Source organism: Demequina salsinemoris (assembly GCF_000974805.1).
Classification (GTDB): Bacteria; Actinomycetota; Actinomycetes; order Actinomycetales; family Demequinaceae; genus Demequina; species Demequina salsinemoris.
In genome coordinates this window covers 55,352-168,069 of sequence record NZ_BBQZ01000006.1, presented here as the reverse complement: position 1 = coordinate 168,069, position 112,718 = coordinate 55,352, and the positions used below count along the sequence as shown (strand labels likewise).

Annotated in this window: 107 protein-coding genes and 2 tRNA genes (2 of these 109 running past the window's edge); 46 read left to right on the top strand and 63 right to left on the bottom strand. The window is 69.6% G+C overall.

Annotated elements, in window-relative coordinates; genetic code table 11:
* Positions 1-957, bottom strand: partial view of an FAD-dependent monooxygenase gene (locus AOP78_RS12335; RefSeq protein WP_062205148.1) — the 5' portion only. The gene continues 954 nt to the left of window position 1, outside the view; 957 of the gene's 1,911 nt are visible here — the first part of the coding sequence; its start codon is at positions 955-957; the stop codon falls past the left edge of the window.
* A 163-nt stretch (positions 958-1,120) separates the two neighbouring features.
* Here AOP78_RS12335 and AOP78_RS12330 point away from each other — a divergent pair, with 163 nt between their 5' ends.
* The 5 genes from AOP78_RS12330 to AOP78_RS12310 all read left to right on the top strand — a co-directional run bounded on the left by AOP78_RS12330 (position 1,121) and on the right by AOP78_RS12310 (position 4,594).
* Complete coding sequence (locus tag AOP78_RS12330; protein ID WP_062205145.1) at positions 1,121-1,783, top strand: pentapeptide repeat-containing protein; 663 nt, start codon at positions 1,121-1,123, stop codon at positions 1,781-1,783.
* A gap of 82 nt (positions 1,784-1,865) precedes the next feature.
* On the top strand, positions 1,866-2,315 hold the full coding sequence (locus AOP78_RS12325; RefSeq protein WP_062205143.1) for a hypothetical protein: 450 nt from the start codon (positions 1,866-1,868) through the stop codon (positions 2,313-2,315).
* Between the two features lie 69 nt (positions 2,316-2,384).
* Positions 2,385-3,017: a GyrI-like domain-containing protein gene (locus tag AOP78_RS12320; RefSeq protein WP_062205140.1), complete on the top strand. Its 633-nt coding sequence runs from the start codon at positions 2,385-2,387 to the stop codon at positions 3,015-3,017.
* Between the two features lie 82 nt (positions 3,018-3,099).
* Positions 3,100-3,798 carry a hypothetical protein gene (locus tag AOP78_RS12315; RefSeq protein WP_062205137.1) on the top strand — a complete coding sequence of 233 codons (699 nt, stop codon included), beginning with the start codon at positions 3,100-3,102 and terminating at the stop codon, positions 3,796-3,798.
* 22 nt (positions 3,799-3,820) lie between these two features.
* The gene (locus tag AOP78_RS12310; protein ID WP_062205135.1) at positions 3,821-4,594 is read left to right on the top strand and encodes a hypothetical protein; all 774 of its coding nucleotides are present in this window, start codon (positions 3,821-3,823) and stop codon (positions 4,592-4,594) included.
* On the opposite strand, the gene AOP78_RS12305 is transcribed toward AOP78_RS12310, so the two are convergent.
* Positions 4,580-5,692: a hypothetical protein gene (locus AOP78_RS12305; protein ID WP_062205133.1), complete on the bottom strand. Its 1,113-nt coding sequence runs from the start codon at positions 5,690-5,692 to the stop codon at positions 4,580-4,582. The two genes, AOP78_RS12310 and AOP78_RS12305, sit on opposite strands and share 15 nt — an antisense overlap.
* A 73-nt stretch (positions 5,693-5,765) precedes the next feature.
* Between AOP78_RS12305 and AOP78_RS12300 the strand changes: the two genes are divergently transcribed.
* The gene (locus tag AOP78_RS12300; protein WP_062205130.1) at positions 5,766-6,257 is read left to right on the top strand and encodes a hypothetical protein; all 492 of its coding nucleotides are present in this window, start codon (positions 5,766-5,768) and stop codon (positions 6,255-6,257) included.
* Between the two features lie 9 nt (positions 6,258-6,266).
* Complete coding sequence (locus AOP78_RS12295; protein ID WP_062205127.1) at positions 6,267-6,617, top strand: GntR family transcriptional regulator; 351 nt, start codon at positions 6,267-6,269, stop codon at positions 6,615-6,617.
* Between the two features lie 36 nt (positions 6,618-6,653).
* On the opposite strand, the gene AOP78_RS12290 is transcribed toward AOP78_RS12295, so the two are convergent.
* From AOP78_RS12290 to AOP78_RS15420, 20 genes are all read right to left on the bottom strand, one after another.
* Complete coding sequence (locus AOP78_RS12290; RefSeq protein ID WP_062205242.1) at positions 6,654-7,280, bottom strand: isochorismatase family protein; 627 nt, start codon at positions 7,278-7,280, stop codon at positions 6,654-6,656.
* A 2-nt stretch (positions 7,281-7,282) separates the two neighbouring features.
* Positions 7,283-7,792, bottom strand: a complete 510-nt coding sequence (locus AOP78_RS12285; RefSeq protein ID WP_152659536.1) for a hypothetical protein — start codon at positions 7,790-7,792, stop codon at positions 7,283-7,285.
* A gap of 88 nt (positions 7,793-7,880) precedes the next feature.
* A complete protein-coding gene (locus AOP78_RS12280) occupies positions 7,881-9,974 on the bottom strand; it encodes a beta-galactosidase (protein ID WP_062205121.1) in 2,094 nt (697 codons plus the stop codon).
* Positions 9,971-11,017, bottom strand: a complete 1,047-nt coding sequence (locus AOP78_RS12275) for a LacI family DNA-binding transcriptional regulator (RefSeq protein ID WP_062205118.1) — start codon at positions 11,015-11,017, stop codon at positions 9,971-9,973. Before AOP78_RS12275 ends, AOP78_RS12280 begins: the two co-directional genes overlap by 4 nt.
* Entirely contained in the window at positions 11,014-13,317 is a 2,304-nt protein-coding gene (locus tag AOP78_RS12270) for a beta-glucosidase (RefSeq protein WP_062205116.1), read from the bottom strand. The genes AOP78_RS12275 and AOP78_RS12270 overlap by 4 nt, the downstream gene beginning before the upstream one ends.
* The gene (locus AOP78_RS12265; RefSeq protein ID WP_062205113.1) at positions 13,317-14,135 is read right to left on the bottom strand and encodes a carbohydrate ABC transporter permease; all 819 of its coding nucleotides are present in this window, start codon (positions 14,133-14,135) and stop codon (positions 13,317-13,319) included. Before AOP78_RS12265 ends, AOP78_RS12270 begins: the two co-directional genes overlap by 1 nt.
* Entirely contained in the window at positions 14,132-15,082 is a 951-nt protein-coding gene (locus AOP78_RS12260; protein WP_062205110.1) for a carbohydrate ABC transporter permease, read from the bottom strand. Before AOP78_RS12260 ends, AOP78_RS12265 begins: the two co-directional genes overlap by 4 nt.
* A 52-nt stretch (positions 15,083-15,134) precedes the next feature.
* Positions 15,135-16,520, bottom strand: coding sequence for an ABC transporter substrate-binding protein (locus AOP78_RS12255; protein WP_160297637.1), 1,386 nt, complete (start codon positions 16,518-16,520; stop codon positions 15,135-15,137).
* A gap of 243 nt (positions 16,521-16,763) precedes the next feature.
* Complete coding sequence (locus tag AOP78_RS12245) at positions 16,764-17,810, bottom strand: LacI family DNA-binding transcriptional regulator (protein ID WP_062205102.1); 1,047 nt, start codon at positions 17,808-17,810, stop codon at positions 16,764-16,766.
* 72 nt (positions 17,811-17,882) lie between these two features.
* The gene (locus AOP78_RS12240) at positions 17,883-18,830 is read right to left on the bottom strand and encodes a helix-turn-helix domain-containing protein (protein ID WP_062205099.1); all 948 of its coding nucleotides are present in this window, start codon (positions 18,828-18,830) and stop codon (positions 17,883-17,885) included.
* A gap of 106 nt (positions 18,831-18,936) precedes the next feature.
* Positions 18,937-20,424 carry an aldehyde dehydrogenase family protein gene (locus AOP78_RS12235; protein ID WP_083980118.1) on the bottom strand — a complete coding sequence of 496 codons (1,488 nt, stop codon included), beginning with the start codon at positions 20,422-20,424 and terminating at the stop codon, positions 18,937-18,939.
* Between the two features lie 9 nt (positions 20,425-20,433).
* Complete coding sequence (locus tag AOP78_RS12230) at positions 20,434-20,637, bottom strand: hypothetical protein (protein ID WP_062205095.1); 204 nt, start codon at positions 20,635-20,637, stop codon at positions 20,434-20,436.
* Positions 20,589-21,524 (bottom strand): branched-chain amino acid ABC transporter permease, encoded by a 936-nt coding sequence (locus AOP78_RS12225; RefSeq protein ID WP_062205093.1) that lies wholly within the window; start codon positions 21,522-21,524, stop codon positions 20,589-20,591. Before AOP78_RS12225 ends, AOP78_RS12230 begins: the two co-directional genes overlap by 49 nt.
* Entirely contained in the window at positions 21,524-22,396 is an 873-nt protein-coding gene (locus AOP78_RS12220) for a branched-chain amino acid ABC transporter permease (RefSeq protein WP_062205090.1), read from the bottom strand. The genes AOP78_RS12225 and AOP78_RS12220 overlap by 1 nt, the downstream gene beginning before the upstream one ends.
* The gene (locus AOP78_RS12215; RefSeq protein WP_083980106.1) at positions 22,384-23,172 is read right to left on the bottom strand and encodes an ABC transporter ATP-binding protein; all 789 of its coding nucleotides are present in this window, start codon (positions 23,170-23,172) and stop codon (positions 22,384-22,386) included. Before AOP78_RS12215 ends, AOP78_RS12220 begins: the two co-directional genes overlap by 13 nt.
* The gene (locus tag AOP78_RS12210) at positions 23,172-23,915 is read right to left on the bottom strand and encodes an ABC transporter ATP-binding protein (protein WP_062205088.1); all 744 of its coding nucleotides are present in this window, start codon (positions 23,913-23,915) and stop codon (positions 23,172-23,174) included. Before AOP78_RS12210 ends, AOP78_RS12215 begins: the two co-directional genes overlap by 1 nt.
* Positions 23,912-25,288: an ABC transporter substrate-binding protein gene (locus tag AOP78_RS12205; RefSeq protein ID WP_062205085.1), complete on the bottom strand. Its 1,377-nt coding sequence runs from the start codon at positions 25,286-25,288 to the stop codon at positions 23,912-23,914. Before AOP78_RS12205 ends, AOP78_RS12210 begins: the two co-directional genes overlap by 4 nt.
* Before the next feature lie 162 nt (positions 25,289-25,450).
* Positions 25,451-26,500 (bottom strand): hypothetical protein, encoded by a 1,050-nt coding sequence (locus AOP78_RS12200; RefSeq protein ID WP_062205082.1) that lies wholly within the window; start codon positions 26,498-26,500, stop codon positions 25,451-25,453.
* Positions 26,501-26,752: 252 nt separating this feature from the next.
* A complete protein-coding gene (locus AOP78_RS12195) occupies positions 26,753-28,465 on the bottom strand; it encodes a SulP family inorganic anion transporter (protein ID WP_062205078.1) in 1,713 nt (570 codons plus the stop codon).
* Positions 28,466-28,547: 82 nt separating this feature from the next.
* Positions 28,548-29,183 (bottom strand): DUF2510 domain-containing protein, encoded by a 636-nt coding sequence (locus AOP78_RS15420; protein WP_062205075.1) that lies wholly within the window; start codon positions 29,181-29,183, stop codon positions 28,548-28,550.
* A gap of 141 nt (positions 29,184-29,324) precedes the next feature.
* On the opposite strand from AOP78_RS15420, the gene AOP78_RS12185 reads away from it, so the two are divergent.
* The 3 genes from AOP78_RS12185 (at position 29,325) to AOP78_RS12175 (ending at position 32,422) form a co-directional block, all read left to right on the top strand.
* Positions 29,325-30,302, top strand: a complete 978-nt coding sequence (locus AOP78_RS12185) for a zinc-binding dehydrogenase (protein ID WP_062205235.1) — start codon at positions 29,325-29,327, stop codon at positions 30,300-30,302.
* Positions 30,303-30,428: 126 nt separating this feature from the next.
* Complete coding sequence (locus AOP78_RS12180) at positions 30,429-31,364, top strand: DMT family transporter (protein WP_062205071.1); 936 nt, start codon at positions 30,429-30,431, stop codon at positions 31,362-31,364.
* Positions 31,365-31,438: 74 nt separating this feature from the next.
* Positions 31,439-32,422 (top strand): cytochrome c biogenesis CcdA family protein, encoded by a 984-nt coding sequence (locus tag AOP78_RS12175; RefSeq protein ID WP_062205068.1) that lies wholly within the window; start codon positions 31,439-31,441, stop codon positions 32,420-32,422.
* Positions 32,423-32,465: 43 nt separating this feature from the next.
* Here AOP78_RS12175 and AOP78_RS12170 read toward each other — a convergent pair whose 3' ends face one another.
* The 8 genes from AOP78_RS12170 to rpsF form a co-directional block, all read right to left on the bottom strand.
* Positions 32,466-33,113: a redoxin domain-containing protein gene (locus tag AOP78_RS12170; protein WP_062205065.1), complete on the bottom strand. Its 648-nt coding sequence runs from the start codon at positions 33,111-33,113 to the stop codon at positions 32,466-32,468.
* Positions 33,114-33,148: 35 nt separating this feature from the next.
* A complete protein-coding gene (locus AOP78_RS12165; protein ID WP_062205061.1) occupies positions 33,149-33,988 on the bottom strand; it encodes an aldo/keto reductase in 840 nt (279 codons plus the stop codon).
* 91 nt (positions 33,989-34,079) lie between these two features.
* Complete coding sequence (locus tag AOP78_RS12160; protein ID WP_062205059.1) at positions 34,080-35,585, bottom strand: NAD-dependent epimerase/dehydratase family protein; 1,506 nt, start codon at positions 35,583-35,585, stop codon at positions 34,080-34,082.
* A 74-nt stretch (positions 35,586-35,659) separates the two neighbouring features.
* Positions 35,660-37,024 (bottom strand): replicative DNA helicase, encoded by a 1,365-nt coding sequence (gene dnaB, locus AOP78_RS12155; RefSeq protein WP_062205056.1) that lies wholly within the window; start codon positions 37,022-37,024, stop codon positions 35,660-35,662.
* Between the two features lie 774 nt (positions 37,025-37,798).
* Positions 37,799-38,245: a 50S ribosomal protein L9 gene (gene rplI / locus AOP78_RS12150; RefSeq protein WP_062205052.1), complete on the bottom strand. Its 447-nt coding sequence runs from the start codon at positions 38,243-38,245 to the stop codon at positions 37,799-37,801.
* A gap of 12 nt (positions 38,246-38,257) precedes the next feature.
* Entirely contained in the window at positions 38,258-38,494 is a 237-nt protein-coding gene (gene rpsR / locus AOP78_RS12145; RefSeq protein ID WP_062205049.1) for a 30S ribosomal protein S18, read from the bottom strand.
* A gap of 19 nt (positions 38,495-38,513) precedes the next feature.
* Positions 38,514-38,999 carry a single-stranded DNA-binding protein gene (locus AOP78_RS12140; protein ID WP_062205047.1) on the bottom strand — a complete coding sequence of 162 codons (486 nt, stop codon included), beginning with the start codon at positions 38,997-38,999 and terminating at the stop codon, positions 38,514-38,516.
* 58 nt (positions 39,000-39,057) lie between these two features.
* On the bottom strand, positions 39,058-39,348 hold the full coding sequence (rpsF, locus tag AOP78_RS12135; RefSeq protein ID WP_062205044.1) for a 30S ribosomal protein S6: 291 nt from the start codon (positions 39,346-39,348) through the stop codon (positions 39,058-39,060).
* Between the two features lie 272 nt (positions 39,349-39,620).
* On the opposite strand from rpsF, the gene AOP78_RS12130 reads away from it, so the two are divergent.
* Positions 39,621-40,664: a lipid II:glycine glycyltransferase FemX gene (locus tag AOP78_RS12130; RefSeq protein WP_062205040.1), complete on the top strand. Its 1,044-nt coding sequence runs from the start codon at positions 39,621-39,623 to the stop codon at positions 40,662-40,664.
* 118 nt (positions 40,665-40,782) lie between these two features.
* Here the strand turns inward: AOP78_RS12130 and AOP78_RS12125 are convergent, their stop codons facing one another.
* Positions 40,783-43,137: a transglycosylase domain-containing protein gene (locus tag AOP78_RS12125; RefSeq protein ID WP_062205037.1), complete on the bottom strand. Its 2,355-nt coding sequence runs from the start codon at positions 43,135-43,137 to the stop codon at positions 40,783-40,785.
* 220 nt (positions 43,138-43,357) lie between these two features.
* Here AOP78_RS12125 and AOP78_RS12120 point away from each other — a divergent pair, with 220 nt between their 5' ends.
* Both AOP78_RS12120 and AOP78_RS12115 read left to right on the top strand, forming a co-directional pair.
* Positions 43,358-43,954: a PadR family transcriptional regulator gene (locus AOP78_RS12120; protein WP_062205035.1), complete on the top strand. Its 597-nt coding sequence runs from the start codon at positions 43,358-43,360 to the stop codon at positions 43,952-43,954.
* Between the two features lie 12 nt (positions 43,955-43,966).
* The gene (locus tag AOP78_RS12115; RefSeq protein WP_062205032.1) at positions 43,967-45,061 is read left to right on the top strand and encodes an inositol-3-phosphate synthase; all 1,095 of its coding nucleotides are present in this window, start codon (positions 43,967-43,969) and stop codon (positions 45,059-45,061) included.
* A gap of 126 nt (positions 45,062-45,187) precedes the next feature.
* On the opposite strand, the gene AOP78_RS12110 is transcribed toward AOP78_RS12115, so the two are convergent.
* The 7 genes from AOP78_RS12110 to AOP78_RS12080 form a co-directional block, all read right to left on the bottom strand.
* Complete coding sequence (locus AOP78_RS12110; protein ID WP_062205233.1) at positions 45,188-45,880, bottom strand: SDR family oxidoreductase; 693 nt, start codon at positions 45,878-45,880, stop codon at positions 45,188-45,190.
* Positions 45,881-46,006: 126 nt separating this feature from the next.
* Positions 46,007-47,275, bottom strand: coding sequence for an alpha/beta hydrolase family protein (locus AOP78_RS12105; protein ID WP_160297636.1), 1,269 nt, complete (start codon positions 47,273-47,275; stop codon positions 46,007-46,009).
* Positions 47,268-47,624 (bottom strand): hypothetical protein, encoded by a 357-nt coding sequence (locus tag AOP78_RS15270; RefSeq protein WP_062205029.1) that lies wholly within the window; start codon positions 47,622-47,624, stop codon positions 47,268-47,270. The genes AOP78_RS12105 and AOP78_RS15270 overlap by 8 nt, the downstream gene beginning before the upstream one ends.
* Positions 47,625-47,814: 190 nt before the next feature.
* The gene (locus AOP78_RS12095; protein ID WP_062205027.1) at positions 47,815-48,351 is read right to left on the bottom strand and encodes a DUF805 domain-containing protein; all 537 of its coding nucleotides are present in this window, start codon (positions 48,349-48,351) and stop codon (positions 47,815-47,817) included.
* Between the two features lie 161 nt (positions 48,352-48,512).
* Entirely contained in the window at positions 48,513-49,274 is a 762-nt protein-coding gene (locus AOP78_RS12090; protein WP_062205025.1) for a LysE family translocator, read from the bottom strand.
* Positions 49,271-49,969 (bottom strand): TetR/AcrR family transcriptional regulator, encoded by a 699-nt coding sequence (locus AOP78_RS12085; protein ID WP_083980101.1) that lies wholly within the window; start codon positions 49,967-49,969, stop codon positions 49,271-49,273. Before AOP78_RS12085 ends, AOP78_RS12090 begins: the two co-directional genes overlap by 4 nt.
* Positions 49,970-49,988: 19 nt before the next feature.
* On the bottom strand, positions 49,989-51,368 hold the full coding sequence (locus AOP78_RS12080) for an acyltransferase family protein (protein WP_160297635.1): 1,380 nt from the start codon (positions 51,366-51,368) through the stop codon (positions 49,989-49,991).
* A 93-nt stretch (positions 51,369-51,461) separates the two neighbouring features.
* On the opposite strand from AOP78_RS12080, the gene AOP78_RS12075 reads away from it, so the two are divergent.
* Positions 51,462-52,772, top strand: a complete 1,311-nt coding sequence (locus AOP78_RS12075) for an MFS transporter (RefSeq protein ID WP_062205021.1) — start codon at positions 51,462-51,464, stop codon at positions 52,770-52,772.
* Between the two features lie 118 nt (positions 52,773-52,890).
* Here AOP78_RS12075 and AOP78_RS12070 read toward each other — a convergent pair whose 3' ends face one another.
* Positions 52,891-53,424, bottom strand: coding sequence for an Lrp/AsnC family transcriptional regulator (locus tag AOP78_RS12070; RefSeq protein ID WP_062205014.1), 534 nt, complete (start codon positions 53,422-53,424; stop codon positions 52,891-52,893).
* A gap of 164 nt (positions 53,425-53,588) precedes the next feature.
* On the opposite strand from AOP78_RS12070, the gene ald reads away from it, so the two are divergent.
* Positions 53,589-54,683, top strand: coding sequence for an alanine dehydrogenase (gene ald / locus AOP78_RS12065; protein WP_062205011.1), 1,095 nt, complete (start codon positions 53,589-53,591; stop codon positions 54,681-54,683).
* Between the two features lie 132 nt (positions 54,684-54,815).
* Here the strand turns inward: ald and AOP78_RS12060 are convergent, their stop codons facing one another.
* Together AOP78_RS12060 and AOP78_RS12055 are read right to left on the bottom strand one after the other, a co-directional pair.
* Positions 54,816-55,727, bottom strand: coding sequence for a PDDEXK family nuclease (locus AOP78_RS12060; protein ID WP_152659532.1), 912 nt, complete (start codon positions 55,725-55,727; stop codon positions 54,816-54,818).
* A 200-nt stretch (positions 55,728-55,927) separates the two neighbouring features.
* Positions 55,928-57,391, bottom strand: a complete 1,464-nt coding sequence (locus tag AOP78_RS12055) for a CCA tRNA nucleotidyltransferase (protein ID WP_062205008.1) — start codon at positions 57,389-57,391, stop codon at positions 55,928-55,930.
* A 215-nt stretch (positions 57,392-57,606) separates the two neighbouring features.
* On the opposite strand from AOP78_RS12055, the gene AOP78_RS12050 reads away from it, so the two are divergent.
* The 7 genes from AOP78_RS12050 (at position 57,607) to AOP78_RS12020 (ending at position 67,099) form a co-directional block, all read left to right on the top strand.
* Positions 57,607-58,146 carry an NUDIX hydrolase gene (locus AOP78_RS12050; RefSeq protein ID WP_083980097.1) on the top strand — a complete coding sequence of 180 codons (540 nt, stop codon included), beginning with the start codon at positions 57,607-57,609 and terminating at the stop codon, positions 58,144-58,146.
* On the top strand, positions 58,143-60,074 hold the full coding sequence (locus AOP78_RS12045) for a DUF6049 family protein (protein WP_062205002.1): 1,932 nt from the start codon (positions 58,143-58,145) through the stop codon (positions 60,072-60,074). Before AOP78_RS12050 ends, AOP78_RS12045 begins: the two co-directional genes overlap by 4 nt.
* 1 nt (position 60,075) lies before the next feature.
* Positions 60,076-61,770 (top strand): murein biosynthesis integral membrane protein MurJ, encoded by a 1,695-nt coding sequence (murJ, locus tag AOP78_RS12040; protein ID WP_160297634.1) that lies wholly within the window; start codon positions 60,076-60,078, stop codon positions 61,768-61,770.
* Positions 61,771-61,832: 62 nt separating this feature from the next.
* Positions 61,833-63,206, top strand: coding sequence for a protein kinase family protein (locus AOP78_RS12035; RefSeq protein WP_062204996.1), 1,374 nt, complete (start codon positions 61,833-61,835; stop codon positions 63,204-63,206).
* Between the two features lie 151 nt (positions 63,207-63,357).
* Positions 63,358-64,689 (top strand): thioredoxin-disulfide reductase, encoded by a 1,332-nt coding sequence (trxB, locus tag AOP78_RS12030; RefSeq protein WP_062204994.1) that lies wholly within the window; start codon positions 63,358-63,360, stop codon positions 64,687-64,689.
* A 115-nt stretch (positions 64,690-64,804) separates the two neighbouring features.
* Positions 64,805-66,106 carry an aminotransferase-like domain-containing protein gene (locus AOP78_RS12025; RefSeq protein WP_062204991.1) on the top strand — a complete coding sequence of 434 codons (1,302 nt, stop codon included), beginning with the start codon at positions 64,805-64,807 and terminating at the stop codon, positions 66,104-66,106.
* Between the two features lie 51 nt (positions 66,107-66,157).
* Entirely contained in the window at positions 66,158-67,099 is a 942-nt protein-coding gene (locus AOP78_RS12020) for a D-alanine--D-alanine ligase family protein (RefSeq protein WP_062204988.1), read from the top strand.
* 102 nt (positions 67,100-67,201) lie between these two features.
* Here AOP78_RS12020 and AOP78_RS12015 read toward each other — a convergent pair whose 3' ends face one another.
* The 8 genes from AOP78_RS12015 to rpmH form a co-directional block, all read right to left on the bottom strand.
* On the bottom strand, positions 67,202-68,236 hold the full coding sequence (locus AOP78_RS12015) for a ParB/RepB/Spo0J family partition protein (protein WP_062204986.1): 1,035 nt from the start codon (positions 68,234-68,236) through the stop codon (positions 67,202-67,204).
* The gene (locus AOP78_RS12010) at positions 68,233-69,252 is read right to left on the bottom strand and encodes a ParA family protein (protein WP_066730254.1); all 1,020 of its coding nucleotides are present in this window, start codon (positions 69,250-69,252) and stop codon (positions 68,233-68,235) included. Before AOP78_RS12010 ends, AOP78_RS12015 begins: the two co-directional genes overlap by 4 nt.
* 474 nt (positions 69,253-69,726) lie before the next feature.
* Positions 69,727-70,410 (bottom strand): 16S rRNA (guanine(527)-N(7))-methyltransferase RsmG, encoded by a 684-nt coding sequence (rsmG, locus tag AOP78_RS12005; protein WP_062204983.1) that lies wholly within the window; start codon positions 70,408-70,410, stop codon positions 69,727-69,729.
* A gap of 83 nt (positions 70,411-70,493) precedes the next feature.
* Entirely contained in the window at positions 70,494-70,982 is a 489-nt protein-coding gene (locus tag AOP78_RS12000; RefSeq protein ID WP_062205226.1) for a Jag family protein, read from the bottom strand.
* Positions 70,983-71,031: 49 nt separating this feature from the next.
* The gene (yidC, locus tag AOP78_RS11995; protein WP_369401091.1) at positions 71,032-71,997 is read right to left on the bottom strand and encodes a membrane protein insertase YidC; all 966 of its coding nucleotides are present in this window, start codon (positions 71,995-71,997) and stop codon (positions 71,032-71,034) included.
* A gap of 19 nt (positions 71,998-72,016) precedes the next feature.
* A complete protein-coding gene (gene yidD / locus AOP78_RS11990; RefSeq protein WP_062204976.1) occupies positions 72,017-72,349 on the bottom strand; it encodes a membrane protein insertion efficiency factor YidD in 333 nt (110 codons plus the stop codon).
* Positions 72,346-72,690 carry a ribonuclease P protein component gene (rnpA, locus tag AOP78_RS14800; RefSeq protein ID WP_083980094.1) on the bottom strand — a complete coding sequence of 115 codons (345 nt, stop codon included), beginning with the start codon at positions 72,688-72,690 and terminating at the stop codon, positions 72,346-72,348. Before rnpA ends, yidD begins: the two co-directional genes overlap by 4 nt.
* Complete coding sequence (gene rpmH, locus AOP78_RS11985; protein WP_062204973.1) at positions 72,691-72,828, bottom strand: 50S ribosomal protein L34; 138 nt, start codon at positions 72,826-72,828, stop codon at positions 72,691-72,693.
* Between the two features lie 247 nt (positions 72,829-73,075).
* Here rpmH and dnaA point away from each other — a divergent pair, with 247 nt between their 5' ends.
* From dnaA to AOP78_RS11950, 8 genes are all read left to right on the top strand, one after another.
* Positions 73,076-74,476: a chromosomal replication initiator protein DnaA gene (gene dnaA, locus AOP78_RS11980; protein WP_062205223.1), complete on the top strand. Its 1,401-nt coding sequence runs from the start codon at positions 73,076-73,078 to the stop codon at positions 74,474-74,476.
* 515 nt (positions 74,477-74,991) lie between these two features.
* Positions 74,992-76,119 (top strand): DNA polymerase III subunit beta, encoded by a 1,128-nt coding sequence (dnaN, locus tag AOP78_RS11975; RefSeq protein WP_062204970.1) that lies wholly within the window; start codon positions 74,992-74,994, stop codon positions 76,117-76,119.
* A gap of 10 nt (positions 76,120-76,129) precedes the next feature.
* The gene (gene recF / locus AOP78_RS11970; protein ID WP_062204968.1) at positions 76,130-77,326 is read left to right on the top strand and encodes a DNA replication/repair protein RecF; all 1,197 of its coding nucleotides are present in this window, start codon (positions 76,130-76,132) and stop codon (positions 77,324-77,326) included.
* Positions 77,327-77,396: 70 nt separating this feature from the next.
* Positions 77,397-77,909, top strand: a complete 513-nt coding sequence (locus AOP78_RS11965; RefSeq protein ID WP_062204965.1) for a DciA family protein — start codon at positions 77,397-77,399, stop codon at positions 77,907-77,909.
* A gap of 187 nt (positions 77,910-78,096) precedes the next feature.
* On the top strand, positions 78,097-80,103 hold the full coding sequence (gyrB, locus tag AOP78_RS11960; RefSeq protein WP_062204961.1) for a DNA topoisomerase (ATP-hydrolyzing) subunit B: 2,007 nt from the start codon (positions 78,097-78,099) through the stop codon (positions 80,101-80,103).
* Between the two features lie 46 nt (positions 80,104-80,149).
* The gene (gyrA, locus tag AOP78_RS11955; RefSeq protein ID WP_083980117.1) at positions 80,150-82,777 is read left to right on the top strand and encodes a DNA gyrase subunit A; all 2,628 of its coding nucleotides are present in this window, start codon (positions 80,150-80,152) and stop codon (positions 82,775-82,777) included.
* Positions 82,778-82,955: 178 nt separating this feature from the next.
* Entirely contained in the window at positions 82,956-83,117 is a 162-nt protein-coding gene (locus tag AOP78_RS15265) for a hypothetical protein (RefSeq protein WP_160297633.1), read from the top strand.
* 257 nt (positions 83,118-83,374) lie between these two features.
* Entirely contained in the window at positions 83,375-85,609 is a 2,235-nt protein-coding gene (locus AOP78_RS11950; RefSeq protein WP_062204957.1) for a beta-glucosidase, read from the top strand.
* 144 nt (positions 85,610-85,753) lie between these two features.
* Here AOP78_RS11950 and AOP78_RS11945 read toward each other — a convergent pair whose 3' ends face one another.
* Complete coding sequence (locus AOP78_RS11945; protein WP_062205220.1) at positions 85,754-88,249, bottom strand: FAD-dependent oxidoreductase; 2,496 nt, start codon at positions 88,247-88,249, stop codon at positions 85,754-85,756.
* A 253-nt stretch (positions 88,250-88,502) separates the two neighbouring features.
* On the opposite strand from AOP78_RS11945, the gene AOP78_RS11940 reads away from it, so the two are divergent.
* The 7 genes from AOP78_RS11940 to AOP78_RS11910 all read left to right on the top strand — a co-directional run bounded on the left by AOP78_RS11940 (position 88,503) and on the right by AOP78_RS11910 (position 94,629).
* Positions 88,503-88,937 (top strand): Fur family transcriptional regulator, encoded by a 435-nt coding sequence (locus tag AOP78_RS11940; RefSeq protein WP_062205217.1) that lies wholly within the window; start codon positions 88,503-88,505, stop codon positions 88,935-88,937.
* Positions 88,938-89,000: 63 nt separating this feature from the next.
* Positions 89,001-90,470, top strand: coding sequence for a catalase (locus AOP78_RS11935; protein WP_062204953.1), 1,470 nt, complete (start codon positions 89,001-89,003; stop codon positions 90,468-90,470).
* Positions 90,471-90,838: 368 nt separating this feature from the next.
* A complete protein-coding gene (locus AOP78_RS11930) occupies positions 90,839-92,380 on the top strand; it encodes a SulP family inorganic anion transporter (protein ID WP_152659529.1) in 1,542 nt (513 codons plus the stop codon).
* An 84-nt stretch (positions 92,381-92,464) separates the two neighbouring features.
* Positions 92,465-93,253, top strand: coding sequence for a DUF3566 domain-containing protein (locus tag AOP78_RS14795; RefSeq protein ID WP_083980092.1), 789 nt, complete (start codon positions 92,465-92,467; stop codon positions 93,251-93,253).
* 100 nt (positions 93,254-93,353) lie between these two features.
* Positions 93,354-93,427 (top strand) — tRNA-Ile (locus AOP78_RS11920).
* A gap of 119 nt (positions 93,428-93,546) precedes the next feature.
* Positions 93,547-93,622: transfer RNA gene (locus AOP78_RS11915), tRNA-Ala, on the top strand.
* A 173-nt stretch (positions 93,623-93,795) separates the two neighbouring features.
* Positions 93,796-94,629 carry a DUF732 domain-containing protein gene (locus AOP78_RS11910; protein ID WP_152659528.1) on the top strand — a complete coding sequence of 278 codons (834 nt, stop codon included), beginning with the start codon at positions 93,796-93,798 and terminating at the stop codon, positions 94,627-94,629.
* 40 nt (positions 94,630-94,669) lie between these two features.
* Here AOP78_RS11910 and AOP78_RS11905 read toward each other — a convergent pair whose 3' ends face one another.
* Together AOP78_RS11905 and AOP78_RS11900 are read right to left on the bottom strand one after the other, a co-directional pair.
* Entirely contained in the window at positions 94,670-95,416 is a 747-nt protein-coding gene (locus AOP78_RS11905) for a hypothetical protein (RefSeq protein WP_062204949.1), read from the bottom strand.
* A 36-nt stretch (positions 95,417-95,452) separates the two neighbouring features.
* Positions 95,453-96,667 (bottom strand): benzoate/H(+) symporter BenE family transporter, encoded by a 1,215-nt coding sequence (locus tag AOP78_RS11900; RefSeq protein ID WP_062204945.1) that lies wholly within the window; start codon positions 96,665-96,667, stop codon positions 95,453-95,455.
* 55 nt (positions 96,668-96,722) lie between these two features.
* Here AOP78_RS11900 and AOP78_RS11895 point away from each other — a divergent pair, with 55 nt between their 5' ends.
* Positions 96,723-97,253 (top strand): helix-turn-helix domain-containing protein, encoded by a 531-nt coding sequence (locus AOP78_RS11895; RefSeq protein ID WP_062204942.1) that lies wholly within the window; start codon positions 96,723-96,725, stop codon positions 97,251-97,253.
* 122 nt (positions 97,254-97,375) lie between these two features.
* Here the strand turns inward: AOP78_RS11895 and AOP78_RS11890 are convergent, their stop codons facing one another.
* From AOP78_RS11890 to AOP78_RS11875, 4 genes are all read right to left on the bottom strand, one after another.
* On the bottom strand, positions 97,376-98,182 hold the full coding sequence (locus AOP78_RS11890; protein ID WP_062204939.1) for an ABC transporter permease: 807 nt from the start codon (positions 98,180-98,182) through the stop codon (positions 97,376-97,378).
* A complete protein-coding gene (locus tag AOP78_RS11885; protein ID WP_062204936.1) occupies positions 98,182-99,048 on the bottom strand; it encodes an ABC transporter permease in 867 nt (288 codons plus the stop codon). The genes AOP78_RS11890 and AOP78_RS11885 overlap by 1 nt, the downstream gene beginning before the upstream one ends.
* A gap of 74 nt (positions 99,049-99,122) precedes the next feature.
* Entirely contained in the window at positions 99,123-100,286 is a 1,164-nt protein-coding gene (locus tag AOP78_RS11880; protein WP_236685376.1) for an extracellular solute-binding protein, read from the bottom strand.
* 136 nt (positions 100,287-100,422) lie between these two features.
* Positions 100,423-101,430 carry an ABC transporter ATP-binding protein gene (locus AOP78_RS11875; protein WP_062204933.1) on the bottom strand — a complete coding sequence of 336 codons (1,008 nt, stop codon included), beginning with the start codon at positions 101,428-101,430 and terminating at the stop codon, positions 100,423-100,425.
* 130 nt (positions 101,431-101,560) lie between these two features.
* On the opposite strand from AOP78_RS11875, the gene AOP78_RS11870 reads away from it, so the two are divergent.
* Both AOP78_RS11870 and AOP78_RS11865 read left to right on the top strand, forming a co-directional pair.
* Positions 101,561-102,313 (top strand): FadR/GntR family transcriptional regulator, encoded by a 753-nt coding sequence (locus AOP78_RS11870; RefSeq protein WP_062204930.1) that lies wholly within the window; start codon positions 101,561-101,563, stop codon positions 102,311-102,313.
* On the top strand, positions 102,310-103,026 hold the full coding sequence (locus tag AOP78_RS11865) for a cache domain-containing protein (RefSeq protein ID WP_062204927.1): 717 nt from the start codon (positions 102,310-102,312) through the stop codon (positions 103,024-103,026). The genes AOP78_RS11870 and AOP78_RS11865 overlap by 4 nt, the downstream gene beginning before the upstream one ends.
* Before the next feature lie 37 nt (positions 103,027-103,063).
* Here AOP78_RS11865 and AOP78_RS11860 read toward each other — a convergent pair whose 3' ends face one another.
* Positions 103,064-103,813, bottom strand: coding sequence for a hypothetical protein (locus tag AOP78_RS11860; RefSeq protein WP_062204923.1), 750 nt, complete (start codon positions 103,811-103,813; stop codon positions 103,064-103,066).
* Positions 103,814-104,183: 370 nt separating this feature from the next.
* Between AOP78_RS11860 and AOP78_RS11855 the strand changes: the two genes are divergently transcribed.
* Positions 104,184-104,762 carry a manganese efflux pump MntP gene (locus tag AOP78_RS11855; protein ID WP_062204920.1) on the top strand — a complete coding sequence of 193 codons (579 nt, stop codon included), beginning with the start codon at positions 104,184-104,186 and terminating at the stop codon, positions 104,760-104,762.
* Between the two features lie 102 nt (positions 104,763-104,864).
* Here the strand turns inward: AOP78_RS11855 and AOP78_RS11850 are convergent, their stop codons facing one another.
* Positions 104,865-106,049 carry a hypothetical protein gene (locus AOP78_RS11850; RefSeq protein ID WP_062204917.1) on the bottom strand — a complete coding sequence of 395 codons (1,185 nt, stop codon included), beginning with the start codon at positions 106,047-106,049 and terminating at the stop codon, positions 104,865-104,867.
* A gap of 90 nt (positions 106,050-106,139) precedes the next feature.
* Between AOP78_RS11850 and AOP78_RS11845 the strand changes: the two genes are divergently transcribed.
* Both AOP78_RS11845 and AOP78_RS11840 read left to right on the top strand, forming a co-directional pair.
* Positions 106,140-106,679 (top strand): peptidylprolyl isomerase, encoded by a 540-nt coding sequence (locus AOP78_RS11845; protein ID WP_062205206.1) that lies wholly within the window; start codon positions 106,140-106,142, stop codon positions 106,677-106,679.
* A gap of 9 nt (positions 106,680-106,688) precedes the next feature.
* Positions 106,689-107,471, top strand: a complete 783-nt coding sequence (locus tag AOP78_RS11840; protein ID WP_083980090.1) for a rhomboid family intramembrane serine protease — start codon at positions 106,689-106,691, stop codon at positions 107,469-107,471.
* 262 nt (positions 107,472-107,733) lie between these two features.
* On the opposite strand, the gene AOP78_RS11835 is transcribed toward AOP78_RS11840, so the two are convergent.
* Entirely contained in the window at positions 107,734-107,979 is a 246-nt protein-coding gene (locus AOP78_RS11835) for a cell division protein CrgA (protein WP_062204915.1), read from the bottom strand.
* 206 nt (positions 107,980-108,185) lie between these two features.
* Here AOP78_RS11835 and AOP78_RS11830 point away from each other — a divergent pair, with 206 nt between their 5' ends.
* The 3 genes from AOP78_RS11830 to AOP78_RS11825 are packed head-to-tail and all read left to right on the top strand — an operon-like array spanning position 108,186 to position 109,727.
* Positions 108,186-108,938 (top strand): class E sortase, encoded by a 753-nt coding sequence (locus tag AOP78_RS11830; protein ID WP_062204912.1) that lies wholly within the window; start codon positions 108,186-108,188, stop codon positions 108,936-108,938.
* Positions 108,935-109,099, top strand: coding sequence for a hypothetical protein (locus tag AOP78_RS15260; RefSeq protein WP_160297632.1), 165 nt, complete (start codon positions 108,935-108,937; stop codon positions 109,097-109,099). The genes AOP78_RS11830 and AOP78_RS15260 overlap by 4 nt, the downstream gene beginning before the upstream one ends.
* 1 nt (position 109,100) lies before the next feature.
* Complete coding sequence (locus AOP78_RS11825; RefSeq protein WP_062204910.1) at positions 109,101-109,727, top strand: aminodeoxychorismate/anthranilate synthase component II; 627 nt, start codon at positions 109,101-109,103, stop codon at positions 109,725-109,727.
* 14 nt (positions 109,728-109,741) lie between these two features.
* On the opposite strand, the gene AOP78_RS11820 is transcribed toward AOP78_RS11825, so the two are convergent.
* The 4 genes in view from AOP78_RS11820 to crtI are tightly spaced (at most 3 nt apart) and all read right to left on the bottom strand, a layout consistent with a single transcriptional unit that may run on beyond the window.
* Positions 109,742-110,617 (bottom strand): prenyltransferase, encoded by an 876-nt coding sequence (locus AOP78_RS11820; RefSeq protein ID WP_152659540.1) that lies wholly within the window; start codon positions 110,615-110,617, stop codon positions 109,742-109,744.
* A gap of 3 nt (positions 110,618-110,620) precedes the next feature.
* A complete protein-coding gene (locus tag AOP78_RS11815; protein ID WP_062204907.1) occupies positions 110,621-111,007 on the bottom strand; it encodes a lycopene cyclase domain-containing protein in 387 nt (128 codons plus the stop codon).
* The gene (locus tag AOP78_RS11810) at positions 111,004-111,351 is read right to left on the bottom strand and encodes a lycopene cyclase domain-containing protein (RefSeq protein ID WP_083980084.1); all 348 of its coding nucleotides are present in this window, start codon (positions 111,349-111,351) and stop codon (positions 111,004-111,006) included. The genes AOP78_RS11815 and AOP78_RS11810 overlap by 4 nt, the downstream gene beginning before the upstream one ends.
* Positions 111,351-112,718, bottom strand: the 3' portion of a protein-coding gene (gene crtI, locus AOP78_RS11805) for a phytoene desaturase family protein (RefSeq protein ID WP_062204903.1). The gene runs 279 nt beyond the window's last position; the window shows 1,368 of its 1,647 coding nt (coding positions 280-1,647); its start codon lies off the right edge, out of view; the stop codon is at positions 111,351-111,353. The genes AOP78_RS11810 and crtI overlap by 1 nt, the downstream gene beginning before the upstream one ends.

Sequence of the window (112,718 nt, the reverse complement as noted above, 5' to 3'; positions counted from 1 at the left end):
CTGTCCCACCTCGTACACGGACGACCACGCCACCGAGCGCACGTCGATCGAGTACGGGTGCAGGATCGCGTTCGCGACGTCGGTGAGCTGTTCCGCAGTGGTCGCGCGGATCGACGAGTCCCCCGCCTGGACCTCGCCCAGGTCCACGTAGAGGCGGACCATGCTGCCGCCCTCGCGCGGGATCATCAGCAGGCTCCCCTTGCCCGCGGACTGGATCACGTTCTTGGTGCGCCAGTCGGGGAAGTCGGTGGTCGCGAGGACATCCATCACGCCCCACGCGTGGTTGGCGGCGTCACCCGTGAGCTCGCGCCCGATCGCCTTGCGCACCGCGCTGCGCGCGCCGTCGCAACCGATGACGTACCTCGCCCGGACGATGCGCTCCTCGCCTTCGCGCTCGCCGGCCACGTGACGCAGGGTCACCGACACGGGGTGGTCGCCCTCCCCCACGGTGAGGTCCACGAGCTCGATCGCGTAGTCGACGGTCAGCCGGCTCGGCTGCTTGGCGGCGTGGTCCAGCAGGTACTCCTGCATGCGGGCCTGGTTGACGATCACGTGCGGGAACTCGCTGAGCCCCGCCGGGGTGTCCTGCACCCAGCCGGTGCGCTCGATCCTGTCCCGATCAGAGGCTGACGGCCCCCAGAAGCGCACCTCGTTCACCCAGTACGCCTCGCGGACCAGGGCGTCGGCCAGACCGAAGGCCTGGAACATCTCGACCGTGCGGCACGCGACGCCGTCCGCGTGGCCCAGCTCGAGCGGCGTCTCACGACGCTCGATCACGCGGGCGCTGATGCCAGGGAAGGCGGCGAGCTGCGCCGCGAGCACGGCGCCGGCCGGGCCGGTGCCGACGACGAGCACGTCGAGCTCGTCGGGGATCTCCGTGCCACGGGTGAGCGCCTGGGGCGCCGCGGGCTTCAGGTCGGGGTCGCCGGGGCGATAGCCGTCGCGATAGAACTGCATGCTGATCTCCTTTGATCAGTGATGCGTGCCGGGGTGGGATCACGATAAGTCAGTACCCCAACGGTTTCAAGGATGCGTCAACGATCCCGCCATCGCCCCTGGCAGACCTAGGTCGACATGAGCGTGGACACCCGCACCGATTCCCGACCGGTAGAACTGACCCATGGCGAAGGCGACCGATCCCACCGAGCCCGTGATCGGCGAGCTGCGGCTCGACGACCTCATCGAAGGGCTCCCCGGCGACCTCGGTCCCCACGAACGCTGCGACGGCCTGAGATTCACGGACACGGACCTGCGCGACCGGGACCTCACGGGCGCCACATTCAGCGAATGCGAGCTCATCGGCTGCGACCTCCACGAGGCCAAGCTGAACCTCGCCCGCCTGGTCGAGACGCGCATCGTCCGGGCGAACGCGCCCGTCGTGAAGGCCCCGAGGTCGACATGGCACGAGGTCCGCATCGAGGCGTCGCGCCTGGGCGCCGTCGAGCTGTACGAGGCCGAGCTCGACACCGTCGCCGTGACCGGCTCGAAGCTCTCGTTCGCGAACCTGCGCGGGGCGACCCTCAAGGACGTCCTGTTCGACGACGTCGTCATCGACGAGCTCGACCTCAGCCAGGCGACCGCCGAACGCGTCGCCTTCCGCGACTGCCGCGTCGACACGCTGCTCCTGCACGGCGCACGCCTCACCCACCTGGACCTGCGCGGCACCGAGCTGCACGTGATCGGCGGCCTCGAGTCGGCGCGCGGCGCGATCGTCTCGCCCGAGCAGCTCCTGGACCTTGCACCCGTGATGGCGGCGCACCTGGGGATCACTGTCACCCAGTGACGACTCGATGCTAGGTTCGAGTGGCGGCCGACCACAGGGGGTGGAGGCCGGCACCAGGGGGTACGCAGTGCGGAGATGGACGATGCGGTTCACGGCGACCGTCGGGGCGATCGCCGTCGCGGGGCTGACGCTGACCGGATGCAGCGCAGGCGGCGCCGTGTCCTGCGATCAGGGACTCGGCGCCCCCTCGGGCGTGACGGACGCCTTCTTCACGGCTCTCGAGACCGGCGACGCCTCCGCCCTCGAGACGACGCTCGCCGAGGGCCCCTACGGGACCTCGACGGACCTCGTCACGCTCGCCGAGCAGCTCGGGCCCACCACGGACTACGGCATCAGCATGGCCGACAGCGAGGTCGCCGGCACCTACCTCGTCACGATCTCGGACACGGCAGGCACCACTCCCGAGACCTTCGAGATCTACGAGCTCGAGGAAGGCGCGGACAACCCGCTGACGTACTCGGCGTGCTACGACGCGGCGTGGGGCGATGCGACCGTCGACCCGAGCGCGACGCCGAGCGTCGCCGCGGACTGACCGCCGCCCCTCTCGCGAACCAGGCCGACGCCGCCTACCGTGGAGGGCGTCCACGCGACGGGAGCAACCATGCCAGACAAGGTCGACCCGAAGAAGAGCCTTGACTCCTACGCCGCCCGCAAGGGCGAGCTCCGCATCGTCCACGTCCCGCCCCTGCGATATCTCGCCTTCGACGGCCACGGCGACCCCAACACCTCGCCCGCGTTCGAGCGCGCGATCGGCGCGCTCTACCCGGTCGCGTACGCGCTCAAGTTCGCCTCCAAGGCGCGTGGCCACGACTACGTCGTCCCGCCGCTCGAGGGCCTGTGGTGGTCCGACGACATGGGCGCGTTCGCGGTCTCGCCCGACAAGTCCCGGTGGAGCTGGACGCTCCTGCTCCTCATCCCCGACCCGGTGCTCCCGAAACCCCTGGACGATGCAGTGGTCGCCGCGGCCATGGAGGCCGCGGCCAGGAAGTCACCCGGGGCGGGGATCGAGGGCGTGCGCGCGGTCACGCTCGACGAGGGCGAGTGCGTGCAGACGCTGCATCTCGGGTCATTCGCGGACGAGGCGCCTGTGATCGCGCGGATGCACGACGAGTTCATGCCCGCGCAAGGTCTGAAGCCGTCGGCCCACCACCACGAGATCTACCTCAGCGACTTCCGCCGCACCGCCCCCGAGAGGCTGCGCACCATCCTCCGGCAACCGGTGGAGCCGACCTGACCCTGAATGTCAGCTCCGTGCAGTACCTTCTACCCAAGGCCACGCCGCATCCGGGGGGACGCTTGGCGGCCAAGGGGGAAGCATGAGCATCGAAGACGCCGACGTCTCCGCGCACGGGCAGCCGAAGTGGCCGATCGCCGTGGCCGGAGGCGTCGTGTCCGCGTTCACCATCGCAGTCGTCGCGGCGTTTCCGCTGGTACAGGCTTCGAGCGATCCCGATCCGCAGGACCTCAGCGCCGATCAGATCGCCTCGCTCGGCTACGAGGAGACGGCAACGGAGCTGCTCGCCGGGGTCTGGGACTCGAGCTACGGCCCTACTGTCGTCGCGCTCGGCGGCGACGTCGCGCCTGCGCCCGGCAGCTCCGACGGGGACGTGACGCTCGTCGCCGACCACTCGGGCATCGACGTCGACTCGCGGTTCGAGCGCACCTCGGCGGCGCCGGACCGTGCGGCGGCGATCGCGGAGGCGATCCCGATGACCGCGACGGGCCGCGCGGCCGTGGCCTCGCTGATCGCCGACCAGCGCGCCATCGAGCATGAGGCGACCGCTGCATCGTCCGGCGCAGACATCGTCGCCCTGACCGTCGCGCCGACCGCTGTCACCGGCCACCTCACCGACACCGTCGGCCACCACTGGGTCGAGGTCACGCTGAACGTCACCGAGGAGTACCGCGACGGCGTCGTCTCCGAGGGAGTCGAGACTGCGATCGTCGTCTTCGACCACGACTCGCACGAGGTCATCGACGCCGTGCTGCTGACCCAGGAGGACGCGGCTCCCTAGGCTGACCCCGAGGAGGGTCACGATGAGGTTCGTGGGCAGGATTCACCTGGGGTGGCTGCTGCTCGCCGTCGTGGCCGACCTCGCGGCGTTCCTCCTGTGGAACCTCACGTTCACGTCGTGCACCGAGGCGATCGAGGGCGCGGGCTCGTGCGACACCTCCCCGGCGCCGCGGATCGCGGCCGGCCTCGTACTGCTGCTCTCGGTCGGCTTCGTGCTCAAGGCTGTGACCGCGACCCCGCGGACACCCGGCTTCAGCAGCCCCCTCACCACCTCCGCGGGTGGGAGCGCGCTCGCCGAGCGGCTGCTGTACCGCCGCGACCGGTGGGGACTCGACTACGGGGCGGACCTGCCACCCTGCTCCCCCGCCGTTCCGCTCGCGCAAGACGCCGACGTCCAGCGGGAGAGGTTCGGACCGCTCCTGGCCCGGCTCTGGGGCGACATCGTGGCCACCGACTACGCCGACCTCCCCGGCCCAGGGCCGGACGACGACGCGGAGGCGTGGAAGGCCCTGGTCATGGGCGTCGACGAGCGGGACCTCGCAGAGCTGCTCGAGTGGCACGCGCGGATCGACCGACAGGAGCGAGCCCTCCCCCGCGACCTCCGGCATGCCGGCTGGATCGCGCGCGAGACGATGCTCACCGCGGAGCCCCCGCTCCACCGCATCGCCCACCTGCCCGTTCGAGGCGAGCACCTCGAGATCGTCGGCGCGACGATCGTGACGTCCCTCGAGCTGTATGGGAACGCCGAGCGCTTCGTCGCGGTCCTCAAGGCGCGCCTGGCCTCAGACCTCGCCTGACTCGCGCGACCACCCCGCATCGTCGGGGTTCACCCAGGTCTCCTCGGTGTCCGCGTAGGCGCGCACCGCGGTGAACCAGTACGTCGCGTCCGGGTCCCAGCCGGCCAGCACGGACGATGCGCCATCGCCCACAGGAATCGCGCGGCCCGCGGTCTCCAGATAGCCGGCGACGGTGAGATGGACGGCGTCGTAGTGCTCGGCGACTCGCGACCAGTCGGGAATGGCCCAGGGGCCTGCCTCGCCCGTCGTCCGGTACCAGTCGTGACGACGCGAGGCCGTGACGTCGAGCGGGAAGCGGCGGCACAGGTCCGCCCACGCATCGGGGCCGTCGATCTCGTAGACGTTCGCGGTGCTCGGAACTCCCGCGCGACGGACCAGCGCGCGCTGCGGGCCGTGAGAGTCCTCGATGAGCCACAGGCCCGCGGGTCCGTCGGCTCCGAGCGAGCGGGTGGTGCGCGTCAGGGCGTTGGGCGGCTTGGACCACCAGGGGCCCGAGTGGTTCGTGGTGGGGTCCGTCGGGAGGCTGTGCCTCGCGCCGATCTCCTCTTCGGCGATCGCCTCGCTCCAGCTCGCGAGGACCTCACCGGGATCGACCGCCGGCTGCGGCCCGGCCGGGAAGTCCGGATAGTCGAACTCGACCACCCACTGGCTCGTGAGGTCCACCGGCGCGCTCCACCAGGCGCACGCGTCGTTCGCCTCGATCGCGGCGGCCACCTCGGTCAGCGGGCCGCGCATCTCGTCCGTCGCGGCGAGCGCGTCCTCGCCGTCAGCCTCCTGCCAGTACCGAGCCGCGTCAATCGAGGCGGTGAGCGCGGACATGAGCGAGTGCTCATCCACGTGCCCACGGGGCGCCTCGGCCCACGCCCGGACGACGTCGGCCGCGGTGCACGTCGGCATGGCGGCGGGCTCCGAACCCTCGACGGCGAACGTCGCGAGGGCGTAGGTCGCCGACGAGCCGCGGCGCGGATCAAGCTGGTGCGACGCGAAGAAGACCGCCTCGGCGAGCTCGCGGCCCGCCTCGCCCTGCGCGTGATGCGCCCACTCGAGCATCGTCGCGAGACACAGCCGCCGGCCGCGCGGTCCCTCCATGAGGTCCATGCCCACCTCCACAGTGCCAGGCTAGGCCATTCCCTCAGCCGCTAGCATTCCCTCGGGACCAGGGGGAATACGCATGAACGCACGCAGGATCGCGGCAGTGGTCGTCGGCGCCATGGCCCTCGTGGGCGCCTCAGCTCTCGCCCTCCATGCCGGGGTCGCTGCCAGGACCGATGCGACCCGCGAGAGCATCATCGCGTCTCTCGAGCCCGGACAGACCTGGACGCTCGAGAGCGAGAACACCCGCACCACGGGCCCGCTCGGCCTCTGCCTGGTCGGGGTTCTCGACGTGCGACCATGCTCGAGCACGCACCTGCACTTCGCGGTGCCGCTCGACCAGAGTCTCGATGCCTCCTCGCTCGCTGCGCTGCTTCCCGGCCTCACGTGGACCGGCAACGGGGAGGAGTGCGGGGACGTGCCGACGAATTTCGGCGGAACCCTCCGACTCTGCGAGCTGGAGACCGAGGTCGACGGCTTCACCGTCGAGGCCTGGATCGCCGCTGACATCGAGCTCGGCGGCATCGTCGACGGCCACGACGTCGTGGTCGCGATGAGTCCCGTCGACTAGGTTCGGGTCATGGACCTCACCGTCGACGCCGGGTCGAAGACGCCGCCGTATGCGCAGGTGCGCGACCAGGTCGCCACGTTGATCCTCGCGGGCGAGCTCGCCGACCAGGCGAGGCTGCCCGCGATCCGGGCCCTCGCATCGTCCCTGTCCCTCGCGGCGAACACCGTGGCGAAGGCGTACGCCGAGCTCGAGGAGGCTGGGCTCGTCGTGACGGCGGGGCGCAATGGCACGCGCGTCATCGGGCAGACGGTCGACGCGGAGCTCGCATCGGCGGCCGACGCGCTCATCGCCCTGGGGAAGGCCAAGGGGCTCGAGACCGAGGCGCTGATCGCGCTCCTGCGCACGCGGCTGCGGGAATAGGCGTCGACGGCAGGACAGGGCTTGGCCCTGTGCCCCCTACGCTCCCGCGGCCGACGCGACCAGGTTGCTCTTCGGGAGCGGCTCGCCGGACCCGACCGCCGCCATCCACGTCACCGTGTCCGCCACCGCCGCCCAATTCGAGTGAAGCAGCGCCATGAGGGTCTCGTGGACCTGCCTGCCTGGGATCGCTCCCGCGGCATTGCCCAGGTCGATCGCGCCGGTCGCGTCGGAGAGGACCTCGACCTTGAGACCCCGCGTGACCGCGTCGACCGAGGTGCCGAGCACGCAGTTGTTGGTCATGTAGCCCGTGAGCGTCAGCGTGTCGACCCCCTTCGCGCGCAGCCAGTCCTCGAGTGGGGCCCCGTCGACCACCGTCTCCGCGAGGACCGACGCGTGGTGCTTGACGACGCGCGTCCACTCCGGCTTCGCGCGGTCCGCGAGCGCTGGGTGCAGCTCGTAGCCCGGAGTGCCGGGGGCGAAGACCGGGGCGGCCGCGCCCGAGTCGTGCTGGACGACGACGATCGGGACGCCCGCGGTCTCCGCGGTCTCGACCGCCTCGAGGATGCGCGCGAGAGACTCCTCGCGCGGCGGGTGCTGGATCGGCAGACGACCCGTGAAGTACTCATTCTGGACGTCGATGAGCACGAGCGCTCGACGGGGCATGATCACGGTTCCTTCCGAGTGGAGACGGGGCCGGGCGAGAAGATGCGCGGGATGTCGTCGATCGATGCGAGCAGCGCATGCGTGAGCCGGATCGCGCGATAGCGGCCCGTCTGCGCGACCACGGCTCCGTCGAGCAGCACGTCGTGGCTCAGGTGTCCCGTGCGCGCGTGCTCGATCACGAAGCGGGGATCGGGGGTCTCGGTGATCTCGCGTGGCAGGGGCTGCCGCGCGGAAGCCTCGGCCGCGAGCCATCGCTGCGCGTAGTCCCACGTCGCGAAGCGCCACTCGACGTTGCGCCGGTCGCTGCGGTCCTCACGCACGGAGATGTCGACGCTCCCGTCGGACAGGAGCCGCACCTCGGTGAGATCGTCCAGGTGCAGGGTGTCCCGCTCGGCCGAGAGTCTCGGGTAGTGCGCGCCGTACATGCGCGTGGCGAGCACGAGGTTCCACAGGCGGGGGTCGAGCGCGATGCGCGGCGGCATCGCTACCGGATTCTCGTGCGCGTTCATCATGCCTCCCGCGTGCTCGCCCCGGTCCACGCTACCTTCGCGCGTCGGGCGTGGGCTCCCTCGCGGCGGCGGTGGCGCGCCGCGCCACCGCCTACCGTCCGAGCGACTCGACGAGCACCGCGGCCGACCAGGGGGCGAGCTCGAGCACCTCGCCCGCGGCCACGGACGCGCCCTCGCGCGTCATCGCGCGCGGCACCATCGCCCGTGCGGGATCGGGAGACCAGTTGGACACGAACCACACACGACCGGTCTCCGAGGTGCCGGACACGACGGTCACGGTCGGGTCCGCCTCCCAGGCGGCGGCGAGGCCCGACGGGACCGCCCATCTGAGGAGCGCGCGCGCCAGAGTCTGGTCCGGCACCGTGCCGACGTACGTGACCCTGCCCTCGCCGTGCCGCGCGGTCGTCGCCGCGGGCCGGCCCGCGTAGATCCCCGACGCGTAGACCGCGAGCGCGTCCGCGCCGTCGAGCTCGAGCAGGTCCGCCCACGCGGTCCCTTCGCCTCCCGCGACGTCGAAGCCGTCCGCGCCCTCGATCGCGACGGACGCGTCGAGCGACGAGTACTCCTCGTAGGTGATCCCCGCGGCGGCGGCCAGCGGCCCTGGGGCCACCTCGGGCCGCGCACCCGCCTGCGCATCGCCGTAGCCCGTGCGGATACCCACGATGAGGTGCCCGCCGGCCGCGGCATACGCGGTCAGCAGGTCCAGCTCGGCGTCGCTTGCAACATAGAGCGTCGGGACCACGAGCACGGGGTGACGCGACACGAGCTCTGCAGGCTCCAGATCGCGCAGCTGAGCCATGTGGACCACACGGGACTGCAGCCCCGCCTCGAAGGCGCCCCGATAGTAGGAGTCGAAGATCCGCAGGTACGACAGCGGGTCCGGACCGCCGTCGTCATCCGCGAGCGGTGGATAGAACTCATACGCGCGCTTGGTGTCGGTGGAGTACACGAACGCGACATCCGCGTCGGGCCTATAGCTCGCGAGGTCCGGCTCGATCGCACGGATCCGTGCGCCAAGCGCGGCGATCTCCCGGTAGATGCGCCCCGGCCTGCCGCTGTGCGGAAGGATCCCTCCCCAGTACGTCTCGATGCCCGTGTGGAGCGTCTGCCACTGCCAGTACTCGATCATGCGGGCGCCGCGCGACACGAGTGCGAAGGCGCACAGCTCGATCTGACCCGCGTAGGGGGGATGGTTCTGCCAGTGCGACTGGCCGATCGACTGCGCGTTGGTCTCCGTTACGAGGAACGGCCCCTGCGCCGAGGAGTACATCCGATCGCCCTGCTCGTACAGGCCCCACACGCCAGAGGACCACCACACCTCGGGGCGCGGTACCTCGACTCCGATCTGAAGCGCATCCTGCATCTTGTAGTACGCGTTGCCCGACGGGATGTCGAGCGACCGCGACAGGCCGACGTCCTCGACGGCGGGCCGCTCGTAGGAGATGCACGTCGTCACCCACTGGTGCGGCGCGGCGTACTCCCGCACGATCTCCGCCTGCCACTCGATGAACTCGTTGACCACATGCGCCTGATAGCGGCGCCACTCCAGGTCGTACTGGGGGAACGAGTTGCCGTCGGGCAGCCACAGGTCCTCCCAGTCGGTGAGCAGGTGGGACCAGTACACGAGCCCCCACGCCTCGTTGAGACGCTCGACGGTGCCGTAGCGCGCGTGGAGGTGGTCCCTGAAACCCTCGAACACCTCGCGGTTGTGCAGCAGGTGCAGACCGGGCTCGTTGTCGACCTGGAAGCCGATCACAGCGGGATGGTCGGCGTAGCGGCTGATCACCGCCCGGATGACCCACTCGGCGTAGCGACGGAAGTCCGCGTTGACGTAGTTGATCTCCTGGCGGTAGCCCCAAGCGACCGGGCGTCCCGTCGCGTCCTCCGCCGCGATCTCGGGGTGGAGACGCTGAAGCCACTGCGGGATCGCGTAGGTAGGGGTCCCGAGCACGACGTCGATGCCGCGGGAATGGGCTCCGTCCAGCACCGGTTCGAGCCAGTCGAGCGAGAACCTGCCCGGTTCGGGCTCCCACGTGGACCACACGGACTCGCCCACGCGGATCGCGGAGAACCCCGCCTCCGCCATGAGATCCAGATCGCGATCGAGGTCCCCGGTCACCCGGTACTCGTCGTAGAAGGCCGCGCCGAACAGGATGCGGCGGTTCAGGTCGTCGGGTGTGCTCATGAGTTCTCCTTGGAGGTCGTCCCGACCGACGGCGCGCTCGACCGGCCCGGGGGCGGGGCGGTCGAGCCGCGCACGATCAGTGCGGGCGCAGTCGCGGGCGCGGGCGTCGCCACGCGGTTCTCGATGCGATCCAGCAGGCTCTGGATCGCCGCGCGGCCCTGCTCCTCGTAGTGGGCGTCGACAGTGGTGAGCGGGGGCGAGGCGAAGGCGGCCTCGGGCGCGCAGTCGAAGCCGACCACGGAGATGTCCTCCGGCACCCGGACGCCCCGCGCCTGGAGGCCGTGCATCAGCCCGATCGCCCCGGCGTCGTTCGCGCAGAAGATGGCGGTGATGCCGTCGGCGGGGTCGAGCTCGCGCGCCACCCGGTCACCGATCTCCGCAGACCAGTCGCCCTCCCAGACGCGCACGCACTCGGCGGCGCCGCCCTCGACGGCGGCGAGGAAGCCCTGGCGTCGCTGTCGCGCCGGAAGCCAGTGATCGGGGCCGCCGAGCATGGCGACCCTCCGGTGCCCGAGCTCGGCCAGGTGATGTGCTGCGAGAGCCGCACCGGTCGCGTTGAACGAGCTGCCTTCGCCACCCGCCTCGGCGGGATCCACGAGTATCGGCACCGAGGGCATTCGCTTCTCCACGGTGACGCGCACGCTGTCTGTCAGCGTGACCGCCATGACGCCCGCGGCCTGCTCCTCCTCGAAGGCGTCGAAGGCGGCGGTGACCGCCGCATCGTCCTCTCCGTCGACTCCGACGATCGTGAGCGTGTAACCGTCCTCGCGCGCCCGCCGCGTCGCCCCGCGAAGCAGGCCCGCAGGACCGAACGCGAACATCTCGTGGATGACGACGCCGATCCTGCGCGAGCGACGGGTGCGCAGCACCTGGGCCGCGCGGTTCGGACGATAGTCGAGCTTCTCGAGAGCCGCCTCGACCTTGGCGCGCGTCTTCGGGCGGATCCCCTCGTAACCGCTCAGGTGGCGCGACACGGTCTGCGCCGACACCCCCGCGAGAGCAGCGACGTCGTGGACCGTCGCGGGCTTGCTGACGGCGGTCACGAGAGTCTCCTCTCGGCAGCCTCGACGGTCGGCACCTCGTCTGGCGCCAGCGCCCTGCCTGGTCCGTCGAGGTCCACCTCGACGACCGCTCCGGGATCGTCCGCGGAGGACGCGACGGTGAGCGTGAGTCGGCCAGGCTCCACGACGCGCCGCAGGTCGCTTCCGACGATCGCGAGCGCGCCGGCGGGCACCGTGAAGGCGATGACGGCGGCCGCGCCCGGCTCGAGCTCCGTTCGCATGAAGCCCACGAGGCGACGGACGGGCTGCACCACGCTCGGCACCTCGTGGGACACATAGAGCTGGACCACGTCGGCGCCTCCGACGGCACCTGTGTTGCGCACCTCGACCTCGATCGTCAGCGACCCCTCGGGGTCGAGGACGACGGACCTCGGCGACAGCAGCTCGCGCACGAAGGTCGTGTAGGAGCCACCGTGCCCGAAGGGATACCGCGGCGAGGGGTCGAGATTGCTGATGCCGTGGGAGTGACGCGCGAGCGGCGGAGCGAGATAGGTGCTCGGCTGCGGAGCCGACGGGCGCGGCACCTGGACTGGGAGCCGGCCCGAGGGGTTCACGTCTCCCGCAAGCACCGCCGCGAGGGCACGCCCCCCCTCCTGCCCCGGCTGGAAGGCCTGGATGACGGCGCTCGCCTGGTCGATCGAGTCGCCGAGCGCGTACGGCCTACCCGAGCTCACCACCACGATCGTGGGCGTACCCGAGGCGACGACCGCATCGATCAGCTCCTGCTGCGAGCCGGGAAGCCGGAGGTCCGCGACGTCGCAGCCCTCGCCTGACGTCCCGAGCCCGAACATCCCTGAACGGTCGCCCACCATCACGATCGCGACGTCCGCGCGGCGCGCCAGGGCGACCGCGGCGTCCAGATCACCTGCGCCGTCGTCGTGTATCGATGCGCCGGTGGCGCTCACGACCTCCGCGTCGGGGAACGCCGTGGCGATCGCGTCGAGGTAGGACACGCCATCGATCCCGAGACCGAGGTCGGGGTGGTGGACGAGCACGTGGTTGGGGAACGAGTAGCAGCCGAACAGGAAGCCCACCTCGGTCGCCACCGGCCCGAGCACCGCGATCGTGGAGCGATCACGACCGAGCGGGAGCAGACCGTCGTTGTCGAGCAGGACGATCGACTCCTCGGCGACCCGACGGGCCACGGCGCGGTTCGCGGCAGAGTCCAGGTCGATCACGTCGACGTCCACGTCGGGCGTCCACCCCTCGTCGAGCAGCCCGAGCTCGGCCTTCTGCGTCAGGACGCGCAGCACCGATCTGTCGATGGTCGCCTCGTCGAGCCTGCCGGCTGCGACCGCGTCCGCGAGGCCCGCGAACGTGCTCGTGTGAGGGAGCTCGACGTCGCACCCCGCGGCGATCGCCCTCTCGCCCGCTGCGGGGGCATCGGCCACCACCCGGTGCATGGTCGCCACGAAGGGGATCGCCCAGTAATCGGACACGACCGTGCCCTCGAACCCCCACTGGTCGCGAAGGAGGTCCGTGAGCAGCGCCGAGTCCACCGTCGCGGGCACGCCGTCGCGGTCGATGTAGGCGGTCATGATCGATCGCGCGACCGTCAGCGCTCGCTGGAAGGGCGGCAGGCAGACCTCGCGGAACTCGCGCGGGCCCATTGACACCGGCGCGTGGTTGCGTGCCGCCTGAGACGCGGAGTAGCCCGCGAAGTGCTTGAGCGTGGCCACCACTCCCGCGGACTCGAGGCCCGCGACGTAGGCGGTTCCGACGGTGCCGACCAGGTGCGGGTCCTCCCCCATCGTCTCCTCCACGCGGCCCCACCGGTAGTCCCGGACCACGTCGAGCACGGGCGCCAGCCCCTGGTGGACCCCGAGCGAACGCAGGTCGGAACCGATCCGGACGCCCATGCGCTCGATGAGCGCGGGATCGAACGTCGCACCCCAGGCGAGCGGCGTGGGATACACCGTGCAGCCCCACGCCGTCACCCCCGTGAGGCACTCCTCGTGCGCGACCGCGGGGATGCCGAACCTGCTCGCGGCGACCACCGCCCGCTGCCGCTGCGCGAGCACGCGGGCGCCCGCAGCCGCCTCCACCGGCGCGGTCCCGTAGTTGCGGGTGATCTGCCCGAGCCCCTTGGCGATCGCCTCGGCGAAGGGCTCCGCCTGCAGGTGGGCCTCCTGCATCGGCGCGACATCTCCCTCAGCCGCCTCCGCGCCCGGCCACGAGCTTCCCAGCTGGGCGATCTTCTCCGCGAGGGTGAGCTCGCCGAGCAGCGCCTGCGCCCGCTCGCGCGGACTGAGGGCGCGGTCGGTCCAGGTGGCCGCTGACATCACTTGCCCCCCACGCCCATCAGACCGCGCTCGAGAGAACGGCGCGCGAAGATGTAGATGAGCAGGATGGGCACGATCGTCAGCATCACCGCGGACATCAGGCCGGGGACGTTGAGCGCGAACTGCTGCTTGAAGATGCCCAGGCCGAGCGTGGCCACGCGGACGTCCTCGGACCGCGTCAGGGTGAGCGGCAGCAGGTAGTTGTTCCAGGTCTGCAGAGCGCTGAACACGACGATCGTCGCGATGCCACCCTTCGACAGCGGGAGCACGAGCGTGAGGAAGGTCCGCACCGAACCGGCGCCGTCGAGGGCCATGGCCTCGTAGAGCTCGTTGTTGATCTCCCGCATGGTGCTCGTGAGGATGAGCGTCGTGAGGGGGATGACGAACGCGACGGACGGGAAGATCACGCCGAGCAGGGAGTCGTAGAGACCGACCTTGACGATGATGAAGTACAGCGGGATCACGACCACCTGGGCGGGGATCGCCAGGCCGAAAAGCATCGCCTTGAAGACGGTGGGGATCCACCGGCTGCGGCCGCGCACGATCACGTAGGCGAGGGGCGGAACCATCAGCAGCACCAGGATCACGGTGCCGACCGTCAGGATCCCCGAGTTGAGCAGGTACTTCCCGAATCCCGAGTCCATCGTGTAGCGGAAGTTCTCGAGCGTGAACGCGTTCGGCATCCCGATGGGGCCGGAGTTGCCATAGTCCTCCCGGCTCGAGAAGCCGGCCCTGACCATGACGTAGACCGGGATCATGATGATCGCCAGCCACAGGCCCGCGAAGATCGCGGCGGGCCAGTTCGCACGTTGCCTCATCCGATTCCCTCCTGGGATCCCTCGAGCTTGTCGTAGCCGGTGGCCTTCACCATGAGGATCGAGACGAGCATCGCGAGGACGATCAGCACGACGGCGACGACGCTGCCGTAGCCGAAGTCGAGCGAGGCGATGCCCTTGTCGTACATGAAGTACGGGAGGTTCGAGGTCGCCCCGCTGGGCCCGCCGCGGGTGAGCAGCAGGATGATGTCGAACGAGGTGAACGTGCCGACGACCATGATGATCGTCGAGGTGACGATGGTGTTCTTCAGCTGAGGGATCGTGATGCTGAAGAACGTCCGGACCCGGCCGGCGCCGTCGAGCGCGGCGGCCTGGTAGAGGATCTCGGGGATCTGTCGCGCTCCGCCCTGGTAGATGAGCGTGTGCAGCGGCGAGGAGCCCCATAGGTAGATGAAGGCGATGACGCCGATCGCGGTGGTCGGGTTGCCTAGAAGGTTGCTGAAGATGTTGTCCGCGGGCAGGTTGAACACCTCGCGCATCGTCGCGGGGATACCGAAGTTCGGGTCGACGAGCGACGCGAAGAGCACCGTGATCGCCGCCGAGGACATCAGCAGCGGGATGAAGTACAAGGTGACGACGATCGCTCGCCCGCGCTGCGGACCCGCGGCCCACACCCCGATGAGGAGCGAGATGGGCACCTGCGTCACGACGGCCAGCACGATCAGGATGACCGTCACACCGATCGCCCGGTGCAGCGCGGCGTCGTCGAACAGACGCGCCCAGTTCTCGAGGCCGACCCACTCCGGCGGGACGACGGGGATGCCCTGGTAGTCCGTGAAGGACAGGTAGAGCGCCACGCCGAGCGGCGCGATCGCGAAGAGGGCGAAGAAGAGCAGTGCGGGTACGGACCAGATCAAGCCGGGGCGGCCTGCGTGCTGCAGGCCGCCCCGCTTCTTGGTGTCCGGTCCCGCGGAGTCGGGACGAGGCATGAGCGTGTCTTTCAGTGAGAGAGGTGAGTCTCGGGGCGGTGGTGAGGGCGTGTCACTCGGAGGTGACGACGGCGTTCCAGGCGTCGATGAAGCCCTGGTCGTCGATCGCCCCGTTGAAGAAGTCGGCCGTGGCGTCCTGCGACGCGGTCTGAGCCGATGCCGGGACCACCTGGTCCCACGAGAGCTGGAAGGTCGGCGCGCTCTCGACCAGGTCGACGACGAAGGTCGCGTGGGCCTTGGAGCCCTCGTCCAGGTCGGACGCGGCGATCAGGTCGGCGGCGTTCGTGGTCGGCGGCACGTTGCCGAACGAGAGCTGGCCGTTGAGGAACTCGTCCCCGTACAGCTCGGCCAGGAAGCCTGCGACAGCCTCCGGGTACCGGGTGTCGGCGGCGACGTTGTAGAAGTTGCTCAGGTTGCCGGCGATCTCACCGTCGAGGCCATCGCCCTCGGTGAAGTCAGGGAACGCGACCCACCCGAGGTTGTCCACCGACTCGGCGTCACCCTTGACCGTGCCGTAGTGCCACGAGCCCATGAGCTCGTAGGCGGCGAGGCCGTTGCGCAGCAGCGCCGCCGTGCCGTCTCCGCCATAGGACTGAGAGGCGAAGTTGGAGCCGAACGCACCCATGTCCACCAGGTCCTTGAGCTCGGCGAGGGCAGCCTTCGAGCCGTCGGACTCCCACACCGAGGTGTCGCCCGCGAGGCCCTGAGCCACCGCGTCGTTGCCGAGGTAGCGCGCGTACAGGAACTGGAACCAGATCATGTCGGGCCACTTGTCGGCGCCCGCGAGAGCGACGGGGATGTAGCCGGCGTCCTGGAGGACCGGGATCTGGGACTTGAAGTCCTCCCACGACGTGGGCGGCTCGAGGCCCGCATCGGCGAGCACGTCGGTGTTGTAGTAGAGGAACTCGGGGGCCACACCGCGCATCGGGATGCCATAGGCGCTGCCGTCGATGACCTCCTCGTTGAAGACCGAGGGCAGGAACGCGTCCTGGAGCATCGGGTCGTCCTCGATGAACGAGTCGAGCGGCAGCAGCGCGTCCGCGTCGACGAGCGGCTGGATGCCCGCGGAGCCCCAGCTCATGAAGATGTCGGGCGCGCTGTCGGTGCCGATCTGGGTGCGGACCTGCGTGTTGTACTCGACGCCGGCGCTCGCGCCTTCGTCGATGACGACCTTGATGTCGGAGGTCTCGTTGAAGCGCTCGGCCGCCGCGCGCTCGACCTCGGCCACCGAGTCCGAGAAGACCAGCACGTGGATCTCGCCCTCCGGCCGGCCCTCGTTGGGAGTCCAGCCAGCGATGCTGGCCTCGCTCGTGTCTCCGGACGCTTGCGCGCTGCCGCTCGCGTCGGATGAATCGCTGCTTCCCGAGCAGCCGGCCAGCGCGCCGACGACGGCAAGCGCCGATCCGGCTGCCGCCAGCCTGATGGTCCGTGAGTTCATCTTTGAACGCCTCCTCGCCGCGTCGTTGCGGCGTGCTCTCTGGTTCCACGACGAGGAGGGGTTCGCCTCGTCGCTGTTTGGCATCGATAACATTTGCTATCGATAACATCGGACTCTAGGTGTAAAACAGTCTGAGTGCAACCCCTCGTTGCGCGTGTTTGCCAAACTGAGACAATCGCGCCGCCGAAGCGGTGTGTAGCCTATTTACCAGGTACTTTTCCAGGAATATGGGGGCTTTTGCGCCTACCGGACCGGAGCCGTCGACTCGCGTGCGACGAGACGAGGGGGCGCGGGGGTGGTCACCGCGGAGGCCTCGAGCTCGCCGATGTCGCTCAGCAGGCGCTCGACGAGGCCCGCGCCCTCGGCCTCGAAGTCGAGCGCGATCGTGGTCAGTGTCGGCAGGTGATAGCGCGCCTCGGGGATGTCGTCGACGCCGATCACGCTGAGGTCGGTGGGAGCCGAGACGCCCCTGGAGTTCATCGCCGCGAGCGCACCGATCGCGATCGCGTCGTTGCCGCACGCGAGGGCAGTGGCGCTCGTCGCCGCACCCAGGAGGGCGGACGCCGCAGCATGGCCCGCGTCCGCGGACCAGTCCGCCATAGCGCTCCACACGACGCGCGCTCCACGCGACTGCGCCCGCACCTCGAAGCCGCGCGCACGCTCGGTCGCCGCCGCCCATGACTCCGGGCCGCCGATATACGCGATGTCGCGATGCCCGAGCCCGACCAGGTGATCCGCCGCGAGCGCCCCGATCGCCTCGTCGTGGCTCATGTCGAAGCCCTCAGGGATCGTCGTCGCCCCCCACACCACGGAGACTGGACCGGCCTGCTCGGCGAGCGTGGCGCGGACCGCGGCGGTGTCGGCCGTGGCGACGATTCCAGCGATCTGATGCTCGGCCGCGAGGCTGAAGGCCAAGGCGATCGACGCGGGGTCCTCGCCATCCATCGGGACGATGTCGAGCACGTAGCCATGCGCCCGCGCCGCCATCGCCGCGCCCTCGAGCGTGCGGCCCGGCCCGGTCGAGCTCATCGCATGCACAAGCGCGCCGATCCGGTTGACACGCCGGGTGCGCAACGACCGCGCGGCCTCGTTGGGCTTGTAGTCCAGCTCCTTGAGCGCCTCCAGGACGCGCTCCCTCGTGGCCGGACGCACGCCCTGGAATCCGCGCAGGACCCTGCTCACGGTCTGAGGGGAGACGTCCGCACGCTCGGCGACGTCGTAGATGGTCGCGGAGCGCGACGCGACTGTCCCCGATACGGGCTTCCCCTCGGGACTGTGTTCGACGCGCACCGGCACCTCCTGTCGTCATGCTACTGGGGTGCCGTTGCACGATGGAGGTCGGGGCCGCCCCCGCCATGCCGGCTACGACGCGACCGGGAGCTCCCGCATCGTCCCTGCGGCGCGCCACTCGCGCGGCGTGACCCCGTGCTGGCGGCGGAACGCTCGCGTGAACGTCGTCGCGTCGTCGAAGCCCGCGCCGACCGCGATCTCGGCGATCGGCATGTCGGTGAACTCCGGATCGATCAGGCGCGCGGCGGCGAGCGCGAGGCGCCGGTTGCGCAGGTAGTCGCTCGGCGTCATGCCGACATCCTCGAACACGTGATACACGGTGCGCCGCGACATGAAGAACTCCGCGGCGATGTCGTCGACCCGCACGTGCGGCAGGTTGACGGAGACGAAGTCCTGGATCGCTCGCAGCAGCCCACCGCGGGTGCGGGGCAGCACGCGCGCGCCCTCTGCCGAGGCGCGGATCATCGTCGCGGCGAGGTCCTTGGCGACCTCCGCGGCCTCCTTCGCCTGCGCGCTCTGCGGCGGCGCGCCGTGCCGGTGCAGGTCCAGCGCATACGTGAAGAAGACCCGCGTGGCGTCGTTCGCGGGCAGGCTGAGCTGGCCGAGCCTGCCCTTGACGACCTCCGGGGGGACGTCGAGGGCCGACTGCGAGACCTGCACGATGAGCTGCCGCTGCCCTGGCTCCGAATAGTCGAGATAGTAGGGCGAGTGCGTCGCGTACATCGACGCGTTGCCGGGACGGACGGACACCATGCGTCGCCCCTGACGGACCGTGCCGCGAGAGGCGACCTGGAGCGACAGGTGCAGGTCGTCGACCTCGGACCGCGCGGCGAGCCGTTCGGACCGGTTGACGGTGTGGCCGTCGGTCGCGACGCACGAGATCGAGATGCTGTCGTCCAGCTCGAGATGGTCCATCCGAGCCGTGAAGCCGGGCTCGAACGAGCCGAAGCTGATCGGGATGAAGCAGCGGCTGACGACGTCCTGCCACTCGTCCGCGCTGCCTGCCGCGTGAACAACCATCACCGCCTCCTTGCGCTGATTCTCAGAACGTAAAACCGCCCCCATGGATTGTCAACAATCTGGCCGACGATGTTGGCGATCCGTGATCTACGCGGATGACGAAGGATCAGAACGGGTAGGTCGCGATCTCCCCCTGGATGGTCACCCACTGCGTCTCGGTGAAGGCCTCGATGTTCGCCTCGTGGCCGCCGAACCTCACGCCCGTGCCCGAGTCGCCCACGCCGCCTAACGGCGCCTGCGCCTCGTCGTCCACGGTCTGGTCGTTGATGTGGACGATGCCGCTGCGCATCCGGTCCGAGAGCTCGTACGCCGCGTACGGGTCGCCGGTCAGCACGCCGAGCGACAGCCCGAAGGGCGACGAGTTCACGAGCTTCACCAGCTCGTCGGTCGTCGAGAACTTGGACACCGACGCGACCGGGCCGAAGATCTCCTCCTCGAACGCGGCCTGACCCGGCACCACGTCCGCCAGGACGGACGGCTGGTAGAAGAGGCCCTCATAGGTGCCCCCCACGGTGAGGCGCGCGCCCGACTCGATGCTGCGCCCGACGATCGAGTGGACCTTGTCGCGCTGCCTCCCGTCGATGATCGGGCCCAGCGGGGCACCGGTCGAGGGCGCTCCCGCGTGGAGCCGCCCGGCCTTCTCGGTGAGCAGCTCGACGTAGCGGTCGTAGAGGCTCTCGTGGACCAGGTGCCTGCCCGTCGTCATGCAGATCTGGCCCTGGTGCAGGAAGGATCCCCAGGCCCCCGCCGAGGCGGCGGCCTCGACGTCCGCGTCCGCGAGCACCACGAGCGCGTTGTTGCCGCCGAGCTCGAGGTGGACGCGCTTGAGGAGCTGCCCGGCCCTCGCGGCGATCGCGCGTCCGGCGGGCGTCGAGCCGGTGAAGGAGATCATGGGCACGCGCGGCTCGTCCACGAGCGCCGATCCGACCTCCATCCCTCCGGGGACCACGCCCAGCACGCCGGGCGGCAGCCCCGCCTCCTCGAGGATGGCGGCGAGGAACAGCGCGCCCGCGATCGTCGTGCGCGGGTCCGGCTTGAGCACGATCGCGTTGCCGAGCGCGAGCGCCGGTGCGATCGACCGCGCGGCCAGGATCGCGGGGAAGTTGAACGGCGCGATCACGCCGACCACGCCGACGGGCAGGCGCCTCGCGATGCTCGTGCGCGGTCGACCGGTGCGCAGGAGCTGGCCGTACGGCATCATCGCCGTGGCGGACGCGAGGTGGAACTCGGACGCCACGAGCCCCGCCTCGAACGCGGCCTTGCCGGGCGCAGAACCGGCCTCCTCGGCGAGCCACTGCGCGAGCACGTCGGAGTGCTGCTCGATGAGGGCGGCCGCGCGCCGCAGCACGGCGGCCTTCTCCTCGGGGGACGTGCTTGCCCACGTGCGCTGCGCGCTCACCGCGAGATCCACCGCGGTCTGCACGTCGTCCGGGTCGGCGAGGGCGTACGAGCCCACCCGCGCTCCCGTCGAAGGCGACACCGCGTCGGCCGTGGCCTTCAGCATCGTCCATCCACCCAGGTAGGTGCGCCCCTCCCAGGTCCCCTTGTCGAAGAAGGCCGTCTTCTGTCCGGTCTGTGCGGCCGGTTGCGTCATCGTCATCATTCAGTCCGTTACCGTCATGACCGCGTCCGGGTGACGCGATACGTGCTTGTGCTCCCCCAGGTCCGCGACGGCGACGACGCGATGCCCGATGGGAAAGACGCTGAGGTTGAATCGGGACGCGAGCGCTCCCCAGATCCCCTGCGGGAGGAACAGCGTCACGACGATCGCCAGCACACCGAGCACCGCGAGGTACCACAGGCCCATCTGGCTGAAGTATACCACAGGCCCATCTGGCTGAAGTAGAGGTCCATCACGTAGTAGACGACCGCGCCCACGATCGGCCCCTCGATGGTGCCGATGCCGCCGATCAGCACCATGAAGACCATGAACGCCGAGAAGCTCACCGAGAAGATCTGGTTGGGCGACTGAACCCCGAGCTGCTGCAGGGAGATCACCGACCCGGCGAGCCCCGCGCCGATCCCCGCGATCACGAAGACGATGCGCTTGGCGCGGCCCACATGGATGCCGAGGGCGCGCGCGGCCACCTCGTTGTCGCGGATGCTCTGAAGCGCGACACCCATGCGGCTGCGCAGCAGGAACAGCGTCGCGATGAGGGTCGCCGCGAGGATCCCGAGCGCGAGCCAGTACGTGAAGAGGTTCCGCATCACGGGATCCTCGGTGTAGTCCGCGATCGACCGGCCGCGGCCCGCGCCGAGGGAGTCGAACCGCACGACGACCTGCCGCACGGCCTCCGCGATCACCCACGTGCCGATCGCGAAGTACCCGCCGCGCAGTCGGAACGCCACGAACGACAGCCCGAACGCGATCACCCCGATCGCGACGGACGCGACGAGCGCGCCCGCATAGGGGTTCACACCGAGGTCGTTGAAGACGAAGATGCCGTACGCCCCCAGCCCGATGTAGGCCTGCTGGCCGACCGAGACCATGCCCGCGTAGCCCGCGAGGAGGTTCCACACGGTCGCGAGGGTGATGAGGTAGAACAGCTTGATCCACTGGCTCGTGACCGCGGGGACGAACACGTAGGGCGCGAGCGCGAGCAGCAGGATGACGACCGCGCCGACGATCTGGGTCGCGATCATGCGCCTGCGCAGCCGATCGACGCGCACGTGGCCGGGGACGAGCTCTGCCATCAGACGGCCACCTTGCTCTGGACGATACCCGTGGGCCTGAACATGAGGACGGCGAGGAACACGAGGTTGCCGACGAGCAGCGGCAGCTCGGGGCTGACCACCCCCGCAAGGGTCTGCGAGACACCCAGGACGATGCCGCCCGCGAGCGTTCCCCACAGCGACCCGAGCCCGCCGATGATGACGGCCTCGAACGCGAACAGCACCGCGAGCTGGCCGTCGTAGGGCGTCACGCCGCCCTGGCGCATCCCGAAGAAGACCCCGGCGAGCGCGGCGATCCCGAAGGCCATCGCCATCGCGAGCGCGTACACGCGCCGGTGGTCGACGCCCATGAGCCGCAGCGTCTCCCAGTCGTCGGCGGCGGCCCGCATGTAGCGGCCGTTGCGCGTCTTGGACAGGTAGAGCTGGGTCGCGGCGATGAGCGCCACGGCGACGGCCATCGTGATGAGCGGCAGAACGCCCACGTTCACGCCCTCGACCAGGCTGATGCTGCTCACCGCGAGGCCGCCCGTGGGGATCGCCTGCTTGTTGGTGGTGAACAGCTCGATCAGCACGTTGGGGATGATGATCGCGATCCCGAACGTGACCAGCAGCGGCGCGAGCTCGCCGATCCTGAGCGCGCGCTGCAGCATCGCGCGCTGCACCCAGTAGCCGGCGAGGCCGAGCAGCGGCACGGCCACGAGGAGGCTCACCCACACGCTCACCCCGAAGCGGGACAGCGCGATCGCCGCGATGTACGCGCCGACGGTCATGATCTCGCCGTGGGCGAGGTTGACCACGCGCAGGATCCCGAACGCGATCGACAGGCCCAGCGCGGCCATCGCGAAGACGCCGCCCAGCAGGATGCCCTGCACCAGGGCGTTCACGACCACCATGCGGCACCCCCGTTCCCGGCCCCCGCATCGTCCCCGGCCGTTCCGGGGCCGCCCGCCCCGCCCCCGGCGGGAGCGGCGACGTGCCCGAAGTAGGCGTCGGTGATCGCCTCGCGGCTGAGCGAGGCCGGGGTGCCCTCGAGCACGGGCTCTCCCTCGAGCATGCAGACGATGCGGTCGGCGACCGCGAGCGTACGATCCAGATCCTGCTCCACGAGCACGACGCCGAGGCCCCCGTCGCGCACGGCGGCGAGGGAGGCGTACAGCTCATCGATCACGATGGGCGCGAGGCCGAGCGAGACCTCGTCGAGCAGCAGCACCTCGGGGTTCGACATGAGGGCTCGGCCGATCGCGACCGCCTGCTGCTGGCCACCGGACAGCTGCGAAGCGTTGCGGTCCAGGAGCGGCGCGAGCATCGGCAGCGCCTCGGTCACGCTGCCCACGTTCCACCGCCCCGTGCGCCGGGATCCGGCGCCGACCAGGAGGTTCTCGCGCACCGTGAGGCTCGCGAACAGGCGGCGACCCTCGGGCACGAGCGCGATCCCTCGCCGAGCGCGCTCGAAGTCGCGCAGCCCGGTGACGTCCTCACCCCTGAACGCGACCGTCCCCGCGAAGGGACGATGCGCCCCGGCCAGCACGCGCAGGAGCGTGGACTTCCCGGCGCCGTTGGCGCCGACGAGGGCGAGCAGCTCGCCCTCGGCCAGGCTGAGGGACACCCCGGTGACCGCGCGCACGTCGCCGTAGCGCGCATCGATCCCGTCCGCCGCGAGCAGCGCCATCACAGGCCTCCGCCCAGGTACACGCGCTGCACCTCGGCGCTGCGCATGACCTCGTCGGGAGGCCCGTCGGCGACGATCACCCCCGTGGCGAGGCACACGAGCCTCTCGACCACCGCGGTGAGCGCCTTCACGACGTGCTCGATCCAGATGATCGTGATGCCCTCGCCATGAAGCTGCCGGATCGTCGCGATGAGGCTGTCGCACTCGGCCTCGGTGAGGCCGCCCGCGATCTCGTCGAGCAGCAGCAGGCGCGGCTCGGTCGCGAGCGCCCGCGCCAGCTCGAGCCGCTTGCGGCCCAGGAGGGGAAGGCTGCCCGCCGGGGCGTTGGCGACGTCGAGCATGTCGGCCATCTCGAGCGCCTCGAGCGCGCGCATGTCGGCGGCGTGGCCGTGCAGCCCCGCGCCGTACGACGCTCCCGCGAGCGCGTTCTCGAACACCGTGAGGTGCGTGAACGGCCGCGGGATCTGGAACGTGCGTCCCATTCCGGCGCGGGCCCGGTCCGCGGGGCTGACGCTCGTGACGTCGCGCCCCGCGAACCTGACCACCCCCCGGGTCGCGCGCTCGGTGCCGTTGATGACGCTCAGCAGCGTCGACTTCCCGGCCCCATTGGGTCCCACGATGCCGAGGGCCTGCCCGGCGGGGACCGCGAGGTCCACGCCGGTGAGGACGTCGAGCGCGCCGTACGACTTGGCGAGCCCGTCGACCTCGAGCAGGGCCTCGGCGGTCGCCGTGGGAGGAGTCACGACCAGGCCAGGATGTCGAGCGGACGGTCGACGGGAAGGTCGGGGACGTCGCCCGCGTCGACGACGACCCACTCCCATTCGCCAGCATCGTCCTTCTGCCACTGGCCCATCGCCGTCGGGATGGTGGCGATGCCGGGGAACGGGCCGCTCGTGAAGTCGATCTGCCCGCCGAGCGTCATCATGTTGATGTCGTCGAACGAGGCGCTGACCGCCGCCTTGTCGTGCGGATCGCCCGAGGCCTCGAGGCCGACCTTCGCGACCTCGAACAGCGAGAGGTTGAGCGGCGTCGCCTGGTTCCACACCAGGCCCTCGCCCTCGGGGCTCGCCTCGAAGCCGTCGATCCACTGCTGCGGCGTGAGGTCGTCGAAGCTCGACTGGTAGGGGAACGTCGGCCCCCACCACGTCGCGAACGCGAGGCCCTGACCCAGGTCGTCCGGGATGGACGGCACCGTGGTCGGGAAGAACAGCGCCTTGCCGATCGTCGCGACCTTGGGGTGGAAGCCCTGCTGCGCGGCCTGCGTCCAGAACGTCACGAAGTCGGGCGGGATCGGGATGCCCGCGATGATCTCGACGTCGTTGTCCTTGAACGTCTGGATGATCGACGTGAAGTCCTGCGTGCCGTCCTCATAGGCGCCCGGGTCGACGATCGTGTAGCCCGCGGCCTCGGCGTACGGCGTGTAGCCGGTGTCGGGATCGCGGAAGGCGCCGCCGTCTGAGTCGTTGGGCCACAGCACGCCGACCTTCTTGTTGGTGTCGATCTGGTCCCACGCGAGCGGGTCGACGTCGCCGAAGCCCTCGATGCCGAAGAAGAAGTGGTGCGTCCACTTCATCGGGTTGTCGGGGCCGAAGCCGGCGCCGAAGATGACCGCCTGCCACGGGGCGTTGGCGGTGAGGCACGGCACCGCGTTCGCCTCGCACTGCGCGATGACCGGGTTCACGGTCTCGGGGGTGGAGGTGGCCATGAGCAGGTCAACCTGCTCGTCGGTGATGAGCTCCTGGGCAAGCTCGCCGGCCTTCGCGGCGTCGGACGCCGAGTCGCGGTCGATGATCTCGACCGGGTACGTGACGCCGTCGATCGTGATGCCGTCGGCGAACTGCTCGCGGACGTAGCTGAGCATGTACGGGTCGCCGTCCGTGAAGCCGGCGAGGGTTCCCGTCGCCGGGGCGATGTAGCCGATCTTGATGGTGTCGCCCATCTCGTCTCCCGCAGCCAACTCGGAGGACGACGACGAGGGCTCCGCCGAGTCCGAGGAGCCGCCCGTGCCTGCGGGCGTGCACGCGGCGATCGTGAGGACCGCCGCCGCTGGGAGCGCGGCGAAGAGGAGATGGCGCGCGCGGCCTGGCCGCTTTCCGGCCGATGCAAGGTAGGTCATGGGGACTTGTCCAATCCTTGGGTGCCCACGCCGTTGTGGGCACGCTCAGGCTAAGGACGCGTCAACGTCTCGCGGGTCGTTTCCCGCGGACGATGCACGGAACGCCGATTCGCGGGGCAGCCACGTGCACCACGGCGTCGAGCATGCCCCGCCGCTCGAACCTCACGCCTCCGGCTCGTCGGGAGTCGCGGCGTCGTACGCGATGCGGATCTCGGCGTCAGTGAGAGGCCGCAGGCCCGCGAGGACGGCGGCGACCTCGTCGGCGTTCGCAGGCCGAGATCCACCGGCCGCCTCCACGTGCTCCGCCCCGTACCCGCTGATCTCGTCCTCGTCGGCGGCGTAGACGAACACGTAGCCGCCGTCCCATGGCCGCGCGTACCCTGACCCGTCGACCCGCCGCCAGCCCGCATCGTCACGCTCGCATCTGTCCGAGTAGTCGGCGGCCGTCAGCGCGGGATCGCCCGCCTGCTGCTCGGGGACGTCAGCGTTCGGCTCTGCGATGTACCAGCAGGGATATCTGTCCGTCTCGTCGGCCGGCAGGTTCGAGTCCCGTCTGATCTCCACGACCCCGCCGCCGTCGGCGACGACGATCGAGATCGGGACGCCGTTGTCGTGAACCTCGACGAATGTCACGCCTGGTGCGTCGGTGGACAGCTGGTCCTCCACGCCATCGGCGTAGCGCTCGTAGGCCTCCTCCGGGCTCGGCGTCCTCATCAGCTCCTCATACGGTGACGGCTCCGGCTGAAGGGCGACTGCGGCGGCGATCACGACTCCCACGCCCGCGAGACCGCCCAGCACCCGCGTCGTCCAGCCGCCCAGGAAGGCGCCCCAAACCAGCGTCGCGACGGCGCCGATGACGGGGAAGGCCACGTCGATCCCGATGGCGGGAACCCACACCATCGGCAGCTCGTGGAAGTGCGCGAGGGCGGCGACGAGCATCACCGCGTCGGCCACGACCGCTGCCACCGCACCTGCCACCCGCCGCGCACCCGTGAGTCGACGCGCGATCATCGTCAGCGCCACCGGCGCGACCACGAGCGCGCCAGCGATCATCACGAACCCGACGGGCCAGCCGAAGCCCGCGACGAGCACCCCACCGAAGGCCGTGTAGGCCGCCGCGCACAGCACCGGGAAGCCCAGGCACAGCGCGATCAGGATCCGTCCGCGGCGCGGTCGCCATGGGCCGGACGTGCCCTCAACCCCCTTGCTCACTGGCGCTCACCCCCGCTCATGCCAGCAACAACGCAACCCTAGGCCGGAACGTTGGGGTGGCGCCCGCAGGTGCGGCCCTCGGCGGACACTTTCTGACACAGCCCGAGCTCGGCGCACGGCGTGTTGCCCACGACACGCCGTGCGCCCGTTCCGAGATGTGTCAGAAAGTGTCCGCCGGAACGAGAGCGGAGCCGAGGCTCACCACCGCCCCCGGTGACGACGCACAGGTGAGGACCGCACGACCGTGACGGTTCAGACACCCCCGCCCAGGTCGCCTCGCCACGTGCCGGTGACCTCGTCGACCGCAGCGCCGACAGTGGGCGCGAACCGCTCGGGCGGGAAGCGCTCCTGACCCCCGTACCGCAGCAGGGTGTCCTTGACGGGTCCCTTCGCCTCGGCGAAGACGAGCCTGATCCCGCGCGCCGCGAGGTAGTCGTCGAGCTCCGCGAGCTCGTCGAAGGCCGTGGTGTCGATGCTCGTGATCGGCTCCGCGGCGAGGATCACGGTGTGCACCTCCGGCCCGGCTCCCTCGACCGTCGCGCGCGCCCAGTCGTCGAAGATCGAGCCGTTCGCGAAGAACAGCGGGGCGTCGAAGCGCAGGATCACGACGCCGGGGATGGTCTCGCCGTGCTTCGTGTGCCGCGACAGGTCGTGGTACCCGCGACGCCCGGGGATGCGGCCGAGCTGCGCGCGGTACGGACGCCACGAGCGGTTCACGAAGGTCATGAGCGACAAGACGATCGCGACGACGATCCCCTCGAGCACCCCGAACACGAGCACGCCGAGCATCGCGACCAGGGACAGCGCGGCGTCGACCTTGTTCATCCGCCACAGCGCCGAGACGGCCGGCGCGTCGATCAATGTCAGCGCGGCCCCGATGACGACGGCCGCGAGCGCGGCCTGGGGCAGATACCTGGTCAGATCCGGGACGACGAGCATGAACAGGAGCACGAGCGCGGCGGAGACGACGCCGGTGAGCTGGGTCTTGGAGCCGGCCGCCTGAGCGACGGGCGTGCGCGAGGACGATGCGGAGACGGGGAAGCCGCCGAGCAGGCCGGTCGCGACGTTGGCCGCCCCGATGCCGCCCAGCTCGGCGCTGCCGCTCACGGTCTCGCCGCGCCTGGCGGCGAGCGTGCGGGACAGCACGGCGCTATCGGTGAAGGCGACCAGCGCGATGCCGGCGGCCGGGGCGACGAGCTCGCCGATGTCGGCCCAGGTGAGCCCGCCGAGCGCGGGGGCGGGCAGCCCCTGAGGAAGGCCTCCCACCACCGGCAGGTCACCGTCGAGTCCTGCCAACCACACGACGAGCATCGCGGCGACCACGGCGACGAGCACCCCGGGGATCCGCGACCGGTAGCGGCGCAGGAGCAGGATGACGGCGAGCGAGCCGAGGCCGATGCCCGCCGCGATCGGGATCGCCTCGCCGTCCCGCACCCCGCGCCAGGCCACGAGCGCCCCCGCCCACGGGCCCTCCGCGTCGACCGAGAACCCCAGCAGCTTGGGGATCTGCGACACGATCACAATGAGCGCGATCGCGTTCAGATATCCGACGCGCACCGGCTTGGACAGCAGGTCCGTGACGAAGCCGAGCCGGAACGCGGCGGCGGCGAGCATGAACGCCCCGACCAGGACCGCGAGCGCGCCCGCGAGCGCGACGGCCCGGTCCTGGTCCCCGAGCGCGAGCGGCAGGATCGACGCGGCGATGATCGGAGCGAGCGCGGAGTCGGGCGCGAGCACGAGGATGCGGCTGGGTCCGAAGACCGCGTAGGCGACCAAGGGGACGATCGACGCGTACAGACCGGTCACCGGGGGCAGCCCTGCGACGGTCGCGTAGCCCATGCCAGCAGGGATCATGAGCGCGGTGACGACGAGGCCCGCGCGTACGTCGGGCCACAGCCACGCGCGCTCGTACTCGCGGACGATGCGCACGCCCGGCACCCAGCGCTCGATCCCAGTCGCCGCCATCGGAGACCTCCTGCTCCCATCCTTCCGCGTGTCGGGACGATGCGGGAGGGGACCTCGCGCGGGCGGTCGCGGTGCACGGGGACTAGTCGCCGAAGAGCCAGTCGATCGCCGGGAACACGAAGGTGTCGAGCATCCAGAAGAGGAGGGGCGCCAGCACGTAGTACGCGAGCGCGGTCAGGGCCACGACGCCGACCGCCATGATGAAGAACAGCACCCACGAGGCCCTGCGCGCGGACTCCTCGTCGATTCCTTCGGGTCTGTCGCCGGCCTCCACGCCGGGAGGCGGCGGGGGGAAGGTCGGCTCGGATCCGGCGTCCTCCGCAACCCCGAGTGCGGGAGCCGGCGCGGGCACCATGCTGTCCCGGTGCTCGGTCCACGCGCCGCCGTCCCACCAGCGGAGGTGGTCGCCGTCGAGCAGCTCCGGGTCGGGGCGCCACCCCGGCTCCTTCGCCATCTCCTCAGCGAACCGATCTGCGGGGCCCCGAGCGCGGGTGAGGCGACGCGCCTCAGCCAGGAGGCGCTCGCGCGCGTCATCGGCGATATCGAAGTCGGCCTCGGCGATCAGGGCGCCCGCCGAGTCGGCGACGCCCACGTGCCAGCGTCCGTCCTGCTCCCAGATCCCCGCCGTGTCCGGACTCCCGCTCGGGTCGTCGAAGCAGTAGTGCCAGACGAGCTCGCGCCCGAACGCCTCGAGCAGCTCCTCGTGCGTCAGGCTCATGCGGTCTCCTCCTCGGCGTGCAGGGAAGGGGACGCCTGCAACCTATCAGCGCGACACGGGCAGGGAGCGGGCCGTTCAGCCGTGAGAGAGATCGCCTTGTGGCACGGAATGCCATCGGGGGTATGACTGTTGGACATGACCATGCGTACTGTCATGCACTCTGAGTTCGGCGACCCCGCCGCCGTCCTGTCCGTCACCGAGACCGAGATTCCCGAGCCCGGCCCGGGCGAGGTCCGTGTCCGCCTCCTCCTGTCCCCCATCCACAACCACGACCTGTGGACCATCCGCGGCACCTACGGCTTCAAGCCCGAGCTGCCCGCGAAGGCCGGCACCGAGGCCGTGGGCGTGGTCGACGCGCTCGGCGAGGGCGTCGAGCACCTCGCGGTGGGTCAGCGCGTCGCCACCGGCGGCACGTTCGGCGTGTGGGCCGAGTACTTCGTGGCGAACGCCGCGGCGCTCCTCCCCGTCCCGGAGGGCGTGCCGGACGAGGTCGCGGCCCAGCTCGTCGCGATGCCGTTCTCCGCGATCAGCCTCCTCGACCACCTCGGCCTGTCCGAGGGCGACTGGATGATCCAGAACACCGCCAACGGCGCGGTCGGCCGCCTCGTCGCCCAGCTCGCGCCCGCACGCGGCATCAACGTGATCGGCCTCGTGCGCCGCGCCGAGGGCGTCGCCGAGCTGGCCGCGGCCGGCATCGAGCGCGTGGTCGCGACCGACGCCGATGACTGGAAGGACCAGGTCCGTGCGATCGCGGGCGACGCCCCCATCAAGGTCGGCATCGACTCCGTCGGCGGCGATGCGTCGGGCGACGTCCTGTCGATGCTCGCCGAGGGTGGCACGCTCGTCTCGTTCGGCGCGATGGCGTCCCCCACCATGAACATCGCGTCGGGCGACGTGATCTTCAAGCAGGCCACCGTGAAGGGCTTCTGGGGCTCGAAGGTCAGCGCCGCGATGCCCGCCGACGACCGCCGCCGCCTCATGGGCGAGCTCTTCGCGCGCATCGGCGACGGCACGCTGAAGCTGCCCGTCGAGGCCGTCATGTCGTTCGACCAGATCCGCGAGGCCGCGCAGGCGAACTTCAAGCCCGGCCGCGAGGGCAAGGTCCTTCTCAAGCCGTAGGCGATCCACACTTGGACGAGGCGCCCGCCCCTGCTCAGGGGCGGGCGCCTCGTCGCTTGTGGAGTGGCGTCGCGCCGTGCCAGCACCGCTCCGGTGGACCATGGGCGCGAGGCTAGGCTCGCTCAGGTGACGACATCCGCGCCCGCCGCCCCCGCATCGTCCGGGCGCGGGCGCTCCGTCGCGATCGTGTCCCTCCTCGGCGCGACCCTGTTCTGGGCCGGCAACTACATCGTCGGCGCCGAGGTCGTGCACGACGTCGATCCGCTGTCGCTCGTGCTGCTGCGCTGGTCGATCGCTGTCGTCCCCTTGCTCGTGCTCGCTCAGGTCACCGAGCGGCCCGACTGGCGCGCCGCCGCCCGCGCCTGGCCCTGGCTGATCGCGCTGTGCGCGACGGGCCTCGCGGGCTACAACCTGCTGCTGTACAGCTCGCTGCAGTTCATCGGGGCCTTCGACGCGGGCCTCATCAACGCGTTCAACCCCGCGCTGATCGTGCTCGCCGCCGCGCTCGTGCTGCGCCAGCCTCTCACCCGACGCTCCGTCGGGGGCGTGGCGATCGCGCTCGTCGGCGTCCTCGTCGTGCTCACCAACGGCGAGCCGTGGCTCGTGCTCACGAACGGCTTCGGAACCGGGCAGCTGCTCATGATCGGCGCCATCACCGCGTGGACGGCGTACACGATCCTCGGCCGGCTCGCGCCGCAGATGCCGCCGATCACGTCGACGTCGCTCCAGGCCGTGATCGGCGTCGCGGTGCTCGCGCCCATCGCGCTCCTGAGCGGCGGCCCCGCGCTCCCGAGCACCGGGACCGGCTGGTGGGCGCTGCTCTTCATCGCGATCTTCCCTTCGGTGCTGTCGTACCCGCTGTGGAACCGGGCGCTCACGGCGCTGCCCGCAGGCAGCGCCGGCGTCTTCCTCAACCTCATCACGGTGTTCACCACGGCGTTCACGATCGCCGCGGGCCACCCGTGGACCTACGCCGAGCTGCTCGGCGGGGTCGCCGTGATCGGCGGCGTGACGCTCGCGAACCTCAGGCCGCGCGGACGGTCCACTTCCTCGCGGCACTGAACCGATCCGCCGGGCCTCGGGCTCCGAACCCGTCCCGAACAAGACAAGGACGTTCGGAAGGTGAGGCAACCCCCGTGATCGACCCCACGGCCACCGCCTATGCGCTGCTGCTCGGCGCGGTCGCGGCCTTCAACCCGTGCGGCTTCGCGCTGCTGCCCGCCTACCTCACGGTGATCGTGACCGGCACGGCCGATGAGCGCGTCGGCCGGGCGGTCGCGCTGCGGCGCGCGATCGGGTTCGGTGCGGCGATGACGCTCGCCTTCACCGGGATCTTCACCGCGTTCGGCCTGCTGTTCGGTGCCGTCAACGCAGGACTCCAGGGATCGATCCTCCCCTACGTGTCGTACGTGACCGTCGTGCTCGGCGCTGGTCTCATGGTGCTCGGCGTGGTGCTCGCGTGGCGCGGCGAGCTGCGCGGGCCGGGGCTCGCGATGCGCGGCTCGGCGCCCGGACGCACCTTCTCCTCGCAGCTCGCCTATGGCGCGGCCTTCGCGATCGCGTCCCTCAGCTGCACGATCGGGCTGTTCCTCGGTGTCGTGACGCAATCCCTCGCCGCTCCGGGCCCGGTCGCGGCGATCACACCGTTCCTCGCGTACGGCGTCGGCATGGGAGCGAGCGTCCTCACGCTGTCGATGATCGCCGCGCTCGCCGGCGCCTCTGCGGCCGCGGCGCTCCGCTCGCGCACGCCGCTGCTGATGCGCGCCGGCGGAGTGCTCATGGTCGCGGCGGGAGCGTACGTCCTCGTGTTCGGGCTCGCGGAGGTCCTGCCGCACTACGGGATCCGAGCCCTGGACCCGGTGCTCCTCACGACGGCCTCCTGGCAGTCGACCGTGTCCGCCTGGATCGCCTCCTGGGGGACGACGACGCTCGTCGCCCTGGCCGCACTCGTCGCCGTCGCCGTGGCATCGGTGCTCGTGGCCGCTCGGCGCCAGGAGCGCGCCGCCAGCGTCCGCGGCGGCACCGCTTCCACTGACGCCGCTCCGTCCGTTCCCGGGCCGGCCGCCGATCCCGCCACCCTGTCCCTGATCCGCGACGCGGTGGGGCGCAAGGACGCGTAGGACTGCGGGCCGCTCGGGCGGCGGTTGCCAGGGCTGCGGACCGCTAGGACTGCGCGAGCTCCTCGGCCGCGGCGACGATGCCATCCGCGTCTGTCGCGCCCGCGAGCACCTCGATGCTGCCGTCGTCATCGATCATGATGAGCGCCGGCTGCGATGCGACACCGAAGTTCGCCCACAGGGTGCCGTCTACGTCGAACAGATGCGGGAAGCCGCCCAGATCGTAGGTCGCGACGAACGCCTCGGCGTCGACGAGCGCCGACTTGCCCGGGAGGCCGTACAGCGCGACACCCTCGGGCAGCCTTGAGGCGGCCTCGGCGACCGCAGGCGCCTCCGCCTGGCACGTGGGGCACCACGAGGCCCACACCCAGATCAGAGCGTCCTGACCCGCGAGGCTCGCGCCGTCGAACTCCTCGCCGTCGGCGAGCGTCGTCGCCGTGAACCGGAGCTGATCGGGGACGTAAACCTCGCCGCCGGAGGCCATGGCCTCCCCCGTCTCCCCTGCATCGTCCACCATCGCATCGTCCGTCTCCATCGAGGCGTGACCCTCGGACGAGGACGATGCGTCCATCGCCGTCGCGTCGGACGAGCCGGCATCGTTGGCGGCCGGGGCGCAGGCCGCGAGCGTGAGCAGGGTGGCACCGAGGACGGGGACGGGAAGGGCGCGCAGGGTCTTCGCAGGCAGAGTCTTCATGCCCGACGTTCGGAGCCCTCGCGGCGCCGGATGGGTCAGGGGCGCGGCGGGCCGAACGTGTCGGGATCGGGGCCGAAGCGCTCGCCCCTGTCGAGCGCGCCGATTGCGGCGAGGTCGTCGGAGTCGAGAGCGAAGTCGAACACCTGGATGTTGGAGACGATGCGTGCGGGCGTCACCGACTTGGGGATGACGACGTTGCCGAGCTGGACGTGCCAGCGGATCACGACCTGCGCGGGAGTCCTCCCGTGCTTCGCCGCGATCGCCTCGATCACGGGATCCCCGAGCACGTGGCTCTGCCCCAGCGGGCTCCACGCCTCGGTCAGGGCCCCGTGACCCGCGTCGACCGCGCGCATCGTCTCCTGCTGGAGGTACGGGTGCACCTCGATCTGGTTGATGACGGGCGCCTCGCCCGTCTCATCGACGAGCCGGTCCAGGGTCGCGGGCGTGAAGTTCGAGACGCCGATCGAGCGGGCGAGGCCGGCGTCGCGCAGCTCGATCATGGCCTTCCAGGTGTCCACGTAGCGGTCGACCATGGGCACCGGCCAATGGATGAGCAGAAGGTCGACGTAGTCGACCCCGAGGCGGTCGAGGCTCGCGCGCGCCGCGTCCTTCGTCGACTCGAAGCCCTGGTCGCGGTTCCACACCTTCGTGGTGAGGAACACGTCCTCGCGCGGCACGCCGGACTCGCGCAGGCCCGCGCCCACGCCCTCCTCGTTCTTGTAGATCGCCGCGGTGTCGATGTGACGGTAGCCGGCGTTCAGCGCCTCGCGGACCGCCATCGTCGCCTGCTCCTGGCTCGCCTTCCACACGCCGAGGCCCACCTGCGGGATCTCGCGGCCGTCGCGGAGGGCGAGGGTGGGGCTGATGGCGGACATGCGGTCTCCCTTCGGCCGGCGCGGCGCCGACGCTTCACGTCCAGTCAACCATGGGTGGGGAACCCGCTCGCCCGGATACGCGGGCTCGGCGTCAGGCCACTCGAGGGCCCTCGGCGGCCAGGGATCCCTCGGTCCTTCGGCGCTGCTCCCCCGCGCGCGTCGCTGGCTCCTGAGGCTCCTCCACCTGCGCCAGGAAGGGATTGCGGGTGGCTTGCCACGCGTAGCTCGCACTGTCCCGGACGCACTCGGGGCACCAGTGACCCCAGGCCAGGATCAGCTGGGGACTGGCGTCGAACTCGTGGCCGAAGGCGCACCTCCACCGCAGGCGCGCGCTCGGCGTCCCGACGCGCACGAGGGGAGTCACGAGCTCGCCACCCCGGAACTGCGCGGCGCCCGCCAGGTCGTCGCGCGTCCAGGTGGACGGCGGCCTGGACTCGTCGTAGCCGTGGTCCAGGAGCGTCGGCTCGCGCGAGGGGTTCGGCGGGGCGAACGTGTCCCAGCCACCGATACGCAGCCACGCGTCCAGCGACCCGAAGTGCGCGTCCACCTCGGCCATGCGCCGGTGGTGGACCGCGTGCATCGTGCCGCGCGGAGCGTGCGCGAGTCGGTGCATGACCGCGCGCTTGACCACCCATGGCGGCACCTTGCCCGCGTGGCGGACCTGTGTCGGTGCGTCGGCGATGGCGTCGTGGAGGACCTCCTGGAAGACGTCCTGGCGGAACGGCACGAGCTCCTCGAGGCAGTCGCTGTCCGTGAACCAATGACCATGGAAGTTCCTGGTCGCGAACCAGTTCCTCTCGTACCAGGCTCGCACATCCTTGACGCCCATCGCCGCCGCGAGCGCGGTCTGGAACTCCCAGTTCGTGAGCCGCCAGCCCTCGCCGCCGCCGACGTTGAACACCTGACCCCAGACCTGGTCGGGCACGTCGGGCTCGGTCAGTCCCCTGAGCAGCCGTGCGGCGTCGTCATCCGAGACCCACTCCATCACCTCGCCGAGCGGCACGTGGGTGATGATCGGGTCGCGCACCGCGAGCAGGCCCTCGTGGAAGATGCCCGTCTGGCGCAACCACACCCACCGGGGAAGCCCCGACTCGACCAGCAGACGCTCCGCCTCGACCTTCGTCTGGCCGTAGTGATCGAAGCGGGACACGCGGACCGGGTCGCCGACGCGCCCCCAGTGGTGCGGAACCTGGCGGTCCCCGGTCTCGGCGACCGAGCCGACGGCGACGACGGCGATCGCGGAAGGGTCAGGCAACGCCGCAACGGCGGCGATGATGTTCCTCATGCCGCCGACGTTGATGCGGTGCGCGCGGGCCGGGTAGCGGTCGGCCTCGGGAGACACGAGCCCGCCCACGTGGAGGACGACGTCCACGCCGTCGATCGCGCGGGCCACATCCGCGAGGCGGGTGAGGTCTCCCTTGTAGATCTCCAGATGGGGCAGGTCGGCGAACTCCTCGAGCACGGCGTGCTCCTCGGCGCCGGTGAGCGCGAGCACGCGCACGTACAGGTCGTCGACGTCGCGGAACGCCCGTAGCGTCGCGCGACCCCAGTTGCCCGTCGCGCCCGTGAGCAGGACGCGACGCCTGGCCGTCGTCATGGCTCGCCTCCCGTCTCAGGTGGACGAGGCGTCCTCTCCTTCCACGGTAGACCCGCTCGGGGTCCACCGCGCGGCTACATCTGCGGCGCCATGTCGGCGAAGTGCGCGTAGTCCTTCTTGAAGGCGACGGCGATCGTGTCGGTGGGTCCCGCGCGGTGCTTCGCGACGATGAAGTCGGCCTCTCCCGGCCGGTTGTCGCGGTCGTACGCGTCCTCGCGGTGCAGCAGGATCACGATGTCGGCGTCCTGCTCGATCGCGCCGGACTCACGCATGTCGGACAGCATCGGCTTCTTGTCGCCGCGCTGCTCGGAGCCACGGTTCAGCTGCGAGATCGCGATGACCGGCACCTCGATCTCCTTCGCGAGGAGCTTGAGCGCACGGGAGAACTCCGAGACCTCCTGCTGACGCGACTCGACCTTGCGGCCCGAGCTCATGAGCTGCAGATAGTCCAGCACCACAAGCCCGAGGTTGTGCTGCTGCTTGAGCCGGCGGCACTTCGCGCGGATCTCCATGAGCGTCATGTTGGGCGAGTCGTCGATGAACAGCGGCGCGGAGGAGACGCGCGCCGAGGCACGGGCCAGCCGGTCCCAGTCGCTAGGTCCGAGCGGGCCCTTGTTGAGTTGGGTGAGCTTGACCTTGCCCTCGGTCGCGAGCATGCGCTTCGTGATCTCCTCCTTGCTCATCTCGAGCGAGAAGATGACGGAGGCGATGTTGTGGTGGATCGACGCGGAGCGCGCGATGTCGAGGCCGAGGGTCGACTTTCCGATCGCTGGTCGGGCAGCGATGACGACCATCTGGCCCGCCTGCAGGCCGCCGGTGAGCTCGTCAAGGTCGCGGAACCCGGTGGGCACGCCCCGCATGGAGCCGTCGTGAGTCGTGGCGTCCTCGATCTGACCGAGCGTCGACTCGAGGATGTCACCGATCGGAAGGTAGTCGTCCGAGTTCCTGCGCTCGGTGACGGCGAAGATCTCGGCCTGCGCGCCGTCGACCACCATGTCGACCTCGCCGCCATCGCCGTCGTAGCCCATGTTCGCGATACGCGTGCCGGCCTCGACGAGGCGACGGAGGATCGACTGCTCACGCACGAGGCGCGCGTAGTATCCGGCGGATGCCGCGGAGGGCACCATCGCGATGAGGGTGTGGAGGTACTCGGCCCCGCCGATCCGCGAGAGCTGCTGCGTGCGCTGCAGCTCGGCGCTCACGGTCAGCGCGTCGACCGGGTCGCCGCCGTTGTAGAGCTTGGTGGCGACGTCGAAGATCAGCTCATGCGCGGGCTTGTAGAAGTCATCCGAGCGCACGGTCTCGATCACGTCCGCCATCGCGTCCTTGGACAGGAGCATGGCTCCGAGCACCGACTGCTCGGCCTCGAGGTTCTGCGGAGGCAGGCGCTCGAATGAGGTCGGCCTCTCGTACGACGACTCCAGCTCGTCGATCGACACCTGGCACCTGCCTCTCACACCTTGACCGCGCGGTGACGTCCCCCCCGACGCCTCGACACCCCCACCCTCTCGCGGGGGTCTGACATGCGACCGTAGGCGGCGCCGGGCGCGATATCAAACTCGGAAGATCCGCGTCGACCCTTGGACGTGGACAACTTGTCAACAGTCTGGGGATTGTCTGGGGACGAGGTGGGGGCGCTCGTGTTGAAGACTCCGTGGACAACTGTGGATAGCGCTGTGAGTTACGTCAACACTGGACCGATTTCTCGGTCTTTACCAGCGAGGTCACCGAATCCACCGCTGTGGAGAAACCCGGGGACGAAAGACTCGGCGTGTCGCGCATCGGCGTGTCGCGACAGGTGTTCATCAGTGTTGAGAACGCTCTCAAACCTGTCCGATACGCACCATTATCACTCTTGACTTGGACGCACCGCCTCCGATAGTGGAGGAGGACCTCCGCCCCCGCATCGTCCAGGCACGACACCGCCCAACACCGCCCCCACGCTGCGACAGTACGAACCAATCCGAGCCACGACACCCCGGCGACACGCCGCGTCGTCCCGCGACTCGCTCGCGAGTCGGGTCTGGGATTGGTTCAGACTGTCGGCCGACGGCGGGCGAGGCCTGCGGGTGCGGGTGCGGGTGCGGGTGCGGGTGCGGGTGCGGGGGCACGATGCGCGGCCCGGGGCGCGGTCACCGACAGCCCCCGGAACGCACGAAGGCCCGGCCCCCGAAGGGACCGGGCCTAGGTGGATGGACCCGAGGGTCCGAGCGTTACTTCGCGGCGACGACCTTCACGGCGACGGTCGCGGAGACCTCGTCGTGAAGCGACACCGTGGCGGTGTACTCGCCGAGCGCCTTGATCGGCTGCGCGAGGTGGATGCGACGCTTGTCGACCTTCGCGCGGTCGCCGATGGCGGTCGCGATGTCGGCGGGCGTCACGGCGCCGAAGAGGCGACCGGACTCGCCAGCCTTCGCCTCGACGACGACCTCGACGGACTGCAGGGCGTCGCGGGCAGCCTGGGCGCCCTCGATGCTCTGGATCTCCTTGGCGCGGCGCGCCTTGCGGAGGCCCTCGATCTGCTTCTCAGCACCGGCCGACCACGGGGTGGCCAGCTTGCGGGGCATGAGGAAGTTGCGAGCGTAGCCGTCCTTGACGTCGACGACGTCGCCGGCGATGCCGAGACCGTGCACCTCGTGGGTGAGGATGACCTTAGCCATGTCTACCCCCGATCAGCGGCCGGAGCCGGCGTAGGGAAGGAGCGCCATCTCGCGCGCGACCTTGACGGCACGGGCGATCTCACGCTGCTCCTGGACGGAGACACCGGTCACGCGACGCGAGCGGATCTTGCCGCGGTCGGAGATGAACTTGCGCAGCAGCGCGGTGTCCTTGTAGTCGATCTTCTGAACCTTGGCCGCCTTGAGGGGGTTGACCTTCTTGCGCGGCTTGCGGATGTCGTTCTTAGCCATTTCCTGAATTCCTGGGTGTTTAGAAGGGGGGCTCGTCCGACGCCGGGGCGGTTGCCCACGGGTCGTTGTCGGAACCTCCGGCCGGTGCAGCGGAGTAGCCGCCACCGCCACCCGAGAAGCCTCCGCCGCCGTTGCCGCCGCCACGCTGGTTGCGCGTGACCTTGGCCGACGCGTAACGGAGCGAGGGGCCGACCTCGTCGACCTGGATCTCGTTGACGGTGCGCTTCTCGCCGTTGGCCTCCCACGAGCGCGACACCAGGCGGCCCGTCACGATGACGCGCATGCCCTTGGTGAGCGACTCGGCCACGTTCTCCGCGGCCTCGCGCCACAGGGAGCAGCGCATGAACAGGGTCTCCCCGTCCTTCCACTCGTTCGACTGACGGTCGAACTGACGCGGGGTGGACGCCACCGTGAAGTTCACCACCGCGGCGCCGGACTGGATGAATCGCAGCTCGGGGTCGCCGGTGAGGTTTCCTACGACGGTGATCTGGGTGTCGCCTGCCATGTGTAGCTCCCTAGGGGTCGCTTGCTGTGGGTGAGGATTCTGACGAGGCCCGGGAGCCTTACTTGGCGTCCGGGCGGAGCAGCTTCAGGCGCAGGACGGTCTCGTTGAGGCCGAGCTGACGCTCGAGCTCCTTGGCCGTCGCGGACTCCGCGGTGAAGTCGATCACCGCGTAGATGCCGTCGCTCTTCTTCTTGATGGGGTACGCAAGGCGGCGGCGGCCCCAGACGTCGACCTTGTCGACGGTTCCGTTGTCGCCGGTGACCACGCCGAGGTACTTCTCGAGCGACGGGGTGACCGTACGCTCATCCACCTCAGGGTCGAGAATGACCATCATCTCGTAATGACGCATCGAAATACCCACCTCCTCTGGACTATGCGGCCACGGACGTTCCGTGGCAGGAGGGTCTGATGCTTCGCGGCCTGCACTGTCGGATGACAGGGCTCAGCCACGGCTATCCAGGGTACGGCATCCGGCCCGTGCTCGCCAGGCCGCCTGGGGAAGGGACGATGCGATGGCCGCCGAACGTCCGCATCGTCCCGTTTCGCACGGTTCCCCAGCGCCGTTCCCCAGCGCCGGGCGTCCAACGGGTTCACGGCCGTTCGCGCCGTTACGCTGGGTCCGTGACTACCTCAGCTGACGCCCTCAGCGTCGCCCAGGTCCCCGACGAACGCTTCCTCGAGCTGGCGCGCACCGCCGCTCATCCCGTGCCGATCGAGCAGTCCCCAGCCTGGGACACGTACGACGCTGCGGTCCCCGGCCGCGCGCCGTGGCGCCGCCTCGCTGTCTCGGCGGGCGACGAGCCGGTGGCGCTGATCGCCTTCAGCGCCTTCGAGGGGCGCGGGTTCCGCTATCTGTGGGCCAAGCACGGCCCGATCTGGCTGTCCGAGCAGACCCCGGAGCGCGAGCTCGCGGTGCGCAGGGCGCTCGTCGCCTACGTGAAGCGCGAGGCGTCGTGGTGCGTGTTCCTTCGCATGCACGCCAAGCACCCCGCGCCGGACCTGAGCGACCTGCTCCAGACCGTGACCTACGACCACACCGTGATCGTCGACCTCCTGCGCGAGGAGGACGTGATCATGCAGTCCTTCTCCAAGCGGGGTCGCTACAAGACGCGCCGCACCCTCAAGGACGAGGCGATGACCGTCGCCGAGGAGACCGGGCTCACGGACGAGGAGTTCGGCGAGCTGTACGAGATCTACCGCGAGACGGCGTCGCGCGACGGCTTCGGCATCTTCGGACCCGACGTCTACCTGACGATGCTGCGGTCGCTCGGCGAGCACGTGCGCCTGTGGGTCGCGCGCCGCCACGACACCGGACCGGAGGGCGACCTCACGCCCGGCCGCGCGGTGTCGTGGGTCATCTCGACCGTCTACGACGACGCAGGCGTGGACGTGTACGCCGCGGGCAACGCGGAGGCGCGCAAGACCGAGGCGGCCCTGAGGATCAAGTGGCACATCCTCACCACGCTGAAGTCGGAGGGCGTGACCCAGTACGACCTCATGGGCGTCGGCTCGGACCGCGCCCCGCAGCTCATGGGCGTGCGCGAGTTCAAGCAGCAGCTCGGCGACGTCGTCGAGGTCGACGGCGCATGGGACGTTCCCGTGAAGCCGCTGCGCTATGCGGCGCTCACGCAGGCGCTGCGGCTCAAGCACGCGCTCGGACGCTAGGGACCACCGCGCCCGCGCCACCGTGCGCGCCGAGGACTCGTGCGCGCGCTGAGCGCGCCCAGCAGGACGACGAAGGCCCGACCCCACTCGCCGTGGGGCCGGGCCTCTGGTCTCGCCGCTAGGGAAGCTCGACGCTCTCCGCCGATGGAGCGGTCGACGCCTCCGGCTCGGTCGTCGTCTCCGCTGGCGTCGACGTCGTCTTCTCCGGCGTGGTCGTCGTCTCCGCTGGCGTCGACGTCGTCTTCTCCGGCGTGGTCGTCGTCTCCGCAGGCGTCGACGTCGTCTTCTCCGGCGTGGTCGTCGTCTCCGACGGCTCGGGCGATGCCTCGGTCGAGGTCGTCGTCTCCGACGGCTCGGGCGACGCCTCCGTCGTCTTCGCGGTGTGCGACGCCTCACCGACGTTGGCTCGACCGGGGAACTCCTCGACGTCGTAGTCCTCGAGGATCGTGCCCATCATCTCCGTCCAGACGTCGGTGGGGACCGTCGAGCCGGTGATCTGGGAGTACCCGCCGAACGGCGTGATCGACTCGGCCTCGCCGTTCTCACCGATCTGGTACAGCGCGACGACGCCGACGACCTGCGGGGTGAACGCCGCGAACAGGGCCGACTTGTTGTCGTTCGACGTGCCGGTCTTGCCCGCGATGTCGCGGCCAAGCGAGTTGGCGGTCTTTCCGGAGCCGTACAGGACCACCTGCTGCATCGCGTACGTCGTATCGGCGATCACGTCCTCGTCGAACACCCGCCGCGACGTGGTGTCGTGCTCGTACGTGGTGGCGCCATCGGCGTCCTTGATGGTCTGAACCATGTAGGTGTCGTTATGGACGCCGCCGTTCGCGATGGTCGCGTACGCCTCCGCGATGTCGATCGGATGCACCGCGGCCGGGCCGAGCACGACCGACGGGGTCGCGTGGAGGTCGGTCGTGTCCTCGGGGATGCCCGCGTCGATCGCGGTCTGCACCACCGCGTCGGCGCCGACGTCCAGGCCGAGCTGGACGAAGGCCGTGTTGATCGACTTCTGCGTCGCCTCGACGAGGTCGACCCAGCCGTAGCTGATGTGGCCGAAGTTGTTGACCGGCCCGTAGTCGCCGAACGTCATGCCGCTGTTCGCGAGGTACTTGGTGTCCAGCCCGATCCCCTGCTCAAGGCCGGCGATGAGAGCGAATGGCTTGAAGGTCGAGCCGGCCTGCACCTGATCCTGGGTCACGCCGTTGCGCTGTCTCTCCAGATAGTCGGAGCCGCCGTACATCGACGTGATCGCTCCGGTCTCCGACTCGACCGTCACTGTCGCCGCCATGAGGCCGTCGTCGTGGTCGTCGGGCATGTCCTTGACCGCCTGGACGGCCGCCTTCTGGTCCTTCTTGTTGATCGTCGTGACGATGTCGAGGCCGAGGGTCTCGATGTCCTCCTCGGAGTAGTCGGTGCTCGCGACGACCTCGTCGATCGCTGCGCGGATGAGATAGCCCTTGGTGCCGCCGAAGGTGTTCGAGCGGGTGTACTCGATCGTCTCGGGGAAGACCTGGGCGTCGCGCTCCTCCTGCGTGATGAAGCCCGCGTCGACCATGCCGTCGAGCACGTAGTTCCACCGGTACTCGGCCTGGTCGGCGTCCACTCGCGGATCCCAGGCGGAGGGCGCGGGGATGACGCCCGCGATGAGCGCGGCCTCCGACAGCGTCAGCTCGGACGCGTCCTTGTCGAAGTACTCCTCGGCCGCCTTCTCGATGCCGTACGCGCCGCGGCCGAGGTAGATCGTGTTCATGTAGTTGAGGAGGATCTCGTCCTTCTCCTGCTCGGTGTTGATCTTGAGCGCGAGCAGCGCCTCATTGATCTTGCCGGGGATGTCGGTGACGGTCTCGCCCGAGTAGTAGCGCTCGACATACTGCTGGCTGATGGTCGATCCACCCTGCCTGTCGCCCTTGATGACCGTCTTGTAGAGGGCTCGGGCGGTGCCCATGATGTCGACGCCGGGGTTGGTCCAGAAGGACCGGTCCTCTGCCGCGACGATCGCGTTGCCGACGTAGTCCGGCAGCTCGTCGTACTGGTCCTGGGTGAGGATCTCGCGTTCAGCCTCGCCGAGCGTGCCCATGATGGTCGTGCCGTCGTCGTAGTAGACGGTGGACTGCTCGTACAGCGCGAACTGCGCGGGCTCGGGAGTCTCGAGCTTCGAGTACATGACGTACAGCGCCACGAACACCGCGGTGACCGCGAGCAGGCCCGCGACGAGGATGCCGATGAGGATCCGCTTGGTCCAGACCTTCCACTTGGCCTTCTGGGGCTTCCAGGGCTCGGAGTTCTTGCCCTTCTTCCCGTTCCCCTTGCCCTTGCCTGCGGACTCGCTCGTGCCCTTCGCGGCAGTGGTCGCGGCTCCCGCACGCTGGCTGCCCGTGGTTGGTCGTGCGCCTCCCGTGGACCCGCCCTGGCCGCTCGCGGAAGGGCGGAGGGACTGACGCTGGGGGGTCTCTCGTTCGTCGCTCACGAAGTCAGTCTACGAACGGGACACTTCAGACGTTCCATGACTCACCAACCGGAACCCGTGGAACCGCGGGTGCCGCATCGTCCCTACGCGCCGCCCCTGCGCGTCGTCTTTGCATCCGATGTATCGATGCGATACAACTAGGTGCTACATATCGCATCGATACATCGCGACGACCTCCCCGGACCGTGCGTGATCAGGACCGGCGGCAAGGAGGCGAAGCATGGCGAAGACCGATGTGCTGACCCTCGGCATCCTCGGGATGCTCGCCGAGCAGCCGCTCCACGGCTACCAGATCCGCAAGCGCCTCGGCACGGAGCTCGGCCCGTTCCGCGCCCTGAGCTACGGCTCGCTGTATCCCGCACTCAAGCGGATGGTCGAGGCGGGGCTCATCGAGTCCGTCGGCGAGGAGAGCGTCGGAACGGCAGGCGTGCCGTCGTCCCGCCGATCCCGGATCGCCTACGGCCTGACCGACGACGGCCAGGCGCGGCTCGAGCAGGAGCTCGCCACCGCGGGGGCCCACTCGTACGACGACGACTCCTTCGACGTGCGGTTCTCGCTGTTCGGCCAGACCGACTCCGAGACCCGCCTGCGCATCCTCGAGGGCCGCCGCCTGCGGCTGTCCGAGCGGATCGACGAGCTCCAGGAGATGAGGCGGCGGCAGCGAGAGCGCGCCGACGCCTACACCGCCGAGCTCCACCGGCACGGCCTCGAGCGCGTCGAGCGCGAGGTCGAATGGCTCGATCGACTGATCGAGAACGAACGTTCCGCACACAGCGGAGACAACAACGGATCCGCCGCGTCCGCGGCGGACGATTGAAGGGAAGAACCCATGGCGAAGCTTCGCGTTGCCATCGTCGGCGTCGGCAACTGCGCCACGTCGCTGATCCAGGGAGTCGAGTTCTACAAGAACACGCCTGCCGACGAGAAGGTCCCCGGCCTCATGCACGTCCAGCTGGGCGACTACCACGTCTCGGACATCGAGTTCGTGGCGGCGTTCGACGTCGACTCGCTCAAGGTCGGCAAGGAGCTCGTCGAGGCCACCAACGCCTCCGAGAACAACACCATCAAGATCTGCGAGGTCCCGAAGACCGACGTCCAGGTGTCGCGCGGCGTCACCCTCGACGGCCTCGGCAAGTACTACCGCGAGACCATCGTCGAGTCCGACGACGCCCCGGTCGACGTGGTGCAGGTCCTCAAGGACACCCAGGCCGACGTCCTCGTCTGCTACCTTCCCGTGGGTTCCGAGCAGGCCGCCAAGTACTACGCGCAGTGCGCGATCGACGCGGGCGTCGCCATGGTCAACGCCCTCCCCGTCTTCATCGCCTCCGACCCCGAGTGGGCAAAGAAGTTCGAGGACGCCGGCGTCCCGATCGTCGGCGACGACATCAAGTCGCAGGTCGGCGCGACCATCACGCACCGCGTGATCGCGAAGCTGTTCGAGGACCGCGGCGTGCGCCTCGACCGCACCTACCAGCTCAACGTCGGCGGCAACATGGACTTCAAGAACATGCTGGAGCGCGACCGCCTCGAGTCCAAGAAGGTCTCCAAGACCCAGGCTGTGACCTCCAACCTGACCGACAGCCCGATCGCCGGCAAGAAGGAGGACCGCAACGTCCACATCGGCCCGTCGGACTACGTCGCGTGGCTCGACGACCGCAAGTGGGCCTACGTGCGCCTCGAGGGCTCGGCCTTCGGCGAGGTTCCCCTGAGCCTCGAGTACAAGCTCGAGGTCTGGGACTCCCCCAACTCGGCCGGCATCATCATCGACGCGGTCCGCTGCGCGAAGATCGCGAAGGACCGCGGCATCGGCGGCCCGATCCTCTCGGCCGCGACCTACTTCATGAAGTCGCCGCCCGTCCAGACCGAGGACACGCTCGGTCGCCAGCACCTCGAGGCGTTCATCGCCGGCGAGCGCGAGCGGTAAGCAGTTTCCCGGGCCCATCCCCGGGTAGCGCGATGGCCGGGATCCCCGTTCGGGGGTCCCGGCCTTCGTCGTCCTCGGGGGCGTCGCATGGACGATGCGGGAGCGGCCCGGTCGGGCGGGCGTCCGTCACACGGACGATGCGACCGCCTCGGCGATCTCGACGTCGCCCGAGACCAGCTCCCACTGGTAACCCGCGGTCGCCGGCTCCTGAAGGCATGCGAGGATCGTCCCCGCCACGTCGGCACGCGGGATCGATCCGTAGCCGACCTCCTCGGCCAAGGTGACCCGTCCGGTGGGCTCGTCGTCCGTGAGTCGTCCCGGACGCAGGATGGTCCACTGCAGGCCGCTCGCTCGTAGGGCCACGTCGGCGTCGCGCTTCGCATGGACGTAGGCGACCCAGGACTCTCCGCGACTCTCGTCCGGCGGGAGGTCCACACCGATCGCGGAGACCTGCACGAAGCGGTGGATGTGCAGCGAGCGCGCCGCCTCGATCGCGTTGGTCGAGCCCTCGAGGTCCACGGTGCGCTTGCGCTCGACGTTGCCGTCCGCGCCTCCCCCGGCGGCGAACACGACCGCGTCGCTTCCGCGTAGCGCCTCGACCCACTCGTCCGCGCTCGCCTCCTCGATGTCGAGCATGCGGGGGCTCACGCCCATCGCGTCGAGCTCGCGCGCCTGCTCCTCGCGGCGCACGAGCGGGACGGCCTCGATCCCCGCGCCCTTCAGCAAGGGGATCAGCCGGCGCGAGACCTTGCCCGCGCCCCCGACGATCGCGACCCGCGTCGGGGCCTCGGACTCTCTGTTCCCGTGTGAACCGCTCATGCTCATGGGACACCTCCACGATGCACGCTATTCCCGCGATCCCGGTTGCGCCGGTCGCGGCGATCGTGCCGTGCCCACCAATCCCCGCCGCTGGCCGCACGGCCGGGCCACCCCGTCCGTGTCGCGCTACAGCAGGCCCTTCTCGACGATCTGGTACTGCGTGTGCACGACCTCGGTCGTCGCATCGTCCACCAGGAAGCGAGCGAACGGTGCGCTGAGCGACCCGTCCGCGTCATGGGTGGCCGCGGTGGCGGCGTAGCCATCGGCCGAGTGCGGCCTCAGGCCCTCCGCGACGGTGTCGGTCACGGTCACCCTGAGCGGCCCGTCCCCCTCGGGGGCGAGGTCGAGCGCGGGCACCGTGTCGCCCTCGTGCACGAACGACAGCACCGGCACGCCCGCCGGGTCGTCGGCGGTGTCGATCGGCGATCCCGCGACCACGACGCCCTCCACCGAGACCTTGCCCAGGCCCGTGCGGGCGAGGTCCGCGGCGAGCATGCCACCCAGGGAGAAGCCGACGAGCAGCACGGGCGCCCCTGCGGGGATCCCGGCCTGCCGCACGGCCTCCTCCACGCCCTTGCGGAACGCCGACGAGGAATCAGGGAGCAGCGCGGCCACCATGATCGCGTCCAGGTCGTTCGGCGCCGGCTTGTCTCCGTCGAACACCACCCAGTCCTTCGTCGAGGGAAGCGTGACCACCCAGGTCTCCTCGCCGGCCGCGGTCGTGACCTTGGCGATGTCCACCACGGCACGGTCCTGCCCGCCGAGGTCGTCAACCAGGCCGCAGTCCGCGATGAGATCCGAGACGGAGGCGGGCCGGGAAGCGTCGAGAGTCTCCTTCGCGTCGCCGGCCCCGTCCGGGAGCCCGCCGACAAGCGGCCCGATGGTCGGTTCGGAGAGCGTCGCGTCGTAGGCGGCCCGCCAGAGGGCGTACGCCCCGAGGACCGGCGACAACGCTGACAGCGCCGCACCCACAAGCGGCAGCGTGCCGCTCCGGTGCACGTCGAGCACGCGCGGCGAGGGCAGGCCCTCGAGCTCGGCCGCGATCGCTCGCAGGCGCGCATTGCGCTCCGTGATGGCGGGACCCGCCCACCACGACGCGTCATGACCGGCTGCGGGGCCCAGCGAGGCGAGATGGTCGCCGCCCTGCGCGTCCCATGGGCCCCGCGTGGCCTCGACCGCGACCGCGGCGCGCACGAGCAGATCGGCTGCCTCGCGTCGGAGCTCCACGAGGTCGGTCACGGCCACACGCAAGCGCGACTGCGCTTCCTGCGTGGCCCCGGCGATCCACCCGAGGCCCGTGTCGTCCCGGAGCGCGAAGGCCCTCTGCTCGAGCGTGTCGGCCTCGGAGCGCATGGTCGCGGCGCACGCCCGCAAGCCGGCGGCGGCCTCACTCATCGCGGACGTTCCCCGCCGTCGACGTGGCCGCGCTCGACGACCCCGCACCGTCGCTCGCCGAGCGCGCCGCCAGCGTGGCCAAGGAGGGACGGGCGAGCCGTCGGTCCACGTCAAGGATCTCGGCGACGCTTCCCTCAGCGGCGTCGGCGAGGCTCGACGCCTCGGCGCAGATCGCGGTGACCGCGCGTCGTTGCTCGGCATCGACGCGCGCGACGGCCGCGATCAGGCCGGCGTGACCGGTCGCGTGCGCGGCCGCCTCGGGATGCCCCGACAGCGTCTCCGCCGCCAGGGCACGCAGCGCTTGCACCGCGCGCTGGACCTGTGCCTCGTCGATCGTCAGATCCGCCATGTCTCCCCTTCCGACGCTGGAACGGTAGGCCGGGGGCGCGTCGCTGCGGGCGGCGCGGGAGATGCGCTGGGGACAACCGCGTCGTCGGGGCCGCCTGTGGTCAGGGCTGTCGCGCGTCACCGCACGACGGCGCTGGGTCGTCCGTCAGGGCCGGATCGCGCCGTCCGTCAGGGCTGGATGCCGTCGTCCGTCAGGGCTGGAAGCCGCCAGCGGGCGGCGGGGTGGTGCCCCCGGGCATGGGCGGGGGCGCCATGGGGATGTGACCCCACTCGGCGCCCTTGGGGTTGGGCCCGTACACGTTGGTGCCGGCCTCGGAGTCGAGCAGCGTGAACACGAAGACGACGATCGAGCCCACGTAGTTGACGACGGGGATGTAGGCGAGCAGGACCCACCATCCCGAACGGCCCGTGTCGTGCAGGCGACGGATCGTGACCGCGAGCGTCGGGAGGAAGAAGACGAGCCACATCGCGATCAGCACGGCGCCCGCGATCACGATCGGGCCCCAGCTGATCTCCTCGAAGGCGCTCTCGGGGATCGTGCCGTCGGCCTCTGCGGAGGCGATCACGGGCGCGAGCGAGACCATGGCGAGGATGGTGACGACGATCGACACCGGGATGGAGACCAGCTGGATGAAGAGGTAGAACCACCAGTACTCGGCACGCCGCGCGCGTCCCGAGAAGTCCGTGTACTTGCGGAAGCAGGTGCTGATCGCCTCGCCGAAGCTCATGTTGCCGTTCCCCCAGGTGTGATGCCGATTCGGCGTGGAACCGAGTGTGTGCGGTGATGGTCCGGCCCCACCCTAGCGGGGGTTGGCACCGGGCGACAGGGCTGCAGTCATCACTTTCCTCCAGGGACGATGCTTGGGCGGGGTGTCGTCCCGCGTCGGCGTCAGGCCACGCGTCGAGAGAGCAGCAGGACGACGCCGAGCGTCGCCATGAGACCGCCTCCCGTGGCCCTCACTCGCGCGAGCCTGCGGGGCGATCCCGCGAACCACGAGCGCGCGCCGGCCGCGAGCAGCGCGTACGCCCCGTCGCTCACGATCGCGATCACCGAGAACACGAACCCGAGGATGAGGATCTGCGCCCAGGCGGGCCCCGCGGCGGGGTCGACGAACTGCGGCAGCACCGCCGCGACGAAGACGAGCGTCTTGGGGTTGGTCACGCCGACCACGAAGGACTCGGCCAGCACCTTGCCCACGCTCGCCTGGTCAGCCTGGTCAGCCTGGTCAGCCTGGTCAGCCTGGTCAGCCTGGTCCGCCTGTGCGACGGCGGCGCCCGGCCCGACTCCCACGCCGTCCGCGGCGGTGCGTCCCGGCACCGGCGACGCCCCCGCATCGTCCATGTCGAAGCCGGCGATGCCGTCGCGGCGATGGCGGATCGCCTGGACACCGAGGTAGATCAGGTAGAGCCCGCCGATCACCTTGAGAACGACGAACGCGGTCTCCGAGGCCGCGATCAGCGCGCCGACGCCCGTCGCGACGAGGACCGCGTGGACGATGAAGCCGCCCGCGTTGCCGACGACCGACAGCAGCGCGCGGGCGCGGCCGTGCTGCAGTGCGCGGCCGACGATGAACAGCACGCTCGGCCCAGGGATCGCGATCACGACGAAGGCGAGCGCCGAGAAGGCGAGCAACGTCTGCGGTGCGATCATGTCGACGACCCCTCCCCCGAGCGCAGGCGCGCCTGCCGCGCCTCCTTGATCGAGTCAAGGGCATCGACCGCCTCAAGTGCAAGGGGGGCGAGCGGCTTGAGCCGCGCCGCGCGGATCAGCCGCGACAGGGTCGGCGCGAGCCGGCCGACGATCTTGCGCGAGACCTTGCCGTCGGGCGACAGATCCTGCACCCAGCCGAGCGTGAGGATCATCTGGACGAGCCACAGCAGCTCGGGCAGCGCTGCCCGCAGCCTGGCGTCGGTCTTGAGGTCCGAGCCCTCGATCACGTCCTCGTACAGCGCGATGAACGTCTCGCGCGCGGGCTTGGACTCGGCGCTGAACGGGCTGAGCGGGCTCGTCGGGACGACGGCCATGCTCACGAGGGACTCGGCGATGGCGCGGTAGCGGTTCGAGACCTCCAGGTAGGTGTCGAGAGTGGTCCCCAGGCGCTTCTTGAACGACTTCTCGCCTGCGATGCGGTCGCGCGTGAGGTCCGCGTGCTCGCGCGCGATCCGCAGGTAGAAGCCCTGGACCAGGTCCTCCTTGCCGGAGAAGTAGTAGTAGGTGCTGCCCAGCGAGACGTCCGCACGCTCGGCGATCGCGCGCATCGTCGTGCCGTCATAGCCGTTCTCGAGGATCAGTGCGGTCGCGGCCTCGACGATGCGGTCGCGGGTGGTGGAGTCGAGGGTGGGCAAGGGGACCTCCTGAACGCGTTCAACTGTGCTCAGGGTAAGCCCGCACGACGCGGAACCACACCGCGAGCTCCGCCGCTGCCAAAGATCCAGCGACGAACGCGAACGCGATCTGCTCGGTGATCGGGATCCCGACCAGGTGGCCGACGTACCAGCCACCTGCGCCTTGGAACCCCGTGACCGCGAAGCCGAGCAGGCCGACGATGCCGAGCACGACCGACAGCCCGGCGACCGCTGCGCGGCCTCGGGACGGCCCCGCGGGCGGAACACGTCGAGGAGGACGCTCAGCGAACCGGACGGCGATCACGAGCGCGAGTACCAGCGCGAGGAAAGGCACGAGCATCGCGAGCTTGACCCACCAGAACGCGGCGGTCGACGGATCCCCGCTCAGATCAACGCCGAGCGCCCAGAGGAGGAGATGCACCCCGATCAGCGCGGTGAAGTGCCACAGGAACGCCGTCATCGCGACCGAGCCGGCGACGATCACGGTCGCCCACACGCGGCGCCGCGCGAGCCAGCGCGTCGCGGGGCCGCGCAGAAGCAGCAGCGCCCCCGCCTGCGCGACCGCGAACGCGAGCAGCGCGACCGTCGGCGGCGCGAGGTTGGACAGGTGCTCGCCCGCGTACGAAACCATCGTCGTCGAGTACGGGCCCAGCCACACGAGCAGCGCGAGGACGACGGCTCCGCCGCCCAGCATCGTCCCTCCCAGGCGGCGCGCGCCCACCCGGTCCGCGACGCCATCGGCGTAGAAGAACCCGAGCTGGTGCACTGTGAGCCACACGAGCGCGAAGTTCAGCCACTTCACGCCGTCGATCCCGACCGCGAGGCGCAGCACGTCCACGAGCACCACAGCGCCCGCGAGCGTCGCGAGCACGCGCCACCCCCACCGCTCATGCGCGGTGAGCAGCGCGGGAGCGAGCCCCACGGCGATCAGGTAGATCCCGAGGAACCACAGCAGCTGGCCCGCGACCTGCAGCACAGGGCCCGTCGCCGCATCGTCGCCCGTGGTGGCCTCGACCACCACCGCCACGATCTGCCACACGCCGACGAACAGGAACGTCGGCCCCATGAGCCGGACGATCCGCGAGCGGATGAAGTCGGCGTAACCGCCTCCCCGGCGACGCACGGTCCGCCAGGCCGTCGCATGAGCGAACCCGCCCACGACGAAGAAGATCGGCATCACCTGGAAGATCAGCGTGAGCGGTCGCGCCCACGCCTGGGTGTCGAGCACGTTGGCGACGGTGATCGTGCCGGCGGCGTGGTCGATCGCGACCGCCGCCATGAAGAAGTGGCCCAGGATGACGCCCCCGAGCGAGCCGACGCGCAGCAGATCCGCGTAGCGGTCGCGCGTGTCCGGCGTCGCGGCGACCATCGCCCCCAGACTCACCTGTCTCCTGCTCACCCCTGACCCCTTCGCCCCATGCCGCGATGCTAGCGGGAGACCCTGACACCCCGTGTCCATCCGGTGTCACTCCCAGCCTCTACCCTGATCGGCATGTCCCTGCGCGCCGATCTGCGAGTGCTGTGGAGGTCGCCCGGCTTCCGCCGCCTCACCTGGACGCGACTCCTGTCCCAGGGCGGCGACGGCATGTTCCAGGTCGGGATCGCGACCGCCTTCTTCTTCGACCCGACCACGGCGACCTCGCCCGAGCAGATCGCCGTCGGGTTCGCCGTGCTGCTCGCGCCCTTCACGTTCGTCGGGCCGTTCGTGGGGCCCCTGATCGACCGTTGGCACCGCCAGCGCATCCTGCTCGTGGGCAACCTCGTCCGCCTCGTGCTCGCCGTAGGGATCATCACGCTCGTGCTCGCCGACGCTCCACTGTGGTCGCTGTACGCGACCGCGCTGCTGACGCTGTCGGTCAACCGCTTCCTGCTCGCCGCGATGACCGCGGGGCTGCCCCAGGTCGTGCCCGCGCATCAGCTGCTCGCCGCGAACGCCGTGCTCCCGACCCTCGGCACGATCGCCGCGTCGGTCGGCGGCGCGATCGGCGGCATCGCGACCTTCGTCGTCCCGTCGGTGAGCGACAGCTCGCTCGCGATCACCGCACTGATCTGCGCGGGTCTCGCGTTCGGAGCGTCGTCCGTCGCGGCGACGCGAATCGCTCGCAAGGAGCTCGGCCCTGTCCACGGCCTCGAGGCGCTCGACGTCGGCGCGCAGCTCCGCGCGCTCACGGCCGAGCTGCTCGAGGGCGAGCGCTATCTGCGCGCGCGCCGCACGCCCTGGCATGCGCTCGGGGTGATGTCCGCGCAGCGCCTCCTCTACGGGCTCGTGTTCGTGGCGTCGATCCTCGCCTCGCGCAACATCCTCGCCGACCCGGACGATGCGGAGGCCGCGCTGGGCGCGTTCTCGATCGTCCTGGGGTTCGCGGCGGTCGGCTTCGGGCTCGCCGCCGTGCTCACGCCGATGCTCGGGGACCGCATCTCGCGCGAAAGGTGGATCCTCATCTGCCTCGGCATCGGCTCGGCCGGGCAGGTGCTGCTCGCCACGACGCCCCAGGCCTGGACGCTGCTGGCCGCGGCGGTCATCGTGAGCTTCGCCGTGCAGGGCGGCAAGATCGCGGTCGACACCATCGTCCAACGCGACACCGAGGACCACGTCCGCGGGCGCGCGTTCACCCTGTACGACATGGCCTACAACGTCGCCTTCATGTCCGCCGCGGTGCTCGGAGGGCTGATCCTGCCCGAGAGCGGCTGGTCGCGACCGATCATGATCGGGATCGCGGTGGCCTACGTGCTCGTCGCGATCGTGTTCGCGCGCACCCCCCACGAGGTGCGGCCCGTCCCGGCGAGGCCGGTCGCCGGCTGAGCGTTGGAACGACGCTCAGCCCCGAGGTGCGCGGTCCCGAGGCACGACGCGACCGCATCGTCCCTGGCCCTTCCTCCAGGCGACCGATGCATCGCCCGCAGCCCGGGCATCGTCCCTGTTACTCGAACGGCTTGCGCATCGCCTGGATGATGTTCTGCATCCCGTGGTGCTCGGCGCCGCCCAGGTGCTCGAACACGATGTTGGTCTCGGTCGACGCGACCACGGGGTCCATCGAGATGTAGCTCGCGACGAAGTCACGCAGCTGGCCCGTCGACGTGCACACCACGTGGATGAGGAAGTCGACCTGGCCTCCCACGAAGAAGACCGACCGGACGTTGGGGAGGCGCACCACCTTGCGGGCGTACGTCCTCACCTGCGGCCGCGCCTGCGCCTGGAGCTTGACCGACACGAGCCCCTGGACGGGCAGGCCGAGCGCCTCGTAGTCGAGCTCGACGTGCGACGAGCGGATCACGCCGGAGTCCTTGAGCGCCTTGACGCGCGCGTGGGTGGTCGACGGGGACACGTGAACCTTGGCCGCGAGCGCCGTGTTGGACAGGCGCGCATCCCGCGACAGCTCCGAAAGGATCTGCTCGTCCAGCTCGTCGAGCCGAAGATTCGACGGCGTGGAGCCCTCCGCGTACCGATCGGTCATAGATTCTCCTGAAGTTTCCGCAGTTTCGGCAACTGTATTCGAACTTTCTTGCATCGGCCGGAGGAAATTCGAGAATTGAGGTGGGTCTACGAAGTGACCGCGACTGGAGTCCCCGCCCCCGGCGATTCCTGCCGCACCACACGAACAAGCGAAGGAGAGGGATCATGCAGATCGGCGTTCCCGCAGAGATCAAGAACAACGAGAAGCGCGTCGCCATCACGCCCGCGGGCGTGACGGAGCTCGTCAAGCACGGCCACAGCGTGACGATCGAGGCCGGCGCCGGCGTCGGCAGCGCGTTCACCGACGAGGAGTACGTCCTCGCGGGCGCCGCGCTCGGCACCGTCGAGGAGGCGTGGGGTCAGCCCATGGTCCTCAAGGTCAAGGAGCCGATCGCGTCGGAGTACAAGTACCTCCGCGCCGACATGCTGCTGTTCACCTACCTCCACCTCGCCGCCGACGAGGCGCTGACGAAGGCGCTCGTCGAGGCCGGCACCACCGCGATCGCCTACGAGACCGTCGAGCTCGAGGGCGGCGCGCTTCCCCTGCTCGCCCCGATGTCCGAGGTCGCGGGCCGCATGGCCACGATGGTCGGCGCGTTCAACCTCCAGTCCTCGGCCGGCGGCCGCGGCGTGCTGCTCGGCGGCGTGCCTGGCGTCCGTCCCGCCAAGGTCACGGTGCTCGGCGCCGGCATGTCCGGCCAGAACGCGATCGCGCAGGCCGTGGGCATGGGCGCGGACGTCACCGTGCTCGACCTCTCAGTCCCGCGCCTGCGCCAGCTCGACGCGCTCTACGCGGGCCGCGTCAAGACCGTCGTGTCCAACGCCTACGAGGTCGAGCAGGCCTGCCTCGAGGCCGACCTCGTCATCGGCGCCGTGCTCGTCGCGGGCGACAAGGCCCCGAAGCTCGTCTCCCACGAGCTCGTCTCGCGCATGAAGGCGGGTTCGGTGCTCGTCGACATCGCGATCGACCAGGGCGGATGCTTCGAGGACTCGCACGCCACCACTCACGCCGAGCCGACCTTCGCGGTCGAGGGCTCCACGTTCTACTGCGTGGCCAACATGCCCGGCGCGGTCGGCAACACCTCGACCCTCGCGCTCACCAACGCGACCCTGCCCTACGCCGTCCGCCTCGCGAACGACGGCTGGGAGGTCGCCACGGCCAAGGACCCGGCGCTCGCCCGCGGCCTCGCGACCGTCGACGGCAAGATCGTCCACGGCCCCGTGGCCGAGATCTTCCCGTCGCTGCCCGCGGCGGTCTGATCCCACGTCTCCGAAGCGGGCCCCTGCAATGCGGGGGCCCGCTTTCGCGTCTCATTCGCTTCTCCCCTCCGTCCCACCCGGCCGGTCTCTCCCCCACCCCGCCCGTGTCTCCTCTAGGCCGCTGATGCCTGCTCATTGACTCGTCGCGCTACCTGCAGGGCGCTCATGCCTGCGCGACCGAATCGTCGCCTCCGCGAGCGCGCGGCAGCCCTCGGCATCGTCGAGCACCCTGGCGTACCCGAAGCGGAGAGTCAGGATTCCGACCGACGCCAGGATCGAGTCGCGCTCTCGATCCGCCGCTACCTGTGCGATGCCTGAGTGGTAGCCCTCCCCGTCGAACTCGAGCGCGGTCGCGGATGCTTCGTGGAAGGCGTCGAGCTTGAAACGTCGATCACCCACCCTCACCCAGTGCTGTCGCAGGCATTGGCTCAGCACCGGTCCCCGTAGGACCCGATCCGCCTTCATCTCGAGGTAGCTCTCCGCTCCTTCGCTGGCAGCCCGCAGCAGGCGCATGAGGTAGCGCCTCTGCGCAACATTCGAGGTGGCCTGCGCTGCCTCGACGATCTGGTCCGGCTTCGCTCCACGCCGACAGGCGGCGAAGACCCGCTCCGCTCGATCGTGATTCGCCGCCCAGGAGTACGCCTGCACCACCGCGATCGGCGGCACGACCACGCGTCGCCCGAATGCCCTCCACGTCGCCGCGACATCCTGGGTCGCATGCACGCGAACCCAACTCGGTCCGCGCTTGTGACGCCCGGTCGGCACGACCACGTCGACTCTCGCCGGCGCATCGCCAAGGTCAGCGAACGCCAATGCCGCGTCGCCCGCAATCGCTCCGTGCGCCCAGTCGGCCGCTGCGAGGCTGCGCGCGTGCCACGAGTCAGCGTGCAGAGCCGAGGCGTAGCGGTTGGGCAAGAGCCTCACGATCTCCCCGCGCCTGATCGCGGCATCGAGGCCCGCGCGGGACGCGTGCGCGCGCAATTGAGAGAAGGTGAACGGTCCAACGTGGGTGAGCAGATAGTGCGCGAGTGCCGCCGTTGTCATGCTCACAGGGTCAACGCCCCTGAGGCGACCCGATGCTCGCGCGACGCTTCTTGGGGAGAGGGCCCGCGGTCGAAGAGACTGGGGACGTCAGGCCTCAGCGGCCTACAGGTGGCGCTTCCGCCCGCACCCCAGGCATCAGCGACCTACAGGAGACAGGGCCTGGTGCACCCGTGCCTGCGTTCAGCCCTGTTCAGCCCTGTTCAACCCCGCTCCGACCACCACGCGCGCAGCTCGGCCTCCGCGCGCTCCGCGCCGAGCGGACCATGCTCCATGCGCAGCTCGAGCAGGTGCTTGTACGCCTGACCCACCTCGCGTCCGGGCTTGATACCGAGGATCTCCATGATCTGGGTGCCGTCGAGGTCGGGGCGGATCGCGTCGATCTCCTCCTGCTCGCGCAGCTCGGCGATCCGGTGCTCGAGGTCGTCGTACGCGAACGACAGGCGGTCGGCCTTGCGGCGATTGCCGGTCGTGACATCGGCGCGCGTGAGCCGGTGGAGGCGCTCGAGCTGATCGCCCGCGTCCGTCACGTAACGACGCACCGCCGAGTCCGACCACCGCGCGTCGGCGTAGCCGTGGAACCTCAGGTGCAGGGACACGAGGAGGTTCACCGCCTTGGTGGTCTCCTTGTCGAAGCGCAGGGCCTTGAGTCGCTTGGTCGCCATCTTCGCGCCCACGATCTCGTGGTGGTGGAACGTGACGACGCCGCCGGCCTCGAGCCGCTTCGTCGGCGGCTTGCCGATGTCGTGCATGAGCGCCGCGAGCCGCAGGGTCAGGTCCGGACCGGGAACCGGCCCGTCCGCGTCCGTCTCGAGATCGATCGCCTGATCGATCACGGTGAGCGTGTGCTCGTAGACGTCCTTGTGGTGGTGGCTCGCGTCGACGGCGAGCCGCAGCGCGGGAAGCTCGGGCAGGATCACGTCGGCGATGCCGGAGTCGACGAGCGCGGTGAGACCCGCGCGCACGTCGCCGCCGAGCAGCAGCTTGGTAAGCTCGTCGCGCACGCGCTCGGCGCTCACGATGTCGATCCGCGAGGACATCTCGTGCATCGCGGCGAATGTCGCGGGCTCGATCTCGAAGCCGAGCTGCGACGCGAAGCGCGCGGCGCGCATCATCCGCAGCGGATCGTCGCCGAAGGACACGGTCGGCTCGATCGGGGTGCGCAGCAGCCCGCCCGCGAGGTCCTCGAGCCCGCCGAACGGGTCGATGAACTCGAGCGAGGGCAGCGCCACGGCCATCGAGTTGACGGTGAAGTCGCGGCGAGCGAGGTCACCCGCGAGGCTGTCGCCGAAGGAGACCGTCGGCTTGCGGGTCTCGCCGTCGTACTCGTCGGCCCGGTACGTCGTGATCTCCGCCACCACGTCCCCGCGACGCCCGCCGATCGTGCCGAAGTCGCGTCCCATGTCCCATGTCGCGGGGGTCCACCTCTTGAGCAGGCGCTCCGTCTCCTCGGGTCGGGCGCTCGTCGCGAAGTCGAGGTCCGCGGAGGAGCGCCCCAGGAACGCGTCGCGCACCGGACCGCCGACGAGCGCGAGCTCGTGACCGGCGTCGGCGAACAGCGCGCCGAGCTCGGCGACCTCGGGAGGCAGCGCCGTCCACAGCCCGGTCGCCCGGCTCCTCAGCACGTCGAGGGGCACGCGGTCGGGTACGGAGGGGCGACGGGTCATGGGGTCAAGCATCCCAGATGGGTGACCGCTTCCCCGTGCGGGGAGGGTGGACGATGCGGGCCTCACCCCGTGCGGGAGGATGGGGCGAGGCCGCACGCACCCTCGCGCGGCGGGTGGGCGATGCGCGTCACCCCCGTGAAGGATAGAGGGACGATGCGGGTCGCCCCCCGTGCGGGAGATACGTTCCCGCAACAGTCCCCGGATAGGATTTCGGCATGCCTGTCCCGTCCAGCCCGCGACCCCGCCCGGCACCGATGCCGCCCGCGGCCTCGTCGGTGCGGCGGCGACGCGACGTCTCGGGGAAGGCCGCTCACCTGCCCGTGAGCAACGAGGTGTCGGCGGGCGGAGTCGCCATCAAGGTCGAGGACGGCATCGCGTATGCCGCATGCATCGGGCGGCGCAACCGCGCCGGTCGTCTCGAATGGTGCCTCCCGAAGGGGCACATCGAGCAGGGCGAGACGCCCGAGATCGCCGCGGTGCGCGAGGTCGCCGAGGAGACCGGGATCACCTCCGAGATCATCCAGCCGATCGGCGTGATCGACTACTGGTTCACCGGCGACGACCGCCGTGTGCACAAGACGGTGCACCACTACCTCCTCGAGGCGCGCGGCGGGTTCATCACGACGGAGAACGATCCGGATCACGAGGCCGAGGTCGCCGAGTGGATCCCCCTGTCGAACCTGGTCCAGCGCCTGGCCTTCCCGAACGAGCGGAAGATGGCCCAGATCGCCGTGACCCTGCTGGCCCCCACGTGATCCGTCGGATCCGTCCTCTGCTCGCGGTGCTGCTGGCCGCTGCGATCGCAGGCGCGCCCCTGACCGCAGCGGCGTCCGTCCCGATGGACGCCACCGAGGTCGAGACGCCTGCGGTCACCGGCACGATCTCCGAGGCGAGCCCCTCCGTCCTCGAGGCCGATTCGACCTTCACGGTCACCGCGACGCTCGACCCCGCGTACGCGGAGGCGTTCTCTGGTCACCAGGTGCACCTGCGGTTCACCGACAGGCCGCTCAAGACGCACGAGCAGATCGAGAAGTTCCTCGAGTCGCCTGAGAGCTATGCCCGTCACACGGTCGCCGAGTCGATGCTCACCGGCCCCTCGCCGACCGACACCAGCGACTCGTCCACCGAGACCACGGTGACGCTGACCGCGGAGGCCAGCGATCTCGAGCTGCCGAAGAAGCGGTCGGGGGTCTACGGGGTCACGGTCACCGTCATCGGGGCCGACGGAGCGGTGACCGTGGACTCCATGGTCGTGACCTGGGCTCCCGTGGATCTGCCGACGCTCCAGGTCGCGACCGTCGCGACGGTGACCGCGAGCGAGTCCAGGGCCGAGGCCATCTTCGAGGCGGCGAATGTTCCCGGCGTGACGATGCTCGTGGACCCGACACTCACAGACTCGCGCGCCTCGGAGGTCGACGAGTTCTACCGCATCCCCGCCGCGAATGTCGATCTGACGTCGCTCGCGCGGGCGGGCGACAGCTCGCTCGTCGAGTACGCGGTCGGCGACGCCTCCGATACAGGGCCTTCCGCGGTGCGCTTGGCGCCACTCATCACGCCCGTCGCCGTGGCGGATCGCGCCACCGTGCGCGCTGCCGTGGAGGCCGGTGCGGAGGCGGTGATCCTCGAGCGCCGCTTCGGCGTCGACAGCGTGACGGGTGGCGGCGACGCCGCCGTGGTCGACGTCAAGGTGGCCGGTGAGACCATTCCCGTGATCCGGCCCGACGAGGATCTCAGCGCCGTGCTCGGCTCCTACCCCACGAACGTGGTCAAGGGGGCTTCGCGCCTCGTCGCAGAGTCCGCCCTGAAGGCGCTGTACGGGGACGACGACCTCGTGGTCGTGTCGCCGGGCCAATCGTGGTCGGTATCGGGAGAGGGCACCTCCACCACCCTTGAGGCTCTCCTGAGCTCGCCTTGGGTCGAGGCCGTTCCACTGTCGACGGCGCTTGAGGACGAGGACCGGCCCAGGGGCAAGCTCGCGTCGGCGACGGTGGGGGCCGAGGACGATCTCGACGCCGCGACGATCGACGAGCTCGCCGAGGCGCTCGCTGGCGTCCAGGTGATCGCCTCGACCGCCACGGACCCCGACGCTGCGCTCGAGTACTACGCGCTCAGGCTCGCCCAGGCGGTGTCGCTGCCGTCCCGCGCAGGCTCGGGAACGCGGGCTGCGCTCGTCTCGGGTGCGCTCACGACGGCACAGCAGGCCATCGACGGGGTCTCGATCGCGAGCTCGGCGGACATCAACTTCATCGCCGCCGAGGGATCGCTGCCCGTCACGTTGCGCAACACCACGTCGCAGGAGTTGACGGTCGTCGTGGCAGCGAAGTCAGACGCGCCGGAGCTGCAGATCATCGGCCGGCCGGAGGTCACCATCGCCGCGGGGTCGGAGGCCGTGGTGCAGATACCCGTGCGCGCGGTCTCCTCGGCGAACGTCGAGGTCGAGGTCACCATCCGGACGGATGCCGGCGATGTGATCGCAGACCCCCAGACCCTGACGGTCAGAGTTCGGGCGGACTGGGGCAACGCCGCGACGCTCGTCTTCTCGCTGCTTCTCGTCCTCCTCCTCATCGCGGGCGTGATCAGGACCATCCGGCGCGGACGTCGGGACACGCGCGTGAAGCCGTCCGAGCTCGACGCTCCTGTGGATGAGTCCGCGCCTGACACTGAGTCGCGCGACAATACGTGACGTGAGCGCACCAGAGCCAGAGCAGGAGTCGTCCGAGCCGGCACCCGGCGAGCGGATGAGCGGAAGCAGGCTCGGTCGTTCGACGGCGATCATGGCGTCCGGCACCTTCGTGTCGCGAGGCACAGGCTGGCTCCGCAACTGGTTGCTGCTGGCCGCAGTAGGCGCCACGACCGGCGCCGCTGACGCCTACGACGTCGCCAACAGGATCCCGAACACGCTCTACGCGCTGCTGGCCGCCGGGGTGCTGAACTCCGCGCTCGTACCGCAGATCATCAAGGCCTTCCAACAGCCCGACGGGAAGCGCATCGTCGATCGCATCCTCACGGTCGGCACGGTGGTCTCGATCGCCGCGGGCCTCGTGTTCACTCTCGCCGCGCCGCTCATGGTGCGCCTGCTGTCGTCAGGATGGTCGACGGATCAGCTTGCGGTCGCCACCGGGCTCGCGTACTGGATCATCCCGCAGGTCACCTTCTACGGGATCTACACGCTGCTCGGACAGGTGCTGAACGCGCGTGAGCAGTTCGGCCCGTTCATGTGGGCGCCCGTGCTCAACAACATCGTCTCGATCGCCGGATTGGTCGCGTACCTGTCCGTGTACGGGCGGATCGCGGTCGACGCAGGGCCGGTCGACGCGTCCGAGTGGACCCCTGAGCGCCTCGCACTGCTCGGTGGCACGGCCACCTTGGGCATCGCCGCTCAAGCTCTGATCCTGCTCATTCCGCTGATCCGCGGCGGGTACGGTCTGCGCTGGCGCTGGTCCGGGGAGCCGGGCGAGATGGGCTCCCTCAAGCAGGTCGTGACCTGGGCACTCGCTGCGGTCGCCGTGGAGCAGGCAGGCGGATGGCTCGCCCTGCGTGTGGCGTCGGCAGCGAACGCCGGTCACACCGAGGCGATAGCGGGTAACGCCGCCTACTTCCAGGCCATGACGATCTACATCGTTCCCCATTCCCTCGTGACGGTCTCGCTTCTCACTGCCCTCTTCACGTCCATGTCCCGTTTCCACTCCACCGGCAACACCAGGGGCCTCGTGGGCGAGATCTCGCGCGGCGCCCGCGTGATCGCGGTGTTCGGGGTGTGGGCGTCGGCGACGATGATCGTGGCGGCGGGCCCGATAGCCCGCGTCATGATGGCACCGAGCTCGCCGGACGATGTGGCAGTCACCATCCCCGTCCTGCAGGCGCTCTCGCTGGGGCTCGTTCCCCTCGGGCTCATGGTGCTCGTGAAGCGCGTGCTCTTCGTGCTCGAGGACGCGCGGTCGATCTTCTACATCCAGATCCCCATGACCGTCGTGTGGGTCGCGATCGCCTACGGCGTACAGGCGGTCGCTCCCGCGCGGTGGTGGACCGTGGGCGTCGCGCTGGGACTGGTCGCGTCCAACGTGGTCGCGGTGGTGCTGCGAACGCTCACCCTCAGGCGACGCTTCGGCTGGCTCGACGGCTCCCACATCGTCCCGGTGTACGCCAAGTCGCTTCTCGCCGTGATTCCAGCCGTAGGCGCCGGCGGCCTCATCGTGTGGTGGACGCCGGCCGCCGCGGGTCTGACGGGCGTGGATGGCGTTGTCACCGCCGGGTTGATCGGTGGGGCGATCGCGATCACGATGTTCCTGGTCTACGGGATCATCCTGAGACTTCTGGGTGTTGAGGAGTTGGGGCAGATGCTGTCCCCGGTGACGCGACGGCTCCGCCGCGTACGATAATCGGACATATGGGCACGTGTAGCCCGGAAGTACTCTTGGGGGTCGACGAGGTGCAGTCTGGTGTGACGTTCGCGCACCGTTTCACGCTTGCGTCCGAGGAGGCCTTCGACCTCGAGGGCGCGACGCGGTGGCGGGCTCGGGACGAACGGCTGCGACGGGACGTCGATGCGTACGTGATCGCGCCCGAGCACGGCCCGAAGGTCACGTCCGCTGTCGCCCGGATCTCGACCGTGCGCGATCCGCGGCTCGCTCGCGTGATCGCCAGCGGCTCCGACACCAGCCACGATGCGCCGCTCCACTTCGTGGTCGTGGACCGTCCGGGCGGCACGGCGCTGGGCCCCGTGCTTCGCCGCAGGAACCTGACCCCGCGCCTGGCGGGCGCGATCGTCGGCTCGATCGCCAGGGCGCTGGTTCCGCTGTCCGCGCGCGGCATCCATCATGGCGCCGTGCGCAGCGGCGCGGTCACCGTGTCGAAGTCGGGCGTCCCGGTGCTGTCCGGACTCGGCATCGATGGCGAGATCCGTGGCCTGGACGGCGATCCCGGCCAGCCCACAGAGGCGCGCGACGCCACGGACCTCGTGCACCTGTACCTGGAGTGCCTGACGGGTCTCACAGCGGGCGAAGCGTCGCTCGCGGATCTTCCCGACGAGGTCTCCGAGGACCCCCGCGCGCTGTGCGCCGCGACCCTCGGCGGCGGTGTGCCCGTCATGCTGGCCGACATCGTCGAGGCGTTCCCTCCCGACCACGGGGCTCTCCGCGGCTTCTCCGGCGCGGTGGCGGGCCTCCCGCTGCGAGCGGAGGTCGCGCAGGCGGAGATGCACGAGACCTTCGGCAGGCCGGCTGCCGACATCGTCTCTTCCGAGACCCTCGCGAAGGCGAGCCGTACCGCGCTCGTCTCGGCGGCCGCATCGTCCGTGGCGCCGGACCTGCGTCCCGACGTGACCTCGGACCGCCTGGAGGCGATCACGGCCGCGCTTCCCCCGGAGGAACCCCCGGAGGGGCCCGACGCGCCCGAGGAGGAGCCCGAGGTCGAGGAGGAGCCGCCCTCGGCTCCTCCGGTGGAGGGAGTGCCCGAGGAGGAGCGCGACCTCTTCGACGATCTCGCGGCCTTCGATGCGATGTCCGACGAGCAGAACGCGGTCCCGTCGCGCTCCGTGTGGGAGGCGATGATCGAGCCGCTGCATCGGCAGTGGCCCCAGTCGCGGGTCCTCGCGGGCATGTACGAGTCGGCCCACTCGCGCGCGGCGCGCCCGGGACCTATCCGCACGCGGCTGCTGCTGCTCGCTCTCGGCCTCATCGCGGTCGGCTTCGCGTGGCACTTCGGCATGCAGATGCTCGAACAGCCGCTCACGACCGACATGGACCGCCACAACCCGCCCGAGAACGAGTACCCCGCCTACACCTTCGACCCGACGCCCTCGGCCGACGGCGGGTGACGGCAGGCGGTCGACTGAACCGGGTGAAGCACGCGCGTCGTCGCGGACGCTCCTGGTGGCGCTCGGTGCGTACCTCACGGGGAACACTGCGCGACTACGATCTGTTGTGGAATCTGGAACAGCTGCTTCCCCGAACTGACCGAGGACTCCCATGAGCGACATCCGCAATCTGATCATCGTCGGCTCCGGCCCCGCCGGGTACACCGCCGCCATCTACGCCGCGCGCGCGGGCTTCGAGCCCCTGGTCGTCGCCGGCTCCATCACCGCGGGCGGCGCGCTGATGAACACCACCGAGGTCGAGAACTTCCCCGGCTTCGTCGAGGGCGTCCAGGGTCCTGAGCTCATGGAGACGCTCCAGGCGCAGGCCGAGCGCTTCGGCGCGGAGGTCATCTTCGACGACGCGACCGAGCTGAGCCTCGAGGGCCCCGTCAAGACGGTCACGACCGGCATGGGCAAGACGTATGAGGCCAAGGCGATCATCCTCGCCACGGGCTCCGCGTACCGCGAGCTCGGCCTGGACGACGAGAAGCGCCTGTCGGGCAAGGGCGTCTCGTGGTGCGCGACGTGCGACGGCTTCTTCTTCCGCGACCAGGACGTCGTCGTGGTCGGCGGCGGCGACTCCGCCGTCGAGGAGGCGACCTTCCTGACCCGTTTCGCCCGCAAGGTCTACCTGGTCCACCGCCGCGACGAGCTGCGCGCCTCCAAGATCATGGCGGACCGCGCCAAGAACGACCCCAAGATCGAGTTCGTGTGGGACTCCCAGGTGGTCGGCCTCGACGGCGACGCGAAGGTCTCCGGCGTGCGCGTGCAGAACGTCAAGACGGGCGTGGAGACGACGCTCGACGCGACGGGCATCTTCGTCGCGATCGGCCACGTGCCGCGCTCGGAGCTGGTCAAGGGCGTCGTCGACACCGACGACGCTGGATACGTCCTGGTAGAGGGCCGTACGACCGCGACCAACGTGGACGGCGTGTTCGCGTGCGGCGACCTCGTGGACAGCCGTTACCGCCAGGCCATCACTGCCGCGGGATCCGGTTGCGCCGCGGCGCTCGACGCTCAGCACTGGCTCGACGCCCACATGGACGATGCTGCGGTCGGGACCGCGGAGGCGGTCGCCGACGCTCCCGCCCAGCCCGTGCACGACGCGCCCGTCGCCGCGACGGTCGACTCGTTCCAGGCGGAGGTGCTCGAGTCCGACATCCCCGTCGTGGTCGACTTCTGGGCCACGTGGTGCGGTCCGTGCCGTGCGGTTGCGCCGATCCTCGACGAGCTCGCCGCGGACTACGCCGGCAGGATCAAGGTCGTCAAGGTCGACACCGACGCCAACGGCGCGCTCGCCGCGTCGTACGGCATCACCTCCATCCCGACCATGATGTTCTTCTCGGGCGGCTCGGCCGTGAGGTCCGTCATCGGAGCCAAGCCGAAGCCCGCCCTCATCGAGCTCTTCGACGAGGTCCTCGAGGGAGCGTCCACGAACGCCTGACAGGCACCAACCGCTTCACGCGAGGCCCGGCTCTCCCCACGGGGGGCCGGGCCTTCGTCTTCGTCCCCGCGTCGCGAGTGCGCCGAGCCCTGGCGGACGTGCGAGACTGGCGCGCATGAGCATCTCTGACAACGGCGGCACGCGGCTCGACCCCTGGTACGGGTCGTACGCCGCACGCGCCCACGAGATGCGGGCGTCAGAGATCCGCGCGCTCTTCGCCGTGGCCAGCCGCCCCGAGGTGGTCTCCCTCGCCGGCGGCATGCCCTACATCGGCGGTCTCCCGCTCGAGGAGCTCGGCGACATGATGAAGCGCCTGATCGTCGAGCAGGGCGAGGTCGCGCTCCAGTACGGGTCGGGACAAGGCGACGAGGGCCTGCGAGAGCGGATCCTCGACGTCATGGCGTTGGAGGGCATCTCGGCCCACGCGGACGATGTGGTGGTCACGACGGGCTCTCAGCAGGCCTTGGACCTCGTCACCAACATCTTCATCGATCCGGGTGACGTGATCGTCGCCGAGGCGCCTTCCTACGTCGGCGCCCTCGGGGTGTTCCGCGCGCGCGAGGCGACCGTGGTGCACGTGCCCATGGACGCGGACGGCCTGATCCCCGAGCAGCTGGACGAGACCCTCACGCGACTCAAGGCCGAAGGTCGTCGAGTCAAGTTCCTCTACACCGTGCCGAACTATCACAACCCGGCGGGCGTGACCCTGTCTCTCGAACGGCGACCCCAGATCCTTGAGATCTGCCAGCGCCACGGCGTGCTCATCCTCGAGGACAATCCCTACGGGCTGCTCGGCTTCGACCGCGATCCCTATCCGGCGTTGCGTTCGATGGACCCCGAAGGCGTCATCTACCTGGGGTCTTTCTCCAAGACCTTCGCGCCGGGCTTCCGCGTGGGCTGGGCTGTGGCGCCTCACGCCGTGCGCGAGAAGCTCGTGCTCGCGTCCGAGGCCGCCATCCTGTCCCCCTCGAACGCGAGCCAGCTCGCGATCCGCAGCTACCTGGACCACCACGACTGGCAGGGCCAGATCAAGAGCTTCCGCGAGCAGTACCGTGAGCGCCGAGACGCAACGATCTCGGCGCTTCAGGAGCACATCCCCGAGGCCTCCTGGAACGTGCCCGACGGCGGCTTCTACGTGTGGGTCAAGCTCCCCGAGGGACTCGACGCGAAGTCCATGCTGCCGCGCGCCATCACGGCGCGCGTCGCCTACGTGGCCGGCTCCGCCTTCTTCATCGACGGCTCCGGCACCGACCACATCCGTCTCTCCTACTGCTATCCGACCCCGGACAGGATCCGCGAGGGCATCCGCAGGCTCGCGACGGTCGTCGACGCGGAGCTCGAGACGGTGCGCATCTTCGGCACGGCCGGATCGGGGATCTCCGAGACGGTCGAGTTCCCCGCCCCCGACCTCAACTGACCCGTTCCCACCCGATTCGACGTCTCAGCCCGCTAGAGAGGACACCACCCCATGCACGCGATGATCCTGGCCGGCGGACTGAGCCACGAGCGGGATGTCTCCATCCGCTCAGGGCGGCGCGTGCAGGAGGAGCTGCGTGACGCCGGCGTCGAGGTCACGCTGCACGACGTCGACAACGACCTCATCCCGGCGCTCACCGACGGTTCCGTCGACGTGGTGTGGCCCCTCCTCCACGGCGCCTCGGGCGAGGACGGCTCCCTCCAGGCGCTGCTCGAGGTGCTCGGCGTCCCGTACGTCGGGACGACCTCGCAGTCGGCTCGCGTCGCGTGGAACAAGTCCGTCGCCAAGGCCGTGCTCACCCGGCACGGCATCGGGACCCCGGACGCGGTGACGATGCCGCAGTCGCTCTTCCGCGAGGTCGGAGCCGAGCAGATGCTCGACGCGATCGCGTCCCGGCTCGGCTTCCCGCTGGTAGTGAAGCCCGTACGCGGAGGCTCAGCACTCGGCCTCTCCATCGTGAATACCAGGGATGATCTTGCTCGAGCGATGGTCCACTGCTTCGCTTACGGAGACATGGCGCTCATCGAGCAATTCGTCGAGGGCATCGAGCTCGCGATGAGCGTCATCGGCACGGGCGAGGAGGCGCGCGCCCTCCCTGCGGTCGAGGTGTCGCCTGCCGATGGCAGCTACGACTACGACGCGCGCTACAACCCCGGACGCATCGAGTACTTCGCGCCCGCGCGGCTCACGGATGAGCAGGCGGCCGTCGCCCAGGAGACAGCGGTGAAGGTCCACCGCACCATGGACCTCAGGGACCTGTCGCGCGTGGACCTCATCCTCGACCGTGAGGGCAACGCTCAGGTGCTCGACATCAACATCTCTCCCGGCATGACCGAGACCTCGCTCATGCCGCAGGCCATCGGCGCTGCCGGTGTCCCCCTCCAGGACCTCTACTACGCGATCATCGCGTCTGCGGCTGCCCGCGGCGTCTGACCCCTAACGCACGAGAGGCGGCGCTCCCCTGATCTCGGGGTGCGTCGCCTCTCGTGCGATCGGGTGCTTCTGCCCGGCTGGGCCCTGCTGCTGAGTCAGACCCTACTTCTGAGCCGCGTCCGGGCTCGTACCCATCACGCCCGGGTCCGCGGGGTCGAGGATCGCGATAATGCGGTTGAGATCGTCCACCGTGGCGAAGTCGATCGTCACCTTCCCGCGTGTGCGGCCCAGCTGGACCTTCACGCGGGTGTCGAGCCTGTCTCCCAGGCGTGAGGCGAGATTGTCGAGCGCCTCGGTGCGTCCGCCCGCACGCACGCCTCCGCGCTTGGTCGGTGTCGGAGCATCGACGCCGAGCGTGACGATCTCCTCCGTCGCTCGCACGGAGAGGCCCTCGGCGACGATGCGCTGCGCGAGGTGCTCCATCGCTGCGGGGTCATCGAGACCGAGCAGCGCACGCGCGTGTCCCGCGCTGAGCACGCCCGCGGCGACGCGGCGCTGGACGAGCGGGGGCAGACGCAGGAGCCGAAGCGTGTTGGAGATCTGCGGCCGCGACCTGCTGATCTTGGTCGCGAGCTGGTCGTGCGTGATGCCGAAGTCGTCGAGGAGCTGCTGATACGCCGCGGCCTCCTCGAGAGGGTTGAGCTGGCTGCGGTGGAGGTTCTCCACGAGCGCGTCGCGGAGCAGGTCGACGTCGTCCGTGGATCTGATGATCGCCGGAACGGCCTCGAGCCCGGCCTCCTTGGAGGCGCGCAGTCGCCGCTCGCCCATGATGAGCTCATAGCCCTCACCCGCGGGGTTGGGCCGCACGACGATCGGCTGGAGGACACCGAGCTCCTTGATGGAGCCGACCAGCTCGGCCATGGCGTCCTCGTCGAAGACGGCGCGGGGCTGGCGCGGGTTCGGAACCACGCTGCTCGGGTCGATGTGAGCGAAGCGGGCGCCCGGAACGGGAAGGAGCCCGTCGTCCGCGAGCCCCGCGTCGATCTCGGCGATCGCCTTGTCGGCCTGAACCACGGGGATGTCTCCTGTGCCGGCGAAGAAGACGTCCGACGGACGCTCCGCGGGCGGAGTGCTCGTCTCCTCGGTGGGGATCAGGGCCCCGAGCCCTCGTCCGAGACCACGCTTGGGCTTGCTCACTGCTGTCCTCCGGTCTCGGCCACAGCCGTTCCAGTCGCGCCGCGCGCGGCGATCTCGCGGGCGATGGCGAGATAGGCCACCGCTCCCGACGAGGTGGGGTCGTACGTCATCACGGTCTGCCCGAAGCTCGGAGCCTCGGACACGCGCACCGAGCGCGGCACGGTCTGCTCGAGAGTCTGGTCGGGGAAGTGACCCCGCACCTCCGCTGCGACCTCGCGCGCGAGATTGGTGCGCGCATCGAACATCGTCAAGACGATCGTCGAGACGTGGATGGCCGGGTTGAGGTGCTTCTTCACCATCTCCACGGTCTTCATCAGCTGGGTCAGTCCCTCGAGGGCGTAGTACTCGCACTGAATCGGGATGAGCACCTCACCGGCGACCACCATCGAGTTGAGCGTCAGCAGGCCGAGGCTCGGCGGGCAGTCGACGATGACGTAATCGAGATCCTTGCCTGGTCCGGCGAGCAGCTCGTTGACCGCATCGTGAAGACGGAACTCCCTGCGAACCATGGAGACCAGCTCGATGTCAGCGCCCGCGAGGTCGATCGTCGCGGGGACGCACCACAGCGTCGGGATGTCGGGGCACTGCTGGACGACACGCGCGAGCGGTGTCTCCTCGAGCAGCACCTCATAGATGGACGGAGTGCCCGAGCGGTGCTCCACTCCGAGGGCCGTCGACGCGTTGCCCTGGGGGTCGGCGTCGATCACCAGCACGTTGGCGCCTCGAGACGCGAGTGCCGCAGCGAGGTTCACCGAGGTCGTGGTCTTGCCCACCCCGCCCTTCTGGTTCGACACCGTGATCACTCGCGTGCGCGGCGGGCGCGGAAACTCGGAGTCCTCGAGTCGGCGGCGGAGCTGCTCCGTCTCCCACAGCTCCCGGCCGACGGGACTGTCGTCGCCAGGCGCGAAGCCTTCGTCGGAGTCCGCGGAGTCCGTCGTTTCACGTGAAACATCAGGAGCCTGTCGTGCGAACCAGGTGGGCAGCGAGACCGCATCGTCTTCGTGAGCGCCAGTCATCGTCCCGCTCCTTCTTTCGAGGCCCCGCTGTACGAGCCTCTGTCGCGAGCGTCCGTCACGTGATCTCCCCTGCCTGCGCGCCGCCTCGTCGGGGCTTCCATTCCGACCCGCGGTACGGTCCGGCGTCGCTCTCTGCGTTCATGTCCGGGGCGAATGCTCGACGCGTCGTTTCACGTGAAACAACCGAGAGGCGATACCCCGGAGCCGCCAGACTACCCGCGTGGAAGCACGCCTTCATCCCTGCGGATGCGCCGTTCCTGTGGACAACTTCGCGCGCCGAGACCAATCCCCGCACGAAGTCCTGTGGACAGATGATGTGGAGAACTTCTCGGGTCCTCCGCCGATGTGAAAGATCTGTCGATCTCGTCGACGTCGCGGTGAGACGCGCAACCCCGCGCGTACATGCCTCACACCGCAGCATGTCATGTCCGGGCGAGCGTCTCGGTGCGCGGTGGGATCCGCAGCGGAGGTCCATCAACGCGAGGCCTGGCGCGTCAGCCTGACGACGCGGGTCGGCTCGAGACTGTCGAGCGTCGGGGCCTCGAGGACTTCGCCGGCAAGTCGGTTCTTCCGCAGCACGTACTTCGCGCGGTCGAGCTCGTCCTGCGCGGAGCGTCCCTTGAGCAGGACCATCTCGCCCGTGGCGCTGAGCAGCGGCATGCACCACTTCACGAGCTTGTCGATGCTCGCTACAGCCCTCGCCGTGATGATGTCGGCCTCGACGCTCTCGGCGACCTCCTCCGCCCTGCCCCTCACCATAGTGACGTTGTCGATCCCGGCTGCACGGGACGCCTCGAGCAGCCATTGCACGCGCCGCTCCATGGGCTCCACCAGCACCACGCGGCGCTCGGGCTGCATCGCCGCGACGACCATGCCGGGAAGCCCGGCCCCCGAACCCACGTCAACGAGGACACCGTCGCCGAGGAAAGGTACCACCGCGGCGGAGTTGAGGATGTGACGCTCCCACACACGCTCGAGCTCACGCGGGCCGATCAGTCCACGAAGGACGCCTTGATCGGCCAGCAGCTCCGCGAAGGCGCGAACCCTCGGGTACTGCTCCCCGAAGTACGCCTCGATCGCCTCCGTGCCTTCGAGGGGATCATCCTGAAGACCTCGGGGAGCCTCGTCGGCCGTCAACGGCTCGGTCACATCACTCATCTGTCTCCCTTGGTTTCACGTGAAACACTAGCGCGCCGCCCCGGTCCCCTGCGGGGCGAGGCGGCGCGCGATAGTGCCGAAGATCAGGAGGCGGGAAGCACCACCACGTAGCGGTTGGGGTCCTCGCCCTCCGACTCCGAGCCCAGCCCAGCCTCGAGCACGACGTCGTGGACGACCTTGCGCTCGAAGGCGTTCATCGCGGGCAGGGCCACGCGAGCGCCGGACTCGCGCACCTTCGCGACGGCCTCGCGAGCCTGCTCCGCGAGACGCTCGCGACGGCCCGCACGGAAGTCCGCGATGTCGAGCATGAGTCGGCTGATCTCACCGGTGTCGGCCTGCACCGCCAGTCGAGCGAGATCCTGAAGCGCATCGAGCACCTCACCGTCCGGGCCTACCAGTCGCTTGAGATCCTGGCTCGGTCCCTCGGCGATGACCGCGACCTTGGCGCGGCCGGCCTCGACGGAGATATCGATGTCGCCGTCCATGTCGAGGATGTCTAGGAGCTCCTCAAGGAAGTCGGCGGCGGCGTCGCCCTCTGCTTCGAGGTGAGCCGTGTCCTTCGCGTCAGTCATCATTCCTGCCGTTTCTCGTGGGGACGCGTGACGCGTCCCGATGGTCTTGTCAGCGCTTCTTGCGGTTCTTGCGCTTGGGCTGCTGGCGCTGACCGCTCTGGCGCTCGGCGGACTCGTCCACTGCATCCGTGACGTCGACGCCCTCTCCCTCGAGGGTGATGCCCTTGCGCTTCGCCTTCTCGGCCTGGCGCTCGAGCATGATGCGATGCGCCTCGGAGCCCGGGGTCGGGTTCCTGCGGATCACGTAGAACTGCTGGCCCATGGTCCACAGGTTCGTCGTGGTCCAGTAGATGAGGACACCGACCGGGAAGTTCGGACCGGACAGCACGAAGATGAAGGGAAGGACGTACAGCAGGATCTTCTGCTGCTGCGCCATCGGTCCCTCGAGGGCCGAGGCGGGCATGTTCTTCTGGGTCAGCTGGCGCTGCGTGAGGAACGTCGTCGCGACCATCATGACGATCAGGACACCCGAGAGGATCTTCGCCTCCACGCTGGAACCGTCGCTCAGGAACGTCTCGTTGAGCTGCGCGCCGAACAGCGTCGCATTCTGCGCGGAGTCGATGAGGTTCTGGGTGAGCAGACCGATCTCGCCGCGGTCCCCCTCAAGCCAGTAGTTGAGCACGCGGAACAGCGCGAAGAAGATCGGCATCTGGATCAGGATCGGCAGGCACGACGCGAAGGGATTCGTCTTGTGCTTGGCGTAGAGCTCCATCGTCTCGCGGCTCATGGCCTCGCGGGACGCCTGGTCCTTCTTCCCCTTGTACTTGTCCTGCACCGCTCGCAGCTCCGGCGCGATCACCTGCATGGCACGGGAGGCGTTGATCTGCTTGACGAAGAGCGGGATCAGCGCGACGCGGATCGTCACCACGAGACCCACGATCGAGAAGGCCCAGGTGAAACCCGAGTCCGGGTGCATCTGGAACACGTCGGACAGGATCCAATGCCAGATCACCATGACATTGGCGACCAACCACTCAAGTGGGTAGAGGATCGTGGAGAGGAAATCCATTTCCATGAAGGTGTGCCTATTCGTATCAGTCGACTGGCGTCGAGGGTACAGCCTCTACGGGTGCACCCGATGAGGAACGGTCTCGCTTGCGGAACAACGGCTCGCCTATCTGGGGCACGTCATCGACTCCGCCATAGCTCCAGGGGTTGCACCGCAGCACTCTCCAGGTGGCGAGCGCGGTGCCCTTGATCGCGCCGTGGCGGCGCAAGGCCTCGAGTCCGTAGTGGGAGCACGAGGGGTAGTACTTGCAGCGCGGTCCGAGCAGGGGCGAGACGACGAGCTGGTAGATCCTCACCAGGCCCATGAGAAGCAGACGCGGGATGGCGACGATGCCGGCGCCCACCCGTGCGAGGGTCATAGCGAGGCCTTCCGCAGCGCGGAGGCCGTCCCATCTCGAAGATCGCGACGAAGAGTCTCGAAGGATGCGTCGGCGGATGCCGGAAGAGCCCTCACAACCAGGCGTGTACCAGGAGGAACGGTGGGAAGCAGGTCCGCGGTGATCGCGCGGAGGCGTCTCTTGACCCGGTTGCGCACCACTGCGACGCCCACCGCCTTAGAAACGGCGAAACCGGCCATGCTCGAGGCATCGCCGGTTCGCTCCACGTAGACCACCATGGTCTTGCGGCCGCTCCTCGAGCCGCGGCGCATGGCGGACCGGAAGTCCGCCGATGCCCGGAGCCGGGAGTCGGCCTTCAGCACTTAGGCCGAGAGCTTGCCACGGCCCTTGCGGCGACGCGACGCGAGGATCGATCGGCCCGCACGGGTGCGCATACGCAGGCGGAAGCCGTGCGTCTTGGCGCGCTTACGGTTGTTCGGCTGGAAGGTCCGCTTGCTCACGGTAATGCTCCAAAAGACTATGGGGGACGAGGTCACATCAGCGCACCAACGTTACGCGCTCGCGCGGGCACGGTCAAATCACGCGAGTCGCACGGCGCGCGACACCCGAAACGACTAGGCTCCATCATCGCGTACGGATCACGTGGGAGCGACACGCCGCTTCTCAAGTAACGACCACATGACGTAGTCTCAACGCCCTGTGCACAACTCTGTGGATGACAAGCGATAAGGGGCCCAGGTGAGCGAGCTGGCAGGTGCCACGGACATCGAGGACGTGTGGCGCCAAGCGCTGGACAACCTGGTCCACCATCACGGCATCGGGACCCAGCAGCGGTCCTTCCTCCGCCTGGTCAAGCCCCTCGCCGTGGTCGAGGACAACGTGTTCCTGGCCGTCGCCGAGGACTTCACCAAGACCTTCATCGAATCGACGATGCGCGGGGACGTGACCTCGTCGCTGTCGCAGGTGCTCGGTCGAGAGGTCCGCATCGCGGTCACCGTGGATGCGTCGGTCACGCCCTCGGATATCGATGTCCCCGAGCCGGCCGCTGACGTCGTGCCGGAACCCCGACCGGTGACCCGGCCGGCTCCGTCCGCGACGGTCGTCGAGTCGGTACCCGACCCTCACCTCAACCCTCGCTACACGTTCGACACGTTCGTCATCGGATCGTCGAACAGGTTCGCGCACGCGGCCGCGCTCGCCGTCGCGGAGTCGCCTGGCAAGACGTACAACCCGCTCTTCATCTACGGCGGCTCAGGACTGGGCAAGACTCACCTGCTCCACGCGATCGGCCATTACACGAGGCAGATCAAGGCACAGACCCGCGTCAGGTACGTGAACTCGGAGGAGTTCACCAACGACTTCATCAACTCGATCCGCGACGACCGGTCCCTGACGTTCAAGCGCACCTACCGTGAGGTAGACGTGCTGCTCATCGATGACATCCAGTTCCTGCAGGGCAAGGAGCAGACGCTCGAGGAGTTCTTCCACACGTTCAACGCCCTGCACAACGCAGGCAAGCACGTCGTGATCACCTCGGATGTGAGCCCGCGACACCTTGACGGGATCGAGGAGCGCATGAGGACCCGCTTCGAGTGGGGGCTCATGACGGACGTGCAGCCGCCGGACCTCGAGACCCGCATCGCGATCCTTCGCAAGAAGGCCCAGGCGGACGACGTCGCCGCGCCGGGTGACGTGCTCGAGTACATCGCCTCCAACATCACGAGCAACATCCGCGAGCTCGAGGGCGCGCTCATCCGTGTCACCGCCTTCGCTGCGCTCAACAAGCAGAACGTGGATCTGTCGCTCGCGCAGGTGGTCCTCAAGGACCTCATCAGCGACAACGACTCGGAGATCACCGCGTCCTCGATCATCGGCACGACGGCCGACTACTTCGGCATCACGATGGACGAGCTCACCGGGACCTCGCGTTCGCGAGTGTTCGTGACAGCGCGTCAGATCGCGATGTACCTGTGCCGCGAGCTCACCGACCTGTCGCTGCCGAAGATCGGCGAGCACTTCGGGGGCAAGGACCACACCACGGTCATGTACTCGGTCAAGAAGGTCGAGGATCAGATCGCGCAACGGCGCCAGATGTACAACCAGGTCAACGAGATCCACGCGCGCGTCAAGCAGCAGACGCGCGACTGACCTCAGCCACGACCCGCGCCTCGGCGCAGACATTCCAGGCCCACCGAGCTCTCGAGCGTGGCCGTGCGTACATCGGTCACCTGTGTCGCATCGTCCTCCCCATCATCGTCGGCATCGTCGATGACATGACAAGGAATGGTGCTTCAGATATCACACATCGGTGCGCCATGCACACCTGGGGAAAATCCTGTGAGTTGCTGTGAATGGCAGGAAGAGCTACCTGGGGACGATCTGTGAACGACACGAATTCCTCTGTGAGTCTGTGATTCATCTCCACCGCGACATCGGGATCATCCGCAACCGCGTCCACGAATCCTCCACATCTGAGATCTTGTGATTACCAGCGTGAATCACAGATTTCCCCAGATTCCACGACGCCTATGACCACTACTTCACCTTTCTTGTCATTCCTCCCCACCCGGCCTTCATGACGCTCCGCGCCGTGCCGCCCCCGCTCCCCCCGCATCGTTGAACTTCTGGCGTAGTCTGTGCCGCAGACCGAAGGAGAAGACCGCATGAAGTTTTCCGTCGATCGCGACGTTCTGACCGACGCCGTCGCGTGGACGTCGCGCGCTGTCCCCGCACGGCCACCCGTGCCCGTGCTCGCAGGTGTGCACCTCGAGGCGGACGACGCGGGCGTGGTCCGCCTGTCGAGCTTCGACTACGAGGTCTCCGCACGCGGAGAGTTCCCCGCGGAGGTCGAGGCCGCGGGCGAGGTGCTCGTCTCCGGTCGTCTGCTGCGCGACATCGCGAACGCGCTGCCGCACAAGCCGGTGCAGTTCGAGCTCGACGGCACCAAGGTCTCCGTCACGTGCGGCGCCTCGCGCTTCACGCTCGCGACGATGCCGGTCGACCAGTACCCCGACCTCCCCCAGCTTCCCGAGCAGTCGGGCTCGATCGACGGGGCGGAGTTCCAGCAGGCGGTATCGCAGGTGAGCGTCGCGGCCTCGCGCGATGAGACGCTGCCGATCCTCACTGGCATCCGGATCGAGATCGAGGGCAGCGACGTGTCGCTCCTCGCCACGGACCGTTACCGCCTCGCGCTGCGCGAGCTGTCGTGGAAGCCGTCCTCCTCGGATGCCTCCGCGGTGGCGCTCGTCCGCGCGAAGACGCTCACCGATACCGCCAAGGCGCTCGGCGCTGGCGACGTCACGGTCTCGCTCAGCTCGGGGCAGGGCGTGGACCTCGTCGGATTCTCCGCCGGCGGCCTCGTGACCACCTCGCTCCTGATGGATGGGGACTACCCCCAGGTCCGTCGTCTCTTCCCGGACGAGAGCCCGATCACCGCGGTCGTCCGCACGCAGGACCTCATCGATGCGACCAAGCGCGTGTCGCTCGTGGCCGAGCGCAACTCGTCGGTCCGCCTCGCCTTCTCCGAGGGCGAGGTGACGCTCGACGCGGGACAGAGCGAGGACGCTCAGGCCTCCGAGGCACTCGAGGCCACGGTCGACGGCGGCGCCATCACCGTCGCGTTCAACCCTCAGTACCTCCTCGACGGACTCGGCGCTCTCGGAACCGACTACGTGCGCTTCGGCTTCACGCAGGACACCAAGCCGGTCGAGTTCGTCGGGCTCACCGAGCCCGGTGGCGACCTCATCTCGGACTTCCGCTACCTGCTGGTGCCGATCCGCATCGCGTCCTGACGCGTTCCGGATGCGCGTCACCCATCTCCAGCTCGCGGACTTCCGTTCCTACGGAAGCCTCGATCTCGAGCTAGGCCCAGGAGTGACGACCCTGGTCGGACGCAACGGCCAGGGCAAGACCAACCTCGTCGAGGCCATCCGATACCTGTCGACGCTGTCCTCCCATCGGGTCGCCTCGGACGCACCGTTGCTTCGCTTCGGTGCTGAGCGTGCGGTCATCGGAGCTCGGCTCGAGAAGAACGGTCGCGCTCTCTCGCTCGAGGTCACCCTGAACCAGGGGCGACAGAACACCGCTCGGCTCAACCGAGGTCAGGCGCGCCCGGGCGATCTCGTGGGGATCCTCCGCACCGTGGTCTTCGCGCCCGAGGACCTCGCGCTCGTCAAGGGCGACCCTGCTGGGCGCCGTCAGCTGATGGACGAGCTCGTGGTCGCGCTGCAGCCGGCCCTTGCCGGAGATCTGTCGGACTACGAGCGGGTGCTCAAGCAGCGCGGGTCCATGCTCAAGACCGCGCGCAACGCCCGAGGCGCCGACCTCACGATGCTCGACATCTGGGACGAGAAGCTCGCGCACCTGGGTGGTCGCATCGTCGCCGCCAGGCGACGCGCCGTCACAGCGCTCGCTCCCCACGTCCGGGAGGCGTACGCGGATGTCGCACCCGAGGGCGGGGTGTGCGAGCTCGCGTATTCCACAGCCCTGGATAAGCCTGTGAACAGGGACGATACCTCCCACGCCTCACTTTCGGCCGACGCCGGCGCCGAGGAGATCGAGGCTCGCCTGCTCGATCGGCTGCGCGCCTTGCGCGCTCAGGAGATCGACCGTGGCGTGAATCTCGCAGGCCCGCATCGAGATGATCTGGACATCGTGCTCGGGGACATGCCTGCCAAGGGCTACGCGAGCCATGGCGAGAGCTGGTCGTGCGCGCTCGCACTGCGGCTCGGCGCGTACGCGCTCCTCACTGCCGAAGGAGGACCCGATGGCGATCCAGACGGCGAGCCCGTGCTGATCCTCGACGACGTCTTCGCCGAGCTCGACTCCGGACGCCGGTCGGCACTTGCACATCGCCTCACCTCGGCGAGGCAGGTCCTCATCACCGCGGCCGTTCCCGAGGACGTCCCCGATGAGCTCGCCGCCCATCCGGCCGGCGCGGTGACGGTCCGCGTGAGCAGGGACGACGACCGGATGACGGTCGCGGTGCGCGATGAGTGAGGACCCGTCCGTGACGCCAGGCGACGGCGACAATCCGCCTGAGGAAGCATCGTCCCTGGAAGGTGCGCCCATGCGCAGTGCGCAGGAGATCGCCCGCGAGGCCATGGAACGAGCCCGCCAGTCGGCACGGGAGCGAGGCGCGCGACTCAGCAGCCCGCGCGCCGCGCGCGCGGACCGGCACCGCAAGCAGGAGCGCACCGCTCGCGAGGCTCTCCCGTACGGCAGCGGCCGCGATCCCGCGCCGATGTCGGATACCGTCGCCTCGCTCATGCGGCGCATGGGCTGGACGGAGCAGATCGAGATCACGTCGGTCACGGCGCGGTGGCGCGAGGTCGTCGGCGATCAGATCGCCGACAGGTGCGAGCCGCTTGGCTTCGAGGAGGGCGTCCTCACGGTCAGGGCGACGACGACCGCGTGGGCGACGCAGCTCACGCTCATGAAGGGCCAGCTGACGCATCGTCTCAACGAGGAGCTCGGACGCGAGGTCGTGAAGGAGCTTCGTGTGCTCGGCCCGACCGCCCGATCGTGGACGAAGGGGCCCCGTTCGGTGAAGGGTCGCGGGCCCCGTGACACCTACGGGTGACGCCACCAGCGGAGGGGCTTGACAGCGCTCTCGGAGCGTGCCCTTCGTCGTCCCCAAACCTGTCGGGGGTGCGGAAGTCCCCAATGCCGCCTGAATCGGCCCGAAACGGCCCGCTGAGCCACTAGAATGATTCAAGATGTGTCGCGTGCCGTCTCGGGCTGCGACAGGGGCTTGAAAGGCGATCCACGTGGCTGAAGACGACGTGAAGTCGGGTGCGTCCGACTACGGCGCAAGCAACATCACCGTCCTGGAGGGCCTCGAGGCCGTCCGCAAGCGTCCGGGCATGTACATCGGATCCACCGGTGAGCGCGGACTGCACCACCTCGTGTACGAGGTCGTCGACAACTCTGTCGATGAGGCGCTCGCCGGCTACTGCGACACCATCACCGTCACGCTCCTCGCGGACGGCGGCGTGCGCGTCCAGGACAACGGACGAGGCATCCCGGTCGATATGCACCCGACCGAGGGGAAGCCGACGCTCGAGGTCGTCATGACGATCCTCCACGCCGGCGGAAAGTTCGGCGGCGGCGGCTACGCGGTGTCGGGCGGGCTGCACGGCGTCGGCATCTCGGTCGTCAACGCGCTGTCCTACAAGGTCGAGAGCGAGATCCGTCGACAGGGTCACGTCTGGCGCCAGACTTTCGCCGACGGCGGCAAGCCGCAGACCACCCTCATCCAGGGCGAGGAGACGGACGAGACCGGCACCACGCAGACGTTCTGGGCCGACCCCGAGATCTTCGAGACCACGGTCTACGACTTCGAGACCCTGCGAGCCCGCTTCCAGCAGATGGCCTTCCTCAACAAGGGCCTGACGATCATCCTCATCGACGAGCGCGCCGAGCACGTCGTCGCCGAGGATGAGGAGGCCGCCGAGGACGAGGCGCCGACGTCACGCACCGTCACCTACCGCTACGACGGCGGCCTCGTCGACTACGTCGCCCACCTCAACGCGGCCAAGAAGGCCGAGGAGGTCCACCCCGAGATCATCAGCCTCGAGGCGGAGGACACCGAGAAGAAGATCTCGCTCGAGATGGCGATGCAGTGGACGACCGCCTACTCGGAGTCCGTGTTCACGTACGCGAACACCATCTCCACCACCGAGGGAGGCACCCACGAGGAGGGCTTCCGCGCCGCGCTGACCACCCTGGTCAACAAGTACGCGCGCGAGAAGAACCTGCTCAAGGACAAGGACGACAACCTCACGGGCGACGACGTCCGCGAGGGCCTCACCGCCGTCATCTCCGTCAAGCTCGGCGAGCCGCAGTTCGAGGGTCAGACCAAGACCAAGCTCGGCAACACCGAGGCGAAGACGTTCGTCCAGCGCGTCGTCGGCGACCAGCTCACCGACTGGCTCGACTCGCACCCGAACGAGGCCAAGGAGATCGTCCGCAAGTCGATCCAGGCCTCGGCCGCGCGCATGGCCGCGCGCAAGGCCCGCGAGGCCACACGCCGCAAGGGCCTCCTCGAGTCCGGCGGCATGCCCGGCAAGCTCCGCGACTGCTCGTCGAAGGACCCGTCGATCTCCGAGATCTTCCTGGTCGAGGGTGACTCGGCCGGCGGCTCGGCCGTCCGCGGCCGCAACCCCGCGACCCAGGCGATCCTGCCGCTGCGAGGCAAGGTCCTCAACGTGGAGCGGGCGCGCCTCGACAAGGCGCTCGCCAACGCCGAGATCCAGGCGCTGTTCACGGCGTTCGGCTCTGGCATCGGCGACGAGTTCGACATCGACAAGGCCCGCTATCACAAGATCGTCCTCATGGCCGATGCCGACGTCGACGGCAAGCACATCCAGACGCTCCTGCTCACGGTGCTGTTCCGCTACATGCGTCCCCTCATCGAGGCCGGCTACGTGTATCTCGCGCAGCCGCCGCTGTACCGCGTGAAGTGGTCGAACGCCGAGCACGACTACGCGTTCTCCGACCGTGAGCGCGACGCCTTCGTCAAGGAGGGCCTCGAGAAGGGCCGCAAGATGCCGAAGGAGAACGGCATCCAGCGCTACAAGGGTCTGGGCGAGATGGACTACTCGGAGCTGTGGGAGACCACCATGGACCCCGAGACCCGCACCCTGCTTCAGGTCACCATGGACGACGCCGCCCTCGCGGACGAGACCTTCTCGATCCTCATGGGCGAGGACGTCGAGGCCCGCCGCAGCTTCATCCAGCGCAACGCGAAGGACGTGAGGTTCCTTGACATCTGAGGTCCACAACCACGGAGCGATCGAGAAGGTCGATCTCAATGTGGAGATGCAGCAGTCCTACCTGGACTACGCCATGTCCGTCATCGTCGGCCGCGCCCTCCCGGACGTCCGCGACGGCATGAAGCCCGTCCACCGTCGCGTCGTCTACGCGATGTACGACGGCGGCTACCGGCCCGACCGCGCGTTCTCCAAGTGCACGCGCATCATCGGCGAGGTGATGGGCAACTATCACCCCCACGGTGACTCCGCGGTCTACGACACCTTGGTCCGCATGGTGCAGGACTGGTCGCTGCGCTACCCGCTCGCCGACGGCCAGGGCAACTTCGGCTCCCCCGGAAACGACCCGGCCGCCGCGCACCGCTACACCGAGTCCCGCATGGCGCCCATCGCCATGGAGATGGTCCGGGACATCGACAAGGACACGGTCGACTTCCAGGACAACTACGACGGCCGTACGCAGGAGCCCGTCGTCCTCCCGTCCCGCTTCCCGAACCTCCTGGTCAACGGCTCGGCCGGCATCGCGGTCGGCATGGCGACCAACATCCCGCCGCACAACCTCCGTGAGGTCGCCGACGGTGTGCAGTGGTACCTCGACAACCCCACCGCGACGCGCGAGGAGCTTCAGGAAGCCCTCATCGAGCGCATCCAGGGGCCGGACTTCCCCACCGGCGCGCTGATCCTCGGCAAGAAGGCGATCGAGGAGGCGTACCGCACCGGTCGCGGCTCGATCACGATGCGTGCCGTCGTCAACGTGGAGGAGATCCAGGGCCGCCAGTGCCTCGTGGTCACCGAGCTGCCGTACCAGGTGAACCCCGACAACCTCGCGCTCAAGATCGCTGAGCTCGTCAAGGACGGCAAGCTCTCGGGCATCGCCGACATCCGTGACGAGACCTCGGGACGCACGGGCCAGCGCCTTGTCATCGTGCTCAAGCGCGACGCCGTCGCGAAGGTCGTGCTCAACAACCTGTACAAGCACACCCAGCTGCAGGACACCTTCGGCGCGAACATGGTCGCGCTCGTCGACGGCGTGCCGCGCACGCTGAGCATCGACCAGTTCGTCAAGCACTGGACGGTCCACCAGGTCGACGTGATCCAGCGTCGCACCGCGTACCGCCTGCGCGAGGCCGAGCGCGAGGCCCACATCCAGCGCGGCTACGTGAAGGCGCTCGACAAGCTCGACGAGGTCATCGCGCTCATCCGCCGCTCGCCCTCGGCCGACGAGGCCCGTCAGGGGCTCATCGCACTGCTCGATGTGGACGAGGTCCAGGCTGACGCGATCCTCAACCTGCAGCTGCGCCGCCTCGCGGCCCTTGAGCGCCAGGCGATCGAGGAGCGCTACGCCAAGCTCATGGAGGAGATCAAGGACCTCCAGCAGATCCTCGACTCCGAGGTGCGTCAGCGCACGATCATCTCGGATGAGCTCGCGGAGATCGTCCGCAAGTTCGGTGACGACCGCCGCACGGAGATCTCCCCGTTCGACGGTTCCGTCGACGTGGAGGACCTCATCGCCGAGGAGGAGATGGTCGTCACCATCACCCACGGCGGCTACGTCAAGCGCACCCGCTCGGACCAGTACCGCGCGCAGAAGCGCGGCGGCAAGGGCGTCCGCGGGGCCTCGCTCCGCTCGGACGACACGGTCGACCACTTCTTCGTCACGACGACGCACCACTGGCTGCTGTTCTTCACGAACCTCGGCCGCGTGTACCGAGCGAAGGCGTACGAGCTTCCCGAGGGTGGACGCGACGCCAAGGGCCAGCACGTCGCGAACCTGCTCGCGTTCCAGCCGGGCGAGGAGATCGCCCAGGTCATGGAGCTCAAGACCTACCAGGACAAGCCGTACCTGGTGCTCGCCACCAAGCGCGGCCTCGTGAAGAAGACCGAGCTTGCGGCGTACGACTCGAACCGCAGCGGCGGCCTCATCGCCATCAACCTGCGCGAGGTCGAGGGCGAGGACGGTGAGACCCGTCCCGACGAGCTCATCTCCGCGCGACTCGCCGGTCCCGAGGACGACCTCATGCTGGTCAGCCGCAAGGGTCAGTCGCTGCGCTTCCACGCGTCCGACGACGAGCTGCGCTCGATGGGCCGCGCGACGTCGGGCGTGAAGGGCATGTCCTTCAGGGACGACGACGAGCTGCTCGCCATGGACGTCATCCTCGCCGGCACCGCGGTCGCGGACGGCGCGGAGTCGGACGGCGTGGACGATGCGGAGGTCGAGGACGATGTGACGGCGGGTGAGGGCCCGTACTCGTTCGTCGTCACGGCGGCCGGCTATGCCAAGCGCACGTCCGCGTCCGCGTGGGCGCCGAAGCACCGTGGTGGCCTGGGTGTCAAGGTCGCGACCCTCACCGAGGATCGTGGCGACCTCGTCGGTGCGATGCTCGTCGAGGACTCGGACGAGGTCCTCGTCATCATGGAGTCCGGCAAGGTCATGCGCTCGCCCGTGAGCGAGGTGCCGGTCAAGGGCAAGAACACGATGGGCGTCATCTTCGCCAAGCCCGGCAGGAACGACAGCATCATCGGTATCGCCCGCAACGTCGAGCGCAACCTCGCGGACGAGGACGCGGACGGCGAGGGCGGCGACGCCACGGCGTCCGAGAGCCCGGCATCGGAGAGCACGGCGCCCGACAGTGCAGTGCCCGAAGGCGAGGCGCCCGCCACCGACAGCGCCGAGTGACGCATGCTGACGCCCGAGCGGTGCGTGGCGGTCCCCTCAAAGGACCGTCCGACGCTCGGGCGTTCGCGTGTCCGGGGTCGCGGGAGCGGTGGTGCGCACCGACCGCGTCCGCGGGTTGTGCTGGCCAGGCGGGCCCCGGCAGGGCATCATCCTGTGGAGGGGAACCGGAGGACCGTGCATGACTGACCGCGCCGACAAGGACGAGCCGAGGCACGTCCTGCCGCCGGAGGAGCGTACCGCTCCCCCTCGCGCGGCGCGCGCGTCCGTCGCGGCGAAGGCCTCCGCGGCGGCAGCCGCGGCGCAGGCGGCGGCGACCCGCAAGGGGCGCAAGGCGAAGTGACGCCCGGGCGCGCGGGCGACTCCCGCTGCGCGCCGATCCCTTCTCTCCCGCGGAATCAGGGCCTCCAGCCGCGAGCGGGCGCATCGTCCCTCGCTGGTTCCAGCACCCGCGCGCGAGGGCTTCCTCACACCCGCGTGACAGGGTCCTGGTGGTCCGTTGTAACGTTTCGACTCGGAATCGTTGTAACGTTTCGACAAGACACTTGAGAACCGGTTCGTTCATGACCGGGGACGCCGCATCGCTACGAAGGAGCAGAGATGACCGACATCAGCGCACTCACCCTCGAGGAGAAGGCGAGGCTCGTCTTCGGTGCGGACTTCTGGACCACCGTCGCGATCGAGGACAAGGGCATCCCCTCCGCGATGCTCACCGACGGTCCTCATGGACTGCGCAAGCAGCTCGGCGGATCGGACCACCTCGGGATCAACGCGTCGGTGCCCGCGACCGCCTTCCCCACCGCCGCTGCGACCGGCTCGTCCTGGAACCCGGAGCTGCTCTCCCGCATGGGAGCCGCGCTCGCCGTCGAGTGTCGCGTCGAGGACGTCGACGTCCTCCTCGGCCCCGGCATCAACATGAAGCGCTCGCCCCTGGGCGGACGCAACTTCGAGTACTTCTCCGAGGACCCGCTGCTCGCGGGCGAGCTCGGAGCGGCGTGGATCAACGGGCTCCAGGCGCTCGGCGTCGGCGCCTCGGTGAAGCACTACGCCGCGAACAGCCAGGAGACGGACCGCATGCGCGTCAGTGCGGAGGTCGATGAGCGGACCCTGCGCGAGATCTACCTCCCGGCCTTCGAGCGCGTCGTCAAGAAGTCGCAGCCCGCCACGGTGATGTGCTCGTACAACAGGATCAACGGCGTGCGCGCGTCGGAGAACCACTGGCTGCTCACCGAGGTCCTGCGCGACGAGTGGGGATACGAGGGCTACGTCGTCTCCGACTGGGGCGCCACCTGGAACCCCGCCGTCGCGCTCACGGCGGGCCTCGACCTCACGATGCCGAGCACCGGCAAGGCCGGACCTGCCGCCGTCATGGCCGCCGTCGAGGATGGCACCCTCGACGAGGCCGTCCTCGACCAGGCCGTCGCCCGCATCCTCGCGGTCCACGAGCGCCTCCGCGCGGACCGCACCGCCGAGGTCGCCTTCGACGTCGATGCGCACCACGTCCTCGCCCGCGAGGTCGCGGCCGACTCCGCCGTGCTCCTCGCCAACGAGGGCGGTCTGCTGCCTCTCGCGAACGAGGGAGGCGCCGTCGCGGTCCTCGGCCCGTTCGCGACCGCGCCGCGCTACCAGGGCGCTGGTTCCTCGCACGTCGTCCCGACCCAGCTCGACGAGCCGCTCGCGGCGATCGCCGAGGCGACCGGGCGCGACGTGGTCCACGCCCCCGCCTTCCGCCTCGACGGCGAGAAGGACGACGAGCTGCTGAGCGTCGCGGTCGACGCGGCCTCGCAGGCGGAGGTCGTCGTCCTCATGCTCGGCCTGCCCGACGCCGTCGAGTCCGAGGGCTGGGACCGCGACCACATCCTCCTCCCCCGGGTTCAGCTCGACGCCCTCGCGGCGGTGCACGCCGCCAACCCGAACGTCGTCGTCGTGCTCTCTCACGGCTCGGTCGTCTCGCTCGAGGGAGTGATCGACAAGGCACCCGCGATCCTCGACATGTGGCTCGCCGGGCAGGCCGGCGGGTCCGCGCTCGCGCAGATCCTGTTCGGCCAGGCCGAGCCCGGCGGACGCCTCGCGGAGACGGTGCCGTGGAAGCTTGAGCACACGCCCGCGTACGTCAACTGGCCCGGTGGCGACAAGGTGGTCCGTCACGGCGAGCGCATCTACATCGGCTACCGCTGGTACGACGCGACCGACCGAGAGATCGCCTTCCCGTTCGGACACGGCCTGTCCTACACGACGTTCGAGCACGAGCTGGTCGGCATCGATGTTCCCGCCGCGACGCAGGCCGCCGCGACCGTGCGGGTCAAGGTGACGAACACGGGTGACCGCAGCGGATCCGACGTCGTCCAGGTCTACGTCGGCGACCCCGAGGCCGCCGTCGACCGCCCCGTCCGCGAGCTGCGCGCGTTCCAGAAGGTGGCGCTCGCCGCCGGGGAGTCGACTGTCGTCGAGCTCGAGCTCGACGATCGCGCCTTCGCCTACTGGGGCACCGCCGGCTGGACGGTCGAGCCCGGCGAGTACGTCGTCGAGATCGGCCGTTCGTCGCGCGACATCGTCGCCACCCGCTCCATCACGCTCGACGTGCCGCCCGTCGTCCCGACGCTCGACATCGACTCGAACTTCGGAGACTGGCTCGAGCACCCTGTCGGCGCCAAGGTCCTCGAGAGGATCACCCAGTCAGGCGTGGGCGACGGCGGCACCGACCTGTTCGCCGACGAGGACATGGCGGGCATGATGCTCCAGATGCCGATGGTGAAGGTCGCCGACTTCATGGCGCCCGGCAACGGCGTCCAGACGGTCGAGGGCATGCTCACCGAGCTCGACGCGCTGAGCTGACGCGCTCGCTCTCTCCGCTCCGCGGCTGACAGTCTGAACCAATCTGAGACGCGACACCCCGCGTCAGGCCCTTCGAAGGGGCCCGACGCGGGGTGTCGCCTATGGAATTGGTTCAAACTGTCGGGGTGAACCGGGGCGTGAGCGTCAGATGAACAGCGTCGTGCCTGACTCCTGAGCCTCGCCCAGGAAGGTCGCGACGCCGGCGAGCTCGACACCCTCGATGAGGTCGGACTGCGCCATGCCGAGCAGGTCCATCGTCATCGTGCAGCCGAGGAGGCGCGCGCCGCCGTCCTGCGCGTTCTTGATGAGCTCGGGCAGCGACTGGACGTCGTGCTGCTTCATGACGTTCTTGATCATCGCGGTGCCCGCTCCCGCCATGTGCATCTGCGACAGCGTGAGCTTCTCGGCGCCCTTCGGCATCATCATGCCGAACATGGTGTCCATCATGGACTTGTCGCGCTTGGGCGGGTCCGTCCTGCGCAGGGCGTTGAGGCCCCAGAAGGTGAAGAACAGCGACACCTCCTGACCCATCGCGATCGCGCCGTTGGCGATGATGAACGCCGCGAGCTGCTTGTCCAGGTCACCGGAGAAGACCACCATCGACATCTTGTTGCTCGTCGCGCCGCCGGTCTGGACGGGAGCGACCCCGCCCTTGCGGAACGTCGCGACGAAGCCGGGACCCTTGGGGTCCATCGACACGAGGGTGTGGCCGTTCTTCGAGGCCCATGCAGGACCGTCAAGAGCGAAGCCGGGGTCGGAGACCGTCACGCGGATCTCGTCGCCCGCGTTCGCCTTCTTCATCGAGTCGGACAGGCGCATGATCGGGCCGGGGCAGGCCAGCCCGGTGCAGTCGAGGTCCGTCAGCTGTCCCGTCGCGGCGGCGACGGCCGAGGCGACGGAGACCTTCTCCGCGTAGTTCTCCATGGGCGGCAGGGCGTTGTACTCGTCGGCCGGGTTGTCGTGCACGTGGCCGTACGTGGTCGAGCCGCCCGAGAGGGTCTTGACGTCGGTGAAACCGTTCTGGATGAGGATGCGGTGCGCGAGGTAGGAGCGGAAGCCGACGGCGCAGTACAGACGGATGGGCTGGTCCTTGTCCGCCCAGCCCTTGACCGCCTCGCGGAAGTCGGCGAGCGGCACGTTCTCGGCGCCCGGCAGGTGGTGGATGCCGTACTCCTCGGGGGTGCGGACGTCGACCAGTCGGGCGCCGTCGGCCAGGGGCCACTCCTCGGCGTACCAGAGGTCGAAGTCGCCGCGGATCGTGTTGGCGGCGACGAAGCCGGCCATGTTCACCGGGTCCTTCGCCGAGCCGAACGGCGGGGCGTAGGCGAGCTCCTGCTCCTCGAGGTCGAAGACCGTGAGGCCCGCGCGGATCGCCATGGCGAACACGTCGATGCGCTTGTCGACGCCGTCGAAGCCGCACACCTGGGCGCCGTAGATCGTCCCGTCCTTGGGCGAGAACAGCAGCTTGATGTGCATCATCGCGGTGCCGGGGTAGTAGCCGGCGTGGCCCGACGGGTGCACGTGGACCACGCGGTACTCGATGCCCGCGGCCTCGAGCTGGCGCTTGGTGGCGCCTGTGCCGCCCGCGACCATGTCGAACACCTTGACGATCGACGTTCCCTGCGTGGACTTGTACTCGGTGTCGCGCCCGCAGATGTTCTCCGCGGCGACGCGCGCCTGGCGGTTCGCGGGTCCCGCGAGCGGCGCGAGGTACTCCCCCGGCAGCACGGGGTGCGGCGTCTCGACGGCGTCGCCCGCGGCGTAGATGTCGGGGTCGGACGTCTGCATGTGCGTGTCGACCTTGATGCCGCCGCGCTCGCCGAGCTCGATCCCCGCGGCCTTGACCAGCTCGACGGCGGGCTTCACGCCTGCCGCGAGGATCACGAGGTCGGCCTTCAGGGTCGTGCCCGAGTTGAGCTCGACGCTCACGCGGTCGGAGCCGTCGGCGTCGGACAGCGACTGGAAGGCGGCGGCCGCGGTGGACAGGTGCACGTTGATGCCGCGCATGCGCAGGTGACGCTCGACGGGCGCGGCGATGTCGGAGTCGACGGGCGGCAGGATCTGCGGGGCGAGCTCGACGACGTCGACCTTCACGCCGCGGTGGTGGAGGTTCTCCGCCATCTCGAGGCCGATGTAGCCGGCGCCGACGACGACGGCCGTGACGGTGCCGCGCTTGCCGGCCTTCTGGGCCGCGATCGCGGCGTCCAGACGGGTCTTGATCTTGTCCATGTCGCCGATGCGGCGCAGCACCTCGACGGCGGGGTGGTCGATGCCGGGCAGCGGGGGACGGACGGCGTCCGCTCCCATGCACAGCGCGAGCTTGTCGTAGGACTCGGTGTACTCCTTGCCGGAGTCGACCTCGCGGACGGAGACGGTCTTGGCCTCGCGGTCGATCGCCACGACCTCGGTCGCGATGCGGACGTCGAGGTGGAGCGACTCGCGCAGGCTCTCAGGGGTCTGGAGCAGCAGGCGCGAACGCTCGGTGATGACCTCGCCCACGTGATACGGCAGGCCGCAGTTGGCGAACGAGACGTGGTGGCCGCGCTCGAAGACGACGATCTCGGCGTCCTCGTCGAGGCGACGCGCCCTGGCTGCGGTGGATGCTCCGGCGGCGACTCCGCCGACGACCACAAGCTTCATGATTCCCATACCTCCCGGGGTATTTGTCCTGCTGCAAGGCTAGGCCATGCCCCCTGGGGCATGCCTAGGCCCTTGGTCACCGCATCGTCCGGGGGCCTGAACGGCTCCACACCAGGATGCCGCGAGGAGCAGGCGCCTGCACGGTGAGCAGGGCGGCAGGCAGCAGGACGATGCGGGGGCGGGGGTTCGGAGCGCACCTCTCGCGATTTCTTAATTGATAAATTCAAAAGAACTGGGTACTCTGTCCTACATGATGACCGACGCGCGAACTATGCTTGCGGAGGCAGGTCTGCGCATCACGGCCCCGCGCGTCGCGGTCATCGATGTGCTCGCCGACCATCCGCACGCCGCTGCGGACGCGGTCTACGCGAAGGTCAGCGAGAGCCTTCCTCGCACGTCCCTGCAGGCCGTCTACAACGTCCTCGGGGACCTCACCGCGCAAGGTCTTGCGCGCAGAATTGAACCCGCTGGCTCCCCCGCTCGCTATGAGCTGCGCGTGGGAGACAACCACCACCACGTCGTCTGCACCGAGTGCGGCAAGGTCGAGGACATCGACTGCGTGGTCGGCCATGCACCCTGCCTGCTTCCGAACGAGGATCACGGCTTCGCTATCGCCGAGGCCGAGGTCACGTTCTGGGGCGTGTGCACCGACTGCCGCGAGGCAGCCGTCGACGCACCCGTTCTCTGAGGTCGCCCTCGGGCGGCCCATGCCTCGTCAGGTCCCCACGATCCCCGAAGGAGCTCCGCCACCATGACGGACAAGTTCACGACGACCAACTCCGGCGCCCCCGTCGCCTCGGACCAGCACTCGCTCACCGTCGGCGCCAACGGCCCGACCTCGCTGACCGACCACTACCTGGTCGAGAAGCTCGCGCAGTTCAACCGTGAGCGCGTGCCCGAGCGCGTCGTCCACGCCAAGGGCGGCGGCGCCTTCGGCACGTTCACCACCACGAACCCCGAGATCGCGAAGTACACCCGCGCCGCGCTGTTCCAGGACGGCGTCCAGACCGAGATGCTCGCGCGCTTCTCCTCCGTCGCCGGCGAGTCGGGCTCCCCTGACACGTGGCGCGACCCCCGCGGCTTCGCGCTGAAGTTCTACACGACCGAGGGCAACTACGACCTGGTCGGCAACAACACCCCCGTCTTCTTCATCCGCGACGGCATCAAGTTCCCCGACTTCATCCGCTCGCAGAAGCGCCTGCCCGGTTCGCACCTGCGCGACAACGACATGCAGTGGGACTTCTGGTCGCTCCAGCCGGAGTCGGCCCACCAGGTGACCTGGCTCATGGGTGACCGCGGCATCCCGAACTCGTGGCGCGAGATGAACGGCTACGGCTCGCACACCTACCAGTGGATCAACGCCGAGGGTGAGCGCTTCTGGGTGAAGTACCACTTCATCTCCCAGCAGGGCGTGGTCAGCATGCCCGCCGACAAGGCCGCCGAGCTCGCCGGCTCGGACTCCGACGTGCACATCCGTGACCTCTACGAGCACATCGATGCGGGCGACTTCCCGCGCTGGGACCTCTCGGTCCAGGTCATGCCCTACGAGGACGCGAAGACCTACCGCTTCAACCCGTTCGACCTCACCAAGGTGTGGCCGCACGCTGACTACCCGCTGATCCCCGTCGGCGTCATGGAGCTGAACAGGAACCCCGAGAACTACTTCGCTCAGATCGAGCAGGCGACGTTCGCCCCGTCGAACTTCGTTCCCGGCATCGGCACGTCGCCCGACAAGATGCTGATGGCCCGCATCTTCTCCTACGCGGACGCCCACCGCTACCGCGTCGGCACCAACCACGCCGACCTGCCGGTCAACGCGCCGAAGAACGCGGACGCGAACGGCCACTCCTACTCCAAGGACGGCTCGATGCGGTACTCGTTCGCCTCGCCCGAGACCCCCGTGTACGCGCCCAACTCGCTCGGCGGCGCGCACGCCGACCCCGAGCGCGCTGGCGACGCGGGCAACTGGGAGACCGACGGCGAGATGGTTCGCGCTTCGGCCACCCTGCACCCCGAGGACGACGACTTCGGCCAGGCCGGCACGCTGTACCGCGAGGTCTTCTCGGCCGAGCAGAAGGCCGCGTTCCTCGAGACCATCACGGGTCACGTGGGCGCCGTGAAGAGCGATGACATCCGTGAGCGCGCGATCCAGTACTGGACCAGCGTCGACGCCGAGCTCGGCGCCGCGCTGCGCGCGAACGTGACGCCCGTCGCGGTCTGACGACACCTTCAGGGCGGGTGCCTGGCGAAAGCCGGGTGCCCGCCCTTCGTCATGTCTCCCCCATGCACTCCGCACGGATTCCCGCGCGACACGCCAGCGTGTCGCCGGGTCGGGTTGGCGTGTCGTCGGGGTGTCGGTTTCAGTTCCGTGCGGAGTGCTTGGAGGGAGAGGGACGATGCGGTGGCTGAGACGGTGCGGCGGCCGCCTGAGATGTGGGGTCGACCACCCTCCAGGGAGGTCGCGACGCGCATCGGGTAGCCTGGGCCCCGGCCACGGTGGGCCTCCCCCTTCTCCTGTGACGCGTTCAGGCGCGCGCTCGCGCCTGCCCGGCTGACGCATCGTCCCCGTCCCCTTGGAGCCTCATGAGCATGCCCGCCACGAACCCGCGCACGTCCACCGGCGTCCCCGAGGTGACGAACAACCTCGGAACGCCGTGGGACCCGCGCTCGTGGCGCCGTCCCGAGTGGCTGAGCCCCAAGGTGATGCGCACCGAGCTGCTCGCTGGCCTGGTGGTCGCGCTCGCGCTGATCCCCGAGGCGATCTCCTTCTCGATCATCGCGGGCGTGGACCCGCGGGTCGGCCTGTTCGCGTCGTTCACGATGGCCGTCGCGATCGCCTTCCTCGGCGGACGCCCGGCGATGATCTCGGCTGCCACCGCCGCGGTCGCGCTCGTCGTCGCACCCCTGGCGCGCGATTACGGCCTCGACTACCTGGTCGCGGCCGTCATCCTGGGTGGCGTCCTCCAGGTGGTGCTCGCGCTGCTCGGCGTCGCGAAGCTCATGCGCTTCATCCCGCGCTCGGTGATGATCGGCTTCGTCAACTCGCTCGCGATCCTGATCTTCATGGCGCAGCTGCCACACCTCACCGACGTGTCGTGGGTGGTCTACGTTCTCGTCGCGGCGGGGCTCGCGATCATCGCGTTCCTCCCCCGCCTCACGACTGCCGTGCCCGCGCCGCTCGTCGCGATCGTGCTGCTGACCATCGTGACCGTCGCCTTCAGCATCGCGGTGCCGACCGTCGGCGACGAGGGCGCGCTGCCCGAGGGACTGCCGACGCTGTTCTTCCCGAACGTGCCGTTCACGCTTGAGACGCTCGAGATCGTCGCGCCGTATGCGCTCGGCATCGCGCTCGTGGGACTCCTCGAGTCCCTCATGACGGCCAAGCTCGTGGACGACGTCACGGACACCCACTCGGACAAGACCCGTGAGGCGTGGGGCCAGGGGGCGGCCAACATCATCACGGGACTCTTCGGCGGCATGGGCGGCTGCGCGATGATCGGCCAGACGATGATCAACGTGAAGGTCGGCCGCGCCCGCACGCGCCTGTCGACGTTCGCCGCCGGTGTCTTCCTGCTCATCCTCATCCTCGCGCTCGGTGACCTCGTGGCGCTGATCCCGATGGCCGCGCTCGTCGCGGTGATGATCTTCGTGTCGTGGGCGACGTTCGACTGGCATTCGATCCGACTCTCGACCCTGCGCCGCATGCCGCGCTCGGAGACGTCGGTGATGCTCGTGACAGTCGCGATCGTCGTCGCCACGCACAACCTCGCCTACGGCGTCGTCGCTGGCGTGGTGCTCGCGTCCGTCCTTTTCGCACGCAGGGTCGCGCACATCGCGGAGGTGACGGGCGGTGACGTCATCGACGGCGTGCGTCGGTACACCGTGTCGGGCGAGCTGTTCTTCGCGTCGTCCAACGATCTGTACAGCCAGTTCGACTACGCGGGCGACCCCGACAGGGTGGTCATCGACATGACGCACTCGCACGTGTGGGACGCCTCGACCGTCGCGGCGCTCGACTCGATCGAGCACAAGTACACGACCCACGGGAAGTCCGTGGAGATCGTCGGCCTCAACGAGGCCTCCCAGGAGTTCCACGGCCGCATCTCGGGTCACCTCGGCGGCGGCCACTAGTCCACACGCGCGCATGGGGCTTGTGGCCCTCAAGTACGCTTATGCGGAGGGGTCGGGCATTGTGCGCGGCCAGGAGGAGAGTTCATGAACGCGGAAGATCGCGGCACCCGGCCGGCCACCGGTCAGAACCCGTGGACGCAGGCGTCTGCGTCCACCCCGCCGTCGGTGACGCCCGCGTCGGGCGCGAACCCTCAGCGCACCTCCCTGCGGTCGGGTCAGATCCCCTCGCGCCCCGTCACGGGCGAGACCCCGACGACGGGTTCGGCCGCTGCCGAGCCGCGCAGCGGCGGCAACGTGTTCGCTCCCGCGCCCGCCGGCTCGACGCGTTCCGCAGCTCCCGCCGCGAGCCGCAGCACGGCTCCCGCGTCCGCCGGAGCGACCGCCACCGCCGCTCAGGGCACCGCATCGGGTGAGACCGAGACCGCCTTCGGCACGATCAAGTCCGCGCCGAGCCGTTCCAAGGTCGAGGTGCGGCCCGCCGATCCGGCCGCCGCGTCGAAGAGCAAGGGCGGCCCCCGCAAGGTCCGCGCGCTCGTCTCGCGAGTCGACCCGTGGTCGGCGCTGAAGATCGGCTTCCTGCTGTCGATCGCGGTCGGCATCATGCTGGTGGTCGCCGTCTATGTGCTGTGGAACGTGCTCAACACCATGGGCATCTTCACGACGATCAACGACTGGATCCTCACGCTCTTCCCCGAGGACAGCGAACTGGACCTCATGCAGTTCTTCGACCTCAACAAGATCATGGCGGCCACCACGCTGATCGCCGTGGTCGACGTCGTGCTGCTCACCGCGCTCGCCACGATCTCGGCGTTCCTCTACAACGTGATCTCCGCGGTCGTTGGCGGCTTCTACGTCACCCTCACCGACGACTGACCCTCGCCGCACTCCAGGCCGACGGCCGGGGCGGGAGCCGATTTGGAACCCGCCCCCGGCGTTTGGTATGGTTTATCGCCGCGGCCAAGCCGCGGTGAACGGGCCCATAGCTCAGGCGGTTAGAGCGCTTCGCTGATAACGAAGAGGTCGGAGGTTCAAGTCCTCCTGGGCCCACGGAAGACGACCGGACGGTCGTGCCGGACCACAGGTCGATGCGGCGCAGCCGCTCCCTACCGGTCCTCCAGCTCCCGTGGGAGACTGGAATTCACCCACACTGGACTCACCTCCAGCACGGGGCCTTGGCGCAATTGGTAGCGCACCTGCTTTGCAAGCAGGGGGTTAGGGGTTCGAGTCCCCTAGGCTCCACCATCGGGCACGAAGCCCGCGGAAGCGCCGCCACAGTCCACTGGGATTCGCGCGGCGAACGATTCCCCCAGCATCCTCACGTTTCGCCCTGACGCGTGCACTCCCCCTCCCCCAGCGCATCGACACCGGGCGACGTACAGTTTCAGCAAGAGGTTCAGTCGGCGGAGGGGGTCGAGATGAGCACCACCCCGGAGTGGCACGAGGATCCGACGGCACCGGGATCGGGACGCCAGCGCTATTGGGACGGCGCCCAATGGACCGAGTGGGTCATGGACCCGGGCGCCACCCAGCCGCGGGCCTATCCGGTCGCGGAGGCGCAGGCCGACGCCGCCACCGCGCCCACCCAGCAGATGCCCACCGCAGAATCGACGACGCAGGACGCGACGATGCAGGGCTCCACGGTGCCGCTGCCGGCCGACACCCAGTACGCCGCCCCTGGTGGCCAGGCTCCGGTGGGCCAGCCGGCGCAGAAGAGCAAGGCGCCCATGATCATCGGCATCGTCGTGGGCGTGCTGCTGCTGATCGGGGTCGGCGGTGCGATCCTCGTGGGCCTCCTCCTCAACAAGGCGAGCGACACCGTCTCCGACGCCCTCGATGACCTCGCGGCGTCCGCATCGTCCGGGCTCGACGACTGGGAGTCGTGGGCAGCGGAGCTGTCGGAGGGCGCGGAGTCGCTGTCGGAGGAATGGGGCGACATCACCGCGGACCCGTCGATCACCGCGTCGTGGGAGTCGGCGTTCCCCGATGGTGACGATCCCGAGGAGAACTACCTGTGGCTGATCGACCTGTGGGACACCGGCATGGACGAGGACACCGCCCTGGAGGCGGGCAACTTCGTGTGCGCCGCGTTCGAGGAGGGCGCGACCGAGTCCGCCGACTCCATGAACCAGCTCCTCAAGGACGTCGCGGACGATTACGACCTCGACGAGTTCATGGCCGCGGGCGTCGTCGGCTCAGCCACGGCGCTGTGCCCCGAGTGGACGGACGCGCTCGACGAGTCCTGGGGCTGAGCGTCCGCGGAACGCCTGCGGGCGCCCGTCCCCGAGCGGGTCAGCTCGCGCAGGCGACGACGGTCGCGTCGAACGTGCGGTTTCGCGGCACCCGGTACTTGTGGTTGGTCTGCGCGGTGTGATCGGCGTAGACCTTGCCCGTGTAGGTGTCGACCATCCGCACGCAGACGGACTTCTGGGTGTACAAGGTGAAGCCGATCCTCATGTTCTCGTCGACGGGACGGAGATTGGTGCGGAGGGTCGAGCCAGAGGGGCGGAAGTAGGAGCCGCCTCCGGTGACCTTCGCGGCGAGCGAGTTGGCGCCGCCGTCCCAGTTCACCTTCGCCCGGGAGTAGAGGGTGCAGTCGTCGGAGGCGACGACGTCGACGTCGACCGACGCGACGTGGGGTCCGACGGAGACCCTGAAGGTGTTGTCCGACTCCTCCTTCACGACCGTTCGGGTCTTGCCCGACTGGTAGGTCCACGTGATCGTGGCTGACAGGCTGCAGTACCGGTTGCCGACGGTGTTGAGCGAGACACCGACAAATCCCTTGTCGTACGGCGTCCATGACACGCGCCTGCTCTTGGTCTCGCCGGTGGGGACCGTCATCCATCCAGGCCACACCTTCACGGACTTGACGTAGTCGGATCCCGACTCCAGTGACACAGTCATCTTGGTGCCGGTCGCTGCTTGCGCCGCGCCGGGCACCGCCACGAGCCACGCGAGGGCGAGCGCGACGATCGCGCCGAGCGAGAGCAGTCGTGATCGGGCTGGCACGGAGCTCGGGATGAGCGACGGTACGGACACGGTGGGATCCCCTTTTTCGCCGGACTGGAAGAGCGCCTACTGGCGCTGCGATGTCACGCTATGAACGTTGCCAGATGCCGAAGCGGTTGGGGTCGATCGTGGCCGAATTGTGAGCATCCGCCTGAGGCCGAGCCCGATCAACAGCGCCCAGAACGCCGAGCCGATCCCCGCGATCGCCACGCCCGACGCGGCGAGCAGGAGGGTGACGGCGGCGGGGAGCCGATCCGAGGGATCGGCGAACGACCCCGACACGGACGATGCGAAGGTCCCCAGCAGCGCGAGTCCCGCCACGGCCTCGAGCAGGCCGGCGGGGGCGGCCTCGACGAGGGCGGTCAGCGTGGCGGCGATCGCGGCGATGCCGAGGTAGGCCCATCCGGCGGTCGCGGTCGCGATCCAGCGGCGACGCGGATCGGGGTGCGACTCGGGTGACGCGGGCAGCGCCGCCGTGATCGCGGCGAGGTTGACGGCGTGGCCACCGAAGCCGGCCCCGGCGATCGTCCCGACGCCCGTGACGAGCATCGTCTCCTTCCACGGCGCCTCGTACCCGGCGGCCTTGAGCACCGCGGCGCCGGGAACGTTTTGCGAGGCCATCGTGACGACGTACAGCGGGATCGCGAGGCCGAGCATCGCGCCCCAGGTGAGGGACGGCGTCGTCCAGGCGAGGCTTGGCGCGGCGAACGGCACTCCCCCGTCGGTCGCCGTGGTCACGACCATGGTGACGAGCGCGAGGCCGAACGCGAGCGGCGTGGCCCAGCGCGGGGCGAGGCGCTGCATGACCAGCCACACGACGATCAGCGCCCCTACCAGCCACGGCTGGCCCGTCAGCGCGGTGAAGGGCGCGAGGCACAGCGGCAGGAGGATTCCGGCGAGCATCGCCTGGGCGATCGCCGGCGGGATGAGGCCGATGAGCCGGGCCAGCGGACGGATCAGCCCCGTGGCGACGATCAGCACCCCTACCAGCATGAACGCACCGATGGCCGCGGTCCAGCCGCCGTCGACGGCGCCCTGGCTTGCGAGCAGCGCCGCGCCGGGCGTGGACCAGGCGAGGGTCAGGGGCGTGCGGTGACGCCAGGTGAGCCACAGCATGCCGAGCGCCTGGACGATGCAGAGGACGGCGAGTCCCGAGGCCGCCTGGTCGGGGGTCGCCCCGGCGGCGCGCAGGCCCGCGAGGACCACCGCGAAGGAGCTGGCGAAGCCGACGAGGGCCGTGACGAGGCCCATGGCGATGGTGTGCCGACGCGCGTGTTCCATGAACAGAACGATAACCCAGGTGTTCTGAGAACGGAACAGTCGCTAGGCTGGCCGTGTGGAATCCGACGACCTGGCCCCGCTCGTGGGCGAGCGGCTGCGCGAGGTCAGGGCCGCGCGCGGGCTCTCGCTCGGCGCGCTGGCCGCCGCCGCGGGGATCGGCAAGGGATCGCTGTCCGAGATCGAGCGGGGGAGTCGCAACCCGAACCTCTCGACGCTGTACTCGCTCGCGAACGCCCTGGACCTGCCGCTCGCGTGGCTGCTCGCCGAACGCCCCGGCGCCGAGGTGGGCGCTCCCGGCATCGACACCATCCTGCTGGGCACCACGGGGACCGAGGACGATGCGGTCGAGATCTACACGTTGCGCCTCACCCCGGGCACGGTGCATCGGTCAGCGGCGCATGGGCCGCGCGTCGTCGAGCACCTCGTCGTGACGCGGGGCGCTGCGCGCGTGGGCCGCGCGGGCGAGGAGGTCGACGTGCCGGCGGGGGAGCACTACGCATGGGCGTCCGACACCGAGCACACGTACGAGGCCGTCGACGGGCCCGCCGAGGCGGTCCTCGTGATCAGGCGCGCGCCCGCGTCCTGAACCGGACGTACTGAACCGGCCGTCCTGAACTGCACTTCCTGAACTACACTTCCTGAACCGGCCGGCGCGAGCCGGCCACCGCATCGTCCCTGGTTCCACGGTCCTCTCGAGCGAGAGGCCGCCTACCGCGAGACGGTCGCGGCGTCCTTCGCCGTGAGCCGCTGAGCGATCGCGATCGGGACGACCGACACCACGACCAGGATCACGGCGATCACCGCGACCACGGGCGCCTGCGATGGCCGGAACATGTTCTGCAGGATCCACAGCGGCAGCGTCGTCACGCCGTTGCCCGCGGTGAACGTCGTGACGATGATCTCGTCGAAGCTCAGCGCGAAGGCGAGCAGTCCGCCCGCGACGAGCGCCGACTTGAGGCGCGGGAACGTGACGAGCCGGAAGGTCGTGAACAACCCTGCGCCCAGGTCCATCGACGCATCCTCGAGCCGCGTGCCGGAGGCGCTGAGCCGCGCGAACGCGTTGTTGTAGACCGTGACGATGCAGAACGTCGCGTGCGCGATGATCAGCGTCCAGATGGACAGCTGAACGCCCATCATGGTCCGGAAGGCGTTGTTGAGCGCGATGCCCGTGACGATGCCGGGCAGCGCGATCGGCAGCACGATGAGGAGGTTCACGGCCTCCTTGCCGAAGAACTCGTAGCGCGACAGCGCCATCGCGGCGAGGGTGCCGAGCACGAGCGCGACCGTCGACGCGGCGAGCGCGACCACCACGGACGTGCCGAGCGCCTCGAGCGCTCCCGTGCTGTGCAGCGCGCGTCCCCACCACTCGAGCGTGAAGCCCGGCGGCGGCCACGAGAGGCTCTCCGACGTGCTGAACGAGTTGAGCAGCACCACGAACAGCGGCAGGTAGATGAGCGCGAGCGTCACGGTCGTGACGACGCCGAGGACGGCGCGGGTGACGGGTCCGAGCTGCATCACAGGCTCCTGAGGGCGCCGGTCCGTCGGACCGCGGCGAGGTAGAGGAAGATGATCCCGATCGGGATCAGGGAGATCGCGGCCGCGAGCGGGAGGTTGTTCGCCGCGCCGACGTTCGTGTAGACGAGGTTGCCGAGCATCTGGGTCGTGCCGCCGACGATGCCGACGGTGATGTAGTCGCCCAGGCTCAGGCAGAACGCGAAGATGGACCCGGCGATGATCGCGGGCTTGATCATGGGCATCACGACCGCCATCAGGGTCACGCCGCCGCGCGCGCCCAGGTCGGCCGACGCCTCGAGCAGCCGGTCGGGCACGCGGTCGAAGCCCGCGTAGATCGGCATGATCACATAGGGCAGCCACAGGTACGACAGCGTGAGGATCACGCCCGCGATGCCGTAGCCGGGGGTGTCGAGGCCGAGCGGAGCGCCCGCCCAGCCGATCAGCCCGTCGGCCGACAGCAGCGCGCGCCACGCGTACACCTTGACCAGGTACGACGCCCACAGCGGCGCGAGCACCGCGATCACGAGCAGGTGCCGGGCGCGCGGGTTCGCGACCTTCGCCATGAAGAACGCGACCGGGATCGCGACGATGACGTCGATCACGGTGACCGCCGCCGCGATGCCGAGCGTGCGTAGCGTGACGGTCCGGTAGAGCGCCTCGGTGAAGACCTCGACGACGTTCTCCGTCGTCCATTGGATCTGGACCTGACCGGTCAGCCCGTCGACCGTCCAGAAGGCGGTGATGAGCAGCGCGGCCAGCGCGACCACGTAGACGAGCCCGAGCCACGCGACGGGCGCGGTGAGCAGCCCCGCCACCTGGAGCCGGCGGCGCGGGGCGAGAAACGCGGAGACGCGATGCGTGGTCATGGGGTCCTCGAGGGTCGATGCGGGTGCGGCTGAGCATGGTCGTGGGGGCGGGGGCCCGCCCCCACGACCAGCGGTCAGCCCTTGATCTCCTGCCAGGCCTTGGTCCACTCGGCGTAGTCGACGCACTCGACGTCGGTGCGGCCGTCGACGCACTCCGCGATCGGGGTGGTCCAGTACCAGATCTGCTCCGCGTACTCGGCGTCGCCCGCGTGGTAGTCGTCGCAGTCGTCGCGGTAGTCGCACGCGGCCTCGGACGAGGGGGCCTCACCGAAGTAGGCGGTGGCCTCGGCGTTGACCTCGGGGCTCGCGATGTAGTCGAGCCACATGTACGCGCAGTTGGGGCTCTCGGCCTCGGAGGCGATCATCCACGTGTCGGACCAGCCGGTCGCGCCCTCGTCGGGAAGGACGACCTCGGTGTTGCCGGTCGTGATCGAGTTCTGGATGACCTGCCAGGTGGTGCCGACCACGGAGTCGCCCGACTCGAAGGCCTGGATCTCCTTGAGGTAGTCGGACCAGTACTCGCCGACGTTCTCCTTCTGCGCCTTGAGGAGCTCGACGGCCGCGTCGAACTGGTCCTGGTCCAGGGCGTACGGGTTCGTGATGCCGAGATCGGGCTCGGTGCTCATGAGGTAAACGGCCGCGTCGGCGATGTAGATCGGGGAGTCGTACGCGGTGACCGCCCCGGCGTAGTCCGACGCGTTGTCGAACACGACGTCCCACGAGGTCGGCGCGGGGTCCACGACGTCCGTGTTGTACATGAGCAGGTTCGCGCCGTAGCCGTGGGGGACTCCGTAGGAGACGCCGTCGACCGAGTTCCACTCCTTGTCCTTCAGGAAGTCGAAGATGCCCTCGTAGTTGTCGAGCAGATCGGTGTTGACCGCCGAGACCAGGTCGGCGCCGATGAGGCGGAGCGTGAGGTCGCCCGATGCGGCCACGACGTCGTAGCCGCCGCTCTGCATCAGCTGGTACGCCTCGTCGGACGTGCCGTAGGTCTTGGAGACGACCTCGCAGCCGGTGGCCTCGGTGAATCCCGAGACCCAGTCGACCGACGGGTCGTTGGAGCCGTCCTCGACGTAGCCGGGCCACGCGAGGATCGACACGGTGCCCTCGGCGTCACCGATCTCGGTGGCGGCCTCGGTGTCCGACCCGGAGCTCGCGGTGCCGCAGGCCGCCAGGGAGGCGACTGCGACCGACGCGACGCCGGCTCGGAGGGACATGCGGGCGGTTGGCTTCAACACGGGACTTCCTCTCGGTACGGGGGTTCCTACGGGGTGGTGCGTGTTCCTGCGTGGTGGTTCCTGCGTGGTGCGGTGGTGCGGTGCGAAGGGACGATGCGGGGTTGAGGACGATGCGAGGTTCAGGACCATGCGGTCCTCAGGACGATGCGGTGGCCTCCAGGGAGGTCGCGTCGGCCGGGTCGATGGAGACGGTCACGCGGTCGCCGCGGGTGCGCTCCGCGTTCGCGCCGATGTTGGGCTCGAGCGCCGTGATGCGGGTGTCGAGGCCGTCGAGGTCGATCACGATGCGATGCTCGGGTCCGGTGTAGATGACCTCGGCGATCGTGCCAGGGACGCCGTCGGGCGCGCCGAGCGAGACGCGCTCGGGGCGTACCGCCATCAGGTGATCTGCCAGGCCGAAGGCCTTCGCGACGGGAGGCTCGAGGAGTGTCGACGAGCCGACGAACGACGCGACGAAGCTGTTGGCGGGGCGGTCGTAGACCTCGCGCGGGGTGCCGAGCTGGACGACGCGTCCCGCGTCGAAGACCGCGACCCTGTCGCTCAGCGTGAGGGCCTCGTCCTGGTCGTGGGTGACGAAGACGAACGTGATCCCGAGCGAGCGCTGGAGCTGCTTGAGCTCGACCTGCATCTGCTCGCGGAGCTTGAGGTCGAGGGCGCCGAGCGGCTCGTCGAGCAGCAGGGCGTCGGGGCGCAGGACGATCGCGCGGGCGAGCGCGACGCGCTGGCGCTGGCCGCCCGAGAGCTCGTGCGGCTGCCGGTCCTCGAGTCCTGCGAGCTGCACGGCGGCGAGGGCCTCCTCGGCGCGCGCCCGCCGGGCATTGCGGGGCGTGCCAGCGACGCGCAGGCCGTACTCCACGTTCGCGATGACGCTCATGTGGGGGAAGAGCGCGTAGTCCTGGAAGACCGTGTTGACGGGTCGCTCGAAGGGCGGGAGGGAGGTGACGTCCTTGCCGAACAGCTCGACCGTGCCGCTTGTGGGCTGCTCGAAGCCCGCGATGGCGCGCAGCACGGTCGTCTTGCCTGATCCGGACGGACCGAGCATCGAGAAGAACTCCCCGGCCTCGATGTCGAGGTCGAGGTCGGCGACGGCGACGGTCTCGCCGAACCGCTTGTGGAGTCCGCGCAGGCGAATGGCAGTGGGCATGTCGCTTATTCATCTAGAACCAGATGTCATCTGCGCGGCTCGCGTGTAAACACCCCGTTAAATCTCTGGGACCGAACTATTCCGCGGCCCGCCGCGACACGACAATGTGAGTCGGAGAGGACGGTGCGGCATGGTGAGCACGGGCGCGGGCGTGGCGCGCGAGGCGACGCGCGCCGCGATCTTCGCACCGCTCGCGGCGGTAGGTCGCGCCGAGGTGGTCGCGCAGCGGCTCGCCGATGCGATCCAGCTCGGCCTGCTCGAGCAGGGGGAGCGGCTGCCCACCGAGCAGGAGCTCGGGCGCCGCTTCGGAGTCGCCACGGTCACCGCGCGCGAGGCGCTCGAATCGCTCCGCTCCGACCACCTGATCGAGACCCGCCGCGGACGCTCGGGCGGCAGCTTCGTCACGGGCAGTGGGGACGATGCGCGGGCCGCGCTCCTCGCGCGCCTCACCGGGACGTCGCGCGTCGAGCTGCGCGACATGGGGCTCCACTACTCGCTCATCGCGAGCGGGGCCGCTGAGCGCGCCGCGACGTTCGCGACCCCGGGAGGCGTCGACACCCTCGAGCTGCTCGTTGAGGACGGGGCTACCGCGAGCGGTGTCGCCGCACGGCGCGCCGAGAACGGGATCCGGCTCGAGGTCGCCGCGCTGTCGCGCTCCGCGCGCCTCGTGTCGGAGCAGGTGAGGCTTCAGTCCGAGTTCGGTCCGCTGCTGTGGATCGCGCTCCAGGACGGCGACGTGGTCCGCGGCAACGCCGCGAGGCACCGACGCCTCGTCGAGGCGATCGGCGACGGCGCAGAGTCTCGGGCCAGGGCTGTCGTGCAGGAGCAGGTCGGGTGGCTCGTCGACCGGCTGCTCGCGATCCGCGAGGCGGCCGACCGATGATCGCCCCAGGCATCCGCGAGATCGCCGCGGTGCTCGGCACCTCGCTCGCGCCGGTCTTCGCGCAGGTCAGCGACTGGCGGGTGAGGGTCGAGGCCGCTCTCGCGCAGGGCGTCACCTCGGTGGCCGAGCTCGACGAGATCGTCCAGTGGCTCGTCGCCACGGCGCTCGCGGAGTCCGGGCCGACGCTCGGCGCTGGCTTCGTCGCCGCACCGGGCTTCCTCGAGGAGGCTCCCTGGCACATGGCGTGGTGGATCAGCGCGGCCAACGGGGTGGGCCTCGCCGGCCGGCGGGGGACGCTGAGAAGGCTCGAGGCGACCGAGAATCCGCTCGACGAGTCGTTCCTCGACTACACGCGGCTCGAGTGGTGGCGCGGTGCGCTCAAGCATCGCGACGCGTATCTCACCGGCCCGTACATCGACTACCTGTGCACCGACGAGCTCACCCTGACGCTCACCGTGCCCGTGCGGGTCGACGGAGAGATCGCGGGCGTCGTCGGCGCCGACCTCTCGGTGGCCCGCCTCGAGAGCCTCACCGATGGCGTGCTCGGCCGTTCCTCGGTGCCGGCCGTCCTCGGGACCGCCGCGGGACGCGTCGTCGCGGCCACCAACGCAGCGCTCGAGCCAGGCATGCCCGCGAGTCGCCTCGCGGGCGTCGGGGGCTGGCATCCGGTCCCAGGATGCGGCGGAACGCTCTCCGTCGCGCCCGCGTCCTGAAAGCCCTCGCCAAGGTGCTCCCTCGGCGCGCGGCGCCTCATGCCAGCGGGTTCATCCCGTCGCCGTCGACGCAGCACGCGTGAAGCCATGCGGCGTCGCGCACGCGCGGTTCCGGGTCGTGCGCGAGCAGCGCCTGGTCCGCCTCCGACGTCCGCGGATTCATCGCGACGGCCCTGCGCACCTCGAGATCGGGATGCTCCGCGAGGACGCTCAGCTCGAGCGGGGTCGCGTCGTCGCGGGTCGCGGCACGCAATCCTTCGATGAAGCACCACGAGCGGATCTCGTCGGCGATCTCGGCAAGCCCCTGCGCTGCGGCGGCCGTCGCCATCGCATTGCCGTCCGCGATCTCCTCCACGGTCCGCGCGGCGCGACGGTAGAGGTCCATGTTCAGGAGAGTCACGCCTGAGGTCGCCCGCGGCCGACCCGCGGGCTCGATGACCACGAGCCTGCGCGGGAGGTCCCCGACGCAGGCGTCGACGACGTCCACCATCGCGTCGTCGATCGCCGTCGACGAGCGGTAGGCGTGCGCCGCAAGGGCGTCGCCGGCGTCGGTGAGGCCCGCGCGGTGCAGGCGCTCGGCGTCGACGAGGGCAGCGAGGGTCGCGGACGCGCTCGCCGGGACGTCGCGGGGTGTCCGACCCGCCAACGCGATCACGCTGACCCCGAGCCCGGCGACCGCCTCACCGCCGCGCACCACGCACACGTCGGCGGGAAGATCGCTCGCACGCGGAAGCGCGCGCCGGGCGGCCTGGGCCTGGCCTGTGCTCGTGGGGGTGTCGATGGTCATGGGGATCTCGGATCTGTTGGAAGGGCGTGGATCGTTCCGCTGGTCTCCTTGGTCGAAGGTGTCCATCCCATCGCCCCGGTCGGGCCGATGGCCACAGGAAGGGAGGAATCCCACACGCGCGGGGGCCGCGTGGAGCGCCACGTGCTGGCGGGACGGCGCCACGGTGTGGAAGACTGTCCGCGACGAAGGGGAGTAGCTCCCAGCGATCCGCGAGGATCCGAACCCGTGTCGACATACTGGCGCTCAGGCGCCCGGTGCGGGTTCCTGGCTCAGGCCGGGTGAGCAAGACCTTCGGCACGTGCTCAGCGTGCCGAGGCATCCCCGCACCACCTCCTCGGCACGGCGGTCCGAACCCGAGAGGTCCCCTCCGTTGTCGCCACTCACCCTGCTGCTCACCGCGCTTGGCGTCTCCGCCGACGCCTTCGCCGTCTCCGTGGGCAAGGGCCTGCATCTGCGCCGGCTCGTCTGGAAGCCGGCGCTCCAGCTCGCGATCACCTTCGGCGCCTTCCAGGCACTCATGCCCGTGCTCGGGTGGCTGCTCGCATCGTCGTTCGCGGAGCAGGTCGAGGCCTTCGACCACTGGATCGCCTTCGGACTGCTGGCCGCGATCGGCGGCAAGATGGTGTGGGAGTCGCGGTCCGCCGACGACGAGGACGACGACGTCCCCGGAGATGACATCAGCATCGGCGCGCGCGAGCTGCTCGTGCTCGGCGTGGCGACGAGCATCGACGCGCTCGCGGTCGGAGTGTCCTTCGCCTTCCTCGCCGTCGACATCTGGATCGCGGTCGCAGTCATCGGCGTCGTCACGTTCCTGGCCTCGCTGGTCGGCTACCGCGTCGGACACCACGCGGGTGAGCACCTTCGCTCGTGGGCGGAGCTCGCCGGCGGTCTCGTGCTCATCGGCATCGGCGTGAAGATCCTCCTCGAGCACCTCTCCGGCGCGGCCTGAGCGCCGCGGTGCACGGACGACGAAGGCCCGGACCGCACGGTCCGGGCCTTCGTTCGTGCTCCCTCAGCGCATCGAGCGGCGGCTCAGCGCGACGGTGTCAGATCAGCTCGCCTCCTCGGCGGGCTTGTCCTCGTCCGTGGCCGGTGCCTTCGCCGCGGGCTTCTTGGCGGGCGCGCGCTTGGCGGGGGCCTTCTTGGGCGCCATCGCCTCGTCCTTGCGCTCCTCGGGGGTGAGGCCGTCCTCGCCGGTGCCGCCCTCGTCCTCCCAGACGCCCTCGGCATCATCGATCGTGTCCGCGAGGCCGACCGCGGCGTTGTGGCGGGCCTCATCGACGGACTCGGCGAACTTCTTCGCCTCCGCCGTGGCCGTCTCCTTGACGCGCTCGATCGCGGGACCGGCCTGGTCCGAGATCTTCTTGGCCTCCTCGACCGCGGTGTCCTTGACGCGCTCGTAGGCGGGGCCCGCCGCCTCCTTGGCCTTCTCATAGGTCGGGCCGAGCTGGGCCATGGCCTTCTCCCACGCGGGACCGGCGGCGTCGACCACCTGCTTCGACGCGGTCTGCGCGGCGTCGGACACCGTCGCGAACGCCTTCTTCATGGTCGACGTGGTGAGGTCGGCGGCCTTGTTGACATCGTGGCGGAGCTTGGCGGGGAAGTCGCCTTCGGGGCTCTCGAGCTCCCACTTGTCGTCGCCCGCCCAGGCGTCGCGGCCCGGGTCCCTGCGCGCCCACGCCACGAGGGCCGCGCCCGCGGCCGCGGCGATCGCGATCGGGATCAGCGCCTTCGCGGGCGAGCCCTTCCTCGGCTCCTCGATCTCGGGCTCGACGCCCGCGGCGTCGATCGCGGCGACGACGGCGGGGATCGCGGCACCGATGATCGCGGCCTGCGCGATGTCGACCCACTCCGACGTCTTCTCGCCAGCCTTGTGCGCGTAGGGCGACGCCTTCCTGGCGCCGCTGCGGTAGGCCTTCTCCGCGCGGGGCTTGGCCCACGCGACCGCCTCCTCGACCTTGGGACCAGCCCACTCCTTGGCCTGCTCATAGCGCGGTCCGGCCCAGGCCATGGCGTCGTCCACCTTGGGACCGGCCCACTCCATCGCCTCGCCGACCTTGGGGCTCGCCCAGTCCACGGCCTCCCCTACCTTGGGGCCGGCCCACTCGGCCGCGCGCTTGGCGGCCTCGCTCGCCGCCACGGCGGCCTTGTCGGCGGCCTCCTTCGCCGCCGCGGCAGCCTCTTCAGCCTGCTTGCGGTACTTCTCGGCGTCGATGTCCACCTTGGGCCGTCCCATGGGGAGCCTCCTGTTCAACGTTGATGTCCCGTTTACCCATCGTGCCACCTACAACGTCCCAAGGCGAGGCGTTGTGCCACAATGCTGAGCATGATCGCAACGCTCCAGACCACGGCCGGTGAGATCCGCATCGAGCTGTTCCCCAACCACGCCCCGAACACGGTGGCGAACTTCGTCGGCCTCGCCACGGGCGAGAAGGAGTGGAAGGACCCGATGACCGGCGAGGCCAGTCACGAGCCCTTCTACGACGGCCTCGTCTTCCACCGCGTGATCGACGGCTTCATGATCCAGGGCGGCTGCCCGCTCGGCACCGGCACCGGCGGCCCGGGCTACACCTTCGACGACGAGCCGCACCCCGAGCTCACCTTCTCCGAGCCCTACCTGCTCGCGATGGCGAACGCCGGCAAGCGCGTCAACCCCATCACGGGCAAGCCCGCGGGCACCAACGGCTCGCAGTTCTTCATCACGGTGACGAACCCCGACTGGCTCAACGGCAAGCACACCATCTTCGGCAAGGTCGTCGACGACGAGTCCAAGGCTGTCGTGGACAAGATCGCCACCACCAAGACCGGCCCCGGCGACCGTCCGGTCGAGGACGTGATGATCACGTCCGTCACCATCGCCGAGTAACACCCCTCGATGACCGCGTCGGGTGGCGGGACCGCCATGGAACCCGTGTGCCCCCGCCACCCCGACCGCGTCTCCTACGTCTCCTGCCAGCGCTGCGGAAGACCCACCTGCCCCGAGTGCCAGACCCCCGCACCGGTCGGCATCATCTGCGTCGACTGCGCGCGCCAGGCGCGGCAGCAGTCCCGCTCCGTCGTGAACCGCCTCGGCTTCACGAGCGCGTTCGGCAGGCCGTACGTCACGTACACGATCATCGGCCTCAACGTCGCGGCCTATCTGTATGGCACGCTCGTCCTCGGAACTCAGCAGTGGGCAGCCGAATGGGGACTGATCCCCGCGCTCGATGGTGAGCTCGGTGGCCTCGGCGAGGAGTGGTACCGCTGGATCACCTCGGGCTTCCTCCACTTCAGCCTGCTTCACATCGGCATGAACATGCTGGTGCTCTTCCAGTTCGGCACGCAGCTCGAGCCGATCATGGGGCGCGTGCGCTTCGCGGCCCTCTACGTCGTCTCCCTGCTCGGCGGATCGCTCGCAGTGGAGCTGCTTGCGAGCTCAGGTGTCCACGGAGGCGCCTCGGGAGCGATCTTCGGGCTCTTCGCCGCGTATGCCGTCGTCCTGTACAAGCTCAAGCTGAACTACCAGTCGGTGGTGACCACGGGTGGTCTGTGGCTCGTGCTGGGCTTCATCGTTCCTGGCCTGTCCTGGCAGGCGCACCTCGGTGGCGCCGTCGCCGGCGCGGCCACGATGCTCGCGATGCTGCACTGGGTGAAGAGCCCGCAGGGCGCTCGCCGCTGATCCGCACCTCTCGGTAGCAGGGGTCTCATTCCGATCCCGCTGCCTCCGCGCGCCCGCGAACCTTTACTCACACCGGTGTAATTCCCTGTGAATAACACCGGTGTAGTTATCCCAAGGTGTGGAGAGTCATGGGGATAACTACACGGATGTTATTCACATTCCCACAGTGTTATCCACAGTTCCGTGCTTGTGAGAAAACCCCCGCACGCTGTGGATATGTCACGCGTGCGGGGGCCGACGACTGGGGAGAACTACAGGACTTCTACTTCCAGCGCGTGAGCAGCCCCATCGCGACGGCGAAGAAGCTGAAGCCCACCAGGACGTTCCAGTTGTAGATGGGGAACGGGTACGCGCCCTGGGTGATGTAGTGCACGGTGATCCACGCCAGGCCGATGACCAGCAGCGTGACGATCGCCGGGACGAGCCACTTCGGGTTCTCGGAGCTGCTCTTGCCGAGGTTCCGCGGCGCCTTGAAGGTCTCGCGGTCGTTCTTCTTGGCTCGTGCCACGTGTCTGCTCCTGTGAATGGCGCGGCTGTCGCGCGCGGTGGGCGGGATGCTGGCACCAAGATTACCGGCGACCCCCCGCGTGACGCGAAACGGGCTATCGGCACCCGCGCGCGCTCCCGTAGTCTGGCCTCATCATGTCGCAGCACCCCACTGCCACGGCCACGGAGCCGGACGGCCCTCGATCCCCACAGCATCGCCGCCAGGGCATGCGGGTCTTCGATCGCATCCTGGGGATCGTGGGAGAGCTGCTGATCGCGGCCGGAGTCCTCCTCGGCCTCTTCGTCGTGTGGCAGCTCTTCTACACGGACGTCCAGGCCGGCCGCGTCCAGGACGCGATCATCGAGGACTTCGAGGACCAGGTGGGGGCGGTCACCGCAGGCGGCTCGGTCTCGGAGGACGGCGTCGACCTCGAGACCGTCGAGACCATCCCGGCGGAGTACCAGTTCACCGACGATCCGCCCGTGCTGGACGAGCCCGCGCACGCCGAGGTGTTCGGCCTCATGTACGTGCCGCGCTGGGGCGAGGACTACGTCAAGCCGATCGCGCAGGGGACCGACAAGCCGACCGTGCTCAACGTGATCGGCATCGGCCACTACGAGGGCACCGCGATGCCCGGCGGCTGGGGGAACTTCTCGGTCGCCGCGCATCGCACGACGTACGGCAAGCCCTTCACCGACATCCAGACGATCGAGGACGGCGACTCGGTCATCATCGAGACCGCCGACGCGTGGTACGTGTACGAGGTCACGGGTCACGAGATCGTGCTGCCGACCGCGGTCGAGGTCATCGCGCCCGTGCCCGATCAGCCTGGCATGGAGGCCGACGGCCGCTACCTCACGATGACGACATGCAACCCGCGCTACTCCGCCGCCCAGCGCTGGGTCGTGCACGGCTACCTCAAGTACTGGGCACCCACGGGGCACGGCATCCCCTCGGAGATGGTCGAGGAGGTCTCATGATCTCGACGTGGATCTGGTCGCGACTGCCGGGCAACGCCTGGATCAAGGCGCTGATCGTCGCCATCGCGTTCGTGGCGCTCGTCGCCGTGCTGTTCGAGGTCGTGTTCCCCTGGCTCGAGCCGTATCTGCCCATCCAGGATCAGACAGTCGAGGGAGGCTGACATGACGAGGATCCTCGTCGTCGACAACTACGACTCGTTCGTCTACACGATCGTCGGCTACCTGCGCCAGATGGGCGCGGAGACCGTGGTGGTGCGCAACGACGCCGTCCACGAGGCCGGCGACGTCACCGACTATGACGGCGTGCTCATCTCCCCTGGACCCGGCGCGCCCGCCGAGGCCGGGGCATCGATGGACGTGATCCGCCGCTGCGCGGAGACCGGGACCCCGATGCTGGGCATCTGCCTGGGGCATCAGGCGCTCGCCGAGGTCTACGGGGGAGTGGTCAGCCACGCGCCCGAGCTCATGCACGGCAAGACCTCGCAGGTGTCGCACGAGCAGGACTCGGTCCTCGTGGGCCTGCCCTCGCCGTTCACCGCGACGCGCTACCACTCGCTCGCCGTCGAGAATCCGACCGTGCCCGACGACCTGATCGTCACGTGCTCGACCGCGAACGGCATCATCATGGGCCTCAAGCACAAGGACCTGCCGCTGCATGGCGTCCAGTTCCACCCCGAGTCCGTGCTGACCGAGGGCGGCCACCGTCTGCTCGCCAACTGGCTCGAGGTGTGCGGCATGCCGGACGCGGAGGGCCGCTCGGCGGGCCTCGGCCCGCTCGTGCGCAAGTAGATCGCGACGGCTCGTTAGAGCCAGCCCTTCCACACCGCGATGAGCAGCATCGTCACGAGGAAGCCGACGGGCTGGTTGAGCCACAGGAACGTGCGCCATCCGCGGTTCGCGTCCTCGCACGTGTCATCGGTGATGCGCCTGAACCGCGCGACCGACACCGCATAGGGCAGCGGCAGGACGGCGGCCAGCGTCCCCGGCCACGGCAGCGTCGCGAGCACGATCGTGGCGAGCACGTACCAGCCGAGAGCCAGCAGCACGGTGGGCCTCGCGCCGAGCACGGTCGCGACCGACGCGATCCCGCCCTCGCGATCCGCCGTCACGTCCTGAACGGCCCCGAAGGCGTGACTGGCCATGCCCCAGGTGAGGAACGCCGCCCAGATCTGCCAGGTCCCGGGCGCGGCGAGCGGCACGTCGGCGAGCACGAGCGCGTACACGAGCGGGCCCACGAAGTGCACCGCGGACGTCACCGAGTCGACGAAGGGCCGCTCCTTGAAGCGCAGCCCCGGCGCCGAGTACGCGACGACGGCGAACAGCACGATCGCGAGCACGACGCCCGCAGCGAGCGAGCCCTGCAGGAGCAGCCACGCCGTGAACGGCACCACGGTCACCGCGGAGGCCCACAGGATCGCGCGGTGCACGCGCGCGGCCTCCTCACGGTCGCGGATCACATCGCCCTCGATTCCTCCCTTGCGCGGGTTCGCGAGGTCGGACTCGTAGTCGAAGACGTCGTTCACGCCGTACATCAGCAGGTTGTACGGGACCAGGAAGAACAGCGTGCCGACGATCAGGACCGCGTCGACCTCGCCCGTCGCGAGCAGGTACCCGGCCGCGAACGGGAAGGCCGTGTTGATCCAGGAGACGGGCCGGGAGGCCCGGACGATGCGGGAGATCACCTAGGCGTCCTCACTCGGGGAGACGGACGCATCGTCCCTGGAAGGGGACGGGGACGATGCGGGCGACGGGATGTTCGCATCATCCGGGGTGCCGGCCGGCGCGAGCCGGGCGGTCCACCGCCACAGCGTGGGGACCAGCAGCGCGGCCGCGAGGGCGTAGGCGAGATCCTCGATCGGGGCTACGGCCAAGCGGATCCCCAGGATCTGCGCGTCGTCGTAGCCGACGATGCCCGCGCCGACGATCACGTTGTCGAAGATCACGGTCAGGGCCAGCAGCACGAGGGAGGTCCACAGCACGGGGCGGAACGGGAGGCGGCGCAGCGCCGGGACGGCCGCCAGCATGACGACAGCGAGCATGAGGGCCATCATCGTGGCGTAGCTCGTCACGCCGTCACCTCGCGGTCGACGGCTCCGCGCGCGCCATCCTCATGCCGACGCGAGAACCACCGCCACAGCAGGAGCGTCTGATAGGCGAGCAGGGTGAGGAAGAGGACCTCCTCGAGCGGGATCTCCGGGGCGATCAGCACCCCCGTCTGATACGGCCCGTCGCCGACGAAGAAGATCCCGCGCGCGACCCCGACGGCGTCCCAGCACAGCAGGAACGCGACGCTCGCTCCGACGGTGACCGCGGTCCGCAGGGGCTGGACGAACAGTGCGAGCCCGAGCCGACGGTCGAGCGCGACGAGCCCCGCGAGGCTCACGATCAGCGTCGCGAGGTAGATGAATCCCATCAGCCGTCCCCGGGCCTGCGCGCGCCGCGCGCGACCTCGCCGAGCAGGTCCTTGCGGCGGGACCGCGTAAGGAAGCCGGGGGCGATCGGCGTCGGCGTGGGCGAGGCGGACGTGTCCCCGAGGAGGCGCTTCGTCACGAGCTCGGCCGAGATGAGGCAGATCGGCATCCCGATCCCTGGCACGGTCGACGAGCCCGCGTACAGCAGGTTCCGCACCTTGGGCGAGGCGTTGCCCGGGCGGAACAGCGCGGACTGCGCGAGCGTGTGCTCAAGGCCCATGGCAGAGCCCCTCCACAGCGACAGGTCCGCCGCGAAGTCCGCGGGGGCGAGCACGGCGTGGAGGGTCGTGCGCTCCGTGAGGTCGGGGATGCGCGCCCAGGCCGCGACCTGGTCCAGGTAGCCCCACGCGAGGTCCTCGAGCTCGGCGCGCGACGCATCGTCCGCCCCGAGGCCGGGATCCGCGGGGAACGGCACGAGCATGACGAGGTTCTCGTAGCCCGCCGGCGCGGCCGTGGGATCGGTCGCCGTGACGCGCGAGACGTACAGGGACCCGGGAACGGGCGCGGACAGGTCGCCGTCGCCGACGATCTGCGAGAAGTTCGACTCCCAGTCCCGCGTGAAGAACAGCGAGTGGTGCGCGAGCTCGGGCAGCTCGCCCTTGACGCCCAGGAACACCAGCAGCGCGCTGATGCCGGGCGAGCGCTTGGCCCAGCGCGGCTCGTCCTGCCACCGGTCCTTGGCGGCGAGCAGCTCGGTCTCCGTGTGATGCATGTCGGCGCCCGACACGACGATGTCCGCCGGGAGCCGCTCGCCGTCGGCGAGGACGACGCCCGTCGCGAGACCGTCGTCGCCCACCTCGATGCTCGCGACGTCGCACCCCGTGCGCAGCGTCGCGCCCTCCTCGCGGGCGACGCGCACGAGGGCCTCGATCACCTCGTACATCCCGCCCCGCGGGTAACGCACGCCGTCGGTGAGGTCGAGGTGGCTCATGAGCGAGTACAGCGACGGCGCGCGCGACGGCGCGGAGCCGAGGAACACCGCGTGGAAGCCGAGGATCTTCCGCAGCCGCTCGTCGCGGACCCGCCGATCGATCTTCGCGCCGAGCGGCCGGGCCAGGAGGCCCGCAAGCCTCGGAAGGCTCCTCAGGACTTCGGACGATGCGACCCGCGCCGGGTTCTCGTAGGTCGTGTACAGGAAGCGGTCGAGAGCGAGACGGTACAGCCCGTACGACTCGCGCGCGTACGCGCGCATCGCCTCACCGTCGCCAGGGCTGACCTGCTCGAAGCGCGCGTAGTTCGCCTCGTCGTCGGCGAGGACGTCGAGCACCTCGGCGGCGCCCTGCGGGTCCTCGCCCTCGAAGAAGACCCG

What these genes read in the sequence shown, in the direction of transcription:
- AOP78_RS12330 (WP_062205145.1), top strand. Translation starts at nt 1,121, where the DNA reads ATGGCGAAGGCGACCGATCCCACCGAGCCCGTGATCGGCGAGCTGCGG.
- AOP78_RS12325 (WP_062205143.1), top strand. Translation starts at nt 1,866, where the DNA reads ATGCGGTTCACGGCGACCGTCGGGGCGATCGCCGTCGCGGGGCTGACG.
- AOP78_RS12320 (WP_062205140.1), top strand. Translation starts at nt 2,385, where the DNA reads ATGCCAGACAAGGTCGACCCGAAGAAGAGCCTTGACTCCTACGCCGCC.
- AOP78_RS12315 (WP_062205137.1), top strand. Translation starts at nt 3,100, where the DNA reads ATGAGCATCGAAGACGCCGACGTCTCCGCGCACGGGCAGCCGAAGTGG.
- AOP78_RS12310 (WP_062205135.1), top strand. Translation starts at nt 3,821, where the DNA reads ATGAGGTTCGTGGGCAGGATTCACCTGGGGTGGCTGCTGCTCGCCGTC.
- AOP78_RS12305 (WP_062205133.1), bottom strand. Translation starts at nt 5,692, where the DNA reads ATGGACCTCATGGAGGGACCGCGCGGCCGGCGGCTGTGTCTCGCGACG.
- AOP78_RS12300 (WP_062205130.1), top strand. Translation starts at nt 5,766, where the DNA reads ATGAACGCACGCAGGATCGCGGCAGTGGTCGTCGGCGCCATGGCCCTC.
- AOP78_RS12295 (WP_062205127.1), top strand. Translation starts at nt 6,267, where the DNA reads ATGGACCTCACCGTCGACGCCGGGTCGAAGACGCCGCCGTATGCGCAG.
- AOP78_RS12290 (WP_062205242.1), bottom strand. Translation starts at nt 7,280, where the DNA reads ATGCCCCGTCGAGCGCTCGTGCTCATCGACGTCCAGAATGAGTACTTC.
- AOP78_RS12285 (WP_152659536.1), bottom strand. Translation starts at nt 7,792, where the DNA reads ATGATGAACGCGCACGAGAATCCGGTAGCGATGCCGCCGCGCATCGCG.
- AOP78_RS12280 (WP_062205121.1), bottom strand. Translation starts at nt 9,974, where the DNA reads ATGAGCACACCCGACGACCTGAACCGCCGCATCCTGTTCGGCGCGGCC.
- AOP78_RS12270 (WP_062205116.1), bottom strand. Translation starts at nt 13,317, where the DNA reads ATGTCAGCGGCCACCTGGACCGACCGCGCCCTCAGTCCGCGCGAGCGG.
- AOP78_RS12265 (WP_062205113.1), bottom strand. Translation starts at nt 14,135, where the DNA reads ATGAGGCAACGTGCGAACTGGCCCGCCGCGATCTTCGCGGGCCTGTGG.
- AOP78_RS12260 (WP_062205110.1), bottom strand. Translation starts at nt 15,082, where the DNA reads ATGCCTCGTCCCGACTCCGCGGGACCGGACACCAAGAAGCGGGGCGGC.
- AOP78_RS12255 (WP_160297637.1), bottom strand. Translation starts at nt 16,520, where the DNA reads ATGAACTCACGGACCATCAGGCTGGCGGCAGCCGGATCGGCGCTTGCC.
- AOP78_RS12240 (WP_062205099.1), bottom strand. Translation starts at nt 18,830, where the DNA reads ATGGTTGTTCACGCGGCAGGCAGCGCGGACGAGTGGCAGGACGTCGTC.
- AOP78_RS12235 (WP_083980118.1), bottom strand. Translation starts at nt 20,424, where the DNA reads ATGACGCAACCGGCCGCACAGACCGGACAGAAGACGGCCTTCTTCGAC.
- AOP78_RS12230 (WP_062205095.1), bottom strand. Translation starts at nt 20,637, where the DNA reads ATGGGCCTGTGGTACCTCGCGGTGCTCGGTGTGCTGGCGATCGTCGTG.
- AOP78_RS12225 (WP_062205093.1), bottom strand. Translation starts at nt 21,524, where the DNA reads ATGGCAGAGCTCGTCCCCGGCCACGTGCGCGTCGATCGGCTGCGCAGG.
- AOP78_RS12220 (WP_062205090.1), bottom strand. Translation starts at nt 22,396, where the DNA reads ATGGTGGTCGTGAACGCCCTGGTGCAGGGCATCCTGCTGGGCGGCGTC.
- AOP78_RS12215 (WP_083980106.1), bottom strand. Translation starts at nt 23,172, where the DNA reads ATGGCGCTGCTCGCGGCGGACGGGATCGATGCGCGCTACGGCGACGTG.
- AOP78_RS12205 (WP_062205085.1), bottom strand. Translation starts at nt 25,288, where the DNA reads ATGACCTACCTTGCATCGGCCGGAAAGCGGCCAGGCCGCGCGCGCCAT.
- AOP78_RS12195 (WP_062205078.1), bottom strand. Translation starts at nt 28,465, where the DNA reads ATGGCGGCGACTGGGATCGAGCGCTGGGTGCCGGGCGTGCGCATCGTC.
- AOP78_RS15420 (WP_062205075.1), bottom strand. Translation starts at nt 29,183, where the DNA reads ATGAGCCTGACGCACGAGGAGCTGCTCGAGGCGTTCGGGCGCGAGCTC.
- AOP78_RS12185 (WP_062205235.1), top strand. Translation starts at nt 29,325, where the DNA reads ATGCGTACTGTCATGCACTCTGAGTTCGGCGACCCCGCCGCCGTCCTG.
- AOP78_RS12170 (WP_062205065.1), bottom strand. Translation starts at nt 33,113, where the DNA reads ATGAAGACTCTGCCTGCGAAGACCCTGCGCGCCCTTCCCGTCCCCGTC.
- AOP78_RS12165 (WP_062205061.1), bottom strand. Translation starts at nt 33,988, where the DNA reads ATGTCCGCCATCAGCCCCACCCTCGCCCTCCGCGACGGCCGCGAGATC.
- AOP78_RS12160 (WP_062205059.1), bottom strand. Translation starts at nt 35,585, where the DNA reads ATGACGACGGCCAGGCGTCGCGTCCTGCTCACGGGCGCGACGGGCAAC.
- rplI (WP_062205052.1), bottom strand. Translation starts at nt 38,245, where the DNA reads ATGGCTAAGGTCATCCTCACCCACGAGGTGCACGGTCTCGGCATCGCC.
- rpsR (WP_062205049.1), bottom strand. Translation starts at nt 38,494, where the DNA reads ATGGCTAAGAACGACATCCGCAAGCCGCGCAAGAAGGTCAACCCCCTC.
- AOP78_RS12140 (WP_062205047.1), bottom strand. Translation starts at nt 38,999, where the DNA reads ATGGCAGGCGACACCCAGATCACCGTCGTAGGAAACCTCACCGGCGAC.
- rpsF (WP_062205044.1), bottom strand. Translation starts at nt 39,348, where the DNA reads ATGCGTCATTACGAGATGATGGTCATTCTCGACCCTGAGGTGGATGAG.
- AOP78_RS12120 (WP_062205035.1), top strand. Translation starts at nt 43,358, where the DNA reads ATGGCGAAGACCGATGTGCTGACCCTCGGCATCCTCGGGATGCTCGCC.
- AOP78_RS12115 (WP_062205032.1), top strand. Translation starts at nt 43,967, where the DNA reads ATGGCGAAGCTTCGCGTTGCCATCGTCGGCGTCGGCAACTGCGCCACG.
- AOP78_RS12110 (WP_062205233.1), bottom strand. Translation starts at nt 45,880, where the DNA reads ATGAGCGGTTCACACGGGAACAGAGAGTCCGAGGCCCCGACGCGGGTC.
- AOP78_RS12105 (WP_160297636.1), bottom strand. Translation starts at nt 47,275, where the DNA reads ATGAGTGAGGCCGCCGCCGGCTTGCGGGCGTGCGCCGCGACCATGCGC.
- AOP78_RS15270 (WP_062205029.1), bottom strand. Translation starts at nt 47,624, where the DNA reads ATGGCGGATCTGACGATCGACGAGGCACAGGTCCAGCGCGCGGTGCAA.
- AOP78_RS12095 (WP_062205027.1), bottom strand. Translation starts at nt 48,351, where the DNA reads ATGAGCTTCGGCGAGGCGATCAGCACCTGCTTCCGCAAGTACACGGAC.
- AOP78_RS12090 (WP_062205025.1), bottom strand. Translation starts at nt 49,274, where the DNA reads ATGATCGCACCGCAGACGTTGCTCGCCTTCTCGGCGCTCGCCTTCGTC.
- AOP78_RS12075 (WP_062205021.1), top strand. Translation starts at nt 51,462, where the DNA reads ATGTCCCTGCGCGCCGATCTGCGAGTGCTGTGGAGGTCGCCCGGCTTC.
- AOP78_RS12070 (WP_062205014.1), bottom strand. Translation starts at nt 53,424, where the DNA reads ATGACCGATCGGTACGCGGAGGGCTCCACGCCGTCGAATCTTCGGCTC.
- ald (WP_062205011.1), top strand. Translation starts at nt 53,589, where the DNA reads ATGCAGATCGGCGTTCCCGCAGAGATCAAGAACAACGAGAAGCGCGTC.
- AOP78_RS12060 (WP_152659532.1), bottom strand. Translation starts at nt 55,727, where the DNA reads ATGACAACGGCGGCACTCGCGCACTATCTGCTCACCCACGTTGGACCG.
- AOP78_RS12055 (WP_062205008.1), bottom strand. Translation starts at nt 57,391, where the DNA reads ATGACCCGTCGCCCCTCCGTACCCGACCGCGTGCCCCTCGACGTGCTG.
- AOP78_RS12050 (WP_083980097.1), top strand. Translation starts at nt 57,607, where the DNA reads ATGCCTGTCCCGTCCAGCCCGCGACCCCGCCCGGCACCGATGCCGCCC.
- trxB (WP_062204994.1), top strand. Translation starts at nt 63,358, where the DNA reads ATGAGCGACATCCGCAATCTGATCATCGTCGGCTCCGGCCCCGCCGGG.
- AOP78_RS12025 (WP_062204991.1), top strand. Translation starts at nt 64,805, where the DNA reads ATGAGCATCTCTGACAACGGCGGCACGCGGCTCGACCCCTGGTACGGG.
- AOP78_RS12020 (WP_062204988.1), top strand. Translation starts at nt 66,158, where the DNA reads ATGCACGCGATGATCCTGGCCGGCGGACTGAGCCACGAGCGGGATGTC.
- AOP78_RS12010 (WP_066730254.1), bottom strand. Translation starts at nt 69,252, where the DNA reads ATGACTGGCGCTCACGAAGACGATGCGGTCTCGCTGCCCACCTGGTTC.
- rsmG (WP_062204983.1), bottom strand. Translation starts at nt 70,410, where the DNA reads ATGAGTGATGTGACCGAGCCGTTGACGGCCGACGAGGCTCCCCGAGGT.
- AOP78_RS12000 (WP_062205226.1), bottom strand. Translation starts at nt 70,982, where the DNA reads ATGACTGACGCGAAGGACACGGCTCACCTCGAAGCAGAGGGCGACGCC.
- yidC (WP_369401091.1), bottom strand. Translation starts at nt 71,997, where the DNA reads ATGGAAATGGATTTCCTCTCCACGATCCTCTACCCACTTGAGTGGTTG.
- yidD (WP_062204976.1), bottom strand. Translation starts at nt 72,349, where the DNA reads ATGACCCTCGCACGGGTGGGCGCCGGCATCGTCGCCATCCCGCGTCTG.
- dnaN (WP_062204970.1), top strand. Translation starts at nt 74,992, where the DNA reads ATGAAGTTTTCCGTCGATCGCGACGTTCTGACCGACGCCGTCGCGTGG.
- recF (WP_062204968.1), top strand. Translation starts at nt 76,130, where the DNA reads ATGCGCGTCACCCATCTCCAGCTCGCGGACTTCCGTTCCTACGGAAGC.
- AOP78_RS11965 (WP_062204965.1), top strand. Translation starts at nt 77,397, where the DNA reads ATGCGCAGTGCGCAGGAGATCGCCCGCGAGGCCATGGAACGAGCCCGC.
- gyrA (WP_083980117.1), top strand. Translation starts at nt 80,150, where the DNA reads ATGCAGCAGTCCTACCTGGACTACGCCATGTCCGTCATCGTCGGCCGC.
- AOP78_RS15265 (WP_160297633.1), top strand. Translation starts at nt 82,956, where the DNA reads ATGACTGACCGCGCCGACAAGGACGAGCCGAGGCACGTCCTGCCGCCG.
- AOP78_RS11950 (WP_062204957.1), top strand. Translation starts at nt 83,375, where the DNA reads ATGACCGACATCAGCGCACTCACCCTCGAGGAGAAGGCGAGGCTCGTC.
- AOP78_RS11945 (WP_062205220.1), bottom strand. Translation starts at nt 88,249, where the DNA reads ATGAAGCTTGTGGTCGTCGGCGGAGTCGCCGCCGGAGCATCCACCGCA.
- AOP78_RS11940 (WP_062205217.1), top strand. Translation starts at nt 88,503, where the DNA reads ATGACCGACGCGCGAACTATGCTTGCGGAGGCAGGTCTGCGCATCACG.
- AOP78_RS11935 (WP_062204953.1), top strand. Translation starts at nt 89,001, where the DNA reads ATGACGGACAAGTTCACGACGACCAACTCCGGCGCCCCCGTCGCCTCG.
- AOP78_RS11930 (WP_152659529.1), top strand. Translation starts at nt 90,839, where the DNA reads ATGCCCGCCACGAACCCGCGCACGTCCACCGGCGTCCCCGAGGTGACG.
- AOP78_RS14795 (WP_083980092.1), top strand. Translation starts at nt 92,465, where the DNA reads ATGAACGCGGAAGATCGCGGCACCCGGCCGGCCACCGGTCAGAACCCG.
- AOP78_RS11910 (WP_152659528.1), top strand. Translation starts at nt 93,796, where the DNA reads ATGAGCACCACCCCGGAGTGGCACGAGGATCCGACGGCACCGGGATCG.
- AOP78_RS11900 (WP_062204945.1), bottom strand. Translation starts at nt 96,667, where the DNA reads ATGGAACACGCGCGTCGGCACACCATCGCCATGGGCCTCGTCACGGCC.
- AOP78_RS11890 (WP_062204939.1), bottom strand. Translation starts at nt 98,182, where the DNA reads ATGCAGCTCGGACCCGTCACCCGCGCCGTCCTCGGCGTCGTCACGACC.
- AOP78_RS11885 (WP_062204936.1), bottom strand. Translation starts at nt 99,048, where the DNA reads ATGACCACGCATCGCGTCTCCGCGTTTCTCGCCCCGCGCCGCCGGCTC.
- AOP78_RS11875 (WP_062204933.1), bottom strand. Translation starts at nt 101,430, where the DNA reads ATGCCCACTGCCATTCGCCTGCGCGGACTCCACAAGCGGTTCGGCGAG.
- AOP78_RS11870 (WP_062204930.1), top strand. Translation starts at nt 101,561, where the DNA reads ATGGTGAGCACGGGCGCGGGCGTGGCGCGCGAGGCGACGCGCGCCGCG.
- AOP78_RS11865 (WP_062204927.1), top strand. Translation starts at nt 102,310, where the DNA reads ATGATCGCCCCAGGCATCCGCGAGATCGCCGCGGTGCTCGGCACCTCG.
- AOP78_RS11860 (WP_062204923.1), bottom strand. Translation starts at nt 103,813, where the DNA reads ATGACCATCGACACCCCCACGAGCACAGGCCAGGCCCAGGCCGCCCGG.
- AOP78_RS11850 (WP_062204917.1), bottom strand. Translation starts at nt 106,049, where the DNA reads ATGGGACGGCCCAAGGTGGACATCGACGCCGAGAAGTACCGCAAGCAG.
- AOP78_RS11845 (WP_062205206.1), top strand. Translation starts at nt 106,140, where the DNA reads ATGATCGCAACGCTCCAGACCACGGCCGGTGAGATCCGCATCGAGCTG.
- AOP78_RS11840 (WP_083980090.1), top strand. Translation starts at nt 106,689, where the DNA reads ATGACCGCGTCGGGTGGCGGGACCGCCATGGAACCCGTGTGCCCCCGC.
- AOP78_RS11830 (WP_062204912.1), top strand. Translation starts at nt 108,186, where the DNA reads ATGCGGGTCTTCGATCGCATCCTGGGGATCGTGGGAGAGCTGCTGATC.
- AOP78_RS15260 (WP_160297632.1), top strand. Translation starts at nt 108,935, where the DNA reads ATGATCTCGACGTGGATCTGGTCGCGACTGCCGGGCAACGCCTGGATC.
- AOP78_RS11825 (WP_062204910.1), top strand. Translation starts at nt 109,101, where the DNA reads ATGACGAGGATCCTCGTCGTCGACAACTACGACTCGTTCGTCTACACG.
- AOP78_RS11810 (WP_083980084.1), bottom strand. Translation starts at nt 111,351, where the DNA reads ATGGGATTCATCTACCTCGCGACGCTGATCGTGAGCCTCGCGGGGCTC.